Source organism: Actinophytocola algeriensis, from assembly GCF_014203735.1.
GTDB classification, from domain to species: Bacteria; Actinomycetota; Actinomycetes; order Mycobacteriales; family Pseudonocardiaceae; genus Actinophytocola; species Actinophytocola algeriensis.
This window is the reverse complement of record NZ_JACHJQ010000006.1, coordinates 829,401-932,478: the sequence shown is the minus strand read 5'-3', so window position 1 is coordinate 932,478 and position 103,078 is coordinate 829,401. Positions and strand designations below refer to the sequence as shown.

The window sequence follows — 103,078 nt, the reverse complement described above, 5'->3', positions numbered from 1 at the left end:
TGTGACGCCCGGGACCGCGAGTCGACGAAGGAAACGCTCATCACGCTGGTCGAGCACGCCATGACCCAGCGCATGAGCGCACGCGCGGGCTGACAACACACCCACCCGGCGATCTGGCTTCGGCCCAGCGACAGGCCATCGACGCACCGCCCGGATCGGCGCCGCAGTACCGGTTCGAGGTCTGTGACGAGAACAAGTGCCGTTAGTGACCCTGGGAAGGGTATGTCAAGAGCCGGGATACACTCTGCGTGAGAGGTCTGTCACGTCTCTGCTGGGGAGTCATGCCGTCGCGAGGGTTTCGCAGGCGTGCGCTGCTGCGCGCCGCGGTCGTCGGCCCGTTGGCCGCGGCCGCCACCGGGTGCGCGGACCTCAACCGTCCGCTGGGGCTCGGTGGGTTCGTCCGGGTGGCCGTGAGCTGGAGCGCGACCGAGCTCGCGGCGTTCCAGCGGGTGCTCGGGCCACGCCTGGACGACTGCCAGCTCGTGCCGCTCGGCGACGACATCGACGCCGCGTTCGGCGCCAACGTCGCCGGCCGGCCGGACATCGTCGCGTTGCCGCAGCCGAAACTGGTCAGCGGCAAGCTGACATCGCTGGCGCCGCTGCCGCCGGAGGTGTGGGACCGGGGATACGACGGGTTCTGGAGCGGGCAGTTGCCGTCGCGGGACGGCAGGCACTACGCGCTGCCGTTCAAGGTCGCCCACTCGTCGGTCGTCTGGTACCGCAAGCGGTTCTTCGCCGAGCACGGACTGACCCCACCCACGACCTGGGTCGAGTGGCTGGAGCTGAACGAGCGGATCGTCGAGCGGACCGGGACGGCCGCGCTCGCGCTCGGCGGCGCCGACGGCTGGTTCCTCGCGCGGTTCTTCGAGAACGTGCTGCTCCGCCAGTTCGACGGCGTCTACGCCGCGCTCGTGGCGGGGGAACGCGGCGCGTGGGGCAGCGCGGACGTGCGGACCGCGTTCGCGCAGGTGGCGCGGATGTGGGGCGGCCGGGAGGTGCTCGCGGGGGGCGCGGAGCGGGCGCTGGTCGCGCAGTACCCGGAAGCCGTCCTCGAGGTGTTCCGGTACCACCGGGCGGCGATGGTTCCCGCGCCGGACTTCGCGGAGTCCGTGATCCGCGCGTTCGACGTGCTCGACGACGACGTCGGCACGTTCACCTTCCCGGCAGCTCCCGGCCTCGGGAGGCGGTTGGTGGTCTCCGGTGACCTGCTGGTGCTGACCGCGCCGGCGAGCGAGGAGGCGGAGAACGTCCTCCGTCACCTGGCCGACCCCGCCGCGCCCGTGCCGTGGATCAGGGACACCGGCGGGTTCATCGCGGCCAACCCCGGCACCGACCTCGGCAACTACAGCCCGACCCTGCGGGTGCTGGCGCGCCAGCTCACCACGCATGACCTGCACTTCGGCCTGACCGACAAGGTGCCGCTCGGTGGCGTGCTGCAGACGGTGTTGCAGGACCTGCTGCGTGCGCTCGCCGCGGGCACCGAGCCGGCCGCCGCGGCCTCGGCAGCGTCGTCGGCCATGGCAGGGGCCGCGGAGTGAGCCCGGAGATACGGGTCGACGACGGCCTGCGGCTGGAGGTCTCCGGGCGCGGGGTAGCGGGCGGTCTCCGGTCACCCGGCATGCGTGGCGGCTGGAACTACCTGCTCGGCCTGCCCGCGGTCGTGCTGCTGGTCCTGCTGATGACGCCGATGGCATGGACGCTGGTGCTGGCGCTGTCCGCGCCGTGGGGCGCAGGCAACTTCGTCGACATCCTCACCGACCCCGACGCGCTGCGGTCGATCTGGCACAGCGTGCTGTGGGTGGTGATCGGGGCCGTGCTGCTCGTCGCCGGGTATGCGATCGCGGTCCTCAGCCGAGTGGTCAGCACGCTGTGGCGGGTACTGCTCTACCTCATGATCCTGCCGTTCGGGGTGTCCGCGATGGTCTCCGGCGCGGTGTTCCGGATGATCTTCGACCCGAACGGGGAACGCGGCACGGCGAGCGCGCTCGTCGGCGGGGTCACCTGGCTCGGCCCCGACCTGATCTGGTGGGTGCTCGGGTCCGCGTTCGCCTGGTCCTGGCTGGGGTTCGTAGTCGTGCTGTTCCGCGCCGGCCTCGACGCCAACATCGGCTTCGGCCGCCGGTTCGGGAACTTGCGCCTGCCGCGCGTCGGGCCGGTGAGCGCGATCGTCGTGCTGACCGTGCTGGTGGCCGCCATCAGGGTGTTCGACCTGGTGCTGATCGCGGCGCCCGCCTCGATCTCCGGCGACGTCGACGTCATCGGGCTGCTCTGGTGGCGGATGACGACGGGATCGACCGAGACCGGCGCACCGGCGGCACTCGCGGTGCTGCTGTTCGCGGTCGTGGGCGTGCTGAGCCTGTTCGGCACGCGGTGGGGTGGGCGGGGCACCCAGCCCGTGGCGGTGCCGATGCCGGAGCCCGTTTCGGCGCGGACGCGGCGGTGGAGCGCCGGCATCGGCGTGCTGGTGTGTCTGATGTGGACACTGCCGTTGGTGGTGCTCGTCGGCACCGCGCTGCACACGCCCGCCGCGGCGGGCACCGGTGGCTGGTGGCGGCTCGACGGGTTCGGGTTCGCCTCGCTCGCCTCCGTCGCCGACACCTGGCTGTGGCCCGCGCTCACGAGGAGCCTGTCCATCGCGGTGCCCGCCACCGTGCTCGTGGTGGCGTGCGCGGTCCCCGCCGCCTACCTGCTGACCTGGCGGCTGCCGCACCGAACCGCCGGTGCGCTGACGGTGCTGCTCGGCGTGCTCGCGGTGGCGCCGGTGCAGATGTACGCGGGTCCGCTCAGCCACCTGCTCGCCGGGACCCCGGCACTGATCTCGCTCGTGCACGCGGCGGCCGGGCTGCCGTTCGCGACGCTGGTGCTGCGCGCGGCGTTCGCGGCGGCGCCGAGGACGGTCACCGACACGCGGCCCGCGCTGGACGCGGTGTGGCGGCGCGGCCGCTACCGGCCGGCGCTGGTCGCGGTGAGCGTGCTGGAGTTCGTGCTGGTGTGGAACGACTTCATCGTCGGCTTCCTGATCGGCGGGCCCGCCGACAGCCCGCTCGCGCTGCTGCTGTGGGGTGAGGCGCGTCAGTTCGCCACCTCGGCGGGCACGGTCGCGGCAGGCGCGGTCGTGTCCGCGCTCATCCCCGTGGTGCTCCTGCTCGGCACGTGGCGGACCGTGGTGGCCGGCCTGACCGGCCGGACGGTCGGGTAGACGCGATGGGCAGAGACGAGCCGAGGTTTGTCAACCGCGTCAAACTCGGGCTCTTCGGCGCGGTCTGCTGGTTCGTGGCCACCCTGAGCGCCGGGATACTCGGCAACCGGGCGGACGAGTCGTGGTTCGGCAAGACGATCGGGCCGTGGCTGCTGCCGGTCTCCACCGTCGTCGTCGTGGCGGCGGGCATCGGCTGGCTGGTGCTGGCGGTGCTCCAGCGGTCGCCGCTGCGGCCGGGGGAACGCGAGGAGCGCATGCCGCTGCCGAGCACGCCGCCGGTCTGGCGCAGGCCGACGGACCTGTTCTGCGGCAGGGGCGACGAGGTCGAGAAGGCCAGTGACCTGGTGGTGCGGACGGGCGCGGTGGTGCTGGCGGGTGTCCGGGACATCGGCACCTCCGCGGTCGCGGAACAGGTGACGCAGGGGCTGATCGACCGGCGCGGCAGTGCCCAGGACCGGACCCACCGCTTCGACCTGCGGAGCCGGTCGACCAGCGAACCGTACGACGCGGCCGCGACCGCGGGGCGGATCGTGGTCGCGTTCGGCGTCGACGAGCCGTCCGACGGCACCGGTGAGGTGCTCGCCAGGGCCGCGGCGGGACTGCTCGCCAAGCTTCCCGAGAAGGGCACGACCCTGTTCCTGGACAACGTGTCCACACCGGAACAGGTGGCGTGGCTGCTCCAGGAGTGGCCCGCCGACGGCCCGCACCGCCTGGTGGTCGCCGGCGAGACGGCGGTCGGCGACGCCGACCCGGATCGCACCGTCCACGTCCACGAGCTCGCGACCAGGCACCTGCGCGAGATCTGGGACACGGAGCTCGCCGTACCGGAACCCGCTGCACGGCAACGGATCAAGGACCTGTTCCACCGGTTGCGCGGCACGGTGACCGACGATCCCGTCAACGAGCTGTTGCTCGCGTGTGTTGGGCGGCCCGGCGCGGTGAAGGTGCTCGCGCGGCAGATCAGGCGGCTCAGTGGTGCGGAGACGGCCGAGAAGCTGGTGGAAGGCGTCATCGAGGAGCTGCGCGCGGGAGGCCGGGTGACCGGCCCGCTGGAGCACGTGTGGACGGTGACACTCGCCAACCTGCAGGAGGGCCTGACGGAGGAGGCGGCGTGGTTGCTGCACGCCTTGGCCGAGCTGCCGGTCACGGGCCTGACCCGAGGCGCGGTCGCCGCGATCCTCGACGCGGGTACCGCGAAGCCGGTCACCGGCGAGGTGATCGCCCCGCTGGAGGAACTGCGCCTGCGCAAACTGGTGCGAGACCCGGGTGGGCGGTACCGGCTCCCCCAAGAGATCCGGGGGCCGATCGTGCGCACCAGCTCACCCGAGCGACGGCGCGCCGTGACCGTGGTCGCGGTGCCCGCGCTGGTGCGTTACTTCGCGGGCTTCGTCGTGGAGTGGGCGACCAGGCTGGAGGTCGACGCCGAGGCCGCGCGGGCCTGGTTCCGCGACTCGGAGCCGTCGCTGCTGCCACTGTTCACAGAGGACCACTTCCACGACCACGAGCTGCTGCGCAGCACCTTCGCCGACCTGTGCGCCATCGCGGACGGGCTGGACGTCTGGTACACGCGTGAACAGCAGTCACGCGGCCTGCTGGAGGTCAACGACGGTCTGCACCGCCTCGCTCGGCGCGTGGAGCGGGACGATGTCGCCGCGCTCGCCGCGTGCCGGATCGCCGCCGCGCACCGGCTGGCGATGCGGTTCGGCGAGGCGGGCCCGTGGCTGGACATCGCCGCGTCCACCGCGAAGACCACCGAGGACCGCATCCGTGCCGAGCTGAACGCCCGAGAACAGGTCGAACGCGCCCTGCTCACCACCGCGAACAAGACGGTGGAGCCCGAGGCCGTCGCCGCGGCGACGGCCGAGCTGACGAAGCTCCGTGCCGCGGGTTCCGCCCTGCCCGGGCACGCGGCACGGCTGGTCACCCTCGGCGGGCTCGTCATCCTCGACGACCACGTCGACGACGCGCTGGACTGCCTGCGGGAGGCGGAGAAGGTCGCCAGGGACGCCCGTGACGCGGGCAGCGAGGCACACAGCGTCGAGCTGCAGGGCATCGCCCACGCCAAGCGCGGCCACCTCGCCGACGCGGTCCGCTGCTGGCAGCGCGCCCGCACGATGTTCGCACGCGTCGGCGAGGACATCGGCGAGTCACGCTGCCTCCAGCACCTCGGCTCGACCGCGGTGGAGGACGCCCGCATGGCGGGCCTGCAGCGGGACGGACGCCCCGTCGCACTGTCGAGCCGGGACGCGGCCGCGGTCGCGCTCCACCTGCTGGAACGGGCCAAGGAACTGCGCACCGGCCAGCCCGACACCACGCTGGTGGACCACTACCTGGCCAAGGCCCGGCGCCTTCTGACGGACTGACAAGGGAACCACACGACGAACCGGTCGGCGTTCCCGCGGCCGGTCTGACGAAGACCTGCGAACTGCTTGCGTGATTGGTTTTGTTGAGCTCGGCTGAGATTCGTTGGAGGCCCTCGCGACGCTGTCCCGTTCTTCGCGCTCGGTCAGGACCTGGAAGAGGCCAAATCAAGCCGGGGAGGCTGGCTTGTCGGTGCTCGAACCTAGTATGCGGAGCATGACGCGTTATGTCGACGAGGATCTGCACGGTGTGGAGTTCCGCGAGTGTGATCTGACCGGGGCACGCCTGATCGGCGTCGTCATGCAGGATGCCGTGATCGACGGGCTCGTCACCAACCTCGTGGTGAACGGTGTCGAGGTCGCCGAGTACGTCGAGGCAGAGCTCGACCGGCGTCATCCGGTGCGGGTGCTGATCCGCTCCGAGGACCCTGCGGATCTGCGCGAGGCATCGCGTCAGCTCCATGCCGGCTGGGCCGCCACGATCGAGCGAATCCGCCGTACGCCCGGCATCGAGCGCCGCAGCGTGAACGACGAGTGGTCGGCGGTGCAGACGATGCGCCACCTGGTCTTCGTCCACGACTCGTGGTTCCGCCGCTGCTGCCTGGGCTCGACGGACCTGTTCACGCCGATGGGCATCGGGCCGACCGTCGAGCCCTACCGTGAAGCGCACGGGCTTGACCTCTCGCTCGATCCGGCCCTCGACGAGATCGTGAGCGTGCGTGAGGCACAGGCCGCCGAGCTCGAGGCCTGGCTCGACGAGGTCACCGCTGAGCAGCTCGCAGCGCGAGCGCCGGTGCCCGACGACGATGTCTGGCCGCCGTACGCCCGGGGCCGCTTGGTGCGGCAGTGCCTCGGCACGGTGCTCAACGAGACCTTCGAGCACCACGGCTTCTGCGTCCGCGACCTCGACCTGATCGAGGCACAGGACGCTGAGTAGGACTAGTGGCCCTTACGCTCGATGAACGTGTCGTGGTCGACATACGGTGCGTGTCGATCTGACTCTGCCTTCAGATCCGCCGCGGCTGCGGACGGCACACGCCGTCGGGCGGACCCAACCCTCGTCGGGGACCAACCGCAGCGAGATCGAGTTGATGCGGTAGCGCTGGTCGGTGGGGGTGTCGTAGCCCTCGCCCGTCGAAGACGTGGCCCAGGTGGCTGTGGCAGGCGGCGCAGGTCACTTCGACCCGCAACGAGCCGAGGCTGCGGTCCTCGCGCAGAACGGCTGCGTCGCCGGCGAGCGGGCTGAAGAACGACGGCCATCGGCGGCTGACGACGATAGCCGAGTCGCGTACAACCTCCGGCTTCGTTACCAGGGTAGGTCGGTGCGGAGGCGGTCCAACCAGCGGTCGATGGTGTCTTCGTAGCGGCCGGGGTCGTAGGTGGCTTGTGCTTCGTCGATCTCGGGGATGATCGCGTCGCGGACTTCGTCGGCGTATTCGGGGAGTACGTAGGTGGTTTGTAGTAGCCGTCGCGCGTGCCGGCGCTGCGCGCGACCGACGCCGGAGCAGGACGAACTCGAAAAAGTACAATAGAAAGTTGAACTGTAGATATGACTTACTGGACTATCGAAGAGCTTGCTTGGGACATCCTCCTGGTTGGCGCAGGAAAAGAGGATCTGGAAAAGACACTGAACATGTCTCTGCTCACGCCGGATTCCTACAGCGTTACGCTCGAGCAGGTGATCGCCGTTGTTCAGGCTTCCTCTTCTGATGTCTCACTGGACGATTTGGATCTCGACGCGGCACGTTTCTCGTTCTTCCTCAGTGCCGTGCAGGGGGACTGAGTGGCCAACTCCGCTGCGGCCGGGAGGGCGACGCAGCGGAGGCGACAGATACGTCCGGGCGGAGTTAACCCTCGTCGGGGACCAGGCGCATCGAGATCGAGTTGATGCAGTACCGGAGGTCGGTGGGTGTCCCGTAGCCCTCGCCTTCGAAGACGTGGCCAAGGTGGGAGTGGCAGTTGGCGCACAGGACCTCGACGCGGCGCATGCCGAGTGCCGTGTCCTCGCGTTCGATGATCGCATCGCCGGCCAGCGGGCTGAAGAACGACGGCCATCGGCGGCTGACGACGGAAGCCGAGTCGCGTACAACCTCCGGTTTCGTTACCAGGGTAGGCCGGTGCGGAGGCGGTCCAGCCAGCGGTCGATGGTGTTGTCGTAGCGGCCGGGGTTGTAGGTGGCCTGCGCTTCGTCGATCTCGGGATGATCGCGTCGCGGACTTCGTCGGCGTATTCGGGGAGTACGTAGGTGTGTTTGTAGTAGCCGTCGCGCGTGCCGGCGCTGCGCGCGACCGACGCCGGAGCATGGCGAACTCGAAAAGTACAACAGAAAGTCGAACGGGTCTGCTGCACGAGTAGGTGACATCTGAGTTGGCTTGCCGCGATGGTGAGCTGGGAGGATGTCGCTGTGCCCAAGCCCTACCCTCAGGAGTTCCGCGACGATGTCGTGCGGGTTGCTCGTGATCGTGAGCCCGGTGTGACCGTCGAGCAGATCGCGAAGGACTTCGGGGTCCACCCGATGACGTTGTTCAAGTGGCTGCGCCAGGTCGACACCGACGAGGGCAGCAAACCAGGTGTGAGCAGGAACGACTCGACTGAGCTGCGCGAGGCCCGCAAGCGGATCAAGCTGCTGGAGCAGGAGAACGAGGTCCTGCGCCGGGCGACGGCGTATCTGTCGCAGGCGAACCTGCCGGGAAAAGGCTCTAGCCGCTCGTGAACGAGCTGGCCGCGGACGGGATTCCCGTCGCGGTGGCGTGCCGGGTACTCGGGATCGCTCGACAGCCGTACTACCGGTGGCGTGCCCGGCCGATCACGGGCCAGGAACCCGCGAACCGCCGCGCGGGGGATCGCCCGGCTCGCCGACGCTGGGCTGCGAGAGATCAACTTCAGCACCGGGGACCAGCACGCCAAGTTCGTCCCGGTCGAGAACGTCATCCGAGGCGCACGAGCGGCGGTCGACGCCGGACTGCCCGTGTCCGTCATGATCGAGGTAGTCGCGGACGCCTCGGTCTGCCGCCGGGCCATCACCGAGAACCCGGTGTTCGCGGAACTGTTCGACGCCAAGAGCGCGGAATGATCAACTTCTGCGAGAGTCCCTGGATGCCACTGGAAGCCGACTCGATCGCCCAGTACCCGCCTGGTTTCGCCGCGAACAAGGACAACATCGGCGAGCGAGTCGGGTGCGACAGCATCGTCAACACCACGACGGTACTTGCCGACGGCAGGATCATGGCGTGCTGCGGCCTCGGTACCCAGTCCATCCCGGAGCTGGAGGTCGGGCACATCAGGCAGGACACTCTGGCCGAGACGGACCGGCTCGATGGACCCGTCGATCGAGTGGGAGAACATGTACGCCCACCGCTGCCAAGCCTGCAAGCGCCTCTACTCCGACGAGGCGGTGCGCGCGGTGATCGCGGCCCACCACCAGAAGAAGATCGCAGACGTTCTCTTCAAGGAGTGGCTGCTGTTCTACTTCCGGCCGGGCTACGGTCCGGACGCCGGACCCGCATCGGGGACCGAGCCGGCCGGCGCCGGTCACGCGTAGACCGTGTCACGGCTGCTGCCCGGCGACGAGGATGACCGCGGCCGAGTCAGGGGCGGTGCTGGGCGTTCTTCTCCTTCAGCCGCACGGCTTCCTTGCGCACCCCGGCCTGGGTAGCGCGCTCGCGGTGCGGCCACCCGGGGGTGGACGCCTTCAATTCGTCGACGGCGAGCGCGGTGCACAGGTCGGCCAGATAGCCGACCGAGCCGTAGTCGTGCACGGCCTGTTCGATCGCGGCCAGCTCGGACAGTGCCTCGGCGGCGTGTCCGTTCAGCGTCAAGGCCCGCGCCAAGTGCGGGACGGTGCGGGCATGGCCGATGACGTCGCCGATACCGGTGAACATGCTCGCCGCCAGCCGCAGGTGGAGGGCCGCGAGCCGGGCGTCGGCGATCTTGGGGTGCAGGGCGGTTTCGCCGAGGCGGCTGTGCCGCAGGGCGATGCTGCGGGCGTCGTTCATCTCCTCGGCGATGCCCAGGGCCCGTTGCAGGTCCGGCAGGGCGGCGTGTGGGTCGTGGCCTTGAGGTGAGCTCCAGCAGGTTCGCCAGGCGAAGCACGTGGCCCTGCACGATCAGCGCGCGATCGCCGCACCGGTGCCGCAGTTCGATGATCTCGTCGGCGATGCCGAGCCGTTCCGGCGGCGTGGCGAAGTCCCACACCGCCAGGTGCCGGTCGACCAGGACGGCGGCGAGCGCGGCGATGTCGGTGCTACACCACGCGAACGTCATCGCCTCCTCGCTCAGCTGTGCGCGCCGGGCCAGCTCGGGTGTGAACAGGAGCGCGCGGGCCAGTCTGGCCAGCAGAGCTGATCAAGCCCGACGAGAACCCGGCTCGGCGGACCGCGAAGCCCCGGCGGCAGGGCTCGAACCGGCACCTGCGGATCCATGGTCCACATCCGCGTGCGCGGCCCGGCCAGCACCGCCTTGCGACCTGGACTGCCGTCCCGCCGCCGCCCGAGCACCGCCAACGCGGCGCAGCCCGGCACATGCAGGCCGGCCGGGTGCCGCCACGACCGAGGACGCGAAAGGCCTGTTCCACCACCGGCACCGCACCGACCGCTTCGAAGGCCCAGCCGACGCCACCGGTCAGCCCGGCCACTCGACACGATCAGCGCCTGGACATCCCTGTCTCTGGCGAGAGTCCAACGGTCGGATGGCACGACGCGACAACATGCCACAACCACCACCGAAGATGATCAAGGGTAGAGATCTACCGGGGACCGACCTGATGGCCTCGCGGATTCAACTGTCGTGTGTTCTCCGTCCTGTGCCACCCGGAGTGGTCATCGGGCGTAGCGTGCCCAGGCGCCCCGGCCTTGGTGGCTGTGGACCTCTTCCGGGTCTCGGTGTGGCCGGCAACTCCTCCGTGACATGTCCATGCGTGCCTCACTGACGATTGGGGGACCAGACGCCAGTGGCTGCTGTGGCGTGGACATAGTGGGTGAAATCCCGCGGCTCTCGGCCGAGAGCACGCTGGACACCGTCGGCCAAACAGGCCCTGCGGCCGTCGAAGACCTCAGCCATCAGATCGGCCAACGGCCTGGCGAAGTGGGCTGGTGTCCCCCGTTCCTTCAGCCCCTGCGTGAACAGCTCCAGACTGACCGGCCGGTAGCGCAGCGTGCGTCCAGTGGCCTCGCCTATTTCCGCCACTGCTTCGGCGAACGTGAGCAGGCGCGGACCGGTGACCTCATAGGTCTCCGCGACGTGACCGTCTTCCGTGAGCGCCGCGGTCGCCACGTCCGCGATGTCCTCGGCGTCGGTGAAGGGTTCGGTCACCTCGCCCACCGGCAGCGCCACCACGCCCGCGCGGACAGCGTCGGCGAGGACGTCTTCGCTGAAGTTCTGGGAAATGAAACCGGTGCGCACGACGGTCCACTCGGCACCGGACTCGCGCACAGCCCCTTCGCAGCGCTCGGCTTCGCTAGCGCCACGATCGGCCAACAGCACCAGCCGCGTGACGCCGCAGCGCACGGCGAGTTCGGCGAAGGCGCCTACCGTCTTCGCAGCGCCCGGGAACGCGGCGTCCGGGTGGTAGGCCACGTACGCCGCCCCCACGCCCTGCAGGGCTGGCTCCCAGGTGGCCTGGTCGCGCCAGTCGAAAGGCGGATTGCCGCTGCGGGAGCCGACCCGCGGCGGCAACCCTCGCGCGGTGAGGCGCTCGACTACCCGCCGGCCCGTCTTACCCGTCCCAGCCAGAACCAGGGTCTTCCTGCCATCCGTCGTCCTCATGGCCCCATTTCACACCGTCACCAGCTAGACGCGGAATGGCTGAGAGGCTTGAGGACGTGCTCGAGCGTCTAACCTATCTGCATGGATGCACTATCCGGTCTCCTCGCTGGCCCGCGAGCCAGGGGCGCCTTCATGTTGCGCTCGATCCTGAGCCCGCCGTGGTCAGTGCGCGTCCAGGACGAAGCTCCACTGAGCATTGTGGCGCTCACCCTGGGCACGGCGTGGGTGATTCCCGAAGCAGGAGACGCGCTGCGCCTGCGCCCCGGGGAAGTCGCGATCATGCGTGGCCCGGCCCCGTTCACCTTTGCCGACTCGCCCTCGACGCCGGTCCAGGTGGTTATCCATCCCGGCCCCCGCCGCACAACAAAGACCGGCGAATACCTGCGAGATGTCATTGACCTGGGCCCGCGCACCTGGGGGAACGACACTGCGACCGACGCCACGGTGATGCTGATCGGCAAGTACCAGATGACCGGCGAGATCAGCCGCAGACTCCTTCGCGCCCTCCCACCCGTGCTGGTTCTCCCTCGCCGGACTCAGAGGGCCACAGGGCTCATCGAGTTGCTCACCGAAGAAGTCTCCCGCGAGGAGCCGGGCCAGCAGGCCGTCCTGGACCGGCTACTGGACCTGCTGCTAGTGACCACCCTCCGGTCATGGTTCGCCCACTCGCACGCTCAAGCCCCGACCGGGTACCGCGCCTTGTCCGATCCCGTGATCGGCCCGGCGCTACGCCACCTGCACAACGACCCCGCCCATCCTTGGACCGTGGCCACCTTGGCTTCTCGCGTGGGGATCTCTCGGGCAACGCTGGCCCACCGCTTTGCTGACCTGGTCGGCCAGCCGCCCATGGCCTACCTCACAGACTGGCGCCTGGACCTGGCAGCCGACCTGCTTCATGAACCAGAGGTCACCATCGAATCTGCGGCCCGACAGGTCGGCTACTCCAGCGCATCCGCGCTCAGCACCGCATTCAAACGAGAACGCGGAAGCAGTCCCCGAGAACTCCGGGCACGATTGCACTCAACCAACTGAGCAGAGCGCCGTTGGCGGTGAGCGTCCGAGTGCGGATCTCTCTGAGTGTCCCGCCCCGGGTTTGATGGAGACTTCGAACACCCGGAGGATTCACTGTCATGGCGGCACCACGGAAGTACCCCGACGAGTTGCGTGAACGGGCGACGCGTTTGGCGGTCGAGGCCAGGCGTGACCCGGCGTCGGCTGGTGGGGCGATCAAGCGGATCGCCGACCAGCTCGGTGTGCATCCGGAGGCGTTGCGGACGTGGGTGAAGCAGGCCGAGACCGACGAGGGCGTGCGGCCGGGTACGACCTCGGCGGAGGCGGCCAGGATCGCCGAGTTGGAACGCGAGAACCGTGAGCTGCGTCGGGCGAACCAGATCCTGAAGTCAGCGGCGTCTTTCTTCGCAGCGGAGCTGTGCGCCACGAGGCGCTGGGTGATCGAGAGGTGGTGAGAGACCGTCTCCCTTGGGTCGTCGCAGCGGCCTGAGTGAAGCTGGGGGCAGCCTGATCCGGGGAACGCCGGTGAGGGTGGCAAGCGGCCCCGACGAAGGCGAGTCGTGCTGGGACTGCCAGACGGTGCGGGCTTGTCGAGCGAGGTCAGAAGGTGCAGCGCGAGCGAACCAGTGGTGGAAGCTCCGTAACCGCGAAGCCGGCTCCAACCTGGTGGATATGGGCCGGTGTGCAGTACTCGAAGTCCTGTAGCTCCAAGGACTTCGTCTCCGTGGTCGTCTCTCTTGGTGGCGACGGAGGTCGCGTTGAAGGTCTGCGGCGTAGGCGCGGCGATGCTGCCGGAGTAAAGCTGGGTGCCTCCCTGACCGATCGATCACCTGGTGAACGTGGGAACCGTCTCGTGTTCCGACCACCTGGTCCGGGCATCCGGTCCGGCCCGGGCGGAAAGGCTCGTGTCCGGCCGAGGAACACCGGGACGGGGCAGAGGCCCCGTAGTAGTCGCGGGCGGTGACGTGCCCGCCGTGGAGGTCGCGAGAGGCGACCGCAGGGCGAAGGGGGCCAGCGAGACCGCAGCAGACGTACTGGAATGTCAGGAGGGCATGTCGCCGGTGAATACCGACGAACTTGAGCACGTGTTGCACGAGGCTCAGCGACGGGTACTGAATATCCAGACCAAGCTGCACCGTTGGGCCCGCGATGATCCTCATCGCCGGTTCGATGATGTGTTCAACCTCGTGGCCGATCCCGCCTTCCTGTGGGTGGCGTGGGATCGGGTGAGCGGGAACAGGGGTGCCGGAACGGCCGGGGTGGACGGGCGCACCGCACGTTCCGTCGCGGCGTTCCAGGGTGTCGAGGAGTTCCTCGGCGAGCTGCGGAACTCGGTGAAGGACCGTAGTTTCCGCCCGTTGCCGGTGCGTGAGCGGATGATCCCGAAGGCGAACGGCACGTTGCGTCGCCTGGGTATCCCCACGATCGCCGATCGGGTGGTCCAGGCATCGTTGAAGCTGGTGTTGGAGCCGATCTTCGAGGCGGGCTTTCTGCCGTGTTCCTACGGTTTCCGCCCGAAGCGCCGGGCTCATGACGCGGTGGCCGAGGTGCGCTATCTGGCGCCCCGTCCTCGTTGCTACGAGTGGGTCGTCGAAGGCGACATCAAAGCCTGTTTCGACGAGATCGACCACACCGCCCTCATGGGCAGGGTGCGTCGTCGTGTCGGAGACAAACGCGTTCTGGCCTTGGTGAAGGCGTTCCTGAAGGCGGGCATCCTCACTGAGGAACGTCTGCTGGAGGACACCACCGCCGGGACCCCGCAGGGTGGGATCCTGTCGCCGCTGTTGGCGAATGTCGCGTTGTCGGTGCTCGACGAGCATATCGCCGAGCGGCCGGGCGGGCCGAACACCGGCAAGCTGGAGCGAGCCAAACGGCTGCGCCACGGCCTGCCGAACGTCAAGCTCGTCCGGTATGCCGACGACTGGTGCCTGATGGTTCGCGGCACCAAGGCCGAAGCCGAAGCGCTGCGGGAGGACATCGCCGCCGTGCTGGCGACGATGGGGTTGCGTCTGTCACCGGACAAGACCCTGATCACCCACATCGACGAGGGGCTGGACTTCCTCGGATGGCGCATCCAGCGTCACCGCAAACGCGGAACCAGCAAGCACTACGTCTATGTCTATCCGTCGAAGAAGGCCGTGCTGGCCGCGAAACGGAAGATCAAGACGCTGTGCCGGGACATCGAGATCGGACAGCCGCTGGATGACCTGCTGCGTCGCGTGAACGCGACCGTGCGGGGGTGGGCGGGCTACTTCCGGGCCGGGGTGTCCTCGGCGGTGTTCTCCTACCTCGGCCACTACTTGTGGCAGACGGTGTGGAGATGGATCCGCCGCAAACACCCGAAATCGACCTGGAAGCAGCTGCGCCAGCGCTACTGCGGCGGTGGGTGGTGGCCTGCCGGAGACGAACGGGAGCTGATCGACCTGGAGAAGATCAGCACAACCCGATACCGCTACCGCGGATCGGTCATCCCCTCACCCTGGCCGGACACCACCGAGCACACTCACGCGGCCTGAACGGGTTTCGTGGAGAGCCCGGTGCATTGAAAGGTGCACGCCGGGTTCGGGAAGCGGCCCGGGGAAACGGAACCACCGCAAGGAGATCACCGCGCCCCGGGCCGACTTTCATGGACCGTCCATCGCGATGAAGGTCGAATTCGTTGACTCACAACGGAAGGAGCACGGTGTCCAGCCGGTCCTGCGGGCGCTTGAGGGCACGCCTGCCCAGATCGCACCGTCGACTACGACGACACCGGCCTACTGTCCACGGTCGACTACGGCAACGGACGCCAGCGCGACTTCACCTACGACGACCTCGGCCGCGTCACGCTGGACAACCTGACGGCGGGCGCCACGGCCCGGTCGGTCCCGACCCCACTGGCGTCGATCGAGTACGGATACGACCTGAACGACCGCCTGACCACGAAGGAAACCAGCGGTCTGGCGGACGAGGGCGTCAACACATACGGCTACGACCGCGCGGACCGACTGACGAGCTGGACCCACCAGCCTGCCGGCGGCACCCCGACCACGACGGCGTACGGCTGGGACGCGGCGAGCAACCGAGTGGCAGCAGGCGCCAAGGTCGCCACGTACGACGAGCGCAACCGCCTCGAATCCGACGGCACGGACACCTACATGTACACACCGCGCGGAACCCTGTCGTCGAAGTCCGGCTCCCCGGTCGCCTTCGACGGCTTCGACAGGCTCAAGCAACAAGGCGCCGCGACATACACGTACGACGCCCTGGACCGGGTGGCCACCCGCAACGGCGCACAGTTCACCTACAGCGGAGCGACGAACGAACTCGCCACGGACGGCACGGCCACGTTCGGCCGAGGACCGTGGGGCGAACTGCTGTCGGTGCGGTCGGGGACCGACCAGAGCCTGACCCTCGCCGACCAACACGGCGATGTCATCGCCGCCCTCCCCACCACCGACCGCACGGTGTCCGACAGCACGGCCTACGACCCGTGGGGCAAGGTCACCGACGGCACCGAGCGCAGGATCGGCTACCAGGGCGACTACACCGACCCGGACACCGACCAGGTCAACATGACGGCCCGCTGGTACGACCCGTCGTCGGGTGGCTTCTCGAGCCGGGACAGCGCGGCGCTGCCGACAACGCCGTCCCCCATGGGAAACCGCTACTCCTACGGCGCGTCGTCCCCGATGAACTACAGCGACCCGACCGGTCGCAACCCACGGGAGTGCCAGGACCTCCCGGGCAACCCGTATCCCGCGCTCTGCCTCTTCCCGGACTCGGGCGGCCAGATTGGCAGCGGCCTGGGCGGTCTGCCGAGTGGCTCCAGCTGTGGTGGCTCACCGTTGCCACCCGACGTCCTGGCCGTCGACTGCTGTACGGGCGTGCAAGCCTTCGCCCCGTGCGACTGGAGCGGCGCAGACCTGGACTTCAACGGCGGTGGCGCCAGCGGTTCGCTGACAGGTTCGATCAACGGCCCCCGAGGCGGTGGTGGTAGCGCCGGGACCCCCCGTCCCGACCCGGCCATCGCGGCACGGCAGGCCAACCGCGCCGCGGCACTGAACAACCCGCTACCGATCCCGGGCGCGATGCTGGCCCCGCTGTACGGCGGCTCGATCACCGCGCCGGTGTCCCCAGCTCCGGACGTCCCATCCAGAACCGCGAGCGACTACCAGGACCCGATTGACGACACGAACGAGAGCTACCGGAAACTGGAGAACTCGATCACCGTCGAGAACGAGACACTCCTGGGATCGGTACGGGACACGCTCGCGGCACCGGCCGAGGTACAGCCGATCAACTACCCGACCGACCCCGGCGATATCGACGACATGCTCGGAGACGCGTACAAGAACGCCGGGAAATGCCAGCCGTTCGAGGGCACGGCACTGGGTGACCACTGCACGGGAATGGCGGCCTCACCGAACTTCGACAACCAGATGGGCGCCGAGATGGGCCTGCTGGGACTCGAGGTCATCGCACCGGTCGGTGACTCGCTGGCGCTCCTGCTGGACATGCTGAACCCCGCCGCCGACGCCGCTGCTTGCGCCGACGGCGACCAGGCCGCCTGTTGGTGGGCGGCTGCAGGCATCTTCCCCTTCGGTAGATTCGGTCGACTGCTGCGAAACATTGACGATGTGCCGACGGGCGGCGGAGGAGGAGCGCGCGGGGGTGGGGGACACAACCCTCAATCTGGTCCGATGCGTATGCAGACCGAGTCCGGTGAATGGATCGATGTCCCGCAGATCTCGACGAGGCTGTCTATGCAGAAGCAGAACAGGCATCTCAGGGGCCACCCGAGCCACACCCGCGGTGGGTACATGTCATCCCTCGAAGATGCTCGAACCATCCTCGACAACTTTCACAACGGCAGAACGACGATTCTTGGGAAGACACGTGAGGGGTACATCGTCATTCGAGACAACAGTGTGACTGGCCACAATCATAATCCGGGTGCTGGTTACCCGAATCAGGAGACAAACGTGTTCTTTATCAAAGGCTCCGATTCTCCGAGTATCGTTCCCTACAACCCGAACTTTGGACGATGAACTATCCGACGTCCTCAGCCATGACTTCACGTGATTGGCACAACTATCTCGTTGCTCAACTGGTCAGTGCATCACTGGGATATCTTCCCCGGCATGTCGTGGCTGTAGGGGTCGAGCCTGGTGATCAGGAGATAGTTGTCCACTTTCAGCTGACCGAGATCGACGATAAGGACGAGGATGACATGGCTGAGATTGTCGGCGAGTTGTCGATCCTGCTCGGTGACATAGTGCGTATACGCACTGCGACTGATGTGCGCGCTCGAGCTCACACGGATCCAACCGGCCTGATCCGGTGGACCTATAGGGCTCGCGTCGAGGACGAGTCGGATCAGCCGGGATTGCGTTGACGATTGGTTGGAGGTCGTGGTCGCGCAGTGGAGGCTGTGAGGTAGGAACCCGGACGATGTGATGCCCAGCTGAGTTGGTGGGCGTCGAAGATGGGGTGCCTCAGCTCTCCTCGGGCATCAGACGCAGCGAGATCGAGTTGATGCAGTAGCGCTGGTCGGTGGGGGTGTCGTAGCCCTCGCCCTCAAACACGTGGCCCAGGTGGCTATGGCACGTGGCGCAGATCACTTCGACCCTCAGCATGCCGAGGGTGCGGTCCTCTCGTAGGATCACCGCGTCCGATGTTCGTGCGGCATAGAACGACGGCCACCCGCAGTGCGAGTCGAACTTGGTGTCGCTGCGGAAGAGTTCCGTGCCGCACGCGCGGCACTCGTACACGCCGGTGGTCTTGGTGTCGGTGTACTCGCCGGTCCACGGGCGTTCGGTGCCTGCCTGGCGCAGCACCGCGTACTCCTCCGGCGTCAGTTGCTGGCGCCACTCCTGCTCGGACTTCACCACAGGCGGCTGCTGCTCGGTTTCCATGTCATCCAAAATACGCGTCAGTGGAACAGCGTGTTGACCACGAACACCAGCGCGTCCCACGCGGTGATGGTCACCCCGAGGAGGATGAGCAGCACGAGGATGGTGGCCATCAGCTTGTAGTGACCGCCGAGCCGGTTCGCCGAGTCGGCGAAGTCACCGACGTCCGACAGGTAGCCCTCGACGGTGTAGCTGGAGTGCATGCGCTGCTGACGATCCAGGTGCGCGGCGAACGCCTGCGCCTCCGGGTCGTCGGGATCCAAGCCGATCAGCTCGTCGTCGAACTGCGACCGCTTCTTCTCCGGTTCCTCCGGATATGCGGTGGCCGCCATGACCCCACCGTAACCTCTCTAACTTTCCTTGTCGCCGAGGACGCGCTCCAGCCCCGTCTCACCCGGCTTGACGTGCACGAACGACGTGAAACCCCACTCCTCCAGACGAGTGAGCTGGGCGCCGAACTTGCCGGACCGGCGCACCGGCGACACTGCTCGGTCACCCTGCCGCAGCTCCCGCGCGATCGTCAGGACCTCGGGGACCGGCGTGTCCGTCTCGTACAGGACCGCCACCGCCTCGCGGCGCGGCGCGCTCGCCAGCAGGTCCACGATCCGCTCGAAGCCGATCGAGAAACCGCAGGCAGGCACGTCCGTGCCGAGGAACCGGCCGACGAGCCGGTCGTAGCGACCGCCGCCCGCCACCGAGCCGCCCGACGCGGGGTGCGTGACCTCGAAGATCTGACCCGTGTAGTACCCCATGCCGCGGACCAGGGTGGGGTCGAACTCCCAGGTCAGGCCGGGTAGCGCGGCCAGGCCGTCGACCGTGGTGGTCAGGTCGGTCAGCACGTCGTCGCCGAGGCCGGGCAGTGTGGTGGACAGCTGGTCGGTGAGCTTCGCCGCGTCCAGGCCCTGCAGACCGGTGATGGTCGCCTGGAGCCGGCCCGCGGTGGCCTCGTCGATGCCGACGCGGTCGGTCAGCTCGGCGCGGACCTTGTCCCAGCCGATCTTGTCCAGTTTGTCGAGCGTGATGAACAGGCGGTCCCAGCCGTCGGCGGGTACCCCGCACTGCTCGGCCAGCGCGGACAGGAACCGCCGGTCGGACACCCGTACGGTCGTACCGGAAAGGCCCGCGGCGGTCAGGGCCGCCGACGTAGCCTCGATCAGCTCCACCTCGGCCAGCACGCTCGGCTCGCCGAGCACATCGATGTCGCACTGGTAGAACTGCCGGTAGCGGCCCTTCGCGGGCCGCTCCGCCCGCCACACCGGACCGAACTGGAACGAGCGGAACGGCTGCGGGAGCGTCGCCCGGTTGGCACCGTAGAAGCGGGACAGCGGCACGGTCAGGTCGAAGCGCAGGCCGAGGTCGACGAGGTCGGACAGCGGCGTCCCGTCGGCGACCGTCGGCTCGAGGCCGCGGCGCAGCACCTGGTAGATCAGCTTCTGGTTCTCGCCGCCCTGACCGCCCTGCAGGCGCTCGATGTTCTCCAGCGCCGGGGTCTCGATGCGCTGGTAGCCGTAGCGGCGGTAGACCTCCGTGATCCGCGCCAGGACATGGTCACGCACGGCGACGGTCGAGGGCAGCAGATCACGGGTTCCCCTCGCGGGGGTCAGGTCCATCTTCACCGCTATTACGCTACTTGACCAGGCGAAGAGCTTTTCCGGTGACCGTGTGCCGATGGCCGTAGGCTGGCGCGGTGGCCGAGGCGATGGAGTTCGAGGTGGACGGGCACGCCGTGCGCGTGTCGAGTCCGGACAAGCCCTACTTTGCCGAGCTGGGGATCACGAAGTCCGACGTCGTCCGGTACTTCCTGTCGGTGGGCGACGGCATCCTCGGCGCGTTGCGCGACCGGCCCACCACGCTGGAGCGCTGGCCGGGCGGAGTGTTCGAGGGCGCGAAGCTGTCCACGCGCGCCGACAACCGGGGCGACGCGTTCTACCAGAAGCGGGTGCCGAAGGGCGCGCCGCCGTTCGTGGAGACGGCCAGGATCACGTTCCCGAGCGGCAGGCCCGCAGACGAGGTCTGCCCGACGACGCTCGCGGTGGTCGTGTGGGCGGTCAACCTCGGCACGCTGACGTTCCACCCGTGGCCGGTGCGGCGGCCCGAGGTCGACCACCCGGACCAGCTGCGGATCGACCTGGACCCGCAGCCGGGCACGGACTTCCGCGACGCGGTGCGGGTCGCGGGTGAGCTGCGTTCCCTTCTCGAGTCGCTGGGCATGGCGGGCTTCCCGAAGACCTCCGGCGGCCGCGGCCTGCACGTCTACGTGCCGATCGAGCCGCGCTGGACGTTCGTCGAGGCCAGGCGCGCGGTGATCGCACTGGGCCGCGAGCTGGCCCGCCGCATGCCCGACGACGTGACGATGAGCTGGTGGAAGGAGGAGCGCGGCGAACGGATCTTCATCGACTTCAACCAGATGGCGCGGGACCGGACCATCGCGGGCGCGTACTCCATCCGGCCGACGCCGAGGGCGCAGGTCTCGGCGCCGGTGACGTGGGAGGAGCTGCCGGACGTCATGCCCGCGGACTTCACCGTGCTCACCATGCCGGCACGGTTCGCACAGGTGGGTGACCTGCACGCCGGGGTGGCGACCACGGCGTTCTCGCTGGAGCCGCTGCTGGAGCTGGTGGCCCGCGACGAGGCGAACGGTGAGGGCGACATGCCGTACCCGCCGGAGTACCCGAAGATGGCAGGCGAGCCGAAGCGCGTGCAGCCCAGCCGCGCGCGGGACGACTAGAGCCGCACCTGGTCCACCGGTCAGCCGACCTTCTGCCACGGCTGGCAGCCCGCGGTCTCCACCAGTTCGTCGATGCTGACCGTCAGGGTGCCGGGGCCGGTGATGACGCCGTTCTCGATGAGGCCGCCCGCGCCGTCGGTTCTGGTCCAGTAGCAGCCGCCCGCATTGGTGCCGCTCGGGCCGGTTGTCTGGTAGATGCCCGGTTGCACCTCGATGCCCACCACGTGGATGCCGTCCAGCAGTGCCGTTGCGGGGATCTCCGGGGGCGGTGCGACGGTGACCGTCACCCGTACGGTGCTCGTCTGGACCTGTGTCGCGGTGACGGTGACCCTGGTGGACGAGCTGTCCGCCGACTCGTTCGTGCTGGCCGCGGCGCCGACGATCGCCGCGACGACGGTCACGACGACGCCTGCGACGGTCAGCACCAGCCACGGCCACAAGGGCCAGCGGCGGTCCGACGTCGTCATGAGCGCGGCTCCTCACCTGGGTTTCTGCTGCCTGGGCGTCGTCATCTTTGTCGAAACCGTTACGGCACCGCGACATCCAATGCGGTGAACATGTGCTTGTTCTCATGTTTCCGCGCACCCGCACATGTCCTGGTTGCTTTCGGCGGGATCGCAAGGAAGCATCGAAGGGACGGAAGCCCGGAAGGGAGGTCATCGTGACGAAGTCGTACGTCGTGCGCTACGTGGGCGGGCCGCTCGACGGGCGCGTCGACACGCTGCCCGAGCTGCCGGAACAACCCCGTGACACCGTCACACACGTGCATCTGCACGAGGGTCCGAAGATCGTGCACCACTACGATCTCTGCTACGCCGTCGAGTACGGCTGCGAGTACCGCGTGCGCGAGAACGAAGACGCTGACTAGCGTCGTACGGACAGCTCCGCCAGCACCGGGCGGTGGTCGGAGGCGAGTGTCTCCGGCACGGTCGCGGACCGCACCCGCACCCCGTCCGACACGGTGACGAAGTCGATCCGCTTCGTCGGCGCCGCCGCCGGATACGTGGCACCGGCCGGGTTGGCGTCAGTCAGCACTGTCCACAGTGGAGCAAGCTCGGGTGCGTCGTGCTCGGCGTTGAAGTCGCCGAGCAGCACCTGCGGGCCGCGGTCGGCGGACATGATCCGCAGCGTGTCCGCCACCTGCATCTCGCGCACCGCCGGGTCGGCGCGGTAGTCCAGGTGCGTCGAGTACACGTGGACCGGCACGCCGCGGACCAGCACGACCGCCTCCGCGAAGCCGGGTGCCGGCGCGGGTACCGGGTTGGGATCCTGTGTGGACAGTCGAGTGATCTCGTGGTTCTCGGTGTGCGGCATGGGGAAGCGGCTGAGGATCGCCACGCCGTACTGCCGCCGGGGCGCGTCCGGGGTGAGCGGGTCCAGGTCGTAGATCGGGGCGAAGAACACCCGCATCGCCAGCTTGTCCGCCAGCTCGCGGGCCTGGTCGCGGAAGTCGCTGCGCGCGTCCCAGTGCACGTCGACTTCCTGCAGTGCCACGACGTCCGCACTGGTCGCGCGGATCGCGTCCGCCGTGCGGGCCAGGTCGAGCTCGCCGTCCACACCGATGCCGGTGTGGATGTTGAAGCTCAGCACCCGCAGGGAGACCGGCGCCGGGGCGGCCGACGCCGGGGTCGCGAGCAGGAACGACAGCATGACCAGCAGTACCCCGACGCCTCGCATGGGGGACACCCTAACGCGTGATCACGGGGGGCAGACTGTTCCGTTTCGGGGGACGGCGCCTTCGGTGAGGAAACCGATCGCCGCGGTCGTGGCGCACGTGGAGAAGCCCAGTGCGCCGTGCCCAGCGCCTTGCCAGGACAGGAAGACACCGGAGTCGAGCTGTTGTGCGGCGCGCTGGGAGCCGTCGAGCGGGGTGACGGCGTCGCTCGCGGTGCCGATCACCAGGATCGGCGGCGCGCCGCGGCCGGTGGGTGTCGGCAACGGGTGGTCCGGCACGGTCCACGGGCCGCAGAACGCGAGGCGCTGCGCGGCGACCGGGCCGAACAGCGGGAACCGGTCCTGCCAGTCCTCCGCCGCGTTTCTCACTTGGTCGGGTGACAGCCGGGTCTTCATGTCGTTGCAGATCGTGACCAGTGCGCCGTCGAGCGACGCGACCTGGACGTCGCTGCCCACGGCGGTCGGGGTCAGGATGGTGAGCAGGCCGGAGCCGTCGCCGCCGTTGGCCTTCGCCAGCGCGGTGGCCAGCGCGGGCCAGCTCCTGCGGTCGGACAGGCCGATCGCGATCGCGTGCATGGCCGCGCCCGCCGTGACGTCCAGTCCCTCGTTGCCGGGGATGGGGTTGGTGCGCAGCCTGCCCATCAGGTCCGAGATGACGCGCTCGGGCGCGGTGCCCAGCTCGCAGCGGCGCTGCACGCAGTCGGCGACGAACGCGTCCCAGGCGGCCTCGCCGCCCTTCGCCACGCCCTCGAAGGCCAGCTGCGCGTCGGGTGTCGGGTCGGGAACGCCGTCGAGGACGAGCCGCCCCACCCGATCAGGGAACCGGTCGGCGAACATGCTCACTACGCGTGAACCCTCGCCGTGACCGATCGCGTTCAGGCGGGACACGCCGAGACCGGAGCGCAGGGAGTCCAGGTCGGCGGCGGTGCGCCAGGTGTCGATGGCGGGGAGCTGGCGTTCCAGCGTGATGGAGCACTGCTGGCCCGCGGTCTGCGCGGCCTCGAACCAGGCGTCGACGTCCAGCGCGGCGGGGTCGGGTTCGATCATCTCGCGGCGGATCTGCTGGGGCACGCAGTTGACGGCGGCCGAGTTGCCGGTGCCGCGGCGGTCCATGCCGATAAGCTGGAACTTCTGGAAGAACGCCTGCGGGAGGGAGGCGGCGAGCCGGGCGGCGTAGATCGTGCCGGGGGTGCCGTCGACGTCGTTGACGACCGCGATCGGGACCGGACCGTCGCCTGCCTTGAGCAGCTGGATGCGGGCGGTGCCGCGGTCCGGCGCGTACGGGGAGTCTAGGACCCCGTTCACCCGTCCGCAGTTGATTTTCAGCCATCCCGGGATTTGCGGCGTTGACAGAGCGTCACGGATCTCGCCGGAGCAGGTGCGCCACTGGATGTTGCTGTCGGCTTCCTCGAGCGGCGGGACCTCGTTGGGCTGGACCGACTGGGTCGTCGAGCCGCCGGCGCCGTCGTTGGTGACGATCTCCGGACGGACCGAGGGACCGGCCGTGCAGGCGGACAGGGTTGCGGCGGCGACCAGCATGGCCACACCTACTCGCCAGGCCGTCACCTTGTCTTGTCCTCCCCTTTTCGTGGTCGGTTGCAGGGTGGCACGGGGGAGGTGAGAACTGGGTGAACGTGGTCGGGGCCGGCCTCCGGCCCCCGGATTCCAGCCTACGGGGTGGGGGCGACAGTCATCGCTGGTCAGCAGGGCCCCTGTGGACAACTCTGTGCGTTGTGGACAACCGGCTGTCGGCGGGCCGTCGTTGTCGGTGGTGCTCGTTACGCTGGATCTCGGGGGGCGACGGCCGCCGTTGATCATGCCGAGGATGGTCGCGCCGGTTCTGCCGGTGCTCGTGGCCAGGCTGGGGATGGGGCCCGCGGCCGCCGCCGTTGGTTCCGGTCCCGGGCTTCGCCGTCAGGCGAGTACGTCTGCCAGGTCGAACCTGACCGGTTCTTCCAGCTGTTCGTACGTGCAGCTCTTCGGGTCGCGGTCGGGGCGCCAGCGGGAGAACTGGGCGGTGTGCCGGAAACGGACACCCTCCATGTGGTCGTACCGCACCTCCACCACCCGCTCCGGCCGCAGCGGCACGAACGACAGGTCCTTGCCCGCCTGCCAGCGGCTGCCCTCCGCGTTGCGCGGCGTGCGGTTCCCCTCCTCCTGCTTCGCCCACGCCCACGGGTGGTTGTCGAAGTCGGTGACCAGCTCCTGCATCTCCTCGAACAGCTCTTCCCGCCGCGCCAGGGGGAACGCGCCGATCACCCCCACGCTCGCCAGCACACCCTCGTCGTTGTACAGGCCCAGCAGCAACGACCCGACACGGTTCGGGGCGGTCTTGTGGACTCGGTACCCCGCGACCACGCAGTCGGCCGTGCGTTCGTGCTTGATCTTGAACATCACGCGCTTGTCCGGTTCGTACTGGCCGTCCAGCGGTTTCGCGATCAGACCGTCCAAGCCAGCGCCCTCGAACTGTTCGAACCACTCCTTGGCCACCGCCGGGTCGGTGGTCGTCTTCGTCAGGTGGACGGGGGCGGCGGCGGGAGCCAGGGCCTCTTCCAGCGCAGCCCGGCGTTCCGCGAAGGGCCGCTCGGTGTAGTCGACGTCGTCCAGGGCCAGCAGGTCGAAGCCGATGAACTTGGCCGGCGTGGTCTCCGACAGCATCCTGACGCGGCTCGCTGCCGGGTGGATGCGCTGGGCCAGCACCTCGAAGTCCAGGCGGTCGCCCGTCGGGCCGACCACGACGATCTCACCGTCGATGACGCAACGTGTGGGGAAGTTGGCCTTCACCGCTTCCACCAGTTCCGGGAAGTACCTGGTCATCGGACGTTCGTTGCGGCTGCCGATCTCCACGTCGTCACCGTCGCGGAAGATGATGGACCTGAAGCCGTCCCATTTCGGCTCGTAGCTCATCTCGCCCGTCGGGATCTTCTTCACCGGCTTGGCCAGCATCGGTTTGACCGGCGGCATGATCGGGAGCTGCATGGCGTCATTCTGGCCCGGATGCCGCCTTCTTGCGATACCGCAGCATCAGAAAGCCCTCGTCGGACAGCACCGACTCGAGGGTGAGGGACATCGGCTCGCTCGCGGGGAGACCGTCGGCCACGCGGACCGCACCCGCGCCGGTCAACAGGGGTGCCACCGTCAGGCACAGCTGGTCCACCAGGTTCGCCGCTATCAGGTCCGCGAACAGCGTGGGGCCGCCTTCGCAGCACACCCTCAGCAGGCCGCGGTCCGCCAGTGCGTGCAGAGCCAGTGCCGGATCGACCCGGTCCTCGCCTGCCACCACCACGTCGACGCCCGCGTCCGCCATGGCCTTGCGCCAGTCCGTTGGCGCAGCCTCGGACGTCAGGACGATCGGCGGCACCGTCGTGTCCGTGATCAGCTGGGAGGTCGGGTCCACCGAGCCGCGGCCGGTGACCACCGCGATCGGCGGGACGTCCGTCAGGCCCAGGTTCGACCGCCGGGACGCACGCAGCTCCGTGTGCTTGACGCCGCGGTAGCCCTCAGCCAGCGCGGTGCCCGCACCCACCAGCACCACGTCGGCGAGATCCCGGCCCAGCGCGAACACCTTCTTGTCCGCGGGACTGGACAGGCCGCGGGAACGGCCGGAGACCGTTGCCGCGCCGTCCGCGCTCGCTACGAAGTTGACCTGTACGAAAGGGCTGGTCAGCTCGGCGGGGTAGGCGTAGAGCTCCTCGAGCGCGCGGTCGTCGACGGCAGGGCCGGGGCTGAGCAGGTGCATGCCCCAATCCCAGCACGGCTCAGCGGCGCTTGCCGTTCCGGTGCTGGTTCACCAGCGCCCACACGGACACGGCCTGACTGTCCTCTTCGCCCGCGCGTGATCTGCGTGCCGTGAGCGGCTCGGCGCGACTGGCGCCCGCATCGAGTTCCTGTCGGATCTGGTCGTAGATCGGGGTGTCGGACAAGTGCATCCCTCCCGTTCGCAGCCAAACCCTCGCAGGCTACGCAGCGTACCGCTTCGGATCCGTAGCGGTGGTAAGGGGGTTGCTTTCGAAAACCAGTCGCCTGAAAGGGCCCGATACCGGACGATCTGCGCTATGGGCGCGGGATTTCTGGAGGCCAACGGGCTTGGCCATCGGCTCGACGACGGTAGGCAACTGTTCACCGACGCGTCGTTCCGGGTCAGCACCGGACAGGTCGTCGCGCTGGTCGGTGCGAACGGCGCGGGCAAGACGACGCTGCTGCGGCTGCTGTACGGCGACCTGCCGCCCAAGCAGGGCGGGGTGACCGTCCAGGGTGGACTCGGGGTGATGCCGCAGTTCATCGGGTCGGTGCGCGACGAGCGGACCGTGCGGGACCTGCTGCTGGCCGTCGCACCACCCGCGTTGCGGGCCGCCGCCACGGCACTCGACGAGGCCGAGCTGGCCATGATGGACACCGACGACGAGCCGACTCAGTTGCGTTATGCGACTGCCCTGGCCGGGTGGGGCGAAGCGGGCGGGTACGACGCCGAGGTCCTCTGGGACACGGCGACCGTCGCCGCGCTCGGCGTGCCTTACGACCGCGCGCAGTTCCGGTCCGTGTCGACGCTGTCCGGTGGCGAGCAGAAACGGCTGGTCCTGGAGGCGCTGCTGCTCGGCCGGGAACAGGTGCTGCTGCTCGACGAGCCGGACAACTACCTCGACGTACCCGGCAAGCGGTGGCTGGAGGAGCGGCTCGCGGCGTGCGGCAAGGCCGTGCTGCTGGTCAGCCACGACCGGGAGCTGCTCGCGCGCGTCGCCACCCACATCGTCACCCTCGAGGGCGGCACGACCTGGGTGCACGGCGGCGGGTTCGCCACCTGGCACGCGGCCCGCGAGGCCCGCTGGGACCGGATGGCCGAGCTGCGCAGGCGCTGGGACGAGGAGCACCAGAAGCTCAAGGACCTGGTCCGCAACCTCCAGCAGGCCGCCATGATCAGCGACGCCCTCGCGCCCAAGTACAAGGCCGCCCAGACCCGCCTGCGCAAGTTCGAGGAGGCCGGGCCGCCGCCGCTGCCGCCGAAACAGGAACGGGTGCAGCCGCGTCTGCGCGGCGGGCGGACCGGGCTGCGGGCGATCCAGTGCCACGACCTGGAGCTGACCGGGCTGATGAAGGCGTTCGACCTCGAGGTGTTCTTCGGGGACCGGATCGCGGTGCTCGGCTCGAACGGGTCCGGCAAGAGCCACTTCCTGCGGCTCCTCGCCGGTGACACCGTGCGGCACGCTGGCGCGTGGAAGCTCGGCGCGCGGGTCGTGCCCGGGTTGTTCGCGCAGACCCACCAGCACCCGGAGTGGGTGGGGCGGACGCTGCTCGACGTGCTGTGGCGCGGCGAGGGCGACCGCGCCGGGCTCGACGAGGGCGCGGCGTCGTCGAAGCTCTCCCGGTACGGCCTGGCCGGCGCGCGGTCGCAGCGGTTCGAGACGCTGTCCGGCGGGCAGCAGGCCCGGTTCCAGATCCTGCTGCTAGAGCTGTCCGGTGCGACACTGCTGTTGCTGGACGAGCCGACGGACAACCTGGACCTGACGTCGGCGGAGGCGTTGCAGGACGCCCTGGAGGCGTTCGAGGGGACGGTGTTGTCGGTGACCCACGACCGCTGGTTCGCCAAGTCGTTCGACCGGTTCCTGGTGTTCCGTTCGGACGGTCAGGTGGCCGAGACGGATGGGCCGGTGTGGGACGAGACCCGCGTCAAGAGGGTGCGGTGAGCGTCGCTGTCGTGACGGGTGGCGCCCGTGGCATCGGCGCGGGCATCGCCAAACGTTTGCGTGCCGACGGGCACCGGGTGGCGGTGCTCGACGTCGACCTCACCGGCGCCGAGGGGGACGTGCTGCTCGACTGCGACGTGGCGTCCGAGGAGTCGGTGACGATCGCGTTCGACAAGGTCTCCTCGGTGCTCGGCGTGCCGTCGATCGTCGTGAACAACGCGGGTTTCGCGCGCGACCAGCCGCTGCACGAGATGTCGCTGTCCGACTGGGACGCGGTCGTCGACGTGTGCCTGCGCGGCGCATTCCTCACCACCCGGCTGGCGGCACCGGCCATGATGGCCGCGGGCTTCGGGCGCATCGTGAACATCTCGTCGACCTCGGCGCTCGGGGACCCGGAGCGGGTGCAGTACGTGGCCGCGAAGTCCGGCCTGAACGGGTTCACGAAGGCGGCCGCGCTGGAGCTGGGCCCGTTCGGGGTGACCGTGAACGCGGTCGCGCCGGGGTTCACGGTCACGAACATGACGGTCCGGTCGGCGGCGCGGCGGGGCCGGACGCTGGAGGAGCACATCCGGATCACCGCCGAGGAGTCGCCGGTGCGGCGGGCCGGGCACCCGGAGGACATCGCGCACGCGGTGTCCTTCTTCGCGAGCGAGGGCGCGGGCTACGTGACAGGACAGGTCCTGTACGTGGCCGGCGCTCCACTGGGCTGACGTCGTGCTCGGACCGGCGGTGGTGGTGATCACCGGGATCATGGCGGCGGGCAAGTCGACGGTCGCGCAGCTGCTCGCCGAACGGCTGCCGAGGGCGGCGCACGTGCGGGGTGACCTGTTCCGCCGGATGATCGTGTCCGGGCGGGCCGACATGACGCCCGGCGCGGAGGAGGACGCGGTGGCGCAGCTGCGGTTGCGGCACCGGCTGACCGCGACGGTGGCCGACGGGTACGCCGACGCCGGGTTCACGGCGGTCGTGCAGGACGTGCTGCTGGGCGACCACGTCGACGAACTGCTGGACGCGGTGCGCACGCGGCCGAGGTACCTGGTGGTGCTGGCGCCGTCGCCCGCCGTGGTGGCCGAGCGCGAGGCGGGGCGGGCCAAGACCGGTTACGGCGCGTGGACGGTCGAGGACCTCGACCAGGGCCTGCGGGCGATGCCGAGGCGCGGGCTGTGGCTCGACTCGACGGACCTGACTCCGCGGTCCACTGTGGACGCGCTGCTGGCAGGACTGGACGAGGCGGCGGTGTAGGCGGTCCCGCGCCCGGCCGGACGGGCGCGGGACCACGTCCCTACCGCACCCGGTGGTTGGCCAGCGGCACCAGGCTGACCGGGCCCGGTGTGCTCTCCTCCAACGCGATCACCGCCAGGGCGACGGTGTTCTTCCCGTGCGTGCGCAGCACCCCGGCCGGGAGGACGAACTCCTTCTGTGGCCCCAGGTCCGCCGTGAACTGGCCCATCTGCCAGCCGTTCACGTACATCAGCACGCGGTAGGCGCCGGTGCCGTCGAACCGCAGCGCCACCGGCACGTCCTGGTCACGTGGCAAGTCGAGTGCGAACTCCGTGCGGTACCACGTGACGCCGGGCGCGAGCGTGTCCGGCGCGGGTCGCCAGTCACCTGACCTGTGACCCGGCAGGTGCCAGCCCGCCCGTTCGCCCAGCAGGCCACCGGTGTTGAAGGGGCCCCGGACCGGGTCCGGTTCGTTGCCCCGCAACCGCCAGGAGACGGGCGTATCGGCACCGATCAGCGCCGCGCCGACCAGCCCGCGCGGCTGTTTGAAGCGGGTGTCGTCGGCGGTCCAGTCGTCGTTGTGGCCCATGTTGCCGACCAGGACCGACAGCACCGCGGGTGTGCCGGGCGCCAGCGGTGGCAGCGTGAACGTGCCGGGACCGGGGTCCGGGTTGACGGGTGCGTCCGAGTCGGCCTGTGTGCCGCCCTTGGCCCAGCCGAGGTACGTGCCGTTCAGCCACACCTGGTAGACGCCGTTCTTGCCGGTGATCGCGTTCAGCTTCACCGCGGTTTCCGTGCCGCCCGCGGTGAAGTGGCCGCGGTACCAGACGTGCCCCTGGTCGTAGCCGTAGGTGCCCGAGGGGAGTCCCCGGTCGGCCACGGTCCAGCCCGAGTCGTCCGCGACCGGCTCGCGCTGCGTGCGCCAGCCCGTCAACGTGGGCAGCCGCACCGGGTCCGGGCCACGCAGGGTGCCGGCCAGCGACCCGCTCGACGTCGTGCGCGTCGGCACCACGCCGTGCCCCACGACCAGCCGCCGGGCCGGGGCGAACACCTCCACCGACGTCCGCGCCGACGTGTCCGCCCGCAGCGTCACCGTCGAGCCGGACACCGTCGCGTCGCGGACCAGCGACGGGCTCCGCACCAGCACCGATCCGAACTGCCAGAACTCCGCCGCGGTCTCGTTCGTGCCCAGCAGCAACAGCATCGGCGGGCGGCCGCCACCGGTCACCAGCACCCGGGACAGGCCTTCGTGCCGGTAGTCGAGCTTCAGGTCACCGCCCGCGAACGACGACCGGACCGACCCGGCCAGGACCTGCACGGCCGGCCGCGACCCGTACCGCAACACGGTCGACCCATCGGTTCCCGTACGCCCGTACAGCAACGCCACATCGCGGCCACCGGAGCGGGTGTGCGTCATCAGCTCCGACGACGACCACACGAGCCGCTGTCCGCCCAGGTCGTACCCGGCGACCAGCACGAGAGCGTCCCGCGCGCCGACCGTGACCGGCACGGAGTACCGCCCGTCCGGCGTCGACCAGTCCAGTGTGGACGAGCCACCGTCCAGCGAGCGGGCGAGCACGAACTGTGTTCCCGTCGAAGGGTTCGCCCGTGCCAACGTCTCCACTGCCGCATCGGAGGACGGTGGTGCGGTCGCGGTGTCCGTGTGCCGCAACGGTTCCACCGCGCGCACGAAGTAGCCCTGCCGTTTGAACTCGGCGTACTTGTCCGTCAGCTGCCGCGACTCGGTGATCGCCGCGCCGTAGTCGTAGGACGTGTACACGTCGTTCGGCTGGCCCAGCCAGCCCCAGTTCGTGCCGCCGAACGCCATGTAGTAGCCGAACATGGTGGCGCCGCTGGTGATCAGGTTCGACTTGTAGAAGTACCGCATGTACGACGGGCCGGTCAGCTCGCGGCAGCGGTCGTACCCGGCGCGGTTGAGGTCGATCGCCCCCGCCTGGTACTCGGCCGCGTACACGGGTGCGTTGTCCGACAACCGTTCCGTCGTCCCCGGACCCCACGGCCCCCAGACGTCCGGGGTCTGGCACTCGAACGACTGCGGGTAGTCGTCCACCCCGGGGATCTGCACGGCGCCGAGACCGGACGCCCAGGTCGGGGTCCATGACGCGTCGCAGCACTGGTTGTGCGTGATCGGCACGTCGATCCCGGCCGCCCGCGCGGTGTCCTGCAGGTCCTGCATGTACTGGGCGTCGGTGTTGGCCGCGTACTCGTTCTCCACGTTGTACGCGATCACCGAGCCGCCGCGGGTGATCTGGTGCCGCGCGAGGATCGGGTTGATGTGCGACAGCCACTCGCGGTACGCCGCGGTGTAGCCGGGGTCGCTCGAGCGCGCCCGGCCGTCGACCTGCTTGAGCCACGCGGGGAAACCGCCGCCGCTGACCTCGGCGTTGATGTACGGGCCGGGCCGCGCGACCACGTACAGCCCCAGTTCCTCGGTGAGCCGCAGCAGCCGGTCCACGTCCCGCACGCCGGAGAAGTCGTACTCGCCGGGCGCGGGCGAGTGGTACGCCCAGTTGAAGTACAGCGAGACGCCGTTGAACCCGGCGGCGCGGATCTTCTCCAGCACGTCCCGCCACAGCTCCGGGCTCGGCAGGCGGAAGTAGTGGAACTCGCCGCTCCACAGGAACACCCGCTCGCCGTCCACCTTCAGCGAGTACCTGTCGTAGCTCACGGTGTGTGCCGGGGCTGCCGCGGCCACGGGCGTGGCAGCGCCCGTGACCAGCAGCAACACCAGCAGCAGCGCCAGGCGCCTCATCGCAGCGAGAACGTGTCGACGCGCAGGTCACCCGTGATCACCAGGAACACGTCGTGCCTGCCGTCCGCGCCGGTCAGCGCGGTGGAGACAGAGGTGTAGGTGTACTTGTCGGCCGTGCCCGGCGACGTGGCGGTCCCGACACGCTTCCCGGTCGGGCCGCCCAGCCGGATCTCGATCGCGCCCGCGCCCGCGACCCTCGCGGTGAACGTGCGCGCCCGCCGCAGCTCGCTGTCGTGGAAGGAGACCCAGCCCGGTCCGCCGACCGAGTCGCCGCGTTCCTTCGACGTGTCCACCAGGGACACCCCCGTGTAGTCGTCGAAGTCGACCGCCCGCGTGGTGCGGGACAGGTCGCGGGCAGGGATCGTCTCGCCCTTCACCCGCACCGTGCCGCGCTGCCGGATGTCGGCCGAGGACGCGCCGACCAGCACGTCGTAGGTGCCGCCCTCGACGACCCAGCGGCCGCGGGTCACGTCCCAGTGCGCCAGGTCCTGCACCGGCACCGAGAACCGGACCGTCTTCGTCTGCCCCGGCCGCAGGTGCACGCGCTGGAACGCCCGCAACGTCAGGTTCGGTCGCGGGTCGCGTGACTCGCGCTGGTGCGTGTACAGCTGGACGACCTCGTCGCCCGCCCGGTCGGATGTGTTGGTGACCGGCACGCTCACCTTCAGCGGCGACTCGATCGCCAGTCGCCCGTACCGGAACGTGCTGTAGGACAGACCGTGCCCGAACGGGTACAGCGGATCGCCGTCGAAGTACTGGTAGGTGCGGCGGGCCTTGATGATGTCGTACTCGAGGATGTCCGGCAGGTCCGCGTCGGACCGGTACCACGTCTGCGTGAGCCGCCCCGCCGGGTTGACGTCGCCGACCAGCACGTCCGCGATCGCGTGCCCGGTCTCCTGCCCCGCGTGCGTGGTCCACAGGATCGCCGGGATGTTGTCCTGCTCCCACGTGAGCGTGGTCGGGTAGCTGTTCTCCACCACCACGACCGTGTTCGGGTTCGCCGCGTGCACCGCCCTGATCAGCGCGGACTGGCCCTCCGCGAGTGCCATCGTGGTGCGGTCGTGGTCCTCGCGGCCGTTGATGAACGGCATGCTGCCGACCACGACGACCGCCGCGTCCGCGCCCGCCACGGACGCGACGGCGTCGTCGATGCCACTCGACACCGTCTCTTTGATGAACGGAGTCGCGCCCGCCGCGTCCGGGGAGCCCAGCAGGACGCGGCCGTCGGCGGCCACCGTGAGGTAGTTGTTGGGGCCCTCCCAGTCGTTCACGGTCTCGTAGCCGACGTACTTGACGACCACCGCGCCGTCACCGGCGTCCTCGAACGTGAACTGCTGCTGCACGAACCAGTCGCGGGGCTGCGGCGCCCGGTTCACGAACGCGCTGGTCTGGCCGAAGTCGGCCCGTTCGACGTACTTGCCGTTCGCGACGCTGCGCAACGTCACGACGCCCTGGCCCCAGTCGAACACGTCGAACTGCCGTTCCGTCCCGGCCGAGAGACCGGAGGTGACCAGTTCGGCGCCACCGTCACCGGACCCGGCGGTGACGTACCGGCCGTCAGTGGTGCGCAGTGCGATCCGGTCGACCGCCTCGCTGCCGGTGACGGTGACCCGTGCCGCGATCCCGGCACGCGGGGTGACCTCGTACGGCAGCTTCCCGGAGTACCAGTCGGTGTACAGCGTGTCGGCGAGCGGCCCGACCACGGCCACCGTGCCGGCCGGCCGCAACGGGAGCGCGCCGTCGTTCTTCAGCAGCACCACGGCCTTCCCCGCGGTCTCCCGCGCGAGCTGCCGGTGCGCCGGGCTGTTCACCACGTCCATCGTGATGCCGCCGTACGGGCCGCCGCCCGGGTCGAACTCGCCGAGCCGGAACCGGATCGTGAGGATGCGCCGGACCGCGGTGTCCACATCGGACTCGGCCAGCAGTCCCTGAGCCAGTGCGGTGTTGACCGCGTCGACCGTCGGCGTGGCGTTCGTGTTGTCGACGGTGAAGCTGTCCAGCCCGGCCTTCAGCGTGGCCGCGTCCGCCTCCGCGAGCGTGGCGAAGTAGGCCTGCGAGCCGATGAGGTTGTTGGGGTTGCCCGCGTCGGTGACGTTCATCAGCACCTGGTCGGTCCAGGTCCGCACCACGTCGTCGAAGTCCGGGCTCACGGTCATCGGCCGCCCGTTGGCCAGGTTGTACGCGGCCATCACACCGGTCGCCGCGTCGGCTGCGATCGCGGGCTTGAACGCGGCCTCGTCGTACTCGTGCTTCACACGCGGCCGCAGGTTCGACGACGTGCGGTCGCGGCGGATCTCGTTGTTGTTGGCCAGGTAGTGCTTCAGCGTCGGCGCGGTCTTGAGGTGGCGCGGGTCGTCACCGGCCATGCCACCCGCGTACGCCGTGGAGATCACGCCGGTCAGGTACGGGTCCTCCGAGTAGCCCTCCTCGTTGCGGCCCCAGCGCGGGTCGCGCAGCAGGTTCACCACCGGAGCCCACGCGTTCAGACCCCACACGACCGGGTTGTCCGAGTGGTACCCGCGGATCTCGTCGCCGACCACCGACCCGACCCGCCTGATCAACGCGGCGTCCCAGGTGGTGGCGAGCCCGACGGCCTGCGGGAACACGGTCGCCACCGCGGTCCGCACGGCGCCGGGGTCGGGGGTGGAGGTGATGTCGGTCGACCACGCGATGCCGTGCAGTGCTTCGGTGCCGGTCTTGAACAGCGCCATGCCCAGGCGCGGGATCGCCGGCTGGTATTGGTGCAGCAATGAGACCTTCTCCGGCAGCGTGAGCCGGGCGAGCAGGTCCTCGACGCGGACGCGGACGGGGAGGCGGTGGTTGCGGAACGGGTAGCTCGTCGCGCTCGCGTGGACCGGGGCGGCAACCGCGGCGGTCACGGCTCCGGCAACGGCCAGGAAAGTACGTCTTCTCATGACCACTCCATTGGGTTCAGAGTCGGACGGTGAGCGAGGATCCTTCTGCGTCAACGGGTTCGGCACCCGCGACGCGGACGCGCCAGCGGGCGAGCGGCTGGTCGGCGGACACCTCGACGGTGCCGCCGCGCCGGGTGGTGGTGAAGGTGCAGGCCACATCGCCGGACACCGTGGGCACGACCGTGGTCACCGACGCACCGTCGGCCAGGCCGAAGACGTGCAGGGTGACGCCGTCGGCGTAGGAGTAGTCGGGCCGGTCGTCGACCGCGCCGACCGGCAGCACCGCGCCGGGCCGGACCAGCAGCGGCACGCTGTCGGCGCTGTGCGTCTCCCGCACCCAGCGCGGCCCGGTCACCTCCTCGCCGGTGAGGTAGTGGGTCCACGAACCGTCGGGGACGTAGTAGTCGACGACCCCGTCCTCCCGGAACACGGGCGCCACCAACAGGTCCGGGCCGAGCATGTACTGGCGGTCGAGGTGCGTGCAGGCCGGGTCGTCCGGGAACTCCACGACCATCGCCCGCATCATCGGCACCCCGGAGAGGTGCGCGGTCCGTGCCGCCTGGTACAGGTACGGCATGAGCGTCGCCTTGAGCTTCGAGAAGCGCCGCAACACGTCCACGGCTTCCTCGTCGAACGCCCACGGCACGCGGTAGGAGTAGTTCGCGTGCAGGCGGCTGTGCGACGACAGCAGCCCGAACGCGATCCACCGCTTGAACAGCCACGCCTCCGGGGTGCCCTCGAAGCCGCCGATGTCGTGGCTCCAGTACCCGAAGCCGGACATCGTCAGCGACAGCCCACCGCGCAGCGACTCCGCCATCGACTGCGGCGTCGACAGGTTGTCCCCGCCCCAGTGCACCGGGAACTGCTGCGTGCCGACGGTCGCCGACCGCGCGAACACGACCGCGTCCCGCTCGCCGCGCCGCTTGCGCAGCAGGTCGAACACGGTCTTGTTGTAGAGGTAGGTGTAGTAGTTGTGCATGTCGTCGGGGTCGGACCCGTCGAAGTAGGTGACGTCGGTCGGGATCCGCTCCCCGAAGTCGGACTTGAAGCAGTCGACCCCCATGTCCAGCAAGGCGTCGAGCTTCGCGGCGTACCACTCGCGGGCCTCCGGGTTGGAGAAGTCCACGACCGCCTGACCCGGCTGCCACAGGTCCCACTGCCACACGTCCCCGTTGGGGCGCTTGAGGAAGTAGCCGCGAGCCTTGCCCTCCTCGAACAACGCCGACCGCTGCGCGACATAGGGGTTGATCCACACGCACACCTTCAGGCCGCGTGCCTTCAGCCTCGTGAGCATGCCGCGCGGGTCCGGGAAGGTCTTCGGGTCCCACTCGAAGTCGCACCACGACAGCTCCCGCATCCAGAAGCAGTCGAAGTGGAACACCGACAGCGGCAGGTCCCGCTCCGCCATGCCCTCGATGAACGAGGTGACCGTGGCCTCGTCGTAGTCGGTGTTGAACGACGTCGACAGCCACAACCCGAACGACCACGCCGGCGGCAGCGCGGGCCTGCCGGTCAACGCGGTGTACCGCTCGAGGATCTCCTTCGGCGTCGGACCGTGGATCACGAAGTACTGCATGGACTGCGCCTCGATGCTGAACTGCACCTTCGACACGTCCTCGGAACCCACCTCGAACGACACCAGCCCGGGGTGGTTGACGAACACGCCGTAGCCCGCGTTGGTGAGGAAGAACGGCACGTTCTTGTACGCCTGCTCGCTGCTGGTGCCGCCGTCGGCGTTCCAGATGTCGACGACCTGGCCGTTCTTGGCCAGCGGGCCGAACCGCTCACCCATGCCGTAGACCGCGTCGCCGACCCCGAGGTTCAGCCGCTCCCGCACGTGCGTGCCGTCCGGTGTGGACATCAGCGCGAGATCTTTCTCGCCGCTGGACGTGAGGACCCTGCCGTCCGCGACGAACTCCAGCCGCCACGGGTTGCGAGTCACCCGTACTGTCAACGCCCCGGATGTCAGGGTGGCGTTCTCGGCCGACACGGCCGGCGCCGGACCCGACGGGAACAGCTCGAACCGCGGCGACCTCGTGGCGCTGCCCGCGTGGTGGGTGACCCGCACCCCGATCACGTCCGGCATCGGGGAGGTGAGGTCGACGGTCAGCACCGCGCCGCTCTGCAGGTCCCGCCTGCTGCGCACCGGGTAGGTCGGCGCCAGGACCCGGAGGCCGTCAGGGGTTTCCGCCACGTCGAGCACCTCGACGGGGTAGGCGGGCGTGACACCCTCGCGCATCATCCAGTGCCCGTCCGTGAACTTCATGCCGCCGTCCCCTCGCAGGCTCCGTGACGGCCTGTGTGTGATTGCTCTGCTCGACGGTTCACTCCGCAAGCTCCGTTCACAGCTCCGCAAGCTCCGCAAGCTCCGCTCACTTGACCGCTCCCACCGCGATGCCCCGTGTCAGTGTCCGTTGGAAGATCAGGAAGAACACCACCGCCGGGATGATCCCGAGCAGTGCCGACGCGCTCTGCGCGGTGGCGTCCATCAGACGTTGTCCCTGCAGCACACCGAGTGCGACCGGGACCGTCTGGTTGTCGTTGGAGACCAGCATGATCATCGGGAGGAAGAACTCGTTCCACGTCCAGATGAAGAAGAACACCAGCAGTACCGACAGCGTCGGCCAGCTGATCGGCACGACCACGCGCCACAGCACCTGCCACCGGTTCGCGCCGTCGATCCGTGCCGCCTCGACGATCTCGCGCGGGAACGTCGACAGCACCGAGGACAGCAGGTAGGTGCCGAACGCGGCCTGGATCGCGGTGAAGATGATGATCACCGCGAGCCTCGTGTCGTAGAGGTCGACCTCCTTCGTGAGGAAGTACAGCGGGTAGACCAGCGCCTCCTGCGGCATCAGGTTCGCCAGCAGGAAGACCGCGACGATCCACAGGCGACCCTTGACGCGGCCGATGCCGAGCGCGTACGCCGTGAGGACCGACACCAGCACCGCGAGCACCGCGACCGAACCGGCGATCACCGTGCTGTTGACCAGCTTCTGACCGAAGTCGACGCGGACCCAGAAGTCCACGATGCCCTGGAAGTACAGGGCGTCCGGCAGCGCCAGCGGGCCACCGGTCGTGTAGTCACCCGGTGACTTGAACGCGTTGAGCAGCACCAGCAGGAACGGGAACAGCGTCAGCACCGCGAGGATCGCGAGGACGCCGACGACGAGTCTCCTTGTCATGAGCGGGCCGCCGGTGTCTGGACTGAGTGAGCAGCGGAGGGAGCTCGGTCACGAGCGAGTGAGCAGCGCAGGGAGGGAAGACGCCGGGTAGAGGCCCGCGAACGCCGAGCGGAGCGAGGCCGTGTCATGACTCCTCCCGGTTCTGCAGTCGCAGGAACACGAAGGCGAGCCCGCCGATGATCACCGTCAGCACCGTCGCGATCGCGGCGCCGTAGCCGACGTTGGCCTTCTCGAAGAAGTTCTGGAACGAGAAGTACGCGGGCGTGTTGGTCGAGCCGCCCGGCCCGCCGCGCGTGAGCACGAAGATCTTGTCGAACGACTTGAGCGCCGCGATCGTGCAGGTCAGCAGTACGACGAAGATCTCCTGCCGGATCTGCGGCACGGTCACCGACCACAGCCGTTGCCACCAGCTCGCGCCGTCGAGCGCCGCCGCCTCGTACAGCTGCGGGTCGACGCGCTGCAGCCCGGCCATGAAGATCACCAGCGGGTAGCCGATCTGGATCCACACCAGCACGAACATGACCGACAGCAGCGCGGTCTTCTCGTCACCGAGCCAGTTCTGCGTCCAGTCGCCCAGCCCGAGGAAGCGCAGCAGCTCGTTCGCCGAGCCGTACTCGGGGTGCAGGATCCAGCCCCACACCACACCGGCCACGACCGCGGGCAGCACCTGCGGCAGGTAGAACGCGGCCCGCAACGCCGTGGTGGTGCGCGGGTGCCGCTTGGCCACCACGTCGAACAGGGCGGTGGCGAGCAGCAGGCCGATGAACGTCGGGACGACCGCCATGGCGAGGATCAGTGCCGCGTTGTTGCGGAAGGAGATCCAGAACGTCTCGTCGGAGAACAGCTTTCGGTACTGGTCCAACCCGACCCAGTCCGGGTCGCCGACACCCTGCCACCGCGTGAAGCTGATGCCGACGTTCATCACCAGCGGCACCGCGATCACCGCGACGAACAGCAGCACCCCCGGCACGAGGTAGGGCAGGTACCCGCGCCCGTCCCGCCGCCGCCGAGTGCCCTGAAAGACGCTTTCGGGACGTTCAGTGCCCCGGGAGCGTCGTTCAGGACGTTTCGTCTCAGCCACCGACATTGGCCAGGTTTTCCTCGTACGGCCCCGCCAGCTCGTCCAGCACCTCGTCCGGCGACGCCGACCCGTTGATCAGCTTCTGCGTCGCGGACACCAGCACGTCGTAGTAGCCGGGCGCGGGCCAGTCCGGGTAGTAGGCGAGCCCGTCGCGGTCCACCAGCGTCTGGTAGTCCTCGATGAGGTGCTTGCTCTTCTCGTCGGTGATCGCCGCCGGGTCGGCCGCCACCGGGATGCCGCCGGAGTTGCCGAGCAGCTCCTGGTTCGCCTTCTTCATGGTGATGTCGATGAAGTCGTAGGCCAGCTCCTTGTTCTCGGAACCCTCCGGCACGACCCAGATGTTGCCGCTGGAGCCCAGTGCCAGGTCACTGCCGGGGAACAGCGCGGTGTCCCAGTCGAACTTCACCGTCGACTGGACCCGGCCGTACCACCACGAGCCGGACATCATGATCGGGAACTTGCCGGACATGAACGCGACGCCCATGCTCTCCGCGTCGATGCCCGCCGAGTCCTTGCCGAGGTAGCCCTTCCGCACCCAGTCGGCGAACGTCTCGGCGCCGTAGGTCCAGGCCTCGTCGTGGAAGTCGACGTCGCCCTTGTACTGCTGGAGGTTGTCCACCCACTCGGTGTCCGCCTTGGACAGTGCGAGCTGGTAGAGCAGCTGCTGCGCCGGGTACTCCTTGCCGCCCATCGACAACGGCGTCACCCCGGCGGCCACGAACTTGTCCATCGCCGCGACCAGGTCGTCGAACGTCTCCGGGATCTCGACACCGTGCTGCGCGAACAGGTCCTTGTTGTAGTACGCCATCGTGTACTCGGCGTAGTTCGGGACGCCGACCCACTTGTCGCCGCCCATCACGCCGCGCTCGTCGTACTTGCACGTGGTCTGCAGGCTGGGGCTCAGCAGCTTGTCCCAGCCGCGTTCGGTGACCTCGGCGGACATGTCGGTCAGCAGGCCCTGCTTGGACAGCAGGCCCGCGGTGGCGTTGCCCTTGTTGTACTCCATCAGATCCGGCGCCTCGTCGGAGTTCAGCACCATCTGTGCGCTCTTCTGGATCTGCTCGAAGCCCTTCGCCTCGAACTTCACCGTCACGCCGGGGTGCGTGTCCTCGAACTCCTCGATCGCCGCGTCCCACGCCTTGCCCATCGCGCTGTCCGGGCCCTCGTAGTGCCACAGGCGCAGCTCGTTCGCGTTGCCGCCCGCGTCGTCGCCACACGCGACGAGTAACGGCGCGGCCAGCGCGAGTACCGCGAGCAGGGCCTTTCCTGGTGTGAACATCGTTGTTCCTCCGGCGGGGTCGGTGGTCGCGCCAGATCGTCGAATCGCTTCGACGATCGACGTGCCGGGACAGGTGGGGAGTCGGGGGACTACTGGGGTGGGGCGGTACTCGCTCGGACGGTGAGGTGCGGGGAGAGCAGCGTCGCGCCGGGCGCCTTCCGGCCGTTGAGCTTGGCCATCAGCAGCCCGACCGCCTGTCTGCCGACCTCCTCGGCCGGGATGGCCACGGAGGTCAGCGCGGGCATGGTGTACTCGGCGAGCTCGTCGGGGCAGATCGCCACCACCGACAGGTCGTCCGGCACCGACCGGCCCGCCTCGCGGAACGCGGCGAGCAGCGGTGCCACGACGGGTTCGTTGTGGACGACGACCGCGGTGAGATCGGGATGTTCGGCCAGCAGCTCGGTGGCGACCTTCTGGGCGCCCGCCTGCGTGGCCTCGCACGCGTGCACGCTGGCGGCGATGCCGTGCCGCGCCGCCGCCTCGGTGAACCCGGCCGTGGTGCGGGAGGCGAACCCGGTCTCCCGCTCGTACACCTCGGGCGGCGACCCGATCAGCGCGACCCTGCGGTGGCCCAGCTCGGCGAGGTGGTCCACGCACGCCGCGCCCGCCGCGGTGAAGTCGAGGTCGATGCAGGTCAGGCCGTCGGGGTCGGCGGGGAAGCCGATCAGCACGGCCGGCCGGTCCAGGTCCTTCAGTACCGGGACCCGGGGGTCGTGCAGCTCGACGTCCATCACGATGATCGCGTCGACCATCGACGTGCCCGCCACGCGCCGCAGGCCCGCCTCGCCCTCGTTCTGCGTCAGGAGCAGGACGTCGTGGTCGTGCTCGCGGGCGGCGATGACGACCGAGGTCGCGAACTGCATGATCACCGGCACGTGGATGCCGGTGCGCAGCGGCACGACCAGCGCGACGACGTTGCTGCGGTTGGACGCGAGTGCCCTGGCACCGGCGTGCGGCTGGTAGCCGAGCGCCCTGATGCTGGCGAGCACCCGCTGCCTGGTCTCCTGGGTGATCGATCGTTTGCCGGACAGCACGTACGACACCGTGCTGGGGGCGACCCCAGCGTGCTTGGCGACGTCCTCGATCTTGGCCACGATGCCTCACCCGGAAGTGTTGATGATCGCTCCGTAAGCTTCGCTCATCGTCGAATCGCTTCGACGATGAATGCTAGGTAGCCGTTCGGGGACATGGCAATGGTTCGGGCTTGCTGAAAGTTGGTGCAAGGTTTTACATGTCAGGCATGACTCAGGAGTGGTGGCGCGACGCCGTCATCTACCAGGTGTACGTCCGCAGCTTCGCCGACGCGAACGGCGACGGCGTCGGGGACCTGCCCGGCGTGCGCTCCCGGCTGCCGTACCTGGCCGACCTTGGCGTCGACGCGGTGTGGCTGACGCCGTTCTACGCCTCCCCGATGGCCGACGGCGGCTACGACGTCGCCGACTACCGCGAGGTCGACCCGCTGTTCGGCACCCTCGCCGACGCGCAGGCCCTGGTGGCGGACGCCCACGCGCTGGGCCTGCGGGTGATCGTCGACATCGTCCCGAACCACACCAGTGACCAGCACGAGTGGTTCAAGGCCGGGCTCAAGGACCGCTACATCTTCCGCGAGGGGCGCGGCGAGGAGCCGCCGAACGACTGGGCGTCGATCTTCGGTGGTCCGGCGTGGACCCGCACCGAGGACGGCGACTGGTACCTGCACCTGTTCGCGCCCGAGCAGCCGGACCTGAACTGGGACAACCCGGTGGTGCGCGCGGAGTTCCTCGACATCCTGCGGTTCTGGCTGGACCTCGGCGTCGACGGGTTCCGCGTCGACGTGGCGCACGGGATGGTGAAGGCCGAAGGCCTGCCGGACGTCGGCAGGCCCGACCAGAGCGAACTGCTCGGCGCGGAGCCCCTGCCGTACTTCGACCAGGACGGCGTCCACGAGATCTACCGCGAGTGGCGCCGCGTCCTCGACTCCTACGGCGACGCCGGCGGCGACCGGATGGCGGTCGCGGAGGCGTGGGCCCCGAGCCCCGCGCGCACGGCGCTGTACGTCCGGCCCGACGAGCTGCACCAGGCGTTCAACTTCCACTTCCTGAAGACCGACTGGTCGGCCGAGCCGCTGCGGGCCGTGATCGACGCGTCGCTCGCGACCGAGGCACCGCCGACGTGGGTGCTGTCCAACCACGACGTGGTGCGGCACGTGACCCGGTACGGCGGTGGCGAGGTGGGCCGTCGGCGGGCACGGGCGGCGGCGCTGCTGATGCTGGCGCTGCCGGGGTCCGCGTACGTGTACCAGGGTGAGGAGCTGGGGCTGCCGGAGGTGCAGGACCTGCCGGACGAGGTGCTGGCCGACCCGATGTGGGAGCGGTCCGGCCACACCGACCACGGCCGCGACGGCTGCCGGGTGCCGATCCCGTGGACCACGACCGGCCCGTCGCTCGGTTTCGGGCCTGGCAAGCCGTGGCTGCCGCAGCCGGAGTCGTGGGCCAAGCTCGCGGTGGCCGAGCAGCAGACGTCACCGGAGTCGATGCTGGCGCTGTACCGTGCGGCGCTGCGCCTGCGGCACAGGCTGGGGTTCGGCCCGTTCGAGTGGGTCGCGTCCGAGGACGACGTGCTGCACTTCCGCCGGGGCACGTTCCACTGCCTGGCGAACCTGGGCGAGTCGGTGGTGCGGGTGCCGGACCCGGGCCCGGTGCTGCTCGCGTCGTCGTACTACGGCCTCGACGGGGAGGTCGTGCTCCCACCGGACACCGCGTTGTGGTGGGAGGAATGAGGTGGCTCGCCTAGAGTCGTCAGGTGTGACAGCCCGCCTCAGTGACATAGCGACGCAGGCGGGCGTCAGTGAGGCGACCGTCAGCCGCGTGCTGAACGGCAAGGCGGGCGTGTCGGCGGCGACGCGGCAGGCGGTGGTCGCCGCCATGGACGTGCTCGGCTACGAACGCCCGCCCCGGCTACGGGAACGCAGCGCGGGGCTGATCGGCCTGATCACGCCGGAGCTGTCGAACCCGATCTTCCCTGCGCTCGCGCAGGTGATCGAGCAGGTGCTGACGTCCCGCGGGTACACGCCGGTGCTGTGCACGCAGACTCCCGGCGGGTCGACAGAGGACCAGCTGACCGAACTGCTCGTCGAGCGTGGCGTCACGGGCATCATCTTCGTGTCCGGTCTGCACGCGGACTCGACGGCGGACATGGACCGGTACGTGAAGCTCGCGGGCCGCGGCGTGCCGTTCGTGATGATCAACGGGTACACGGAGAAGGTCTCGGCCCCGTTCGTGTCGACCGACGATCGAGCCGCGATGCGCCTGGCGGTGTCACACCTGGCGGAACTCGGCCACGAGCGGATCGGCCTTGCCATCGGGCCACGGCGGTTCGTGCCGGTGCTGCGGAAGATCGAGGGTTTCGTGCAGCACATGCGGACCGTGCTGCCCTACACCGCGGAACAGGCTGAGGAGCTGGTGCAGCACTCGCTGTTCACTGTGGAGGGTGGCCAGGCGGCCGCGTCCGCGTTGCTGGACAAGGACTGCACAGCCATCGTGTGCGGCAGCGACCTGATGGCGTTCGGTGCCATCCGGGCCGCGCGGCAACGAGGGCTGTCGGTGCCTGCCGACGTGTCGGTGGTGGGGTTCGACGACTCGCCGCTGATCGTGTTCGCCGACCCACCGCTGACGACGTTGCGACAACCCGTGGAGGCGATGGGCCAGGCAGCGGTGAACGCGCTGCTCGAGGAGATCGGCGGCACGCCGGCCCCGCACGCGGAGTTCGTCTTCATGCCGGAGCTGGTGGTGCGCGGCTCGACCGCGTCCCGCGTACGGAGCTAGTGCTGTGTCCACTTGCCGGGCGGGTTTTGCCTCCGGTGGCTCCTCGCCGGAGGGGCAAGTCTCCGGGATGGCAGGCAGCCTCGGGGGTGGTGTGGGCCTGCGCCCCCGGCGCCTGCGCGCCCTCGCGACGTCCCGTTGTGCTGTGAAAAGCGCTTTTCACGGCATACCAGCCCATCCCGGTACGTCGATCACCGTCGGCTTGGCCGGACCCGCCGCAGGACTCGGCAAACGTCGGTGGACACAGCACTAGCAACTAGCCGGCAGCGGAACGTCGTTGTGACGACTACGCGGTCCTCACTTCGATCGTCAGGTGTGGGCCGAAATCGGTTGGGAGCGCTGCCACCGGGGCCAACCCGGGGGATGGCGAGAAGTGGACCGTCGTGCCGGTCGTGCCGTCGGACTCGACCGGGGTCAGGTCCGTGACCGGGATGCCGTGTTCGTACCGCTGCGTCCACGAACCGTTGAGCCTGCGGTTCGTGTGCACCAGCCACTCGCTCAGCGCGGCCACCACCGACATGCCCCGCCGGAGGTGGCCGTCCGGCAGCGACACCGACGGGGCGTCGAAGAAGCGCAGGTCCTTCGTCGCCATCACCGGTTTCTTCACCGTACGGCCCTCGGCGTCCACGCGGGTGTCCGTGCCGCGGCCGTTGTCCGCCACCGACACGGAGCCGTCGTCGTGCAGGGTGACCACCGCCAGCCCCTCGGCGCCGCTCGACTCCGCCTCGTCCGCCGCGTAGGCGAGGACTTCCAGCACCAGGTGGGTGACGCCACCTGGAGCGAACGTCGCCGGGTCGAGGCGGATTCGCTCCAGGTGGGCCACAGCCACGTCACTGGACCAGTCGTGGGTGGTGTTCTGCCAGGTCACCGGGTCAGTCTGTCACCTGCGGAAGGTGCCGCCGTCGATGGTCACCGCGCCGGTGCCGCCCGTGCGGTAGGTCCGGTTCGCGCCGGTTTCCCAGATCACCGGCTGTCCGTCCTGCTTGATCACGAACTTGTACTCGATGTTCGTGTTCGCGGGCAGCGTTCCCGAGCCGTGCCAGCGCGGGTACGTCGACGAGTTCGTGGTCAGCGGTACCGCGTTCGCCGGGTTCCACGAGCCCAGCTGCGGCACGTTGCCCACCACGAACACGTTCTGCCCCCACGACGTCTCCGCCTGCACCGTGTACGACGCGCTCACCTGGTCCGGGTTCTGCGTGCCGCCGCCGGTGTGGAACGCGACCGCGGACTTCGCGGGCACGGTCACCGTCGCCTGGCCGCCGGACACCGTCACCTGGTTCGCGCACGCCGTGATCACGTTGCAGTACGAGCCGTTCGCCATGCCCGTCGTGAACGTGCCGGTGTACGCGCCGCCGCTGTTGTTGATCGCGACGAAACCCGCCGAGCCGCGACCGAAGCCGATCACGTTCGACGTCGGGGACTGCCAGTTCGCCACCGCGGCGGCGCCGACCGCGTTGTGGAACGCCACCATGCCGGTCACCGCCTGGTCGCGGTTCAGGCAGTACCAGCCGTTGCCGCAGTCGGTGTCCGTGACGAACCCGCCCGAGTTCGGCGGCGCCGCCTCGGAGTTCGAGAACTGGAAGCCCGCGTACACCGTCGGCGTCGTGTGCTTGTACGCCAGCTGGAACACGTTCGCGAGCACCGCGGTCGCGCCGTCCTTGTACGTCAGGTGCCTGCCGTTGCGCTCGGTGTCGTGGTTGGTCACGAACGACACCGAGTTGGCTGCGGGCAACAGGCCGTTCCCGAACGACGACAGCGACGCGATGTCGCCCTGGAACGCGGACTTCAGCTTGTCGCCGAAGGTGAAGTCGAGGACGTCGCCGCTGCCGAAGTAGTCACCGGGCGACGGCGGCTCGCCGGGGAACACCTCGTGGAACACGTACGGCCGCGCTCCCGACGTCGTGTTGTTCAGCCGTGCCACCACATCCGCCAGCTCGCCCGCCGGGATGTGCTTCGCCGCGTCGACGCGGAAACCGTCGACGCCCAGTGCCAGCTGGGAGTTCAGGTAGCCCGCGAGCTTGCCGCGCACCCCGGCGTCGCTCGTGTCGAGGTCCGGCAGGTCGAGCAGCTCGCAGTGCTGCACTTCCCACAGGTCCGACCAGTTCGCGATGTCCCGGTCGCAGACGTCGACGTTGTACTCGCCGCGGTCGTACATCGGCGGGTCGTACTTGTCGCCGATCACCGTGCCGTCGTAGCCGGTGCCGGTCTGCGCGGCGGTGTGGTTCACCACCGCGTCCGTGTAGACCTTGATGCCCGCCGCGTGGCACGTGCTGATCATCGCCGCGAACTCGGCCTGGGTGCCGAACCGGCTGTTCAGCTTGTAGGAGTAGGGCTGGTACACGTCCCACCACACGCCGCTCGGGTGCTTCAGCGACTCGGCGGGCGGGGCGACCCACACCGCGCCGTACCCGGCGGGGTCGAGGTTGCCGGTGCACTCACTGGCCACGGAAGCCCAGTTCCACGACCACAGGTTGGCGATCACGTCGCCGTTGGGGACTCCGGTGTCCGCCACCGCCTGTTGGGCCGTGGCAGTGGTGAGCCCGGTCGCGGACAGGACCGCAACGGCCGCAAGCACGGCCGTGCGCAACAGCGGTTTCCGGGGAGCGACCCCCAGGCCCGCGGCACGTCGTCGTTCCATTTCGGGTCTCCTCGTCGAGCCGGTCATGGACCCGGCGAGGGGGCGGTTCACCGCTGCCTCGCCCACTCGCCGGGAGACTTTGCGCAAACTGCTGAAAGTTCTTGCAGACTAGACCCGCCCGACCGCCGCTGTAAACCGACGCTCGGCGGTATCCGGGGTGCGCTCATGGGAGTGCCCGCGAGCCCGGCCTTAACAGCCGTGCTCGCGGGCACCCTCGATCGCCTGCCGATCCCGCCCGCGTTCGCGAGCGCAGGCGCCGTTTGGTCAGCGGGTCAGTACCGCCGCGATCGTGTCCACGCCGCGGTCCAGGTCCGCCTTCGAGATCATCAGCGGCGGTGCCACCCGCAGCGTCGTGTCGTGTGTTTCCTTGCACAGCACGCCGCGCGCCATCAGTTCCTCGCTCGCCTCGCGGGCGGTGCGGCCGCCGGGCGCGATCTCGATGCCCGCCCACAGGCCGCGCCCCCGGACGTCCGCGACGCCGTGGCCGATCAGCTCGGTGAGCCGTCCGTGCAGGTGGGCGCCCAGCTCGACGGACCGGGCCAGGAAGTCGCCGTCCCGCAGCAGCCGGATCACGGCCCTGCCGACCGCGCAGGCAAGGGGGTTGCCGCCGAACGTCGAGCCGTGCTCGCCCGGCCGCAGGACGCCCAGCACGTCACGCCTGCCGACGACCGCCGACACCGGCATGATCCCGCCGCCGAGCGCCTTGCCCAGCGTGTACAGGTCCGCGGTCACGCCCTCGTGCTCGCACGCGAACAGCGTCCCGGTCCGGCCCAGCCCTGCCTGGATCTCGTCGGCGATGAGCAGCACGTTGTTGTCGGTGCACAGCTGGCGCACCTCGCGCAGGTAGCCGGCCGGCGGGGTCAGCACCCCGGCCTCGCCCTGCACCGGTTCGATCAGCACCGCGGCCGTGTGCGGGGTGATGGCGGCCTCGAGTGCCTGCGCGTCGCCGTACTTGACCACCACGAAGCCCGGGGTGAACGGGCCGAAGTCGTTGCGCGCGGTGTCGTCGGTGGAGAAGGAGACGATCGTGGTGGTGCGCCCGTGGAAGTTCGACCCGGCGACGATGATCTCCGCCGCGCCGTCCGGCACGCCCTTGACCTGGTAGGCCCACTTGCGGGCGATCTTGAGCGCGGACTCGACGGCCTCGGCGCCGGAGTTCATCGGCAGCACCATCTCGGTGCCGGTCAGCTCCGCGAGCTCACGGCAGAACAGGCCCAGCTGGTCGTGGTGGAAGGCCCGGCTGGTGAGCGTGACCCGGCCGAGCTGCTCGACCGCCGCGGCCACCAGGTCGGGGTGGCGGTGGCCGAAGTTCAGCGCCGAGTAGCCGGCGAGGAAGTCCAGGTATCTCTTGCCGTGTACGTCGGTGACCCACGCGCCCTCGGCCTCGGCGATCACCACAGGCAACGGGTGGTAGTTGTGCGTGCTCCACTGTTCGTCGAGCGCGATGAAATCGGCAGCAGTCATCGACATGTGAACAGGTTAAGTCCGTTCAGTGGTGGTTTCATCCGCAGACCGTTGCGTGAAACGCCACTTCGTTGCGTGCTTGAGCCAAATGTCAGCCGTTCGTTGCGAACGCCGCGCGATAGGCGTGCGGGCTGGTGCCGACCACGCGTCGGAACCGTTCGCGGAACGCGGTCGGGGAGCCGAAACCGGCCTCGCCCGCGATCCGGTCGACCGGGTGGGTGGTGTGTTCCAGCAGGTACTGGGCCCGCCGGACGCGTGCCCGGTGCAGCCACTGGAGCGGTGTCGTGCCGGTCTGTTCGCGGAAGCGGCGGTTGAGGGTGCGGGTGCTCATGCCGGCCCGCGCGGCGATGGCGGCGAGCGTCAGGTCCTCGCCCGCGTTGGTCTCCAGCCAGGTCAGCAGCGGTTCGAGCTCGGCGCCGCGGGGCACCGGCGGCTGGTCGTGGACGATGAACTGCGCCTGTCCGCCCTCCCGTTCGAGCGGCATGACCGACCGGCGCGCGGCATCCGCTGCGACGGCCGAACCGTGGTCGCGGCGGATCATGTGCAGGCACAGGTCGAGCCCGGCGGCCGCGCCCGCGGAGGTCAGGATCTGGCCGTTGTCGACGTAGAGGACGTTCGGGTCGACGTCGATCTCCGGGTACTGCTCCGCAAGGTCCGCGGCGCCGAGCCAGTGCGTGGTGGCACGCAGCCCGTCGAGCAGGCCGGCCGCGGCGAGGACGAACGCACCGACGCAGATCGACGCGATGCGCGTGCCCCGCGCGGCGGCGGCCCGGAGCGCGTCGACGATCTCGGCGGGGACCGGCCCGTCCGGCTCCATGCGTCCCGGCACGACGATCGTGTCGGCACCGGCCAGCGCGTCGAGACCCCAGTCCGGGCTGATGCTGAACACGTCGGTCCGAACCGGTCCCGTGCCGCAGACCAGGACCCGGTAGGCGGGGCTCCCGTCGGGCAGCCAGGCGAAGCTGAACGCCTGCACCGGCGTGGCCAGGTCGAAGGTGATCACGTCGTCCAGCGCGAGCACGGCCACGGTGTGCATGGGTCGCTCCTGATCTCGGTGGCGAGAATCCGTCGGAGGTTGTCATTCTTGCCGATTCCCGACCCGGCGGGCCGTGGTTACCGTCACTTCCCGTGACCAAAGTCCTGCTGTCCCTGCACGTCCTCGCGGCGATCGTCGCCGTCGGCCCGGTGACCGTCGCGGCGAGCATGTTCCCGCCCGCGGTCCGCGCGGGCCGGATGGACAACCTCGTCGTGCTGCACCGGATCTGCCGGGTGTACGCCGCGGTCGGCATCGCGGTCCCGCTGTTCGGCTTCGCCACGGCGAGCGCGCTGGGCGTGCTCGGCGACGCGTGGCTGATCACCTCGATCGCCCTGACCGCCGCGGCGGCCGCGGTCCTCGTGTTCCAGGTGCTGCCGGGTCAGGAGAAGCTGCTCGCCGGCGCGCCTTCGGAGGGCGCGGTCGCGACCCGCGTCCGGACCCGGCTCGCCATGCAGACGGGCACCTTCAACCTGCTGTGGGCGACGGTCACGGTCCTGATGATCGTCCGCCCCGGCTCGACGACGGGGGTGTGAGCGTGTTCTTCCGGGTCGCCGCGGTGGTGGAGTGCGTGTCGCTGGTGGCGCTGCTGGTGAACCTGGCGACGGTGCACCTGCCGGTGATCACGTCACTCGGCGGGCCGACGCACGGGCTCGCGTACCTGGTCGTCGTGGTCGTCGCCCTGCGCGACCCGGCCGCGTCCCGCGCGGCGAAGGCGCGGGCGTTCGTGCCCGGGATCGGCGGCATGTTGGTCCTCAGAGCCGCAGCTCCCGCTCGACCAGGCGCACGCGCATAGCGGCGGCGACCTTCTCCGCGCGATCGCGAGCGGTTCGCGCGGGGTCAGCCCCGCCTCTGCTGTGCGGCGGCAGCCAGGGCGCGGCCCAGCTTGGCGGCGCTTTCCGCGATGTCCTCGACGGCAGGCGCGCGGCTGCGCAGGAACCCGCTCAGGTGGAGCACCGCGTAGCCGTGGGCGGCGGCCGTGAGCTGCTCCAGCAGGTCGAGCGCAGCGAGCGGGTCGCCGGTCAGGTCGAGGGCGATGGGGAGCAGGCGGTCCATGACCGCGCGGCCCGCGGCGGCCAGCGCGGCGTCGCCGCCGCGCAACTGTTCGGCGAACACCAGGTCGAGGCCCGCGTGGTGGCGGATGACGAACCGCACGTAGGCGCGGCCCGCCTCCGCCAGCCGCTCCACCGGGTCCGCGCTGTTCAGCGCCACTTCCAGCTCGGCGTCGAGCAGCTGTGCCGCGCGCACCGCCGTGGCGCGGAGCAGGTCGAGGCGGCTGGGGAAGTGGCGGTACGGCGCTGCCCCGCTCACACCCGTGCGACGGGCGGTCTCGGCGACCGACAGCGCCTCGACGCCCCGCTCGGCGATCAGCGCCAGGGCGGCGTCGACCAGCGCGGCACGCAGGTCGCCGTGGTGGTAACGCCGTTTGTCTCCCATGTAAGAGGTACCTTACACTGGCAGATGTAAGAGATCTCTAACATTGGAGTTCGCATGTCGGACGTCGAAGGCAAGGTCGTCGCGATCACCGGGGCGAGCAGCGGCATCGGCGCCGCCACCGCCGAGGTGCTGGCGTCCCACGGTGCGAAGCTGGTGCTGGGGGCGCGCCGCGAGGAACGCCTGGCCGCCGTCGCCGACCGGCTCGGCGCGGAACGCCTGTCGGTCGACGTGCGGCGGCGAGCCGACGTGGCCGACCTGGTTTCTCTGGCGCGCAAGCGTTTCGGCCGACTCGACGTGCTCGTCAGCAACGCCGGGGTCATGCCGATCTCGCTGCTCGACGAGCTGCGCGTCGACGACTGGGACGCGATGGTCGACGTCAACCTGAAGGGCGTGCTGCACGGTGTCGCCGCCGCCCTGCCCGTGTTCCGCGAGCAGGGCAGCGGCCACTTCGTGCACGTCGCCTCGACGGCCGGGCTCACCATCCGCCCGACCATGGCGGTCTACGCGGCCACGAAGTTCGCCGTGCGCGCCTTCTCCGAAGGGCTGCGCCAGGAGGCGGGCGACCAGGTGCGCGTCACGATCATCTCGCCGGGCATGACCGCGACGAACTCCGACACCATCACGGACCCGGCCGTGCTGGCAGGCATGGCCGAGTACGCGATGCCGCCGGAGGCCGTCGCGCGCGCCATCGCCTACGCCGTCGGGCAACCCGCCGACGTCGACGTCAACGAGATCGTCATCCGGCCCACGGCGCAGGCCTGACCGGCCGCGCCCGTGCCGGGGATCGCCGCACGCCGAGGAATGACGCACGCCGGGATCGCCGCGCGCCGGGATCGCCGCGCGCCCGACGCGACGGCGGCATGGCCCGCGTCGCGTGCGGCGCTGGGCACGCCAGTCGAGCCGTCCGGCTGCGATGGCGGCGGCCCCCCGAGGCCGGGTGGCGGCGGTTGCGCCACCAGGGCCGTCACCACGCGGCGGGGGTTTGCGCCGATGTGGTGGCGGTGCGTCGCCCGCCCGCGGACGAGGCCCGGGCTGCTCTCGCGGCCCCGGCACGGCGGCGGTTGCCCCTATCGCCGGCTCCGCCCAGCCGCGCCGCGCCCGTGCGGCGGTGCCCGGCCGCGTCGCACGTGCGGCGGTGCCCGGATGCGTCGTCGTCGTGGTGTGCCTGCGGGCTATGCCGTCAGTTTCGGAATGATCTCCGATCCGTATGCGGCCAGCGTCTGCTCCTTCTGGTCGTGCATGAGGTACACCGCGAACTGGTCAACACCCAGCTCCTTCAGCTCGGTCAACCGGTCCACGTGCGCCGACGCGGGCCCCACGAGGCAGAAGCGGTCCACGATCCCGTCGGGGACGAAGTCCGTCGACGGGTTGCCCGCCTTGCCGTGGTGCGCGTAGTCGTAGCCCTCGCGGCCCTTGATGTAGTCGGTCAGCTCATGCGGCACCGGGCCCGAATCGCCGTACCGGCCCACGAGGTCCGCGACGTGGTTGCCCACCATGCCGCCGAACCAGCGCAGTTGGTCGCGCTGGTGTGGGATGTCGTCGCCGACGTAGGCGGGTGCCGCCACGCACATCGTGATGCCGCCCGGATCCCGTCCGGCGGCCCGTGCCGCGGCGCGCACCGACTCGATGGTCCAGCGCGTGATCGCCGGGTCGGCCGTCTGCAGGATGAAACCGTCCGCGTGCTCGCCGACCAGCTGGAGCGCCTTCGGCCCGTACGCGGCCATCCAGACTTCCAGCCGACCGTCCCGTACCCACGGAATCCGCACCGGTGCGCCATGAAGTGAAACCTCCCGTCCTTCCGCCAGATCGCGGATGGCGTGGATGGAATCACGCAGCACCGACAACGACGCAGGCTTCTGCCCGATGACCCGTCGCGCTGAGTCACCGCGGCCGATACCGCACACCGTTCGGTTGCCGTACATGTCGTTCAGCGTTGCGAAGAGTGACGCGGTGACCGACCAGTCCCGTGTGGACGGGTTGGTCACCATAGGCCCCACGACCAGCGAGGACGTGGCCGCGAGGATCTGCGAGTAGATGACGAACGGTTCCTGCCACAACACGACCGAGTCGAATGTCCACCCGTACGTGAAACCTTGCTGCTCGGCCGAAACCATCAGGTCCACGACCGCAGAGGCGGGCGGGTCCGTCTGCAGCACCACACCGAAGTCCATGCCGACCCCAATCAGTAACAATGTTCGTTCCGCAAGCTCCACTCAGACCAGATACTGCGACAGCTCGCGCGACAGAAACTTCCCGTGGCCCTCGGACCCGTGGAACTCGCCGCCGTCGACGACGACCGAACCCCGCGACAGCACCGTCGACACGCCACCGGTGATCGACATGCCCTCGTACGCCGAGTAGTCCACCGCCATGTGGTGCGTCTCCACACCGAGCGTCTGCTGACGGGCGGGGTCGTACACGACGATGTCCGCGTCCGCGCCCGCCGCGATCACGCCCTTGCGCGGGTACAGCCCGAACATCCGCGCCGGCGTCGCCGAGGACACCTCGACCCACCGCCGCAGCGACAGCTCACCGGCCACGACACCCTGGTGCAGCAGGTCCATCCGGTGCTCGACGCCGGGAATCCCGTTGGGGATCTTGGAGAAGTCCCCGCGCCCCAGCTCCTTCTGGTCCTTGAAGCAGAACGGGCAGTGGTCGGTCGACACCACCGACAGGTCGTTGGTGCGCAGCCCGCGCCACAGGTCCGCCTGGTGCTCCTTGGGCCGCAGTGGCGGTGACGCCACGTACTTCGACCCCTCGAAGTCCGGCTTCGCCAGGTCCTCGATCGACAGGTACAGGTACTGCGGACACGTCTCCGCGAACACGTTCTGCCCGGTGTCGCGCGCCTCCGCCACCGCCGCGAGTGCCTGCGACGCCGACAGGTGCACGATGTACAGCGGCGCACCGGTTACCCGCGCGAGCTGGATGGCCCGCGACGTCGCCTCGCCTTCCAGCTCCGGCGGCCTGGTCAGCCCGTGCTCGACCGGATCCGTGCGGCCGGACGCGATGGCCTGCGCCACCAGCTCGTCGATCGCGATGCCGTTCTCCGCGTGCATCATGACCATCGACCCGGTCTCGGTCGCCTTCTGCATCGCGCGCAGGATCTCGCCGTCGGTCGCGTAGAAGACGCCCGGGTAGGCCATGAACATCTTGAAGCTGTTCACGCCCGCGTCGATGCAGGACTCCATCTCCTTCAACGACTGGTCGTTGACGTCGGAGACGATCATGTGGAACCCGTAGTCGATCGCGCAGTGCCCGTCGGCCTTCTCGTGCCACTTGTCCAGTGTGGACAGCAGCGACGTGCCCTTGGCCTGCACGGCGAAGTCGATGATCGTCGTCGTGCCACCCCACGCGGCCGCCCGCGTGCCGGTGAAGAACGTGTCCGCGGAGAACGTGCCACCGAACGGCATCTCCATGTGCGTGTGCGCGTCGATGCCGCCGGGCAGCACGTACTTCCCGGCGGCGTCGATGACGGTGTCGGCCTCGGTGAACACGCCCGGCGCGGTGACCGCGGCGATCTTCTCGCCCTCCACCAGCACGTCCGCGGTGAACGTGCCGTCCGCGTTGACGACCGTGCCGTTCCTGATCAGTGTCCGGGACATCTCACGCCCCGGTCAGCGAGTCGTACGTGTCCGGCCTGCGGTCGCGGTAGAACTGCCACAGGTCGCGCACCTCGGTGAGCAGCCCCATGTCGAGGTCACGCACGATGACCTCTTCCTCCGTGTCGGTGGCGGTCTCGCCCACTACCTGACCACGCGGGTCCGCGAAGTACGACTGTCCGTAGAAGTCGTTGTCACCCAACGGTTCCACGCCCACCCGGTTGATGGTCCCGACGAAGTACTCGTTCGCCACCGCCGCGGCGGGCTGCTCGAGGCGCCACAGGTACTCCGACAGCCCGCGCGAGGTCGCCGACGGGTTGAACACGATCCGCGCCCCACCCAGCCCGAGCGCGCGCCAGCCCTCCGGGAAGTGCCGCTCGTAGCAGATGTACACGCCGATCTTGCCGACGGCGGTGTCGAACACGGGGTAGCCGAGGTTGCCGGGCCGGAAGTAGAACTTCTCCCAGAACCCCTTGACCTGCGGGATGTGGTTCTTGCGGTGTTTGCCGAGGTAGGTCCCGTCGGCGTCGATCACGGCCGCGGTGTTGTAGTAGACACCCGGCTGCTCCTGCTCGTACATCGGCACGACCAGCACCACGTTGTGCTGGTCGGCCAGCTCGCACATGAGCTGTGTGGTCGGCCCGTCCGGGATCTGCTCGGTGTAGGAGTAGTAGTCGGCGTCCTGCACCTGGCAGAAGTACGGCCCGTAGAACAGCTCCTGCAGGCACACGACCTGCGCGCCCTGCGAGGCCGCGGTACCGATGTGCGCGACCGCGTTCGCGATCATCGACTCCTTGTCACCGGTCCACTTCTGCTGGACCAGTGCCGCCCTGACGATCTCAGACAACTGCCTCTCCTTCCGTCACCGGCTCGGTCGCCGGTGCACTTTCCCGCGTGGTGCTCCGCGCGGTCAGCAGCAGGTACACGATCGATGCTGCCACCAAACCGACGACCCAGCTGTAGTTGTAGAAACCCTTCAGGAACGGGATCAGCCCGTCCGAAGGGAACGGGTTGCCCGACGCGCTGTGCGCGCCGCCCACCGCCAGCACGGCACCCACCAGGGTCGCCACCAGCGCGGGGATGTTCCACCCGCCAGAGAACCAGTACCGCCCGCGCTCGGAGTAGAGGTCCTCCAGCGCCAGGTGGGTGCGCGCCCGCACCCAGTACCCGGCGGCGAGGACACCGGCGACCGCGCCGAGCACGCCGCCGTAGAACCCGAGCCAGCCGTTGATGTACACGTCGGCGTTGGCGAGCAGCCGCCACGGCTGGATGATGACGCCGATGACGCCGGTGATCAGCCCGCCGAGCGCGAAGCTGATCTTCTTCGGGAACGCGTTCGAGAAGTCGTACGACGGGCTCACGACGTTGGCCGCGAGGTTCGCCGAGATCGTGGCCAGCACGAGGCAGAAGAGCGCCACCACCACGACGACCGGGGACGAGAACCGCGCCGCGAGCGTCGCCGGGTCCCAGATCACCTCGCCGAACAGCACCGCGCCGCCCGACGTGGTCAGGATCGCGACGATCGCGATGAACGTCATCGTGGTCGGCAGACCCAGGATCTGCCCGCGGATCTGCTTGCGCTGCGACCCGCCGAAACGGGTGAAGTCCGGCATGTTCAGCGACAGCGTCGCCCAGAAGGCGATCATGCCCATGAGCGACGGCGCGAACACCTTCCAGAAGTCCGCTCCCCACCCGAGCTGCGAGGGCTGGGACAGGATCGGGCCGAAGCCACCCGCCTTGATCAGCACGTACGCGAGCAGGATCAGGAAGCCGACGGACACCAGCGGGGCCGTCCAGTTCTCGAACCGGCGCACGGCCTCCATGCCGCGCCAGATGATCAGCATCTGGATCACCCAGAACACCGCGAACGACAGCCACAGCGTGATCGGCTGCCCTCCGACCGCCGACGCCTCGAGCCAGCTGTCGCCGACGAGCTTGCCGACGATCACATAAATCGCATGGCCGCCCACCCACGTCTGGATGCCGAACCACCCGCACGCGATGAACGCTCTGAGCAGTGCCGCCAGGTTGGCCCCGCGCACCCCGTAGAACGCCCGCGCGAACACGGGGAACGGGATGCCGTAGCGCGTGCCAGCGTGGCTGTTCAGCAGCATCGGGATCAGCACGATGATGTTGCCGAGCGTGATCGTGAGCAGCGCCTGTACCCAGTCCATGCCGAGCGCGATGAGCCCGGACGCGAGCAGGTAGCTGGGGATGTTGTGCGCCATCCCCATCCAGAGCGCGAAGTAGTTGTACGTGGTCCAGGTGCGCTGCGCCACCGGCACTGGGGCGAGCTCGGGGTTGTAGAAGCGGCTGTCCGCGATGGCCGAGTGGTCGGCCAAGTCGACCTGTCCGTCGGCGCTGGTGGTCGTTGGTGCCATCTTGGGATCGTGGGGCGCGACGATCTCCCGAGGCAGTGTCACTGTGTACACCGTTGGCGCCGTCGGTGCGCACTTTGTCAGTTGCGCGCCGTGACTCTGCCCCAAAAGAACGCCCGGAAGCGCGCGTCACTCGACAGCGGTCACGGTCGTCAACCGCACGCAGCACGCGCTCGTCTTCATGGAGGAGCTGCGCGAGGCCCCCGGCGACTGGGGACGAGCCGGGCAAGGACGGCTGCTACGCCATCGGCGCACCCGAGCACGCCCACGTACTGCTGCACTGGAACAACCCGGCGGCGGCGACAACACCGGCGACGTGTCGGGAGGGCGGCGGGCCGGTCGTGCCGCAGGAGAAGCGGGAGGAGCCGCCACCCGAGACCGACGAGCCGACGCTGCGGCACGGCGACGAGAGCGTCGACGGCTGGGTCGAGTACCTGCAGCAGCTGCGACCGTGTGGGGCCACCCAGCCCCACACGTACGTCGAGCAGGGTCCGGAGGCGCGCTGGATGACCGAGGACGAGCCCGCCGTGTACTTCGAGGCGCAGGACTTCCTGGGGCTCAAGGCGTTCAACGTGGGCAACGTGCCGATCGGCGTCGGCGAGTTCCACGCGACCGCCGACCTCACGCCCGTCGCGGGCGGGGCCACGGACGCGCGTGACGATCACCTGAGCGACGCGGTGTACCGGACGAGCCCTTCCAGGTCGGGCTCGTCCGCCGTCGGCTGCAGGATCACGGCGTTCGCGCCGGCCTCGGCGAGCCGCTCGATCATCACCGGGATGTCGTCGCCCGCGACGCCGAACTCGTCGGTCTTCTCGCGGTCGATCCGCTCCTGCGCGCCGTCGCCGATCGCGGCGCGGATGTAGACGGTGATGGGTGTGTCGCCGACCAGCTCCCGCGCCCGGCGCACGCCGTCCACACCCGCACGGGCCTCGATGATCACGCCGTCGGCCAGCTCACCGCACAGCGCGACGGACTTCGGGCCGATGGCGCCCGCGTAGATCTTCGCCGACGCCGGCCAGGTCAGCTGGACCGCGTCGAGCTTGACGTACCGGCCGTCCACGGTGACCTCCTCGCCGTCGAGCAGCCGCCGCAACGCCGTCAGGTACTCGCGCAGCAGCGTCAGCGGCGACTCGACCCGCGCGCCTGCCTGGCCCATCCACTTCTGCGCACCGTGCCCCCACGCGATCATGGCCCGGCCGGGGAACATGCGCTCGATCGTCGCGACCTCCATCGTGGACAGGGCCACGTTGCGGAGCGGCACCGGCAGCAGGCCGATGCCGATGCGCACGTTCGTCGTCCACGCGAGCGCGGCCGCGGCCGGCGCGATGCCGCTTTCGAAGAAGCAGTCCTCCCAGAGCCACAGCTCCTCGAGGCCCGCCTCGTCCGCGGTCCTGATCACCGACTCGAACCGTTCCGGCGGGAACTGCGGACGCAACACGAACCCGAGAGTGGTCATGGAGATGTCATACCAGGAACGGGCGCGGCCGGGCTTGCCGGTGAGGACCGGGCGGGGCGGATCGGTACCGTGTCGGCGTGCTGGTGGAGCTCGCGGTCGGGGACGCGTACGGGGCGGCGTTCGAGTACGCGCCCGCGCCGGTGGTGGCCGAACACAACGACGTCACCGACTACTGCCGCCACCCGACGCACGCGGGCATCGCGCCCGGCGACTACACCGACGACACGCAGATGACGCTCGCCCTGGCCGAGCTGCTCGTCGAGGGTGCCGAGTGGACACCGCTGACGGTCGCGTCGAAGTTCGTCGAGGTCTTCCAGCGCGACCCGCGCGTCGGGTACGCGTCGAGGTTCCAGGGGTTCCTGCAGGTGACGCGCACCGGACCGGACTTCCTCGCCGGCATCCGGCCGGACAGCGACAAGAGCGGCGCCGCCATGCGGGTGTCGCCCGTGGGCCTGCTGCCGACGGTGGACCTCGTCCGGGAGTACGCGGCCGCGCAGGCGCGGGTCACCCACGACACCCGGGCGGGATCGCGTCGGCCGAGGCGGCGGCGCTCGCCGTGCACTACTGCCACCACGAAATGGGCCCACTGTCCTCAGTGGCCGCGTGGATCTCCGACCGGACCGGAGTGGACTGGACCCGGCCGTGGTCGGGCAAGGTCGGCCCGAGGGGGGAGATGGCCGTGCGGGCCGCGCTGACGGCACTCGCCCCGGCGACGTCCATGCGGGAGCTGCTGCGGGAGTGCGTGGCGTTCACCGGTGACGTGGACACGGTCGCGACCATCGCGCTGGCGGCGGCGGCGCGGTCGCCGGAGGTGGCCGACGACCTGCCCATGGCGCTGATCCGGAACCTGGAGCGCGGACCGTACGGCTTCGCGTACCTGTACGACCTGGACCGGCGGCTGCTGTCGGCCATGTCGCCGCCGGTGCGCGACCGGGCCGAACTGGTTGGCACGTGGTCGGATGGCGCCCTCCACCTGGGCGCCATGGAGGAGCAGTCGGTGACGTTCGCGGCCGACGGCACCGGGCTCCACCTGTGGGAGCAGATCGGCGACGAGATGAGGACCCCGTTCCGGTGGGTGTTGACCGCTCCCGGCGAGGTCCGCGTCGATGACGAGGTACGCGCGGTCCGCGTCGGCCCCGGCACGACCGCCACCGGCGAACGCACCACGATCCTCACCCTCGGCGACGCCAGGTACGAGCGCGTCTAGACGAGCAAGTCCGCGTTGAATCGGTGGTCGTAGGCGATCAGTGATCGGGTGGTGGGTTGTTCGGTGGCGCGGTTGTGCCAGATGGCGGCGGTGAGCGCGAGGATGCGTTGGGCGATGCGGGCGGTGACGCCGTCGATGGTGCGTCCGCCGTGGAGTTCGAGGTCGAGTTGGCCTTCCAGTGTGTCGTTGACGGATTCGATGAGTTGCCGGACGGGTTTGAGCTGGTGCCGGGAGTGGCTGGAGCAGTAGCCATACCTGGCCCATCCGGCAAACTGATCTTGAACACCCTTCGTCCGTCTCCAGACACCACCCAGACTTAGGACTTACTCGTCTAGGTGGGTCGCGGAGGCGGCTAGTGCTGTGTCCACCAGCGTTTGCCGGGTCCCGCGGCGGGTCCGGCCAAGCCACGGTGATCGCCGTGCCGGGTGGGCTGGTGTGCCGTGAAAAGGCGCGTTCGGGACATGGCCGGTGTTGTGAAAGGCGCGTTGAGGGCGTTGAGTGTCCTGAAAGCGCCTTTCGCAGCGTGGCCAACGCCGTGAACGCGCCTTTCACAGCACGGCGGACGTCGTGAGGGTGGGAGGGCGCCGGGGGGCGCAAGCCCCGCACCACATCCGAGGCAGACCACCTCACAGAGTCCCTGCCAAAGAACCGAAGATGCCAAACCGCGAGGCCATCCCGGAGACCTGCCTCTCCGGCGAGGAGGCCCGTCCGGCGAGGACAAAAGCACCCCGTGCAGAACCTCCGGCGAGGACAACCCCCACCAAGACCGACCCCAACCCGGCCAACGAACGAGGACACAGCACTAGAGCTGGTTCAGCAGCCACCTCGGGCCGAGCGTGTGCGCGCCTTCCGCCGCACAGCGCCGTTTCAGCTCCCGGTCGGCGGTCACGACGTGGACGTCGACGCTCGGCGCGGTGAGCAGTGCGACGGTCTCGACGATCGTGTCGTCGCCGTCGTGCTCTGCGCGGACGGTCCGCACGTGCTCGGCGTCACCGACCTCCTTCGCCTTGCCCTCCACGACCATGACCAGTTCGGGGAACGCCACGTCGAACGGGGGCAGCGGCACGCCTTCTAGCTTGTCGATCTGGTCGCGCAGCCGGGTCGCCGCGCCGTACCGGTCCCGCCACCAGCCGTCGTTGCGCGAGCCCATGACGTTCGCGGTGTCGACGATGAGGACGGCCCTGCGCATGGCCTCGCGCACCCGTGGCCAGGACGCGGCGAACGGGGGGAAGAGGTCGTAGTCCTCGACCTCGTCGGCGGGCACCCAGCGGGCGTCCTTGGACTCCCAGTCGCGGGGCCCGACGTCCTGGCGCTCGGCCAGGTCGCCGACGACGGTGTCGTAGTACCAGCCGCCGTGGTCCTCCCGCAGTACCCCGTGCGGCCGCACCGCGGTCACGTCCAGAGTGGACTCCTCGGCGGTCTCGCGGAGCGCGGTGGTGACGGGTGCCTCGTCCCGGTCGCGGGCACCGCCGAACAGCCCCCAGGTCTCGGGGCCGAGCGACATCGCGGACCGCTGCTGGAGCAGCACCGCGCCGTCGTGGTGGACGAGCAGGCCCGCGGCGCCGAACTTGCCCCAGTGCCGGTGTCCCTGTCCACATTGGACGAACTCGTCGCCCTCCCGCAACATGTCGCCCATGGTACGTAGCTCGCCCTCTGGTCAGAATATATAGACTGGTCTATTCTGGTCGTATGGCAGACACCAAGGGTGCCCGGACCAGCGCACGGCTGGTGGAGTCGATGCTCGAGCTGATCCAGACCCGCGGGTACAGCGGCACCGGCCTGAACACCGTCGTCGCCCACGCGAGCGCGCCGAAGGGATCGCTGTACTTCCACTTCCCCGGTGGTAAGGAGGCGCTGGGGGAGAAGGCCGTCGAGCTGGCCGCCGAGCGGTTCCGCACGATCGTCGCGGCCGAGGGTACTCCCGGTCAGGTGATCCGTCGCGTGCTGGACGCGCTGGCGCGGCTGCTCGAGGAGGGCGACTTCCAGCTCGGCTGCCCGGTTTCGGTGGTGACCCTCGAGATGGGCGCGGAGAGCGACCGGCTGCGCGCGGCCTGCGCGGACGCGTTCGAGTCGTGGGTCGCGCCGCTGGCCGTGCACCTCGTCGCGCACGGCCGTGCCGACGGGGAGGCTCGCTCGCTCGCGACGGCCACGGTCAGCATGATCGAGGGCGCGGTGATCATGTCCCGCGCCCAGCGGTCGGTGACACCGCTGCGCTGCGCGGCCGACGCCCTCGTCCCGCTGCTGGACGGCCCGTGACCAGGCACGCGCTGGTGTACGGCGCGAGCGGCTTCGTCGGCGGGCACGTGGTGCGCGCGCTGGGCGCGGCTGGTGTGCGGGTGACGGCGGCGCGGCGGGACGAGACACCACGCGGCGACGTCACCGAGGTCCACCACTGCGCGGGTGCGTACCGGTTCGGCATGACGGCGGCGGAGGCCAGGCGCGGCAACGTGGACACCACCCGTGCCGTGGTGGAGCTCGCGGCGGGACTGCCCCGGCTGGAGCGGCTCGTGTACGTGTCCGGCTACCGCGTGAGCGGCCGGTCCGAGGCCGGCTACCGCGCGCTGGGTGCGTACGAGGCGTCGAAGGTCGAGGCGGACCAGGTGTTCCGCGCGCGGGCCGGCGAGCTGGGCGTCCCGTGGACGATCGTGAACCCGGCGAGCGTGCTCAGCACGGACGCCGACCAGCAGCTCGGCCTGGCGGCGAACGTGCGGCAGCTGTGGGAGGGCTCGCTGAAGGCCTTGCCGAGCAACGCTTTCGTGCCCGTGGTGGCGGCGACATACCTGGCCGAGTTCATGACCCTGGTGCCGGCCGACCCGGCGACAGCAGGCGCCGCGTACTGGCTGCTCGACGACGACACCCCGCTGCTCCCGGACCTGCTCACGCTGGTCGGGACCCACCTTGGCGTGCGGGTGCCCCGGCTGCGCGTCCCCCTGCCGCTCGTGCGGCGGCTGCCGGCGTGGCTCACAAAAGCCGACCAGGAGACGCGGTCGTTCCTGTCGGCCGACCGCTACCCGACCGCGTCGGCGCGCGAGCTCGCCGCCCGCCACGACCTGAAGATGCCGGACGTCCGCACCCTGCTGTGCGCGTGGGCGGACAACCTGGTCGCCGGCTGGTCGCGCTAGCCGTTGATCTCGTGCACCAGCAGCGCGACGTGCAGCGACAGCACCGAGTCCGGGTCGTCGAGGGAGACGCCGAGCACCTGCTCCACGCGCGCGAGCTGCTGGTAGTAGGCGGTGCGGGACATGTGCGCGGCGGACGCGGCCGCCGACTTGTTGCCGCCGTGGGCACAGAAGTGCCGCAACGCGTCCAGTAGCCGGCTGCCGTGGGTGGCGTCGCGGCTCAGCAGCGGGCCGAGCTCACGCGCGGCGAACGCGGTGACCCGGTCGTCGTCGGCGAGCAGGTGCAGCAGGCCGCGCAGGCGCACGTCGTCCAGCCGGTGGTACTGCCGGTCGTCGGGGGTCCGCAGCGACGCCTTCGCGACGTGGGCCGCCTCGATCAGCGTGCGGCGGGCGTCGGAGATCTCCTCGACCGTGGTGCCGACCGCCACGATCACCGGCAACGCCTTCGGCGCGCTGGCCGCCGCCTGGTGGATCTCCTTGGACAGCCTGCGCAGCACGGCGTCCGCGTCGGCCTGCGGGGTCAGCGACAACAGCGCACGGACGCTGATGTCGTCCACCACGCCGACCAGCGCCGCCACCCTGGCCCGCCGTGCCGCGAGCGCCGTCGCTTCTGCCAGGTCGCGCAGCACCTCCTGCGTCGCCATCGAGGGGCGGACGGCGGTCGCGGTCGATGGCCGGACCGAGATGCCCAGCAGCTGGCGGCGCTGCAGCGGCACGCCCAGCGCGCTCGCCCGCGCCGCGATGTCCGCCGCGGTCGTCGTCGAACCCAGCAGCTCCGTCAGCAACGTCCGGTGCGCGTGCCGTTCGAGGCTCTCGCGGTCGCGGGCCACCAGCCGGTGCACGGCCAGCGCCGACGCGGCCCGCTCGGCGATCACCACCTGCCGGTGCTGCGGCTCCACCGGGCAGACCAGGACGAGCCTGCCCCAGTCGTTGCCCCGCGCGCCGACCACGGTCACCAGCCAGCCAGCCTCCGCGTGGTAGCTGGTGCGGGCGTCGACCGTCACCGCTCTCGACCGGGCCGCCCAGTCCGCGACCAGCTCACGCGGGTCGGTGCCCGCCGCGTCGTAGGCCAGCACGTCGTGGCCGAGCGTCTCCAGCACCACCGGCAGCCCCGACGCCCGCGCCACCTCCCGCAGCACCTCGGCGGGCTCGGCGCCTGCCACGGTCAGCGCGGTGAACGTCTCGTGCACGCGTTCCGCCGCCCGCAGCTCCGCGACCTGCGCGGTGACGATCAGCCCCACGACCGCCTCGGTCACCGCGACGAAGCGCGTCTCCCTGGACAGCGTGATCAGCGGCAGCTCGTGCGCGTCGGCCGCCTCGACCAGCGCGGCGGGCAGCTCGCGGTGCCAGTGGCGGACCAGCTCCACCACCACCCCGACCACGCCCGCCGCCGCCAGCTCGCCGACGTACTTCGACAGCGCGGCCGGGTCGTCGGGGAGCGCGATGCCGGTGGTGAGCACCAGTTCGCCGCCGCCGAGCAGCGGTGCGATGTCCGCGATCTCCGCGATGTGCACCCAGCGGACCTTGCGGTCCAGCCCGTTCGCGCCCGCGACCACCGTCGCCATGCCCTGCCGGATCACCGGCAGGGTCAGCACGTCCGCGACGGTCGGGTACACGCACGCACACTGTACGGGCGGGTAGCGGTCTGCGATACACACTGTCCATGGCGTGCCGGGGGTTCGCATCGGCACACTCGAAGGCATGGACCGTCTGATCGATCGCCACCGCGCCGTTCTCCCGAACTGGCTCGCGCTGTACTACTCCGACCCGCTGGAGATCGTGCACGCCCACGGGCGGCGGGTGACCGACTCGAACGGCAAGACCTACCTCGACTTCTTCGCGGGCATCCTCACCAACGCGCTCGGCTACGACGTGGCCGAGGTGAGCGACGCCGTCCGCAAGCAGCTCGACACCGGCATCCTGCACACGTCGACGCTGTACCTCATCCGCAGCCAGGTCGAACTGGCCGAGGAGATCGCGCGCCTGTCCGGCATCCCGGACGCCAAGGTGTTCTTCACCAATTCGGGTACCGAGGCCAACGAGACCGCGCTGATGCTCGCCACGCAGTACCGGCGCAGCAACCAGGTGCTGGCGATGCGGAACTCCTACCACGGCCGTGCTTTCGCCACCGTGGGCATCACCGGCAACCGCGGATGGTCGGCTTCTTCACTTTCACCGGTTCGGGTGTCCTATGTGCACGGCGGGTATCCGTACCGCAGCCCGTTCCGCGGCCTGTCGGAGGCCGACTACGTCAAGGCGTGCGTCGAGGACCTGCGTGACGTGCTCCAGACGGCGACCTCCGGCGACGTCGCGTGCCTGATCGCCGAGCCGATCCAGGGCGTCGGCGGGTTCGCCACGCCGCCGGACGGGTTGTTCGGCGCGTTCGCCGAAGTCCTTGCGGAGCACGGGATCCTCTTCATCTCCGACGAGGTCCAGACCGGCTGGGGACGGACCGGGTCGCACTTCTGGGGCATCGAGGCGCACGGCGTGACGCCCGACATGATGACCTTCGCGAAGGGACTCGGGAACGGGCTCGCCATCGGCGGCGTCGTCGCGCGCGGCGAGATCATGGACTGCCTCGGCGCCAACTCCATTTCCACGTTCGGGGGTAACCCGGTCGCGACCGTTGGTGCACGCGCTGTGCTCGATTACGTGCGGGACCATGACCTCCAGGCCAACGCCGCCGCGCTCGGCGACCGGCTGTTGTCGGGGTTGCGGGATATATCTGTCGCGAACCCGGTCGTCGGGGACGTGCGAGGCAAGGGGCTGATGGTGGGCGTGGAGTTCGTGGAGCCGGGCGGCATGACGCCGGCGCCGGCCGTGGCCACGCGCGTGCTCGAGGAGACGCGGGCGCTCGGGCTGCTGGTGGGCAAGGGCGGCCTGCACAACAACGTCATCCGGCTGGCGCCGCCGATGACGTTGACGGGTGAGGAACTGGACGAGGCGCTGGGAATCCTCGGCGACGCGATCGCCGCGGGGAGCGGAGCGACGGAGCGGGCGCCGTCTGGACTGACGAGCACGGGGATTCCTGCGCGAGGAACGAGCCCAGGAATCTCCGCGCGCAGGAGGGAAGACGGCGTCTCAGCGGAGGAGCGAAGCGAACAATTGGACACTGCTGCCGGAAAGGACCACTGATGGTCGCTCGGATCAGCCACTGGATCGACGGCAACCCGTGGGCGGGCGAGCCCGCGCGCAGGGGTGACGTGTGGAACCCCGCGACCGGCGAGGTCAGCGGGCACGTCGACTTCGCGTCGCGGGCGGAGGTCGACGAGGCGGTCGCGGCGGCGGCACGGGCCTTGCCGAAGTGGCGGAACACGTCGCTGGCCGCGCGGTCGAAGGTGCTGTTCGCGTTCCGGGAGCTGCTGAACCAGCACAAGGACGAGCTGGCGGCCCTCGTCACCGCCGAGCACGGCAAGGTGCTCGACGACGCGGCGGGTGAGGTCGGCCGCGCGCTGGAGAACGTGGAGTTCGCGTGCGGTGTGCCCGCGCTGCTGAAGGGCGGGTTCAGCGAGAACGCGTCCACGCGGGTCGACGTGTACTCGATGCGCCAGCCCCTCGGTGTGGTCGCCGTGATCTCGCCGTTCAACTTCCCGGCGATGGTGCCGCTGTGGTTCGTGCCGAACGCGATCGCGTGCGGCAACACGGTGGTGCTCAAACCGTCCGAGAAGGACCCGTCGGCGGCGAACTTCATCGCGGGCCTGTGGAAGCGGGCCGGGCTGCCCGACGGTGTGCTGAACGTGCTGCACGGCGACAAGGTGGCGGTCGACGGGCTGCTGACGCACCCGGACGTGCGGGGCATCTCGTTCGTGGGGTCCACGCCGATCGCGCGGTACGTGTACGAGACGGGCACGAGCAACGGCAAGCGCGTGCAGGCACTCGGCGGCGCGAAGAACCACATGGTCGTGCTGCCCGACGCGGACCTGGACCTGGCCGCAGACGCGGCGGTGTCCGCCGGCTTCGGGTCGGCGGGCGAGCGGTGCATGGCCGTGTCCGTCGTGGTCGCGGTCGGCCCGGTGGGTGACGAGCTGGTCGAGCGCATCACGTCCCGCATGGCGGCACTGCGGGTGGGTGATGGCTCGAGGCCGGGCTCGGAGATGGGCCCGCTGGTGACGGCCGCCCACCGCGACAAGGTCACGTCCTACCTGGACGCGGGCCTGTCGGAGGGCGCGAAGCTGGTGGTCGACGGCCGCGGCCACGAGATCGACGGCGGCACGGCGGGCTTCTGGCTGGGCCCGACCCTGTTCGACCACGTCCGCCAGGACATGTCGCTGTACCGGGACGAGATCTTCGGCCCGGTGCTGTCGGTGGTCCGCGCGGACAGCTACGAGGAGGCCGTCCAGCTGATCAACGCCAACCCGTACGGCAACGGCACCGCGATCTTCACCAACGACGGCGGCGCGGCCCGCCGCTTCCAGAACGAGATCGAGGTCGGCATGGTGGGCGTCAACGTCCCCATCCCGGTCCCGGTCGGCTACTACTCGTTCGGCGGCTGGAAGGACTCCCTGTTCGGCGACACCCATGCCTACGGCCCGGACGGCCTGCACTTCTTCACGAGGACGAAGGTCGTCACGTCCCGTTGGCTCGACCCCTCCCACGGAGGTGTGAACCTGGGCTTCCCCCGCAACGACTGACACGGGCGTCGCGCGCCGCTGTCCGTGCTGAGACGCAGGTCATGCCGATGTCACAGGCTTCTTGCGGCGAACTTGATCGAAGCGGAACCGCGGCGCCCGCGCTGCCGTCATAATGCCCGGGTGTACTGCCTGGTCACCGGCGGTAAACTCGTGGCAATCAAGGGGCGAGCATGAGCGAGGGGCGTGGTGGGCGTGCCTGACGGTGCGAACACGGACAACACCGAGAACGCGGAACAGGAACCGGGTACTCCGCAGGAGCAGGTGGAGCAGGAGATCGCGTCCACCGAGGTCATGAACTGGTGGCGCTCGCTGTTCGGTCTCGGCGGCGACCAGCCGCACGAGTCGGGCGGCGGTGGTACCGGCGGCCAGTTCATGTTCGCGAACCTGGAGGAACTCGATGCCGTCATCGCCAGGTGGGAAGACGAGCGCGAGGGAATCCTGGCCGATCGCGCTGCCATCCGCGACACGTTCCACGCGAACGCCGCGCCTGCCGGCGACATGATGAGCAAGGTCCAGTTCACCGCGTCACAGGTGTCGCTCGCGAACATGTACCAGCACAGCGACGCCATGCTCAAGTACGCGGAGAACTACATCGCGAAGCTGCGTGCCAGCCGTGAGCAGATGGCGATCATGGACGAGGGCGCCCGCGACAACCTGCGCAGCGTCCGCGAAGCCTGACGAGGGGAGGGGATCCAGGCATGACGTGGAGCAACATCCCGTTCTTCGGGATGAACGGTTCGGAGATCTACCACAACTTCCGCGGCGGCACGGGTGACAACGGCGCCGGGTTGTACGAGTCCGCGTTCAAGGTGGAGCTGCTCATCAAGCGCTACCACGAGCGAACCGACTCGATCACCAAGCTGACCACGCAGATGGAAGGCGCGTGGGAGGGCGACGCGGGTGGCGCCGCCCGGCGCGGCGCGGGTCCGCTCGCGGTCGAGCACGGTCTCGCCAAGGACAGCATGATGACCGCGCAGAACACGCTGCACAGCCAGTTCGACGCGTTCCAGTCCGCGCAGACCATGGTCACCGAGGTGCCGCCGACGCCGGACAAACCAGGTGCGTGGGACAACATCACGTCCCTCGGCGGCGCGGGCCGCGACTACGAGCGCCAGATGACGGCGGTCAACGAGGCCAACGACCACAACGTCCAGATCATGGAGAGGTACGAGTCGGCGTCGGAGTCCAACGCCTCGCGGATGCCCACGACCTACGGCCGGATCACCGACGACTACGCGCAGGTCGGCGTCGAGCAGCCACCACCGCCGCCGCCACCGGTCCCGTACGAGCCGCCGCCCCGCACGGGCACCGACCCCGGCACCGGCAACTCGAACGGCACCGGCAGTCACAGCCTGCCGGGCACGAACGACCAGTCGGGCTTCACCGGCAACAACAACTCGAACAACAACAACACGACCAACCCGAGCAACAACAACACGACGAACCCGAACGACTTCCGGCCGCCGCCGTCGACGGTGGAACCACCCCGGTTCCCGCCGGGGCAGAACCCCGGTCAGAACCCGAACAACCCCCACATGCCGGGCATGATGCCGCCGCCTTCGTTCGGCCCGAACGGTGGCGGTGGTGACGGTCGCGGCGGTGGCCGCAGCTTCGGACCCGGTGGCGGCCGGGGCTTCGGCCCGGGCGGCAGCGGCATGGGCGGCCCTGGTTCAGGTCCGGGCGGCGCTGGCTCGGGTGGTCCCGGCTCGGGTGCGCGCGGTCTGGGGTCGGGCTTCGGCCCGGGTGGCGCGGCAGCCGCTGCGGAAGGCGGAGCTGGACGCGGCGGCGGCATGGGCGGTCCCGGCGGCGGTGCGGGTGGCGGCCGCGGCATGGGCGGCGGCGGCATGGGCGGCGGCGGCCGCCGGGGCGAGGGTGAGGACGACGCCGAGCACGAGAGGCCGTCGTTCCTGGTCGAGCCCGACCCGCACGAGACGTTCGGCACCAGCGAGGTCACCGCCCCGCCGGTGATCGGCGAGTAGGGACACCGGTGCTCGAGAAGCCGCTGAAGCTGCACATGGAGGCACTGGCCCGGCTGGTGCGCATGGAGAACCTGGGCGAGCTGCACATCACGCTGAAACCGCAGGCGGTGTGGCGTCGCAAGGTCGACCAGCACCGCCTGGAGACCGACGCGAGGAACGAGTTCCAGCGCCTCGGCCTCCTGGACCGCCGCGGCCGCGTGGAGGTCGAGGTGGCGGCGTCCCTCGCGGTCCTGTGCCGCGCGGGCGCCGAGTTCTACGGCTGGATCAACGAGGGCGACAACACCAAGGGCGTGCTGGCGGGCGCCATCGGCAGGGAAGCGATCCTGGCGGTCCGCGACGGGGTGACCATCACGGTGAGCCAGATCCGCCCGGAGACACTGCCGAACGCACTGGTGGCCCAAACCCCGGAGGTCGCCCCGTCGCGGGGCGAGGCGGTCAGCGTCCTGCGCTCGGACATGCTGGCCACGGTGGGCGGCCGCCAGCGCACCGCGGCGGGGGTCGGCATGCGCCCGGCCCCGCCGGAGGTGCGGATAGTGCAGCAGGTCATCGCCCAGCCGACCACCGGCAGCGGCGAACTGTACGTAGCCGTCCGCGACCGCATGGGCCGCCGCAACCCGGTGCGAACCCCCCTCCGCTACGCCGACACCGCGACCGGCCGCTGGCTGAACTACATGACCCCGGCTCCGGAAGGCGACGAGCGGGTCCTGATCGCTCCGGCCACCCGCAACGACCTGGTAGGCCGCCTACAGGAAATGCACCGAAACCTCACGACGACGCGCTAGGGGCCGGGTCAGAACCAGGGCTGCGATCTGGTAGCCGTGGGCGACCCGGCCGGTACTCAAACCCCTGGCTCGCCGACGGCCCCAGCGTTGTCGATCTTGCCGGGGGCACCTCCGCCGGCAACCCAAGGCATACCGTGGCATGCCATGGAGACCATCGCGCTGGTGCTCGTGCTCGTCGGGTTGAGCGTCCTCGGTGGGGCGGTCGTCGCGTTGGTGCGGTTGCGGCGTGAGGTCGTCGCGACCGAGGACCGCGCCCACCAGGTCGCCGAGCGGATGAACGCCCTCCCTCCCCAGTTGACCGGCGGGTTCGGCACCGGCGACCGGCACGTGATCGTCGTCGAGCTGCTGAACCTCTTCGAGCTCGCCCACCGCGAAAGCGTCCTGACCAGGCCCTTCACCATGCTGACGCCGCGGCTGCTCCGCGATGTCGTGCACCGGCGGCTGATCGGCAAGGTGCGGGAGTCGCTGTCGGCGGCCGGCGTGCAGGCCGATGTGCAGGTGCGTCGTGCTCGCTGAGCTGGTCGTCGTCGGCGGCACCCTGCTGCTGCTCGGCTCCCTCGTCCTCCTCCGGGAGGTTCAGGACCTGCGCAGACGGGTCCGCCGCGCCGACTGGCTGCTCACCCGCGCGGACGTCGCCATCAGCGAAGCGGGGCGGGCGAGCATCGCGGTCGGTGGCCTACAGCTGATCGATCACCTGCTGGGCACGGTTACCGGGAATGGCGAACCCGATCCCGACGCTGCCCGCTGACCCGTTCGGACTCGACACCGGCGAGTACATCGCGGAGTTGATGCCGATGACCTCACCAGCGCTGTTGAACAGCGGCCCGCCGGAGTTGCCCTGGTTGATCGCGGCGTCGGTCTGGATGGCCTGGTAGGAGGTCGTGCCACCGTTCCCCTGTTGCTGCTGGGTGAACGGGAACGGGCTCTGCTGCTGCTCGTCCTCCGACACGGTCACCTTGCGGTCCAGCGCCGACACGATGCCGGTCGTCACGGTGCCCTGCAGGCCGCCAGGCGAACCGATGGCGATCACCTCGTCGCCGACCTTCACGTTGTCCGAGTTGCCGAACTTCGCGGCGGTCAGGCCATTGACGCCCTCGGCCTGGATCAGCGCCAGGTCGCTCGACGGGTCGGTGCCCAGCACGCGCGCGTCGACCGTGCGGCCGTCGGACAGGGTGACCGTCACGGTTCGCGCGTCCGCGACCACGTGGTTGTTCGTCAGGATCTTGCCGTCGGACGACAGGATCACGCCCGAACCGATGCCTTCGCCGTTCTGCAGCGTCACGTTGACCTGCACGACGCTCGGCAGCACCTTCTGGACGACCGCCGACACGTCGGTGCCCTCGGTTCCGGACGACGTCGTGCTGGACATGGTGGTCGCGGGCAGCGCACTGGCCTGGGCGGCGCCGTCGTCGCCGATCAGCGCGCCGAGGGTGCCGCCCAGCCCACCGGCGACCAGCGTCGCGGCGACGACCGCGGCGACGGTGCCCCGGCGGACACGGCGCGGCGGCCGCTGCACGGGCGGTGGCGGGTAGGCGGGTCCTGGGTAGCTCCACTGGGGAGTCATGTTCTCGCTCATGCCACCAAAGGTGCGCTCGTGCCATGAGAGAAGGCTGTGAGAGCGCACAGGCTTGACTGAGAGTTGTGGTAAGTCGTAGCTTACCGTTCGTGTCGACTTACCAAATGGACGCGCTCGGTGCCCTGGGCGACCCGACCAGGCGCGCCATCTTCGAACTCCTCGCCGCGCGGCCCCGTGCCGTCGGCGAGCTGGCGAACGAGCTCCCGGTGAGCAGGCCCGCGGTGTCACAGCACCTCAAGGTGCTCAAGCAGGTGTCGCTCGTGACCGACAGCGCGGCGGGCACCCGCAGGCTCTACCGCGTCGACCCGCGCGGGGTGCACGCCCTGCGCGACTACCTGGACCAGCTGTGGGACAACGCGCTGACCGCGTACGCGGCGGCTGTCGAGAGGGAAGAGGAATGACCACCGGCATGCAGAACCTGTCAGTCACCAAGTCCGTCACCGTCCGTGCGCCGCGCACCCGTGCTTTCGCCGTGTTCACGGAGAAGTTCTTCACGTGGTGGCCTGCCAGTCACCACATCGGCGCGGCCGAACTGGCGGACGCGGTCATCGAGCCCGAGGCCGGCGGTCGCTGGTACGAGCGCGGCGTGGACGGGTCCGAGTGCGACTGGGGCCGTGTCCTGGCCTTCGACCCACCCGACCGGCTGGTCCTCTCGTGGCACCTCCAGGGCGACTGGACCTACGATCCCGACCCGGCCAAGGCCAGTGAGGTCGAGGTGCGGTTCGTCGAGGACGAGCCCGGCACCACGCGGGTCGAACTGTCGCACCGGCACATCGAGCGCCACGACGTGCCGGAGGACGTCGCCCGCGGCGTCGGCTCCCCGAACGGCTGGGCGGGCATCCTCGCGAGCTACGCGGAGGCGGTCGCCTGACAGTGCTGAAGGTGTCGGTGCCCTCCCTTAAGGTGCGGGGGTGACCAACTCTTTCCTCAGACTGCAGGCCAGGACCCAGCGGTTCACCCTCGGCACCCCCCGCGGCTTCCAGGTCTCCCCGGACGGCTCGCGCGTGCTCTTCCTGCGCTCGGCGTCCGGGGAGGACCGGCAGCACATCCTGTGGAAGCTGGACGTCACGTCGGGCGAGGAGACGCGGCTCGCCGACCCGGACGTGCTGCTCGGCGGGCACGAGGAGCTGTCGCCGGAGGAGCGGGCGCGGCGCGAGCGCAGCCGTGAGCAGGCGGGTGGCGTGGTCGGCAACGCGACCGACGCGGACGTGCGGATCGCGGCGTTCGCCTTGTCCGGCAAGGTGTTCGTCGCCGACGCGGTGAGCGGCGAGGTCCGCGAGCTGGCGACGGAGGGCCCCGCGATCGACCCCCGGCCGGACCCGACGGGCACGCACGTCGCATACGTTGCGGGCAACGCGCTGCGGGTGGTCGCGGTCGACGGGAGCGGTGACCGGACGCTGGCCGAGCCGGACGGACCGGACCAGGCGTGCGGTGTCGCCGAGTTCATCGCGGCCGAGGAGATGGGGCGGGCACGCGGCTTCTGGTGGTCGCCGGACGGCACGCGGCTGCTGGTCGCGTTCACCGACAAGAGCGCGGTCCGCCGGTGGCACATCGCCGACCCGGCCAACCCCGACGCCGAGCCCAACGTCGTCTCCTACCCGGCGGCGGGCACGGACAACGTCACCGTGCGGCTCGCGGTCATCGGCCTCGACGGGTCGCGGGTGAACGTCGACCGCGGCGAGTACGAGTACTTCGTCACCGCGCACTGGAGTCGAGGTGGGCCGCTGCTGATCGCACAGCAGCCCCGTGACCAGCGGCGGATGGAGGTGCGCGCGGTCGACGCGGACACCGGCGCGACGACCGTGCTCGCCGAGGACTCCGACGACCGCTGGGTGGAGATCGTGCCCGGCGTGCCGGCGTGGACGGCCGACGAGCGCCTGGTCCGGGTCGCGGTGTCCGACGGCTGGAACCGGCTCGTGGTCGACGGCAAGGAGGTCACGCCGCCGGGGCTGCAGGTGCGGTCGGTGCTCGACGTCGGTACCGACGTGCTGTTCACCGCGTCCGCCGACGACCCGACGCAGGTGCACGTGTACCGGTGGGCGGGCTGGGACGCTGACGGCGTCACCCGGGTGTCCACTTCGGATGGTGTGCACGGCGCGGCGCGGGGCGGGGACGTCACGGTGCTGGTGGCGTGGTCGCTCGAGCACGCGGGGCCCAGGGTGTCGGTGCTGCGGGGCGGTGACGTGGTGGGCGAGGTCGCGTCGCTGGCCGTCGAGCCGCCGCTGACGCCCAACGTGCGGCTGATGACGGTCGGCGAGCGGGACCTGCGGGTCGCGCTGCTGTACCCGGCCGGGCACCAGCCGGGCACGAAGGTGCCGGTGCTGCTCGACCCGTACGGCGGGCCGCACGCGCAGCGCGTGCTGTCCACCCGGAACTCCTACCTGGGCGCGCAGTGGCTGGCCGACCAGGGTTTCGCGGTGCTCATCGCCGACGGGCGCGGCACGCCGGGCCGAGGTGCGGAGTGGGAGCGGGAGATCGCGTTCGACTTCGCGGGCGCGACGCTGCAGGACCAGGTCGACGCGCTGCAGGCGGTCGCGGCGTCGGAGCCGGACCTCGACCTGTCCACAGTGGCAATCCGCGGCTGGTCGTACGGCGGCTACCTTTCCGCGCTCGCGGTGCTGCGGCGGCCGGACGTGTTCCACGCGGCGATCGCGGGTGCACCGGTGACCGAGTGGCGGCTGTACGACACCCACTACACCGAGCGGTATCTGGGGCATCCCGACGAGAAACCCGAGGTCTACGACCGGAACTCGCTGATCGACGACGCACCGGGGCTCGACCGGCCGCTGTTGATCATCCACGGCCTTGCCGACGACAACGTGGTGGTGGCGCACTCGGTGCGGCTGTCGGCGGCGCTGGTCGCGGCCGGCCGCCCGCACGCGCTGCTGCCCCTGCCGGGGGTCACGCACATGACACCGCAGGACGACGAGGTCGCGGAGAACTTCATGCTGATGCAGATCAGCTGGCTGCGCACGGCGCTGGGGGTGGCGTGATGGACAGGTGGGGACTGACGCTGCCGCTGACGGGTGTGCCGCTGCCCGCACACCGTGACCTGGTGCGATCGCTGCCGGACCTGGGGTACACGGACGTGTGGTCCGCGGAGACCGCGGGAACGGACGCGTTCACACCGCTCGCGCTGGTGGCGGAGTGGTCGCCGGGCCTGCGGCTGGGCACGGCGATCGCGCCGATCTACACGCGTGGCGCGGGCCTGCTGGCGATGAGCGCGGCGACGGTCGCGGAGCTGGCACCGGGCCGGTTCGTGCTCGGCATCGGCACGTCCACACCGACGATCGTGACGAAGTGGAACGCGCTGCCGTTCGAGGCGCCGTACGCCCGGTCGCGGGACACGCTGCGTTTCCTGCGCGCGGCGCTGCGCGGCGACAAGGTGACGGAGAAGTACGAGACGTTCGAGGTGTCGAAGTTCCGCCTGGAGCGGCCGCCGACCCCGCCCCCGCAGGTGGTGCTGGCGGCGCTGCGCCCGGGAATGCTGCGACTGGCGTCCCGCGAGGCAGACGGTGCGATCACCAACTGGCTGGCCCCGTCGGACGTCCCGAAGGTGCGCTCGGAACTGGGCACCGACCCGGAGCTGGTGGCAAGGATCTTCGTGTGCCCGACAACGGACGCCGACGCCGCGCGCGGCCTGGGCCGCATGCTGATCTCGAGCTACCTGACGGTCCCGGTCTACGCGGCCTTCCACGAGTGGCTGGGCCGCGGCGACGCACTGCGCGCCATGCACGAGGCGTGGGCCGCGGGCGACCGCCAGGCCGCGAACACGGCGATCCCGGACGAGGTCGTGGACGAACTGATCGTGCACGGCCCACCGGAGAAGTGCCGGGAACGGGTAGCGGAGTACGTCGAGCAGGGCCTGACCACCCCGGTGATCTCCATCCTGCCCACCGGCGACGACCCATCGGACATGGTGCGAGCACTGGGCCGCGCCTGACAACCAACCGACCACCCGAAGGGCGGCCCTCAAAGGGGACACGTCGACGTGCCCGAGCGAGAGTCCCACTCGCTCGGGCCGTGGCCCCCTGGTTCCAGCGCAGTGACAGGCAGCGACCAACCGAAGCGCCTGCCACTGTGAGCCCGACCGAGGGTCCCATTCGCTCGGCCAGAGATCCCCGGTTTCGAGCGTAGCGAGGGATAGCGGCTTGTCGATGCGCCCCGATCGCACCGTCAGGCGTGAGTCCCGTTCGCGCGGCCGGGAAACCGCCGATCCGGGGTAGCGGCGGCTGCGGCTCGCCGAAGTGTCTGCCACCACGAGCCACGGCGAACCCCTTACTCACGGTCCGAGCCCTCGGATCTCCAGGGCAGTCGCGGCAGCGGTTTGTCAAGCGTTCGTCGTCGTGTGGCCGAGCGAGAGTCCCATTGGCTCGGCCAGGGGACCCCCGAATTTCAGCCTAGTGGTGGGGGCTGACAGTGGGAGTCCGCTGCGAGCGGGGCTGTGGACAACCGACTCGGTTGTGGACAACCCGCCGTGAGCAGGGGCCCGGCGTCGGTGCCAACCCGTACGCTGGAAACCGGGGGCCGGAGGCCGCCCCCGGCCGGTCCGTGGCCTTGTCTCGGCGGCAGCGGTTGGCTCACAAGGGAGGCGGCCGGATGGCTCAGTCGGGTGCCCGGCATGTGTCCGCATGACCGGGTTCCGGGGCCGCCGCGACCCGTGACACCGTCCCCCACCTGGAGGTCCAGTATTCTCCTCCAGAAGTTAGGTTCGCCTAAGAAGGAGTCCCATGCTGGCCAGTCCCGAGTCGGTGCGTGACCTCGTCACGGTGGCACTCGACGCCATGGCGGGTGCCGCTCCGGCCCGGCCCGTGCCGCCCGGCGGGCCTGCCGCGGTGGCCGCGACCCTGGACGTCGACCTCCTGCCGGACACCGGGATCGGCGAGAAGGCCGCGCTCGACCAGCTCAGCCGGCTCCTCGTCCAGGGGTCGGTCGACACGACCCACCCCTGGTGCGCCGCGCACCTGCACGGGCCACCGCTCGCCGTGTCCGCCGCCGCGGATCTCGTCGCCAGTGTGCTCAACCCCTCCATGGACTCCTGGGACCAGGCGCCCATCGCCAGCGAGATCGAGGGTGCGCTGACCGCCGCGCTCGCCCGGCTCATCGGTCACACCTCCGCCGTGATCACCAGTGGTGGCACCGAATCCAACCTCCTCGGGCTCCTCCTCGCCCGCGAGGCGCACGGGCCCGTCCAGGCCGTCTGCGGTCGCAACGCACACCACAGCATCGCCCGCGCCGCCTGGGTGCTCGGCCTGCCTGCGCCGCTCGTCGTGGACTGCGAGCACGGCCGTATGCGGGTCGGCCACCTCCGCGAGGTGCTCGCCGGGCTTGACCGGCCCGCCGCCGTGTTCGCCACCGCGGGAACCACAGACACCGGCGCCATCGACCCCGTCGCCGACATCCGTGCCGCCGCACCGGACTCGTGGCTGCACGTCGACGCCGCCTACGGTGGCGCCGCGCTCTTCAGCGACCGGCTCGCGCCACTGCTCGACGGGCTCGTCACCGCCGACTCGGCCGCCATCGACCTGCACAAGTTCGGGTGGCAGCCCATCGCGGCCGGGGTGCTCGCCACCCGGCGGCCGCTGACCGCGCTGGACGTCCAGGCCGACTACCTCAACGCCGAGGACGACACCGACGCCGGGCTGCCCGACCTGCTGGGCCGGTCGCTGCGCACCTCCCGGCGGCCCGACGCGTTCAAGATCGCCGTGTCCCTGCGTGCCCTGGGGCGGCGGGGGATGGGCGCGCTCGTCGAGCACTGCTGCACGGTCGCCGGGGAGGTCGCCGACCTCGTCGAACGGCACCCGGGACTGGAACTCTGGGACCGGCCCACGTTGTCCACTGTGGTCTTCCGGCCCGTCGGGGCCGCGGCGGACGACGTCGCGGCCGTGCGGCGGCGGCTGCTCGAGGACGGCACCGCCGTGCTCGGCCGCGCCACCATCGACGGGGAGGTGTGGCTCAAGCTGACCTTGTTGCGCCCCACCGCTACCGTCGACGAGTACGCCGGTCTCCTCGACCTGGTCGCGCCGTGATCCCAGACGGCCCCTACGACCTCGTCGGCGTCGGCATCGGCCCCGCCAACCTGTCGCTCGCCGCGCTCTCCGACCCGCTCGACGGCCTGCACACCGCGTTCTTCGAACGGGAGAGCGCGTTCCGCTGGCACCCCGGCCTGATGATCGACGGCGCCTTCCTGCAGGTGCCGTTCCTCGCCGACCTCGTGTCCCTCGTGGACCCGACGAGCCAGCTGTCGTTCCTGTCGTACCTGCGCGCCCGCGAACGGTTGTACCCGTTCTACTTCGCGGAGAAGTTCCACATCCCGCGAGCCGAGTACGCCGACTACTGCGCGTGGGTGAGCCGCCGGTTGCCCAACCTGCGGTTCGACCAGTCGGTCCTCGCCATCCGCTGGTCCACAGCGGATGACATGTTCGAGCTGGACATCGCGCCGACCGGGCGGGTGCTGGCCCGCAACGTCGTGCTCGGTGTCGGTACGGAGCCGAAGACACCCGCGCCGCTGCGGCCGTTCGCCGTGCACTCCGCAGACTACCTGCCCGCCCGCGAACGGCTCGTCGCCACCGAGGACGTCACGGTGGTCGGGTCCGGGCAGTCCGGCGCCGAGGTGTTCCTCGACCTGCTGCGCGCACGCCCGGCCGGGCGTGGCACGCTGCGCTGGCTCACCCGGACCCCCGCGTTCGCGCCCATGGAGTACTCCAAGCTGGGGCTCGAGCAGTTCACCCCGGACTACACGCGCTTCTTCCACGGCCTCGACGAGCCGACCCGCGACCGGCTCGTGCCCGCGCAGTGGCAGCTGTACAAGGCGATCAGCGCCGACACCATCGGCGAGATCTTCGACGAGCTGTACCAGCGGACCGTCGGCGGCGGCTGGCCGGACGTCGTGCTGGCGCCCGGTGTCGAGGTCACCGCCGCCACCGAGAACGGCGGCGGCGTCGAGCTGTCGCTGCGGCACGTCCACCAGGGCGGGCACGCGACCGTCACGACCGACGCGATCGTGTGCGCGACCGGTTACCAGGAACGGGATCTCGGCGACCTGCTCGGTCCACTCTGGACAGGCCTGGACCGCGACGCGGCCGGCAGGCTGGTGGTCGACGCCGACTACCGCGTCGGCACGGCGACCCGGGGCTCGCTCTACGTGCAGAACGCCGAGCGGCACACCCACGGCGTCGGCGCCCCGGACCTCGGGCTCATCGCGTGGCGGGCCGCGACGATCCTGAACTCGGTGTGCGGCAAGAAGGTCTACCCGCTGCCGGAGCGGACCGCGTTCACCACCTTCGGATTGTGAGGACTCCCGTGCAGACGACCTGGCTGCTGGCCGGTGCCCTGATCACCGGCAAGATGCTCGGCGAGCTGAGCTACGAGGGCCTGTTTGTGCCCACTGTGGACGGTGCCGAGCACGTGCTCGCGCTGCCCGGCGCGACCTACCGGTTCCGTGCGCGGCGGGGTGCGTTCGAGACGTGGCACGTCGAGCCGGGCAGCGCCACCCGCGACGGCGAACCAGCCTGCGATCCCCGGCAGCTCGTGGTCGACGCGCGCGAACAGCTGGGGCTGACCGGTCTCCGGCTCGCGGACGTGCTGAGCGAGATGACCGCCACCGTCGCCAACGAGGCCGCCCGGCTCGCGCACGCGCCGACCGCGGCCGAGCTGGTCGCCATGGACTACGACCACGCCGACGGTCACCTCACCGGCCACCCCCGGCTGGTGCTCAACAAGGGCCGCGTCGGCTTCTCGGCGCGGGACCGCGAGGAGTACGCGCCCGAGGCGGGTAAGGCGTTCGCGCTGCGGTGGTTCGCCGTGCACCGCGACTTCGCGTCGTTCCGGTGTGTGGCAGAGCTTTCCGAGGAGCAGCTGCTGAGCGAGGAGCTTGGCGAACAGCTGTCAGGTTTCCGGGCCGGACTGTCCGATCCGGACGACTATGTGCTGGTCCCGGTGCACCCGTGGCAGGCCGACGAGATCATCGGCACGCTCTACGCGGCGGAGGTGGCGGCGGGCACGGTCGTGCCGGTGGGGGTCAGCGACGACTCGTACCTGCCGCACCAGACCGTCCGCACGCTCGCCAACGTCACCCACCCCACGCGCCGCGACGTGAAGACCGCCGTGTCCGTGCGGAACACGCTCGTCTACCGTGGCCTGGCCCAGGCGGCGACGCTCGCCGCGCCTGCCGTCACGACGTGGCTGCGGTCGATCAGCGCCGCGGACCCGTTGCTGGACAAGGAGTACCGGTTCGAGCTGCTCGGCGAGATCGCGAGCGTGTCGGTGAAACACCCGCTGCTCGGCCACATCGACGAGCTGCCGTACCGGTTCCACGAGACGCTCGGCGCGTTGTGGCGGGAACCGCTGCGCACGCGGGTGGGGGCGGGCGAGCGGGCGTTGTCGTTCGCCGCGCTGCCCTACCGCGGCCCGGACGGCGAGGCCGTGATCACCAGGCTGATCCGTGAGTCCGGTGTGAACGCCGAGGAGTGGCTCGGCACGTGGCTCGACCTGTTCCTCACACCGTTGCTGCACTGGCTGCTGCGGTACGGCGTCGGGTTCTGCCCGCACGGCCAGAACCTGATCCTGATCACCGACGAGCGCGGGCTGCCGGTGCGGGTCGCGATCAAGGACTTCGCGCAGGGCGTCGACCTGATGGACGAGGAGCTGCCGGAGTACGCGTCGCTCGCGCCGGAGGCGAACGCCGACATGCTGCGGTGGGCGCCGCACCTGCTAGCGCAGTCGCTGTTCAGCTCCGTCTTCGCAGGTCAGTTGCGGTTCCTGGCCGAGGTCCTGCTCGACGACCTCGACTACCCGCGGGCCGCGCTGTGGACCAAGGTCCGCGAGATCGTGCGCCGCTACCGCGACGAGCACCCGGAGAGCACGGCCCGCTTCGACGCCTGCCTCCTGTTCGCGCCGGACGTCGAGCGCGTCACCCTGAACCGCGAACACTTCGCGGGACAGGGCTTCGACAAGATCGACCGGGACGACGAGTTCGACGTCCGCTTCGGCCGTGCCAGGAACCCGCTCGCCGCCCCGGATCCGGACGGCGCGTGGTGATCGTCAACCCGCGCCCGCGCGGGCCCCGCACGCTCGCGGCCCGCGCGTCGGTCGCGGAGACCGTCGCCGCGGAGCTGAGAGCGCGGATCGACGACGGCGCGGTGCGGCACGTGACGCTGCTGGTGCCCGACCCGCACGCCCGGTTCGCCGCGGTCGAGCTGGGTGCCCGGTTCTTCGCCGACACGGTACTGGCCGAGGGCTACGGCCTCTGCACCTATGCGTTCGCGTGGAACCCGGAGCGGGTCGCCGTGGTGGCACCGGTGTTCGAGCCGTACACGTCGACCTACGGTGACCTGCGGATACGGCCGGACCTGTGCTCGGTCCTGCCGGACGGTGCCGACGGCGTGCTGGTCGTGTGCGACGCGGAGGACATCGAGTTCGCGCCCCGCACGGTGCTGCGCCGGCAGGTGTCGCTGGCGGAGTCCATGGGTTTCGTGCCGTCGGCGGGCATCGAGCACGAAGTAACGTTCACGACGCCCGAGGGTGAGCCGCTCGTGTCCGACGGCCTGGACTACGCCGCGGGCGGACTGAACCCGTTGCGCCCCTTGCTGACAGCTGTCAGATCCGCTGTCGACCCACTGGGAGTGGAGTCCCTCCGGGGTGAGTGCCATCCTGGCCAGTACGAGGTCGTCCTGGGGCACCGCGATGCGCTGGCCGCCTGCGACGACGCGATGCTGCAGCAACTCCTGGTGCGCCGGGTGGCGGCCGAGCACGGTGTACGGGCGGGTTACCTGGCGGCGGAACGGCCGGGCGCGGGCAGCTCGTGCCACGTCCACATCTCACTGTCCTCATCGGACGGATTCCCTCTGACGCACTTCGTCGCCGGGGTGCTGCGTGCGGCGCCGGACCTGACCCCGTTCTGGGCGCCGACGTGGAACTCGTACGTCCGGCTGCGTACGTCCGCCTTCTCGCCGCGCGTGGTGCGGTGGGGCGTGGACGACCGGACGGCGTCGGTCCGCGTGGCCGGGACGGGGGCGTCGACGCGCGCGGAGGTCCGGTTCGCGGGCGCCGACGCGCAGCCGCACCTGGTCGTGGCCGCGATCCTGGCGGCCGGGCTGTGGGGGATCGGCGAAGAGCTGGCGCCGCCGGAGCCGGGTGAGCTGCCGGTGACACCGTGGGCGGCGCGGGCGGCGCTGGCGTCGTCGGACCTGGCGAGGAAGCTGCTCGGGGAACAGGTGGTCGATGCCCAGCTGGCCCACCTCGACGAGGAGATCACCGCGTCCTGCGACACGGTCACCGACTTGCAACGTCGCCGGGGCGACCTGCGCGCCTGAGCCGCGCCACGTTGGCCAGCAGTTCCACCGACCCCGGCGTCGGTAGGGAGAACTGGACCGTGCAGGTGACGTGTCGAGCCGGTTGGGAGAGCCGATCCCAGGTCGCGCGCCCGAGGTCCACCGACCCGCTGACCGGCTCACTCGAAAAACAAGCATGCTTGCTTGATTGCGTCGCCCGTGCCATCGTGGACGCGTGGTGGAGCTGAACGCCCTCGTGGCCGACCTGCGTGCCGAGGGCGACGAGATCGACGCGCTGGTGCGGGACCTGCCCGCGGACGGGTGGGCACGCGCGACGCCGGCCAAGGGGTGGACGGTCGCGCACCAGATCGCGCACCTGGCCTGGACCGACGAGCGGGCGATGCTGGCAGCGACCGACCCGGAGGGCTTCAAGGCGGAGTTCGCCGGGTACGCGGCGCGGGCGACGGAGGGCCTGGACGCGGTCGTCGACGCGGAAGCGGTGAAGGCGGCGGCGCGACCGGACCTGCTGGACTGGTGGCGCGCGGGGCGGGACAAGCTCGCGGCCACGCTGCTGGACCTGCCCGCGGGGACGAAGCTGCCGTGGTACGGCCCGCCGATGTCCGCGGCGTCGATGGCCACGGCGCGGCTGATGGAGACGTGGGCCCACGGCCAGGACGTGGCGGATGCCCTCGGCACGCGGCGGACCCAGACCGGGCGGCTGCGGCATGTGGCGCACATCGGGGTGCGGACCAGGGATTTCGCGTATCTGGTGCGGGGCAGGCAGGCGCCGGCCGAGCAGTTCCGGGTGGAACTGATGGGGCCGGGCGAGGAGCTGTGGACGTGGGGACCATCGGACGCGGCGCAGCGGGTGACCGGGCCTGCGCTGGAGTTCTGCCTGCTGGTCACGCAGCGTGTGCACCGCGCGGACACGGCTTTGGTGGCCGTCGGTGAGGACGCGGACGCGTGGTTGGACATCGCGCAGGCGTTCGCGGGGCCGCCCGGCACTGGCCGCGAGCCCGGGAGCCGGGGATGACGGCGGGCTTGGCCGCCGGCCCCCGAATCCACGCTACCGGCAGCCACCGACAGTTCTTCTCATACGGGGGCCGGTTGTCCACAGCTGCGGAGTTGTCCACAGGCTCGGCTCGCGAGCGGGCCACATCGTCGGTGCCTTGCCGTAGCGTTGAACCGGGGGCCGGAGGCCAACCCTCATGATTCGTATCGGGAACGCTTCCGGGTTTTACGGGGATCGGTTCTCCGCTGTGCGGGAGATGCTCACCGGCGGGCCGCTCGACTACCTCACCGGTGACTATCTCGCCGAGCTGACCATGCTCATTCTTGGGCGGGACCGGATGAAGGACGCTTCGCGCGGGTATGCGCGGACCTTCCTCCGGCAGCTCGAGGACTCACTCGACCTCGCGCTCGAGAAGGGCGTCCGGATTGTCACCAATGCCGGTGGGCTCAATCCCGCGGGTTTGGCCGCCGCTGTCCGGGAGTTGAATCCGCGGGCCAAGGTCGCCCACGTCGAAGGGGACGACCTCCGCCACCGCGGGTTCGACGGCGCGCTCACCGCCAACGCCTACCTCGGTTGCTGGGGCATCGTCGAGTGTCTCAACGCGGGCGCCGACATCGTCGTCACCGGGCGGGTCACCGACGCCTCGCTCGTCGTCGCGCCTGCTGCTCACCATTTCGGGTGGGGGCGGGAGGACTTCGACCAGCTCGCCGGGGCCACCGTCGCCGGGCATGTCATCGAGTGCGGGACCCAGGCCACCGGCGGGAACTTCGCCTTCTTCACCGAGATCCCGGACCTCGCGCATCCCGGTTTTCCCATCGCCGAGATCGGCAGCGACGGGTCGGCCGTCATCACCAAGCACGCCTCGACCGGGGGCGCCGTCACCGTCGACACCGTCAAGGCCCAGCTCCTCTACGAGATCGGCGGCCCCCGTTATCTCGGGCCGGACGTCACCAGCCGGTTCGACACCATCAGGCTCACCCAGGACGGGCCGGATCGGGTCGCCATCGCCGGGGTGGCCGGGGAGGCGCCGCCCGACACGCTCAAGGTTTGTGTCAACACCCTCGACGGGTTCCGGAACAGCATGACGTTCGTCCTCTGCGGACTTGACGTCGACGCCAAGGCGGCATTGGCCCGGCAGCAGCTGGCTGACGCCGTCGGTGCTGACGGTCTGGAGTGGACGCTCGCGCGCACCGACCACCCCGACGCCGACACCGAGGAAGCCGCCTCCGCTCTCCTCCACGTCACCATCCGCACCCCGGGCCCCAAGCGCGCCAAGGCGTTCTCGCGAGCGGCTGTGGAGCTGGCGCTCGCTTCCTACCCCGGCTTCACCCTCACCTCCCCGCCAGGGGACGGCTCGCCGGTCGGGGTCTACCGGCCCGAGTACGTGTCGCAGGACTCCGTCGAGCACGTCGCCGTGCTGCCCGACGGGACCCGCACCACCATCGCGCCGCCGAACGTGCGTGCCGTTGACTCCGCGCCCGCGGTGGAGGACGACAGTCCGGTTCCCGGCGGCCCCACCAGGCGGGTACCCCTCGGCACGATTGTCGGTGCTCGGTCCGGGGACAAGGGAGGCGACGCCAACCTCGGTGTCTGGGTGCGTGACCCGGCCGCCTATCCGTGGCTGGCCGCCGAGTTGACCGTCGACCGGGTCCGGGAGTTGTTGCCCGAGGCCAGGGACCTCGACATCGAACGGCACCCGCTGCCCAACCTGACAGCTGTCAACTTCGTGCTGCACGGGCTGCTCGGCAAGGGGGTGGCCGCCTCCTCCCGGTTCGATCCGCAGGCCAAGTCGCTCGGCGAGTGGTTGCGGTCCCGGTACGCCGACATCCCCGAGGAGCTGCTGTGAACCCCTTCGACACGCCGGAGCGGCGGGCGCTCCGGGAGACGACACGGCGCTTTGTCGAGAAAGAGGTACGGCCACATCTCGACCAGTGGGAGCGTGACGGCGAGCTACCCCGTGACCTCCACCGCAAGGCCGGGGAGCTGGGGCTGCTCGGCCTTGCGTTCCCCGAGAAGGTCGGTGGCGGGGGTGGTGACGTCATCGACGCCACCGTCGTCACCGAGGAGGTCCACTACGCGGGCGGGTCCGGCGGGCTCGTCGCCTCCCTGTTCACCTCCGGCATCGCCCTGCCGCACATCGTCACCGCGGGCGACCCCGGCCACGTCGACCGCTGGGTCCGGCCGACGCTCGCCGGGAACCTGATCGGCTCACTCGCCGTCACCGAACCTGACGGTGGTTCGGACGTCGCGAACGTGCGCACCACGGCCAGGCGAGATGGCGACCACTACATCGTCAACGGTGCCAAGACGTTCATCACCTCCGGTGTCCGGGCCGACTTCGTCACCACCGTCGTGCGCACCGGCGACTCCGGTGCGCGTGGGCTGTCGTTGCTCGTGGTGGAACGCGGCACTCCCGGCTTCACCGTCACCCGCAAGCTCGACAAGATGGGCTGGCACTGCTCCGACACCGCCGAGCTGTCCTACGTGGACGTCCGCGTGCCCGCGAAGAACCTGGTCGGGGAAGAAGGTCAGGGGTTCGCGCAGGTGGCCACCCACTTCGTCACCGAACGGCTCGCGCTCGCCGTCCAGGGGTACGCCACCGCGCAGCGTGCGCTCGACCTCACCGTCGAGTGGTGCCGCCTCCGGGAGACGTTCGCGCGGCCACTCATCTCCCGTCAGGTTGTGCAGCACAAGCTGACCGAGATGACGCGGCGCGTCGACGTCGCCCGCACCTACACCCGGAACGTGGCCCTGCGGCACGCCGAGGGTGAGCAGGTGATCGCCGAGGCGTGCTTCGCGAAGAACACCGCCGTCGAGACCGGAGAGTGGGTCGTCAACGAGGCCGTGCAGCTGCACGGCGGACTCGGCTACATGCGTGAGTCCGAAGTGGAGCGCCACTACCGCGACGTCCGCATCCTCGGCATCGGTGGCGGCACGAACGAGATCCTGACCGGACTGGCCGCGAAAGTGCTGGGGTACCACTCGTGACGACGATCAACTCCGCTGTGGACACGACGTCCACCGAGCACAAGGCCAACCGCGAGGCCATGCTCGACAAGCTCGCCGAGATCGAGGCCGAGCACGCCAAGGCCGTCGCGGGCGGTGGCGACAAGTACGTCGAGCGGCACCGCAAGCGCGGCAAGCTGCTCGTCCGCGAGCGCATCGAGCTGCTGCTCGACCCCGACTCGCCGTTCCTGGAGCTGTCGCCGCTCGCCGCGTGGGGCACCGACTACAAGGTCGGCGCCAGCGTCGTCACCGGCATCGGAGTCGTCGAGGGCGTCGAGTGCCTGATCAGCGGGAGCGACCCCACGGTCAAAGGTGGCGCGAGCAACCCGTGGACCACCAAGAAGTCGTTCCGCGCCGCGGACATCGCCGCGCAGAACCGGCTGCCCACGATCAACCTCGTCGAGTCCGGCGGCGCGGATCTCCCCACGCAGAAGGAGATCTTCATCCCGGGCGGGCGGATCTTCCGCGACATCACCCGGGCGAGCGCCGCTGGGTGCCCGACCGTCGCGCTCGTCTTCGGCAACTCGACCGCCGGTGGTGCGTACCTGCCGGGCATGTCCGACTACGTCGTGATGGTCGCCGAACGCGCGAAGGTGTTCCTCGGCGGGCCGCCGCTGGTCAAGATGGCGACCGGCGAGGAGTCCGACGACGAGTCGCTCGGTGGCGCCGAGATGCACGCCCGCACGTCCGGGCTCGCCGACTACCTCGCCGTCGACGAGGAGGACGCGATCCGCATCGGGCGCCGGATCGTCGCGCGGCTCAACTGGCGCAAGCACGGCCCGGCGCCCGCGAGTGTCTACAGTGAACCGCTGTACGACGCGGAGGACCTGCTCGGCATCGTGCCGACCGACCTGAAGGTGCCGTTCGACCCGCGGGACGTGATCGCCCGCGTGGTCGACGGTTCGGACTTCGACGAGTTCAAGCCGTTGTACGGCAGCAGCCTCGTCACCGGCTGGGCGCGGGTGCACGGCTACCCGGTCGGCATCCTCGCCAACGCACGCGGCGTGCTGTTCAGCGAGGAGTCGCAGAAGGCCGCGCAGTTCATCCAGCTCGCCAACCAGATCGACACGCCGCTGATCTTCCTGCACAACACCACCGGCTACATGGTCGGCAAGGAGTACGAGCAGGGCGGCATCATCAAGCACGGCGCCATGATGATCAACGCGGTGTCGAACTCGAAGGTGCCGCACCTCTCGATCCTCATGGGCGCGTCCTACGGCGCGGGGCACTACGGCATGTGCGGTCGCGCCTACGACCCGCGGTTCCTGTTCGCGTGGCCCAGTGCGAAGTCCGCGGTCATGGGGCCGCAGCAGCTCGCGGGCGTGCTGTCCATCGTCGCCAGGCAGGCGGCCGCGAGCCGCGGCCAGGAGTACAACGAGGAGCACGACGCCGCGATGCGGACCATGGTGGAGAACCAGATCGAGGCGGAGTCGCTGCCGATGTTCCTGTCCGGCATGCTCTACGACGACGGCATCATCGACCCGCGCGACACCCGCACGGTGCTCGGCATGAGCCTGTCGGCGATCCACAACGGGCCGGTCAGCGGTGCTGGCGGCTTCGGCGTCTTCCGGATGTGAGCGGGATGATCACGACACTGCTCGTCGCGAACCGGGGCGAGATCGCCCGCCGGGTCTTCCGTACCTGCCGCACGTTGGGTATCTCGACCGTCGCGGTGTTCTCCGACGCCGACGCGGACGCCCCGCACGTCCGGGAGGCCGACGCCGCGGTCCGGCTGCCCGGCGTCTCGCCGGCCGACACGTACCTGCGTGCCGGCCTGATCATCGACGCCGCACGCGAGTCAGGTGCGGACGCGGTGCACCCCGGCTACGGCTTCCTGTCCGAGAACGCCGCGTTCGCCCGTGCGGTGATCGACGCCGGGCTCTCCTGGGTCGGGCCCACACCGGAGGCCATCGAGCAGATGGGCTCCAAGATCGAGTCCAAGCGGCTCATGGCCGACGCGGGCGTGCCCATCCTGTCCGAACTGGACCCGGCCGCGATCACCGAGGCCGACCTGCCGGTGCTGGTCAAGGCGTCCTCGGGTGGCGGCGGGCGTGGCATGCGCGTCGTGCGGTCGCTGGCCGAACTCGACGACCAGGTCGAGGGCGCGCGGTCCGAGGCGGCGTCGGCGTTCGGCGACGACACGGTGTTCGTCGAGCCGTACCTGACAACCGGCAGGCACATCGAGGTCCAGGTGATGTGCGACCGCCACGGCACGGTGTGGGCGGTGGGCGAGCGCGAGTGCTCGATCCAGCGCCGCCACCAGAAGATCGTGGAGGAGTCGCCGTCGCCGCTGGTCGAGCGGGTCGCCGGGATGCGCGACGAGCTGTTCGCCGCCGCCCGCAGCGCCGCCAAGGCGATCGGGTACGTCGGCGCGGGCACCGTCGAGTTCCTCGCCGACGAGGCAGGCCGGTTCTACTTCCTGGAGATGAACACGCGCCTGCAGGTCGAGCACCCCGTAACCGAATGCGTGTCAGGTCTCGACCTCGTCGGTCTGCAGATCGGGGTGGCGGAGGGCAGGCCGCTCCCGGCCGGGCCGCCGCCGTCGCAGGGCCACGCGATCGAGGTCCGGCTCTACGCCGAGGACCCGGCAGCCGACTGGCGCCCGCACAGCGGCACGCTGCACCGGTTCGAGGTGCCCGGGGTGATCGCCACGTTCGCCGTCCCCATGGGCACGGGCATCCGGCTCGACTCCGGTGTGGACGGTGGCACGGTGGTCAGCCCGCACTACGATCCGATGCTCGCCAAGGTGATCTCCGTGGCGCCGAGCCGGGACGTCGCCGCGCGTGCGCTCGCGGCCGCGCTGACCAAGGCGAAGGTGCACGGCATCACCACGAACCGGGACCTGCTCGTGAACATCCTGTGCCACCCGGCCTTCCTGGCGGGTGACACGGACACGGCGTTCTTCGAACGCCACGGCCTCGAGGAACTCGCCACCCCGCTCGCCACCGAACCGACCGTCAGGTTGTCCGCACTCGCCGCCGCACTGGCCGACGCCGCCGCGAACCGGGCGGACGCGAAGGTCCTCGGCCGCATCCCCAGCGGGTGGCGCAACGTGGTCTCCGGGCCGCAGCGCAAACGCTTCACCGTCGGCGAGACCGAACACGACGTCACCTACCGGCTCGGCCGCGACGGGTTGACCGGCCATGACGGCGTCCGGCTCGTCGAGGCCACGCCGACCATGGTCGTGCTCGACGTGGAAGGGCTGCGCCGCCGGTTCGACGTGGCATCCTACCCACGACTGTCCGTTGTGGACTCGCCGTTCGGGTCGGTCGCGCTGGTGCCGGTGGAGCGCTTTCCCGACCCGGCCACGCAGGTCGCGGCCGGGTCGCTGCTGGCGCCGATGCCCGGCACGGTCGTGCGGGTCGCGGTCGAGCAGGGCGACAGGGTCACCGAGGGCCAGCCGCTGCTGTGGCTGGAGGCCATGAAGATGCAGCACCGGATCAACGCTCCCGCGGACGGTGTGGTCACCGAACTCGGTGTCACGACGGGAGATCAAGTCGAGGTCGGCCGGGTCCTGGCCGTCGTCAGCGCCGAGCACGTGACGAGGGAAGACGTCGTCCCAGCGGAGGAGCGGAGCGAACGATGAATACGAGCATGACCGGGTTTTCCGAGACCGAGGAGCGCCAGGCGCTGCGGGCGGCAGTGTCCGACCTCGGCAGGCGCTACGGCGGCGAGTGGTTCCTGAAGAAGGCGCGTGCCGGCGAGAAGTCCACCGAGCTGTGGGACGAGGCAGGCAAGCTCGGCTACCTCGGCGTGAACGTGCCGGAGGAGTTCGGCGGCGGTGGCGGCAACATCGGCGACCTGGCCGCGGTGGCCGAGGAGCTGGCGGCGCAGGGCTGCGGCCTGCTGCTGATGGTGGTGTCCCCGGCGATCTGCGCGACGATCATCACCCGCTTCGGCACGGACGCGCAGAAGCAGGAGTGGCTGCCGCGGTTCGCCGACGGCTCGCTGCGCATGGCGTTCGCGATCACCGAGCCGGACGCCGGCTCCAACTCGCACAAGATCACCACCACCGCCCGCCGCGACGGCGACGACTGGGTGCTGAACGGTCGCAAGGTCTTCATCTCCGGTGTCGACGAGGCCGCCGCCGTGATGGTCGTCGGCCGCGCCGAAGACCAGCACAGCCGCGAAGGCAAGCTCAAGCCCGCGCTGTTCATCGTCCCGACCGACGCACCCGGCGTCGAGTACCACCCGATCGAGATGGACATCATCTCGCCGGACAAGCAGTTCACGCTGTTCCTCGACGACGTCCGCCTCCCGGCGGACGCGCTGGTCGGCTCCCAGGACGCGGCGCTGCTGCAGCTGTTCGCCGGCCTGAACCCGGAGCGCATCATGGCCGCGTCGTTCGCGATCGGCATGGGCCGCTACGCCCTGGACAAGGGCGTCGACTACGCGAAGTCGCGGCAGGTGTGGAGCACTCCGATCGGCGCCCACCAGGGCGTGGCGCACCCCCTCGCGGAGGCGAAGATCGGCCTGGAGCTGGCGAAGGTGATGACCCAGAAGGCGGCGGCCCTGTACGACGCAGGCGACGACATGGGTGCAGGCGAGGCCGCGAACATGGCGAAGTACGCGGCGGCGGAGGCGTCGATCAAGGCGGTCGACACCGCGGTCCAGGTGCACGGCGGCAACGGCCTGACCGCCGAGTACGGCCTCGGCGCGCTGGTCGCGGCCGCGCGCGTGAACCGGATCGCGCCGGTGAGCCGCGAGATGATCCTCAACTTCGTCGCCCAGAACACCCTGGGCCTCCCGAAGTCCTACTAGGGCGTGCCCAGCCCCGCCTCCCCGGATTCACAAGTGTTGGTCCCGATCCGGCGACACCCGCGGACCACAGGCGGTCAGTGGCTGAGTGCCGTCACGTTCCCCTGAGGCAACTGCTGATCAGGCCAGGACTATGCACAAAGATCCAAAAGGACACGCTCTGATGACTGAGGTTTTGCGGGAGCCGCGCCAGGACCGCAGCCGGGCCACCCGGCAGCGGCTCCTGGAGGCGGCCATCGAGTGCCTGGCCGAGGTCGGCTGGTCGGGCAGCACGGTGTCGGTCGTCGCGGAACGGGCGGGCGTCTCGCGGGGCGCCGCCCAGCACCACTTCCCGACCAGGGAGGACCTGTTCACCTCGGCGGTCGAGCACGTGACCTCGGAACGCCTCGCCGTGCTCCGGTCCAGGGCGGTGGACCTCCCCGCCGGCCCGGACCGCACCAGGGCCGTGGTCGGGATGGTCGAGCTGATGTACACCGGACCGCTGTTCCGCGCGGCGATCCACCTGTGGGTGGCGGCGTCGTCGGACGAGCGGCTGAAGGAGCGCGTGGTCGGGCTGGAGGCGCAGGTCGGGCGGGAGACCCACCGGACGGCACTGGAGCTGCTCGGCGTCGACGAGTCGCGGACCGGGGTGCGGGAGGCGGTGCAGGCGACGCTCGACATGGCCCGCGGCCTTGGCCTGGCGAACCTGCTCACCGACGACCGCAAGCGCCGTCAGCGGGTGCTGGACCAGTGGGCGGCGATGCTGGCGGACGCGCTGCACCAGGAGCCGTGACCGGCTCGTTTGGCAAATGGTCTATCACAAGCCATAATCAATGGCTGGCTTTGCGCTGTGAATTCGGCGAATGCCGGAAAGTGCGTTGATTATAGCTTATGAGGGGCTCATTTGTCAAAGAGCGATTACGACGTGGAATTGCAGGCGGAACGGGAACACATCGCGTCGTTGTACGCGCGCCTGGACGCCGAGCGGTCGACCGCGGCCGGCAAGCTCGACGGCGTGCTGATCGACAGCACCGCGGAGACCACTGAGGCCCTCTGGGAGCGGGACGTGGCCGCGACCACGCTGACCAGCCAGATCGGGCGGCTGAAGGTGGCCGACAACGGGCTGTGCTTCGGCAGGCTCGACCACACCGCGGGTGAGACCACCTACATCGGCCGGATCGGGTTGTTCGACGAGGAGAACGACTACGAACCGCTCCTCACCGACTGGCGCGCACCGGTCGCGCGGCCCTTTTACGTGGCGACCGCCGCGAATCCGGAAGGGGTGACCCGCAGGCGCCATTTCCGGGTCCGCGGCCGCCGGGTCCTGTCATTTCACGACGACGTTCTCGAACACGGTGTCGCCGACAGTGACGAGGTGCTGGTCGCCGCGCTCAACGCCCCCCGGTCGGAGACGATGGGTGACATCGTCGCGACGATCCAGGCCGAGCAGGACGAGATCATCCGCCTCGGCCGCACCGGCGTGGTCGTCATCGACGGCGGACCCGGCACCGGCAAGACCGTCGTCGCGCTGCACCGGGTCGCCTACCTGCTGTACACGCACCGCGAACGGATGTCCCGGCGCGGTGTGCTGATCATCGGCCCCAACACCGGCTTCCTCCGCTACATCGGCGGCGTGCTGCCCTCACTCGGCGAGACCGACGTGGTGTTCTCGACCCCCGGCGAGCTGCTGCCGGACGTGAAGACGCGTGCCGCGGACCCGGACCGCGAGGTCAAGGGCAGTCTCACGATGGTCGACCTGGTGCACGCCGCCGTCGCGAACCGGCAGGAGGTGCCGGAGACGCCGATCGAGGTCGAGCTGGACGACGTGACCGTCGAGATCGACGTTGCGGTCGCCGGGCGGGCGCGGGAGCGGGCCCGCGGGTCCGGGCGCCTGCACAACCGGGCGCAGGACATCTTCCGCGACGCGCTGGTCCTGGAGCTGGCCGAGCAGGCCGTCGACCGGATCGGGGAGGGCTGGCTGGACGCGCGGGACACCCCGGACCTGGCCGCTGACCTGGCGGCGGACGTGCGCCGCGAGCTGATCTCGAGCACCGCGCTCGCCGCCGCCGTCGAGCTGCTGTGGCCGCGGCTCTCGCCGAGGAAGCTGTTCTCCGACCTGTACACCTCGCCGGAGCGGCTGGCCGCGATCCGCGCGCCCAGGTCGTTCCTGCGCGACCGCGGCGACGCGTGGACCGTGTCGGACGTGCCCCTGCTCGACGAGGCCGCTGAGCTGCTCGGGGCGTACGAGTCGGACGAGGAGGCGGAGCAGACGCGGCGCGAGCAGGAGGCGTACGCGCGGGGCGTGCTCGACATCCTCGACACCGACGAGGACCCCGACGAGGAGATGCTGCGTGCCGTCGACCTGATCGACCCGACGCAGCTGGCCGAACGGCAGGAGGAGCGCGACCACCGGTCGCTCGCCGAGCGGGCGGCCGCGGACCGCGAGTGGACCTACGGGCACGTGGTGGTCGACGAGGCGCAGGAGCTGTCCGAGATGGACTGGCGGGTGCTGATGCGGCGGTGCCCGAGCCGGTCCATGACCATCGTCGGCGACCTCGCGCAGCGCGAGTCGCCAGCGGGTGCGCGGACCTGGGCGAACATGCTCGACGAGTACGTGCCGAACCGGTGGACCTACCGGCAGCTGACCATCAACTACCGCATGCCGGCGGAGATCATGGACGTCGCCGCGTCGCTGCTGTCCACGATGGACACCTCGGCGCAGCCGCCGAAGTCCGTGCGGTCGACCGGGGTGCCGCCGTGGTCGCGCTGGGCGCCCGCGGGCAAGCTGGCGGCCGCGGTGACGGAGATGGTCGCGCGCATGGAGGAGGAGATCGGCGAGGGCACGATCGCGGTGATCGCGCCGGACGGGTCGACGCTCAACGTGGACGCGCTGGTCCTGCCGCCGAGGGCGACCAAGGGCCTCGAGTTCGACGGGGTGATCGTGGTCGAGCCGGCGACGATCATGGCCGGGTCCGCCGGTGCCGCCGAGCTGTACGTGGCGCTGACCAGGGCGACGCAGCGGCTCGGTGTCGTGCACTCGGCCCCGTTGCCGGACTGCCTGATGTTGCTCGATGATGTGACCCCGTGAGGATTCGCGCACGCACGATCGCCCCCGCCGCCGACACCCGTGACCGGCTGCCGTGGGCGACGGTCACCGACGACGGTCTCATCGAGGCGGAGGTGCGGGACCGCGAGTTCACGCAGCGCTGCCTGGAGCTCGCGAACGCGGTCGACGCGCTGGAGGGCCGCGCCGTCCTGGAGTTCGACGAGAGCAGCACCACCGTGGACATCGCCGCGCCGACCGACGAGGTGTTCGAGTCGCTCACCGACCGGGCGCTGTTCGAGCGCTGGTTCGGCCTGCCGCTCGCGATCGAGCTGTTCCCCGGCGGCCGCTGGGAGATCGAGGGCGGCGGTCCGGTCGGCACGGTCGTCGAGCTGGTCGCGGACCACCGCCTCGTGTTGTCCGAGGACACCGGTGTCAGCACCTGGGAACTGTCCGAAGTCGACTCCGGGACGCGGCTGTCGGTCACCATGCGGCTGGGGGACGGCCCGCCGCCGCCCAGGAGCTGGTGTGGCTGGCTGAGCGGCATCAACCAGCTGCGCAGACTGCACGAGGTGCCCGACCGCTGCCCGATCTGGGTAGCCTGACCGGGTGGAGCTGACACTCGACCTGGCCGAGCAGGTGCCGGCCGCTCACTGGCTGCCGTCACGTTCGCGCAGGGCATGGTCGTGAGTGGAGGGTGACGTATGCGTGTGCTGTGGTTGTACGCCCATCCCGAGCCGCGGTCGTTGAACGGTTCCTTGCGGGACCACGGGATCGCGGTGCTGCGTGGGCACGGGCATGAGGTGCGGGAGTCGGACCTCTATGCCATGGACTGGGACCCGGTGGTGCGGGCCGAGGACTTCGCGCACGATCCGGCCTCGCGGCTGGACGTGCTCGAGGAGTCCGAGCGAGCGCTGAACGACGGGTCGCTGCGCGCGGACATCCGTGCCGAGCAGGAGAAACTGCTGTGGGCGGACACGGTGGTCGTGCAGTTCCCGTTGTGGTGGTTCGGCATGCCGGCGATCCTCAAGGGCTGGTTCGACCGGTTGTTCGTGCAGGGGTTCGCGCAGGGCGTGCTCGACCCGGTCACCGGGCGCGCCCGGCGGTACGGGGATGGTGGGCTGGTCGGCAGGCGGGCGCTGGTGATCACGACCGTCGGCGCCAACGCGGCCACCACGGGGCCGAGGGGGATCCATGGCGAGCTGGACGAGGTGCTGTTCTCCCTCACGCACGGCACGCTGTGGTACTCGGGGATGACGCCGGTGGCGCCGTTTGTGGTCAACGGCGCGGTGTCCGTGTCCGACGACGAGTACGCGGACGCCGCCAAACGGCTGGCGGAACGACTGATCACACTGCCCGACGCCGAACCGATCCCGTTCCGCCACCAGAACGGCGGCGACTACGACAACCACCTGGTACTCCGCGACGACCACGCCCCCGGCGAGGCGGGCGTGGGCATCCACTACACGCGCGACGACGTCCACTGCGGCCGCACCGGCAGCGACACCGAGGCGCCGCGCTAGGAACCGGACCGCACGTCATGCGTCCGGAGGGTATGCGGGTATCGCGGAGGGCGTTGTTGCTCGGGGGAGCAGGGGTGGCCGGCGCCGCCGCGCTCACCGGGGCCGGGATGGTCACCGACGTGTTGCCCGGTGGGCCTGGGTTGCGCCGGGTGCTGGGGCTGACCGGGCCCGATGGGGAGATTCCCGAGGTGCCGCCCGAAAAGGTGGTCACCGACCGGGTGCGGTCCGCTGCTCGTGGGGTGGACATGGATCTCGTGGTCGTGGGGGCCGCGCCGGGGCGGCCGGTGTGTCTCGCGCTGCACGGGCGGGGTGGTGACGCGCGGTCGTTCCTCGACATGGGGGTGCCGCGGTTTCTCACCGCCCTTCGCCGGGATGGGGCACCGCCCTTCGGGATTGTCGCGGTGGACGGGGGGAGCACCTACTGGATCGACGACACCCTGCGGATGTTGCGGGACGAGTTGCCTGTGTGGCTCGCCGAGCGGGCCCTGCCCGCGCCCACCGCCGCGGTCGGGATCTCCATGGGGGCCTTCGGGTCGTTGCGGTACGCGCGTGAGGCCGATCTGCGGGCCGTGGCGGTCATCGGGCCCGCGCTCTTCCAGGACTGGGCTGACGCGAAGGCCCGGGACGTTTTCCGCGACGAAGGGCACTGGCTCGCCAACGAACCCTTGCGGCACACCGGTGACCTCGGGAACACAGCCCTCGGAGTCTGGTGTGGTACCGAAGACCCGTTCGTCGGCGCCGCGCGGGAGTTCGTCCGGAAGGCCCGGCCGGACGTGGCCGCCATCGGGCCAGGGGCCCATGACGGCGGCTACTTCCTCCGGGTGCTGCCCGACGCGTTGCGGTTCGTGGGTACGAGGCTCAGCGGCGTTTGATGGAGATCGGCAGGCCGTCCTTCGGCAGCGGCAACGCGGTCGGGTCCCAGCGGACGTCGTAGTCGGCGGGGACCGTCCACTCGAAACGGCGGACCAGCTCGTGGGCGATCGTCTTCACTTCCTGGGTGCCGAAGTGCATGCCGATGCACTTGTGCACGCCGCCGCCGAAGGGCATGTACGCGAAGCGGTGGGACTTGTCCTCGCGGCGGTCTTCCGAGAAGCGCAGCGGATCGAAGCGGTTCGGCTCGGTCCAGTACTCCGGCAGCATGTGGTTGATCCACGCCAGCGTCGTCACGAACGTGCCCGCGGGCAGGTGGTGGCCGAGCAGGTCGGTGTCCTTGACGGTCTTGCGGACCATCCACGGGACCGGCGCCACCAGGCGCATCGACTCCTTCAGCACCAGGTCCAGCGCCGGCAGCCGGTCCAAAGTAGACACGGTGAGGGGCTCGTCGCCCAGCGCGAGGGACTCCTCGCGCACGAGGGACTGCCACTCGGGGTTCTTGCCGAGGTAGTACACCAGCGACGACGTGGCGATGGTCGACGTGTCGTGGGCCGCCATCATCAGGAAGATCATGTGGTTGACGACGTCGTCGTCGGAGAACGTCTCGCCCTCGTCGGTGCGGGCGTGGCACAGCGCGGCGAACAGGTCGTCGGAGTCCGAGGCGCGTTTCGCGGGCAGGCCGCGGCGGAAGTAGTCCTCCAGCACCTTGCGCCCGGTGAGGCCTGCCTGCCACCGGCCGCCCGGCACCGGCAGCCGGATGAGCGCCGTGCCAGCGCGGACCGTGTCCACGAACGCCTTGGTCAGGCGGGAGGAGTCACCGCCGAGCGACGACGCCATGAAGATCTTCGTCGCCACGTCCAGCGTGAGCTGTTTGAGCGCCGGGTACACCTGGAACCCGTCGCGCGGCGACCACGCCGACACGCTGTCGGCCACCACGTCGCCCACCTGCGTCATGTACGCCGACAGGCGGTCCGCGGTGAACGCCAGCTGCATGAGCCGCCGGTGGTAGATGTGCTCGTCGAAGTCCAGGAGCATCAGGCCGCGGTTGAAGAACGGGCCGATGAAGTACTCCCAGCCCTGCTGCGAGTACGCCTTGTCCCTGTTCGCCAGCACGACCTGCGTCGCGTCCGGGCCGGACGCGGACACCACGTTCACCCCGAAGGCGCGGACCCACGACACCGGGCCGTACTGCTCGTAGCGCTTCATCGCGTAGTCGAGGCCCAGCCGCAGCATCTCCAGGCTGTGCCCCAGCACCGGCAGGCCGGGGTCACCGGGCACCGGCTTGAGTCCGGCGGGTGGTGCGGCCAGGTCCTTCGTGGGCCAGGCGCGGTCCATCAGCCAGCGGTCGAACGCGTTCTTGTCCACCTCGTAAGGTGCACGCAGCGCAGTGGACATCACTACCTCCCAGCGTCGAGAACGGTCACCGCCAGCTCGGTCAGTTCGGCCGCGATCCTCGGCCGCCGCAGCAGCCTCGGGGTGCGGGCCAGGTCGTTCACGATCGTGAGTGCCACGTGCACGATCACCCGCGTGTCGGGTTCCGGCAGGTCGGGGGCGACCGTGCGCAGCAGCGCGTACCAGTGCCCGACGTAGTGCCGCTGCAGCCGCACCAGGTCCTTGCGGTCCCGTTCCGGCAGGTTGCGCAGCTCGTTCGCGAAGGTCGCCATGATGTTGTCCGACCGCAGCACCGTATCCACGTAGGACGTGGCCAGGTAGGTCAGCGCCTCCTGCGGCGGCAGCGTCATCGCGTGCGTGGCCGTGCGGGCCAGCTGGTCGGACATGCGGTAGCCGCCCGCGACGAGGATGGCCGCCTTGCCGGGGAAGTACCGGTAGATGCTCGGCCCGGCCATGCCCGCGCGGGCGCCGATGTCCTCCATGCTCACCGCCGCGTACCCGCGTTCGCGGAACAGGGAGATCGCGGCGGTCAACAGCTCCTCGCGGCGTGAACCGGGCGTGCCGGGGGCCCGTTCCGGCAGTGGTTCCGGCAGCGGCACCGGGTCACCGTCGGGGACCCGGCACGAGGTGACCGCGGTCGCGAGCGTGACAAGCAGGTCCTCGAAGCGGCGCCGCGGCGGGCTCGTGTGGTGGTCGGACAGGCTCCCGTACACCGACAGGGTCGCCCAGCACAGCAGCTCGGCGTCGCTCATCGCCAGCTCGGGGCGGGCGTCGCGCAGCGCGATGCCCCACTGCGCCATCAGCTCGGCACCCCGGTGGCGGATCTTGGTGCGGTCGGCCTCGGCGAGGTGGCGGCCCTCCCAGCGCCACAGCGCGGTGATCTCGCGCCGGTCGACGGCCAGCTCGGCGACCGCCCGCAGCAGGGCCGACAGCTGGCCGGCGGGGGTGCCCGGGGTGGCGAGCGCCCCCTCGGTCACCAGGCCGAACGTGTCCATGCCGGACAGGAGGACGTGGGCCAGGATGTCCTGTTTGCCCCGGAAATGACGGTAGACGGCAGGCCCGGTGACGCCCGCGGCCTTGGCGATGTCGTTGACGCTGACCTGGTGGTACCCGTGCTTGCGGAACAGCTCGGCAGCCGCGTCGGCGAGTTGGGCCTTGCGGTTGCGCGGTCGCCTGACCGGCGGCCGAGAAATCTCCGCCACGGTTCCTCCACGGTGCGGCGTACCCGCCAACGCTAACCGAAGCGCGGGTTGTTGGCAAACCGCCAACGCGATCCGAAGTGAACTCAGATTAGCGCGATGACGTGGACCTCGGGTCCTGGCGCGGCCTGAGTGTGGCCCACACCCCAAATCAGGTGGCGATCGTTGACAACCACAGATCCGGTGCCAACATGTTAATCAGTATTAGCCCTCGAGAGGACCCCTAGCGTGGCTACCGAAGCATTCGTCTACGACGCGATCCGCACCCCGCGCGGCCGGGGCAAGAAGAACGGGTCGCTGCACGGAACCAAGCCGATCTCCCTCGTCGTCGGCCTGATCGACGAGCTCCGCAAGCGCAACCCCACGCTCGACGTCGACCGGGTCTCCGACCTGCTGCTCGGCGTGGTCACCCCCATCGGTGACCAGGGCAGTGACATCGCGAAGACCGCCGCCATCGCGGCCGGGCTCCCCGACACCGTCGGGGGCGTGCAGCTCAACCGCTTCTGCGCGTCGGGCCTCGAGGCCGTCAACATCGCCGCCCAGAAGGTCGCCTCCGGCTGGGACGAGGTCGTCATCGGCGGCGGCGTCGAGTCGATGTCGCGGGTCGCGATGGGCTCCGACGGCGGCGCGTGGGCCATGGACCCGGCCACCGCCTACGACACCTACTTCGTGCCGCAGGGCATCGGCGCCGACCTGATCGCGACGATCGAGGGCTTCTCGCGCGAGGACGTCGACGCCTACGCCGTGCGCAGCCAGCAGCTCGCGGCCAAGGCGACGAGCAACGGCTACTTCGCGAACTCGATCGTCCCGGTGGTCGACCAGAACGGCATCACCGTCCTCGACCACGACGAGCACATGCGCCCCGACACCACGGTCGACGGCCTCGGCAACCTGAAGCCGTCGTTCGCCACGATCGGTGACATGGGCGGCTTCGACGCGGTGGCGCTGCAGAAGTACCACTACGTCGAGAAGATCAACCACGTGCACCACGCCGGCAACTCCTCGGGCATCGTCGACGGCGCCGCGCTGGTGCTCGTCGGCTCCGAGCAGGCGGGCAAGGACATGGGCCTGACCCCGCGCGCCCGCATCGTCGCCACCGCCACCTCCGGCGCCGACTCGACGATCATGCTGACCGGCCCGGTCCCCGCGACCGAGAAGCTGCTCGCCAGGACCGGCCTGTCCGTCGACGACATCGACCTGTTCGAGCTGAACGAGGCGTTCGCGTCGGTGGTGCTGAACTACCAGAAGAAGCTGCACATCCCGGACGAGAAGCTCAACGTCAACGGCGGTGCCATCGCCATGGGCCACCCGCTGGGCGCGACCGGCGCGATGATCCTCGGCACCATGGTCGACGAGCTGGAGCGCCGCCAGGCGCGCCGGGCCGTGATCACCCTCTGCATCGGCGGCGGCATGGGCGTCGCGACCCTCATCGAGCGCGTGTAAGGACGAAGACCTCAATGACTGAGACCATTCGCTGGGAGAAGGACGCCGACGGGATCGTCGTCCTCACCATGGACGACCCGAACCAGTCGGCCAACACGATGAACCGCGACTACGCGGCGTCGATGCACGCCACGGTCGAGCGCCTGCACGCCGAGAAGGACGACATCACCGGCGTGGTGATCACCTCGGCCAAGAAGACGTTCTTCGCGGGCGGCGACCTCAAGGACATGATCGAGGCCAAGGCCGACCAGGCCAAGGAGGGCTTCGAGTTCATCCAGGGCATCAAGGCGGACCTGCGCCGCCTGGAGACGCTCGGCAAGCCGGTCGTGGCGGCCGTCAACGGCGCCGCGCTCGGCGGTGGCCTGGAGATCGCGCTCGCGACCCACCACCGGATCGCCGCGGACGTCAGGGGTTCGAAGATCGGCCTGCCCGAGGTCACGCTCGGCCTCCTGCCCGGTGGCGGCGGCGTCACCAGGACCGTGCGGCTGCTGGGCATCCAGAACGCGCTGCTGCAGGTGCTGTTGCAGGGCACGCAGTACAACCCGGCCAAGGCGAAGGAAGTCGGCCTGGTGAACGAGGTCGTCGGCTCCGTCGACGAGCTGCTGCCCAAGGCCAAGGAGTGGATCAAGGCCAACCCCGAGGCCGCGCAGCCGTGGGACGTCAAGGGCTACAAGATCCCCGGCGGCTCCCCGTCGCACCCGGCGTTCGCGGCGAACCTGCCCGCGTTCCCGGCCAACCTGCGCAAGCAGCTCAAGGGCACGAACATGCCCGCGCCGAAGGCGATCCTGTCCGCCGCGATCGAGGGTGCGCAGGTCGACATCGACACCGCGCTGACGATCGAGTCCCGGTACCTGCTGTCGCTGCTGTCCGGCCAGGTCGCGAAGAACATGATCAAGGCGTTCTTCTTCGACCTGCAGCACATCAACTCCGGCGGCTCCCGGCCGGACGGGTACGAGAAGTTCACCGCCCGCAAGGTGGGCGTGCTCGGCGCGGGCATGATGGGCGCGGGCATCGCGTACGTCTGCGCGCGTGGCGGCATGGAGGTCGTACTCAAGGACGTCTCGCAGGAAGCCGCCGACAAGGGCAAGGACTACTCGGTCAAGCTGTTCGAGAAGGCCGTCTCGCGGGGGAAGTCCACGCGGGAGAAGGCCGACGAGACGCTGGCCCGCATCACGCCCACGGCCAACCCCGAGGACCTCGCGGGCTGCGACCTCGTGATCGAGGCGGTCTTCGAGAGCACCGAGCTGAAGCACAAGGTGTTCGCGGAGATCGAGAACATCGTGGCGCCGGACGCCGTGCTGGGCTCCAACACCTCCACGCTGCCGATCACGGGCCTCGCCGAGGGCGTGAAGCGGCAGGAGGACTTCATCGGCCTGCACTTCTTCTCCCCGGTCGACAAGATGCCGCTGCTGGAGATCATCGTCGGCGACAACACCAGTGACGCCACGCTGGCCAAGGCGTTCGACGTGGCGCAGCAGATCAAGAAGACGCCGATCGTCGTCAACGACTCGCGCGGCTTCTTCACCTCGCGCGTGATCGGCACGTTCATCAACGAGGCCGTCGCGATGGTGGCCGAGGGCGTGAACCCGGCGTCGGTGGAGCAGGCCGGTTCGCAGGCCGGCTACCCGGCGCCGCCGCTGCAGCTGCTGGACGAGCTGACCTTGACGCTGCCGTTGAAGATCCGCAAGGAGACCCAGGCCGCGGTTCTCGCCGCGGGTGGCGAGTGGACGTCCCACGCCTCCGAGCCGATCATGGACCGGATGGTCGAGGAGTTCGACCGCAAGGGCAAGTCGTCGGGCGCGGGCTTCTACGAGTACGCGGACGGCAAGCGGGTCGGCCTGTGGAGGGGTCTCTACGAGAACTTCACCAAGGAGGGGCACGAGATCCCGTTCGAGGACATGAAGGAGCGCATGCTCTTCGCGGAGGCCCTCGAGACGGTCAAGTGCTTCGACGAGGGCGTGCTGCGGTCGGTGCCGGACGCGAACATCGGCTCGATCATGGGCATCGGCTTCCCGCCGTGGACCGGTGGTGTCATCCAGTACATCAACGGGTACTCCGGTGGCGTCGCCGGGTTCGTCGCGCGGGCACGTGAGCTGGCCGAGCGCTACGGCGACCACTTCACCCCGCCCGCCTCGCTGGTCGAGAAGGCCGAGAAGGGCGAGAAGTTCGAGTAGGTCGTGGTATCTCCGATGCCGCCGCGCCCTCGTGGGGTGCGGCGGCATCGGTGTCTGTGACCTGGCTCAACCTGGTTGTGCCCGTTGGGGCGTATCTCCTCGAGTGGTCTAACGACCCCGGTGGTGTGCGACGACCCACCTGTCGTTCGTGCAAACCCACAGCAGGGGAGATTCAAGGGATGAGAAAGTTCGTTCGCGTCCTCGTCACCGCGGCGGCGGTCGGCACGCTCGCCGTGGCGGTGCAGTCGACGGCCGCGGCCGCGCCGGTCCGGCCCGCCGCGTCCGACGAGGTTCTTGCTGCCATGCAACGGGATCTGGGTCTCACGGCCGCGCAGGCGGCCACGCTGCGGGGGCAGCAGGACCGGGCCGTCGACCTCGACGTGCGCCTGCGTTCGTCGCTGGGTGCCGACTTCGGTGGGTCCTGGTTCGACGCGGCCGCCGGTCGCCTGACCGTCGCCGTCACCGACCAGGCGCGGGTCGCCGAGGTGACGAAGGCGGGCGCCGCCGCGAAGGTCGTGCGGCACAGTGCCGCCGAGCTGGAC

Annotated in this window: 90 protein-coding genes and 5 pseudogenes (1 of these 95 running past the window's edge); 58 read left to right on the top strand and 37 right to left on the bottom strand. The window is 70.1% G+C overall.

Annotated features, from left to right (window positions below):
• The 5 genes and pseudogenes from FHR82_RS46640 to FHR82_RS31165 form a co-directional block, all read left to right on the top strand.
• Positions 1 to 93: pseudogene (locus FHR82_RS46640) on the top strand (ATP-binding protein); the annotation flags it as partial.
• A gap of 188 nt (positions 94 to 281) precedes the next feature.
• Positions 282 to 1,538 (top strand): ABC transporter substrate-binding protein, encoded by a 1,257-nt coding sequence (locus FHR82_RS31180; RefSeq protein WP_184814110.1) that lies wholly within the window; start codon positions 282 to 284, stop codon positions 1,536 to 1,538.
• On the top strand, positions 1,535 to 3,199 hold the full coding sequence (locus FHR82_RS31175) for a hypothetical protein (RefSeq protein WP_221464440.1): 1,665 nt from the start codon (positions 1,535 to 1,537) through the stop codon (positions 3,197 to 3,199). The genes FHR82_RS31180 and FHR82_RS31175 overlap by 4 nt, the downstream gene beginning before the upstream one ends.
• 5 nt (positions 3,200 to 3,204) lie before the next feature.
• Entirely contained in the window at positions 3,205 to 5,562 is a 2,358-nt protein-coding gene (locus FHR82_RS31170; RefSeq protein ID WP_184814109.1) for a hypothetical protein, read from the top strand.
• Between the two features lie 190 nt (positions 5,563 to 5,752).
• Positions 5,753 to 6,496, top strand: coding sequence for a DinB family protein (locus FHR82_RS31165; protein ID WP_311771354.1), 744 nt, complete (start codon positions 5,753 to 5,755; stop codon positions 6,494 to 6,496).
• A gap of 120 nt (positions 6,497 to 6,616) precedes the next feature.
• Here FHR82_RS31165 and FHR82_RS31160 read toward each other — a convergent pair.
• Positions 6,617 to 6,818 (bottom strand): annotated as a pseudogene (locus FHR82_RS31160) (peptide-methionine (R)-S-oxide reductase); the annotation flags it as partial.
• Positions 6,819 to 7,108: 290 nt separating this feature from the next.
• Between FHR82_RS31160 and FHR82_RS31155 the strand changes: the two are divergent.
• Positions 7,109 to 7,342, top strand: a complete 234-nt coding sequence (locus FHR82_RS31155) for a hypothetical protein (protein ID WP_184814108.1) — start codon at positions 7,109 to 7,111, stop codon at positions 7,340 to 7,342.
• 64 nt (positions 7,343 to 7,406) lie between these two features.
• Here FHR82_RS31155 and FHR82_RS31150 read toward each other — a convergent pair.
• Positions 7,407 to 7,613, bottom strand: a pseudogene (locus FHR82_RS31150) (peptide-methionine (R)-S-oxide reductase); the annotation flags it as partial.
• Between the two features lie 350 nt (positions 7,614 to 7,963).
• Here FHR82_RS31150 and FHR82_RS45315 point away from each other — a divergent pair.
• The 3 genes from FHR82_RS45315 (at position 7,964) to FHR82_RS31135 (ending at position 9,100) form a co-directional block, all read left to right on the top strand.
• Positions 7,964 to 8,272 carry a transposase gene (locus tag FHR82_RS45315; RefSeq protein WP_221464439.1) on the top strand — a complete coding sequence of 103 codons (309 nt, stop codon included), beginning with the start codon at positions 7,964 to 7,966 and terminating at the stop codon, positions 8,270 to 8,272.
• A gap of 81 nt (positions 8,273 to 8,353) precedes the next feature.
• Entirely contained in the window at positions 8,354 to 8,632 is a 279-nt protein-coding gene (locus FHR82_RS31140; RefSeq protein WP_184814107.1) for a GTP 3',8-cyclase MoaA family protein, read from the top strand.
• 243 nt (positions 8,633 to 8,875) lie between these two features.
• Positions 8,876 to 9,100 (top strand): hypothetical protein, encoded by a 225-nt coding sequence (locus FHR82_RS31135; protein WP_184814106.1) that lies wholly within the window; start codon positions 8,876 to 8,878, stop codon positions 9,098 to 9,100.
• A 46-nt stretch (positions 9,101 to 9,146) separates the two neighbouring features.
• Here the strand turns inward: FHR82_RS31135 and FHR82_RS31130 are convergent, their stop codons facing one another.
• A complete protein-coding gene (locus FHR82_RS31130) occupies positions 9,147 to 9,554 on the bottom strand; it encodes a hypothetical protein (RefSeq protein WP_184814105.1) in 408 nt (135 codons plus the stop codon).
• A 97-nt stretch (positions 9,555 to 9,651) separates the two neighbouring features.
• Here FHR82_RS31130 and FHR82_RS31125 point away from each other — a divergent pair, with 97 nt between their 5' ends.
• Positions 9,652 to 9,903, top strand: coding sequence for a hypothetical protein (locus FHR82_RS31125; protein WP_184814104.1), 252 nt, complete (start codon positions 9,652 to 9,654; stop codon positions 9,901 to 9,903).
• Between the two features lie 576 nt (positions 9,904 to 10,479).
• Here FHR82_RS31125 and FHR82_RS31120 read toward each other — a convergent pair.
• Entirely contained in the window at positions 10,480 to 11,322 is an 843-nt protein-coding gene (locus FHR82_RS31120) for an NmrA family NAD(P)-binding protein (protein WP_184814103.1), read from the bottom strand.
• 81 nt (positions 11,323 to 11,403) lie between these two features.
• Between FHR82_RS31120 and FHR82_RS31115 the strand changes: the two genes are divergently transcribed.
• The 5 genes and pseudogenes from FHR82_RS31115 (at position 11,404) to FHR82_RS31095 (ending at position 17,710) form a co-directional block, all read left to right on the top strand.
• Complete coding sequence (locus FHR82_RS31115; RefSeq protein WP_184814102.1) at positions 11,404 to 12,354, top strand: AraC family transcriptional regulator; 951 nt, start codon at positions 11,404 to 11,406, stop codon at positions 12,352 to 12,354.
• Between the two features lie 98 nt (positions 12,355 to 12,452).
• Positions 12,453 to 12,740: pseudogene (locus tag FHR82_RS31110) on the top strand (transposase); the annotation flags it as partial.
• A 558-nt stretch (positions 12,741 to 13,298) separates the two neighbouring features.
• Positions 13,299 to 14,849 (top strand): group II intron reverse transcriptase/maturase, encoded by a 1,551-nt coding sequence (gene ltrA, locus FHR82_RS31105; RefSeq protein WP_221464438.1) that lies wholly within the window; start codon positions 13,299 to 13,301, stop codon positions 14,847 to 14,849.
• Between the two features lie 243 nt (positions 14,850 to 15,092).
• A complete protein-coding gene (locus FHR82_RS31100; protein WP_512698865.1) occupies positions 15,093 to 17,363 on the top strand; it encodes an RHS repeat domain-containing protein in 2,271 nt (756 codons plus the stop codon).
• Entirely contained in the window at positions 17,360 to 17,710 is a 351-nt protein-coding gene (locus FHR82_RS31095) for a hypothetical protein (RefSeq protein ID WP_184814099.1), read from the top strand. The genes FHR82_RS31100 and FHR82_RS31095 overlap by 4 nt, the downstream gene beginning before the upstream one ends.
• 100 nt (positions 17,711 to 17,810) lie before the next feature.
• Here the strand turns inward: FHR82_RS31095 and msrB are convergent, their stop codons facing one another.
• From msrB to hisS, 3 genes are read right to left on the bottom strand one after another with little or no spacing between them, the layout of a single operon-like run.
• Positions 17,811 to 18,230 (bottom strand): peptide-methionine (R)-S-oxide reductase MsrB, encoded by a 420-nt coding sequence (msrB, locus tag FHR82_RS31090; RefSeq protein ID WP_184814098.1) that lies wholly within the window; start codon positions 18,228 to 18,230, stop codon positions 17,811 to 17,813.
• 17 nt (positions 18,231 to 18,247) lie between these two features.
• A complete protein-coding gene (locus FHR82_RS31085) occupies positions 18,248 to 18,559 on the bottom strand; it encodes a hypothetical protein (RefSeq protein ID WP_184814097.1) in 312 nt (103 codons plus the stop codon).
• Positions 18,560 to 18,577: 18 nt separating this feature from the next.
• A complete protein-coding gene (gene hisS / locus FHR82_RS31080; RefSeq protein ID WP_221464525.1) occupies positions 18,578 to 19,837 on the bottom strand; it encodes a histidine--tRNA ligase in 1,260 nt (419 codons plus the stop codon).
• 89 nt (positions 19,838 to 19,926) lie between these two features.
• Here hisS and ligD point away from each other — a divergent pair, with 89 nt between their 5' ends.
• Positions 19,927 to 20,955, top strand: coding sequence for a non-homologous end-joining DNA ligase (ligD, locus tag FHR82_RS31075; RefSeq protein ID WP_184814182.1), 1,029 nt, complete (start codon positions 19,927 to 19,929; stop codon positions 20,953 to 20,955).
• Positions 20,956 to 20,975: 20 nt separating this feature from the next.
• Here ligD and FHR82_RS31070 read toward each other — a convergent pair whose 3' ends face one another.
• Entirely contained in the window at positions 20,976 to 21,422 is a 447-nt protein-coding gene (locus FHR82_RS31070) for an Rv1352/Rv1906c domain-containing protein (protein ID WP_184814095.1), read from the bottom strand.
• 194 nt (positions 21,423 to 21,616) lie between these two features.
• Between FHR82_RS31070 and FHR82_RS31065 the strand changes: the two genes are divergently transcribed.
• A complete protein-coding gene (locus tag FHR82_RS31065; protein ID WP_184814094.1) occupies positions 21,617 to 21,823 on the top strand; it encodes a DUF8847 domain-containing protein in 207 nt (68 codons plus the stop codon).
• On the opposite strand, the gene FHR82_RS31060 is transcribed toward FHR82_RS31065, so the two are convergent.
• The 5 genes from FHR82_RS31060 to FHR82_RS31040 all read right to left on the bottom strand — a co-directional run bounded on the left by FHR82_RS31060 (position 21,820) and on the right by FHR82_RS31040 (position 26,552).
• Positions 21,820 to 22,632, bottom strand: a complete 813-nt coding sequence (locus tag FHR82_RS31060; protein ID WP_184814093.1) for an endonuclease/exonuclease/phosphatase family protein — start codon at positions 22,630 to 22,632, stop codon at positions 21,820 to 21,822. The genes FHR82_RS31065 and FHR82_RS31060 overlap by 4 nt on opposite strands.
• A 21-nt stretch (positions 22,633 to 22,653) precedes the next feature.
• Entirely contained in the window at positions 22,654 to 24,168 is a 1,515-nt protein-coding gene (locus tag FHR82_RS31055; RefSeq protein ID WP_184814092.1) for an alpha/beta hydrolase, read from the bottom strand.
• A gap of 375 nt (positions 24,169 to 24,543) precedes the next feature.
• Complete coding sequence (locus FHR82_RS31050; RefSeq protein ID WP_184814091.1) at positions 24,544 to 25,608, bottom strand: ATP-dependent DNA ligase; 1,065 nt, start codon at positions 25,606 to 25,608, stop codon at positions 24,544 to 24,546.
• Positions 25,609 to 25,612: 4 nt separating this feature from the next.
• Positions 25,613 to 26,368, bottom strand: a complete 756-nt coding sequence (locus tag FHR82_RS31045) for a pyrimidine reductase family protein (RefSeq protein ID WP_184814090.1) — start codon at positions 26,366 to 26,368, stop codon at positions 25,613 to 25,615.
• A 19-nt stretch (positions 26,369 to 26,387) separates the two neighbouring features.
• A complete protein-coding gene (locus FHR82_RS31040; protein WP_184814089.1) occupies positions 26,388 to 26,552 on the bottom strand; it encodes a hypothetical protein in 165 nt (54 codons plus the stop codon).
• A 132-nt stretch (positions 26,553 to 26,684) separates the two neighbouring features.
• On the opposite strand from FHR82_RS31040, the gene FHR82_RS31035 reads away from it, so the two are divergent.
• Genes FHR82_RS31035 through FHR82_RS31025 form a run of 3 tightly spaced genes read left to right on the top strand, consistent with a single transcriptional unit; the run spans position 26,685 to position 29,552 of the window.
• On the top strand, positions 26,685 to 28,310 hold the full coding sequence (locus FHR82_RS31035) for an ABC-F family ATP-binding cassette domain-containing protein (RefSeq protein WP_184814088.1): 1,626 nt from the start codon (positions 26,685 to 26,687) through the stop codon (positions 28,308 to 28,310).
• Complete coding sequence (locus FHR82_RS31030; RefSeq protein ID WP_184814087.1) at positions 28,307 to 29,020, top strand: SDR family oxidoreductase; 714 nt, start codon at positions 28,307 to 28,309, stop codon at positions 29,018 to 29,020. The genes FHR82_RS31035 and FHR82_RS31030 overlap by 4 nt, the downstream gene beginning before the upstream one ends.
• Positions 29,021 to 29,024: 4 nt before the next feature.
• The gene (locus tag FHR82_RS31025; protein WP_311771351.1) at positions 29,025 to 29,552 is read left to right on the top strand and encodes an AAA family ATPase; all 528 of its coding nucleotides are present in this window, start codon (positions 29,025 to 29,027) and stop codon (positions 29,550 to 29,552) included.
• Between the two features lie 40 nt (positions 29,553 to 29,592).
• Here FHR82_RS31025 and FHR82_RS31020 read toward each other — a convergent pair whose 3' ends face one another.
• The 7 genes from FHR82_RS31020 to FHR82_RS30990 form a co-directional block, all read right to left on the bottom strand.
• Entirely contained in the window at positions 29,593 to 32,304 is a 2,712-nt protein-coding gene (locus FHR82_RS31020) for a beta-galactosidase (protein ID WP_184814086.1), read from the bottom strand.
• Positions 32,301 to 35,219, bottom strand: coding sequence for a glycoside hydrolase family 3 protein (locus FHR82_RS31015; RefSeq protein WP_184814085.1), 2,919 nt, complete (start codon positions 35,217 to 35,219; stop codon positions 32,301 to 32,303). The genes FHR82_RS31020 and FHR82_RS31015 overlap by 4 nt, the downstream gene beginning before the upstream one ends.
• A gap of 16 nt (positions 35,220 to 35,235) precedes the next feature.
• Positions 35,236 to 37,485, bottom strand: a complete 2,250-nt coding sequence (yicI, locus tag FHR82_RS31010) for an alpha-xylosidase (RefSeq protein ID WP_184814084.1) — start codon at positions 37,483 to 37,485, stop codon at positions 35,236 to 35,238.
• 106 nt (positions 37,486 to 37,591) lie between these two features.
• Entirely contained in the window at positions 37,592 to 38,404 is an 813-nt protein-coding gene (locus tag FHR82_RS31005) for a carbohydrate ABC transporter permease (RefSeq protein ID WP_184814083.1), read from the bottom strand.
• Positions 38,405 to 38,528: 124 nt separating this feature from the next.
• Positions 38,529 to 39,365, bottom strand: coding sequence for a carbohydrate ABC transporter permease (locus FHR82_RS31000; RefSeq protein ID WP_311771350.1), 837 nt, complete (start codon positions 39,363 to 39,365; stop codon positions 38,529 to 38,531).
• Positions 39,366 to 39,477: 112 nt separating this feature from the next.
• Complete coding sequence (locus FHR82_RS30995) at positions 39,478 to 40,764, bottom strand: ABC transporter substrate-binding protein (RefSeq protein ID WP_184814081.1); 1,287 nt, start codon at positions 40,762 to 40,764, stop codon at positions 39,478 to 39,480.
• A gap of 89 nt (positions 40,765 to 40,853) precedes the next feature.
• Positions 40,854 to 41,858 carry a LacI family DNA-binding transcriptional regulator gene (locus tag FHR82_RS30990; RefSeq protein ID WP_184814080.1) on the bottom strand — a complete coding sequence of 335 codons (1,005 nt, stop codon included), beginning with the start codon at positions 41,856 to 41,858 and terminating at the stop codon, positions 40,854 to 40,856.
• 146 nt (positions 41,859 to 42,004) lie between these two features.
• Here FHR82_RS30990 and FHR82_RS30985 point away from each other — a divergent pair, with 146 nt between their 5' ends.
• Positions 42,005 to 43,522, top strand: coding sequence for a glycoside hydrolase family 13 protein (locus FHR82_RS30985; RefSeq protein ID WP_184814180.1), 1,518 nt, complete (start codon positions 42,005 to 42,007; stop codon positions 43,520 to 43,522).
• A gap of 25 nt (positions 43,523 to 43,547) precedes the next feature.
• Positions 43,548 to 44,567: a LacI family DNA-binding transcriptional regulator gene (locus FHR82_RS30980; protein ID WP_184814079.1), complete on the top strand. Its 1,020-nt coding sequence runs from the start codon at positions 43,548 to 43,550 to the stop codon at positions 44,565 to 44,567.
• Positions 44,568 to 44,850: 283 nt separating this feature from the next.
• Here the strand turns inward: FHR82_RS30980 and FHR82_RS30975 are convergent, their stop codons facing one another.
• The 4 genes from FHR82_RS30975 to FHR82_RS30960 form a co-directional block, all read right to left on the bottom strand.
• Positions 44,851 to 45,432 carry an ATP-binding protein gene (locus FHR82_RS30975; RefSeq protein WP_184814078.1) on the bottom strand — a complete coding sequence of 194 codons (582 nt, stop codon included), beginning with the start codon at positions 45,430 to 45,432 and terminating at the stop codon, positions 44,851 to 44,853.
• A gap of 12 nt (positions 45,433 to 45,444) precedes the next feature.
• Positions 45,445 to 47,202: a carbohydrate-binding module family 20 domain-containing protein gene (locus tag FHR82_RS30970; RefSeq protein ID WP_184814077.1), complete on the bottom strand. Its 1,758-nt coding sequence runs from the start codon at positions 47,200 to 47,202 to the stop codon at positions 45,445 to 45,447.
• A gap of 264 nt (positions 47,203 to 47,466) precedes the next feature.
• Positions 47,467 to 48,666 (bottom strand): ornithine--oxo-acid transaminase, encoded by a 1,200-nt coding sequence (gene rocD / locus FHR82_RS30965; RefSeq protein WP_184814179.1) that lies wholly within the window; start codon positions 48,664 to 48,666, stop codon positions 47,467 to 47,469.
• 91 nt (positions 48,667 to 48,757) lie between these two features.
• Positions 48,758 to 49,702 (bottom strand): GlxA family transcriptional regulator, encoded by a 945-nt coding sequence (locus tag FHR82_RS30960; protein ID WP_184814076.1) that lies wholly within the window; start codon positions 49,700 to 49,702, stop codon positions 48,758 to 48,760.
• A 92-nt stretch (positions 49,703 to 49,794) separates the two neighbouring features.
• On the opposite strand from FHR82_RS30960, the gene FHR82_RS30955 reads away from it, so the two are divergent.
• On the top strand, positions 49,795 to 50,235 hold the full coding sequence (locus tag FHR82_RS30955) for a hypothetical protein (protein WP_184814075.1): 441 nt from the start codon (positions 49,795 to 49,797) through the stop codon (positions 50,233 to 50,235).
• Positions 50,232 to 50,495, top strand: a complete 264-nt coding sequence (locus FHR82_RS30950) for a DUF3817 domain-containing protein (protein WP_184814074.1) — start codon at positions 50,232 to 50,234, stop codon at positions 50,493 to 50,495. Before FHR82_RS30955 ends, FHR82_RS30950 begins: the two co-directional genes overlap by 4 nt.
• Positions 50,496 to 50,539: 44 nt before the next feature.
• On the opposite strand, the gene FHR82_RS30945 is transcribed toward FHR82_RS30950, so the two are convergent.
• Positions 50,540 to 51,136 carry a TetR/AcrR family transcriptional regulator gene (locus FHR82_RS30945; RefSeq protein WP_184814073.1) on the bottom strand — a complete coding sequence of 199 codons (597 nt, stop codon included), beginning with the start codon at positions 51,134 to 51,136 and terminating at the stop codon, positions 50,540 to 50,542.
• A gap of 54 nt (positions 51,137 to 51,190) precedes the next feature.
• Between FHR82_RS30945 and FHR82_RS30940 the strand changes: the two genes are divergently transcribed.
• Entirely contained in the window at positions 51,191 to 51,898 is a 708-nt protein-coding gene (locus FHR82_RS30940) for an SDR family oxidoreductase (RefSeq protein ID WP_184814072.1), read from the top strand.
• Between the two features lie 410 nt (positions 51,899 to 52,308).
• Here the strand turns inward: FHR82_RS30940 and FHR82_RS30935 are convergent, their stop codons facing one another.
• From FHR82_RS30935 to FHR82_RS30910, 6 genes are all read right to left on the bottom strand, one after another.
• A complete protein-coding gene (locus FHR82_RS30935; RefSeq protein WP_184814071.1) occupies positions 52,309 to 53,307 on the bottom strand; it encodes a TIGR03842 family LLM class F420-dependent oxidoreductase in 999 nt (332 codons plus the stop codon).
• A 42-nt stretch (positions 53,308 to 53,349) separates the two neighbouring features.
• Positions 53,350 to 54,738 carry a dihydropyrimidinase gene (gene hydA / locus FHR82_RS30930; protein WP_184814070.1) on the bottom strand — a complete coding sequence of 463 codons (1,389 nt, stop codon included), beginning with the start codon at positions 54,736 to 54,738 and terminating at the stop codon, positions 53,350 to 53,352.
• 1 nt (position 54,739) lies between these two features.
• A complete protein-coding gene (locus FHR82_RS30925; RefSeq protein WP_184814069.1) occupies positions 54,740 to 55,582 on the bottom strand; it encodes a nitrilase-related carbon-nitrogen hydrolase in 843 nt (280 codons plus the stop codon).
• Positions 55,575 to 57,116, bottom strand: coding sequence for an NCS1 family nucleobase:cation symporter-1 (locus tag FHR82_RS30920; protein ID WP_184814068.1), 1,542 nt, complete (start codon positions 57,114 to 57,116; stop codon positions 55,575 to 55,577). The genes FHR82_RS30925 and FHR82_RS30920 overlap by 8 nt, the downstream gene beginning before the upstream one ends.
• A gap of 235 nt (positions 57,117 to 57,351) precedes the next feature.
• Positions 57,352 to 57,675, bottom strand: coding sequence for a hypothetical protein (locus tag FHR82_RS30915; protein WP_184814067.1), 324 nt, complete (start codon positions 57,673 to 57,675; stop codon positions 57,352 to 57,354).
• Positions 57,676 to 57,774: 99 nt separating this feature from the next.
• Positions 57,775 to 58,569: an LLM class flavin-dependent oxidoreductase gene (locus tag FHR82_RS30910; RefSeq protein ID WP_184814066.1), complete on the bottom strand. Its 795-nt coding sequence runs from the start codon at positions 58,567 to 58,569 to the stop codon at positions 57,775 to 57,777.
• A gap of 77 nt (positions 58,570 to 58,646) precedes the next feature.
• Here FHR82_RS30910 and FHR82_RS46635 point away from each other — a divergent pair, with 77 nt between their 5' ends.
• Together FHR82_RS46635 and FHR82_RS46630 are read left to right on the top strand one after the other, a co-directional pair.
• The gene (locus FHR82_RS46635) at positions 58,647 to 59,264 is read left to right on the top strand and encodes an ADP-ribosylglycohydrolase family protein (RefSeq protein WP_311771349.1); all 618 of its coding nucleotides are present in this window, start codon (positions 58,647 to 58,649) and stop codon (positions 59,262 to 59,264) included.
• On the top strand, positions 59,249 to 59,776 hold the full coding sequence (locus FHR82_RS46630) for a hypothetical protein (protein WP_225943928.1): 528 nt from the start codon (positions 59,249 to 59,251) through the stop codon (positions 59,774 to 59,776). The genes FHR82_RS46635 and FHR82_RS46630 overlap by 16 nt, the downstream gene beginning before the upstream one ends.
• On the opposite strand, the pseudogene FHR82_RS48285 reads toward FHR82_RS46630, so the two are convergent.
• Together FHR82_RS48285 and FHR82_RS30900 are read right to left on the bottom strand one after the other, a co-directional pair.
• Positions 59,773 to 60,003: pseudogene (locus FHR82_RS48285) on the bottom strand (hypothetical protein); the annotation flags it as partial. The gene FHR82_RS46630 and the pseudogene FHR82_RS48285 overlap by 4 nt on opposite strands.
• Before the next feature lie 575 nt (positions 60,004 to 60,578).
• Entirely contained in the window at positions 60,579 to 61,403 is an 825-nt protein-coding gene (locus FHR82_RS30900; protein WP_221464437.1) for an NUDIX domain-containing protein, read from the bottom strand.
• A 62-nt stretch (positions 61,404 to 61,465) separates the two neighbouring features.
• On the opposite strand from FHR82_RS30900, the gene FHR82_RS30895 reads away from it, so the two are divergent.
• Positions 61,466 to 62,032 (top strand): TetR/AcrR family transcriptional regulator, encoded by a 567-nt coding sequence (locus FHR82_RS30895; protein ID WP_221464436.1) that lies wholly within the window; start codon positions 61,466 to 61,468, stop codon positions 62,030 to 62,032.
• Positions 62,029 to 62,898: an SDR family oxidoreductase gene (locus FHR82_RS30890; RefSeq protein ID WP_184814064.1), complete on the top strand. Its 870-nt coding sequence runs from the start codon at positions 62,029 to 62,031 to the stop codon at positions 62,896 to 62,898. The genes FHR82_RS30895 and FHR82_RS30890 overlap by 4 nt, the downstream gene beginning before the upstream one ends.
• Here FHR82_RS30890 and FHR82_RS30885 read toward each other — a convergent pair.
• Positions 62,895 to 64,511 (bottom strand): PucR family transcriptional regulator, encoded by a 1,617-nt coding sequence (locus FHR82_RS30885; protein WP_184814063.1) that lies wholly within the window; start codon positions 64,509 to 64,511, stop codon positions 62,895 to 62,897. The two genes, FHR82_RS30890 and FHR82_RS30885, sit on opposite strands and share 4 nt — an antisense overlap.
• An 85-nt stretch (positions 64,512 to 64,596) precedes the next feature.
• Between FHR82_RS30885 and FHR82_RS30880 the strand changes: the two genes are divergently transcribed.
• The 7 genes from FHR82_RS30880 to FHR82_RS30850 all read left to right on the top strand — a co-directional run bounded on the left by FHR82_RS30880 (position 64,597) and on the right by FHR82_RS30850 (position 71,035).
• The gene (locus FHR82_RS30880) at positions 64,597 to 66,030 is read left to right on the top strand and encodes an aspartate aminotransferase family protein (RefSeq protein ID WP_184814062.1); all 1,434 of its coding nucleotides are present in this window, start codon (positions 64,597 to 64,599) and stop codon (positions 66,028 to 66,030) included.
• Positions 66,030 to 67,526, top strand: a complete 1,497-nt coding sequence (locus FHR82_RS30875; protein WP_184814061.1) for a CoA-acylating methylmalonate-semialdehyde dehydrogenase — start codon at positions 66,030 to 66,032, stop codon at positions 67,524 to 67,526. The genes FHR82_RS30880 and FHR82_RS30875 overlap by 1 nt, the downstream gene beginning before the upstream one ends.
• Before the next feature lie 192 nt (positions 67,527 to 67,718).
• The gene (locus FHR82_RS30870; protein ID WP_184814060.1) at positions 67,719 to 68,204 is read left to right on the top strand and encodes a hypothetical protein; all 486 of its coding nucleotides are present in this window, start codon (positions 67,719 to 67,721) and stop codon (positions 68,202 to 68,204) included.
• Positions 68,205 to 68,224: 20 nt separating this feature from the next.
• Positions 68,225 to 69,505: a hypothetical protein gene (locus FHR82_RS30865; RefSeq protein WP_184814059.1), complete on the top strand. Its 1,281-nt coding sequence runs from the start codon at positions 68,225 to 68,227 to the stop codon at positions 69,503 to 69,505.
• Positions 69,506 to 69,513: 8 nt separating this feature from the next.
• Entirely contained in the window at positions 69,514 to 70,287 is a 774-nt protein-coding gene (locus tag FHR82_RS30860; RefSeq protein WP_184814058.1) for an ESX secretion-associated protein EspG, read from the top strand.
• 144 nt (positions 70,288 to 70,431) lie between these two features.
• On the top strand, positions 70,432 to 70,803 hold the full coding sequence (locus FHR82_RS30855; protein WP_184814057.1) for a hypothetical protein: 372 nt from the start codon (positions 70,432 to 70,434) through the stop codon (positions 70,801 to 70,803).
• Positions 70,793 to 71,035 (top strand): hypothetical protein, encoded by a 243-nt coding sequence (locus FHR82_RS30850; RefSeq protein ID WP_184814056.1) that lies wholly within the window; start codon positions 70,793 to 70,795, stop codon positions 71,033 to 71,035. The genes FHR82_RS30855 and FHR82_RS30850 overlap by 11 nt, the downstream gene beginning before the upstream one ends.
• Here the strand turns inward: FHR82_RS30850 and FHR82_RS30845 are convergent.
• Positions 70,964 to 71,863 carry a S1C family serine protease gene (locus FHR82_RS30845; RefSeq protein ID WP_184814055.1) on the bottom strand — a complete coding sequence of 300 codons (900 nt, stop codon included), beginning with the start codon at positions 71,861 to 71,863 and terminating at the stop codon, positions 70,964 to 70,966. The genes FHR82_RS30850 and FHR82_RS30845 overlap by 72 nt on opposite strands.
• Before the next feature lie 89 nt (positions 71,864 to 71,952).
• Between FHR82_RS30845 and FHR82_RS30840 the strand changes: the two genes are divergently transcribed.
• The 19 genes from FHR82_RS30840 (at position 71,953) to FHR82_RS30750 (ending at position 96,327) form a co-directional block, all read left to right on the top strand.
• Complete coding sequence (locus FHR82_RS30840) at positions 71,953 to 72,264, top strand: ArsR/SmtB family transcription factor (RefSeq protein ID WP_184814054.1); 312 nt, start codon at positions 71,953 to 71,955, stop codon at positions 72,262 to 72,264.
• Positions 72,261 to 72,734, top strand: a complete 474-nt coding sequence (locus FHR82_RS30835) for an SRPBCC family protein (RefSeq protein ID WP_225943927.1) — start codon at positions 72,261 to 72,263, stop codon at positions 72,732 to 72,734. The genes FHR82_RS30840 and FHR82_RS30835 overlap by 4 nt, the downstream gene beginning before the upstream one ends.
• 40 nt (positions 72,735 to 72,774) lie before the next feature.
• On the top strand, positions 72,775 to 74,856 hold the full coding sequence (locus FHR82_RS30830) for a S9 family peptidase (protein WP_184814053.1): 2,082 nt from the start codon (positions 72,775 to 72,777) through the stop codon (positions 74,854 to 74,856).
• On the top strand, positions 74,856 to 75,806 hold the full coding sequence (locus tag FHR82_RS30825) for an LLM class F420-dependent oxidoreductase (protein WP_184814052.1): 951 nt from the start codon (positions 74,856 to 74,858) through the stop codon (positions 75,804 to 75,806). The genes FHR82_RS30830 and FHR82_RS30825 overlap by 1 nt, the downstream gene beginning before the upstream one ends.
• A 787-nt stretch (positions 75,807 to 76,593) precedes the next feature.
• On the top strand, positions 76,594 to 77,892 hold the full coding sequence (locus FHR82_RS30820) for a pyridoxal phosphate-dependent decarboxylase family protein (protein ID WP_184814051.1): 1,299 nt from the start codon (positions 76,594 to 76,596) through the stop codon (positions 77,890 to 77,892).
• A complete protein-coding gene (locus FHR82_RS30815) occupies positions 77,889 to 79,157 on the top strand; it encodes a lysine N(6)-hydroxylase/L-ornithine N(5)-oxygenase family protein (protein WP_184814050.1) in 1,269 nt (422 codons plus the stop codon). Before FHR82_RS30820 ends, FHR82_RS30815 begins: the two co-directional genes overlap by 4 nt.
• 53 nt (positions 79,158 to 79,210) lie before the next feature.
• Positions 79,211 to 80,902 carry an IucA/IucC family protein gene (locus FHR82_RS30810; protein ID WP_184814175.1) on the top strand — a complete coding sequence of 564 codons (1,692 nt, stop codon included), beginning with the start codon at positions 79,211 to 79,213 and terminating at the stop codon, positions 80,900 to 80,902.
• The gene (locus FHR82_RS30805) at positions 80,896 to 82,176 is read left to right on the top strand and encodes a type I glutamate--ammonia ligase (protein ID WP_311771348.1); all 1,281 of its coding nucleotides are present in this window, start codon (positions 80,896 to 80,898) and stop codon (positions 82,174 to 82,176) included. The genes FHR82_RS30810 and FHR82_RS30805 overlap by 7 nt, the downstream gene beginning before the upstream one ends.
• Before the next feature lie 193 nt (positions 82,177 to 82,369).
• Entirely contained in the window at positions 82,370 to 83,167 is a 798-nt protein-coding gene (locus FHR82_RS30800; RefSeq protein WP_184814049.1) for a TIGR03084 family metal-binding protein, read from the top strand.
• Between the two features lie 175 nt (positions 83,168 to 83,342).
• On the top strand, positions 83,343 to 84,992 hold the full coding sequence (locus FHR82_RS30795; RefSeq protein WP_184814048.1) for an acyclic terpene utilization AtuA family protein: 1,650 nt from the start codon (positions 83,343 to 83,345) through the stop codon (positions 84,990 to 84,992).
• Positions 84,989 to 86,134 carry an acyl-CoA dehydrogenase family protein gene (locus tag FHR82_RS30790; protein WP_184814047.1) on the top strand — a complete coding sequence of 382 codons (1,146 nt, stop codon included), beginning with the start codon at positions 84,989 to 84,991 and terminating at the stop codon, positions 86,132 to 86,134. The genes FHR82_RS30795 and FHR82_RS30790 overlap by 4 nt, the downstream gene beginning before the upstream one ends.
• Positions 86,131 to 87,729: an acyl-CoA carboxylase subunit beta gene (locus tag FHR82_RS30785; RefSeq protein ID WP_184814046.1), complete on the top strand. Its 1,599-nt coding sequence runs from the start codon at positions 86,131 to 86,133 to the stop codon at positions 87,727 to 87,729. Before FHR82_RS30790 ends, FHR82_RS30785 begins: the two co-directional genes overlap by 4 nt.
• 5 nt (positions 87,730 to 87,734) lie before the next feature.
• Complete coding sequence (locus tag FHR82_RS30780) at positions 87,735 to 89,738, top strand: acetyl/propionyl/methylcrotonyl-CoA carboxylase subunit alpha (RefSeq protein WP_184814045.1); 2,004 nt, start codon at positions 87,735 to 87,737, stop codon at positions 89,736 to 89,738.
• Positions 89,739 to 89,746: 8 nt separating this feature from the next.
• Positions 89,747 to 90,913: an acyl-CoA dehydrogenase family protein gene (locus FHR82_RS30775; RefSeq protein WP_184814044.1), complete on the top strand. Its 1,167-nt coding sequence runs from the start codon at positions 89,747 to 89,749 to the stop codon at positions 90,911 to 90,913.
• 160 nt (positions 90,914 to 91,073) lie between these two features.
• Positions 91,074 to 91,682, top strand: a complete 609-nt coding sequence (locus FHR82_RS30770) for a TetR/AcrR family transcriptional regulator (RefSeq protein WP_184814043.1) — start codon at positions 91,074 to 91,076, stop codon at positions 91,680 to 91,682.
• Between the two features lie 132 nt (positions 91,683 to 91,814).
• Positions 91,815 to 93,977 carry a helicase gene (locus FHR82_RS30765; protein ID WP_311771347.1) on the top strand — a complete coding sequence of 721 codons (2,163 nt, stop codon included), beginning with the start codon at positions 91,815 to 91,817 and terminating at the stop codon, positions 93,975 to 93,977.
• Positions 93,974 to 94,537 carry an SRPBCC family protein gene (locus tag FHR82_RS30760; RefSeq protein ID WP_184814041.1) on the top strand — a complete coding sequence of 188 codons (564 nt, stop codon included), beginning with the start codon at positions 93,974 to 93,976 and terminating at the stop codon, positions 94,535 to 94,537. The genes FHR82_RS30765 and FHR82_RS30760 overlap by 4 nt, the downstream gene beginning before the upstream one ends.
• Before the next feature lie 99 nt (positions 94,538 to 94,636).
• Positions 94,637 to 95,455 (top strand): NAD(P)H-dependent oxidoreductase, encoded by an 819-nt coding sequence (locus tag FHR82_RS30755; protein ID WP_184814040.1) that lies wholly within the window; start codon positions 94,637 to 94,639, stop codon positions 95,453 to 95,455.
• Between the two features lie 74 nt (positions 95,456 to 95,529).
• The gene (locus tag FHR82_RS30750) at positions 95,530 to 96,327 is read left to right on the top strand and encodes an alpha/beta hydrolase (RefSeq protein WP_311771346.1); all 798 of its coding nucleotides are present in this window, start codon (positions 95,530 to 95,532) and stop codon (positions 96,325 to 96,327) included.
• Here FHR82_RS30750 and FHR82_RS30745 read toward each other — a convergent pair.
• Positions 96,314 to 97,723, bottom strand: a complete 1,410-nt coding sequence (locus FHR82_RS30745) for a cytochrome P450 (protein WP_184814038.1) — start codon at positions 97,721 to 97,723, stop codon at positions 96,314 to 96,316. The two genes, FHR82_RS30750 and FHR82_RS30745, sit on opposite strands and share 14 nt — an antisense overlap.
• 2 nt (positions 97,724 to 97,725) lie before the next feature.
• Complete coding sequence (locus FHR82_RS30740; protein WP_311771345.1) at positions 97,726 to 98,922, bottom strand: TetR/AcrR family transcriptional regulator; 1,197 nt, start codon at positions 98,920 to 98,922, stop codon at positions 97,726 to 97,728.
• Between the two features lie 225 nt (positions 98,923 to 99,147).
• Here FHR82_RS30740 and FHR82_RS30735 point away from each other — a divergent pair, with 225 nt between their 5' ends.
• The 3 genes from FHR82_RS30735 to FHR82_RS30725 all read left to right on the top strand — a co-directional run.
• Positions 99,148 to 100,362, top strand: coding sequence for an acetyl-CoA C-acetyltransferase (locus FHR82_RS30735; protein WP_184814037.1), 1,215 nt, complete (start codon positions 99,148 to 99,150; stop codon positions 100,360 to 100,362).
• Between the two features lie 14 nt (positions 100,363 to 100,376).
• Positions 100,377 to 102,536, top strand: coding sequence for a 3-hydroxyacyl-CoA dehydrogenase NAD-binding domain-containing protein (locus FHR82_RS30730; protein WP_184814036.1), 2,160 nt, complete (start codon positions 100,377 to 100,379; stop codon positions 102,534 to 102,536).
• A gap of 179 nt (positions 102,537 to 102,715) precedes the next feature.
• On the top strand, positions 102,716 to 103,078 hold the beginning of the coding sequence (locus FHR82_RS30725; protein ID WP_184814035.1) for a S1 family peptidase. Its footprint extends 864 nt past the window's final position; 363 of the gene's 1,227 nt are visible here — the first part of the coding sequence; the start codon lies at positions 102,716 to 102,718; its stop codon lies off the right edge, out of view.

Bases quoted from the DNA above. Each gene is read 5' to 3' on its own strand.
- FHR82_RS31095 (WP_184814099.1), top strand. From the start codon at position 17,360: ATGAACTATCCGACGTCCTCAGCCATGACTTCACGTGATTGGCACAAC.
- FHR82_RS31055 (WP_184814092.1), bottom strand. From the start codon at position 24,168: ATGCTGGTCGCCGCCGCAACCCTGTCCGCCTGCACGGCCGGTCCCTCG.
- FHR82_RS30910 (WP_184814066.1), bottom strand. From the start codon at position 58,569: ATGACCACTCTCGGGTTCGTGTTGCGTCCGCAGTTCCCGCCGGAACGG.
- FHR82_RS30745 (WP_184814038.1), bottom strand. From the start codon at position 97,723: ATGTCCACTGCGCTGCGTGCACCTTACGAGGTGGACAAGAACGCGTTC.
- FHR82_RS31005 (WP_184814083.1), bottom strand. From the start codon at position 38,404: ATGACAAGGAGACTCGTCGTCGGCGTCCTCGCGATCCTCGCGGTGCTG.
- FHR82_RS30880 (WP_184814062.1), top strand. From the start codon at position 64,597: ATGGACCGTCTGATCGATCGCCACCGCGCCGTTCTCCCGAACTGGCTC.
- hydA (WP_184814070.1), bottom strand. From the start codon at position 54,738: ATGTCCCGGACACTGATCAGGAACGGCACGGTCGTCAACGCGGACGGC.
- FHR82_RS30875 (WP_184814061.1), top strand. From the start codon at position 66,030: ATGGTCGCTCGGATCAGCCACTGGATCGACGGCAACCCGTGGGCGGGC.
- FHR82_RS31085 (WP_184814097.1), bottom strand. From the start codon at position 18,559: ATGGCGGCCACCGCATATCCGGAGGAACCGGAGAAGAAGCGGTCGCAG.
- FHR82_RS30755 (WP_184814040.1), top strand. From the start codon at position 94,637: ATGCGTGTGCTGTGGTTGTACGCCCATCCCGAGCCGCGGTCGTTGAAC.
- FHR82_RS30775 (WP_184814044.1), top strand. From the start codon at position 89,747: ATGACCGGGTTTTCCGAGACCGAGGAGCGCCAGGCGCTGCGGGCGGCA.
- FHR82_RS30970 (WP_184814077.1), bottom strand. From the start codon at position 47,202: ATGGAACGACGACGTGCCGCGGGCCTGGGGGTCGCTCCCCGGAAACCG.
- rocD (WP_184814179.1), bottom strand. From the start codon at position 48,666: ATGACTGCTGCCGATTTCATCGCGCTCGACGAACAGTGGAGCACGCAC.
- FHR82_RS31115 (WP_184814102.1), top strand. From the start codon at position 11,404: ATGGATGCACTATCCGGTCTCCTCGCTGGCCCGCGAGCCAGGGGCGCC.
- FHR82_RS31130 (WP_184814105.1), bottom strand. From the start codon at position 9,554: ATGAACGACGCCCGCAGCATCGCCCTGCGGCACAGCCGCCTCGGCGAA.
- FHR82_RS30940 (WP_184814072.1), top strand. From the start codon at position 51,191: ATGTCGGACGTCGAAGGCAAGGTCGTCGCGATCACCGGGGCGAGCAGC.
- FHR82_RS31135 (WP_184814106.1), top strand. From the start codon at position 8,876: ATGGACCCGTCGATCGAGTGGGAGAACATGTACGCCCACCGCTGCCAA.
- ligD (WP_184814182.1), top strand. From the start codon at position 19,927: ATGGAGTTCGAGGTGGACGGGCACGCCGTGCGCGTGTCGAGTCCGGAC.
- FHR82_RS31060 (WP_184814093.1), bottom strand. From the start codon at position 22,632: ATGCGAGGCGTCGGGGTACTGCTGGTCATGCTGTCGTTCCTGCTCGCG.
- FHR82_RS31180 (WP_184814110.1), top strand. From the start codon at position 282: ATGCCGTCGCGAGGGTTTCGCAGGCGTGCGCTGCTGCGCGCCGCGGTC.
- FHR82_RS30995 (WP_184814081.1), bottom strand. From the start codon at position 40,764: ATGTTCACACCAGGAAAGGCCCTGCTCGCGGTACTCGCGCTGGCCGCG.
- FHR82_RS30845 (WP_184814055.1), bottom strand. From the start codon at position 71,863: ATGAGCGAGAACATGACTCCCCAGTGGAGCTACCCAGGACCCGCCTAC.
- FHR82_RS31070 (WP_184814095.1), bottom strand. From the start codon at position 21,422: ATGACGACGTCGGACCGCCGCTGGCCCTTGTGGCCGTGGCTGGTGCTG.
- FHR82_RS30835 (WP_225943927.1), top strand. From the start codon at position 72,261: ATGACCACCGGCATGCAGAACCTGTCAGTCACCAAGTCCGTCACCGTC.
- FHR82_RS30820 (WP_184814051.1), top strand. From the start codon at position 76,594: ATGCTGGCCAGTCCCGAGTCGGTGCGTGACCTCGTCACGGTGGCACTC.
- FHR82_RS30985 (WP_184814180.1), top strand. From the start codon at position 42,005: ATGACTCAGGAGTGGTGGCGCGACGCCGTCATCTACCAGGTGTACGTC.
- FHR82_RS31155 (WP_184814108.1), top strand. From the start codon at position 7,109: ATGACTTACTGGACTATCGAAGAGCTTGCTTGGGACATCCTCCTGGTT.
- FHR82_RS31050 (WP_184814091.1), bottom strand. From the start codon at position 25,608: ATGCAGCTCCCGATCATGCCGCCGGTCAAACCGATGCTGGCCAAGCCG.
- FHR82_RS30810 (WP_184814175.1), top strand. From the start codon at position 79,211: ATGCTCGGCGAGCTGAGCTACGAGGGCCTGTTTGTGCCCACTGTGGAC.
- FHR82_RS30730 (WP_184814036.1), top strand. From the start codon at position 100,377: ATGACTGAGACCATTCGCTGGGAGAAGGACGCCGACGGGATCGTCGTC.
- FHR82_RS31120 (WP_184814103.1), bottom strand. From the start codon at position 11,322: ATGAGGACGACGGATGGCAGGAAGACCCTGGTTCTGGCTGGGACGGGT.
- FHR82_RS30770 (WP_184814043.1), top strand. From the start codon at position 91,074: ATGACTGAGGTTTTGCGGGAGCCGCGCCAGGACCGCAGCCGGGCCACC.
- msrB (WP_184814098.1), bottom strand. From the start codon at position 18,230: ATGGAAACCGAGCAGCAGCCGCCTGTGGTGAAGTCCGAGCAGGAGTGG.
- FHR82_RS30825 (WP_184814052.1), top strand. From the start codon at position 74,856: ATGGACAGGTGGGGACTGACGCTGCCGCTGACGGGTGTGCCGCTGCCC.
- FHR82_RS31170 (WP_184814109.1), top strand. From the start codon at position 3,205: ATGGGCAGAGACGAGCCGAGGTTTGTCAACCGCGTCAAACTCGGGCTC.
- FHR82_RS31035 (WP_184814088.1), top strand. From the start codon at position 26,685: ATGGGCGCGGGATTTCTGGAGGCCAACGGGCTTGGCCATCGGCTCGAC.
- FHR82_RS30960 (WP_184814076.1), bottom strand. From the start codon at position 49,702: ATGCACACCGTGGCCGTGCTCGCGCTGGACGACGTGATCACCTTCGAC.
- FHR82_RS30855 (WP_184814057.1), top strand. From the start codon at position 70,432: ATGGAGACCATCGCGCTGGTGCTCGTGCTCGTCGGGTTGAGCGTCCTC.
- FHR82_RS30900 (WP_221464437.1), bottom strand. From the start codon at position 61,403: ATGTTGCGGGAGGGCGACGAGTTCGTCCAATGTGGACAGGGACACCGG.
- yicI (WP_184814084.1), bottom strand. From the start codon at position 37,485: ATGAAGTTCACGGACGGGCACTGGATGATGCGCGAGGGTGTCACGCCC.
- hisS (WP_221464525.1), bottom strand. From the start codon at position 19,837: ATGGACCTGACCCCCGCGAGGGGAACCCGTGATCTGCTGCCCTCGACC.
- FHR82_RS30795 (WP_184814048.1), top strand. From the start codon at position 83,343: ATGATTCGTATCGGGAACGCTTCCGGGTTTTACGGGGATCGGTTCTCC.
- FHR82_RS30895 (WP_221464436.1), top strand. From the start codon at position 61,466: ATGGCAGACACCAAGGGTGCCCGGACCAGCGCACGGCTGGTGGAGTCG.
- FHR82_RS30865 (WP_184814059.1), top strand. From the start codon at position 68,225: ATGACGTGGAGCAACATCCCGTTCTTCGGGATGAACGGTTCGGAGATC.
- FHR82_RS31045 (WP_184814090.1), bottom strand. From the start codon at position 26,368: ATGCACCTGCTCAGCCCCGGCCCTGCCGTCGACGACCGCGCGCTCGAG.
- FHR82_RS30780 (WP_184814045.1), top strand. From the start codon at position 87,735: ATGATCACGACACTGCTCGTCGCGAACCGGGGCGAGATCGCCCGCCGG.
- FHR82_RS30920 (WP_184814068.1), bottom strand. From the start codon at position 57,116: ATGGCACCAACGACCACCAGCGCCGACGGACAGGTCGACTTGGCCGAC.
- FHR82_RS30935 (WP_184814071.1), bottom strand. From the start codon at position 53,307: ATGGACTTCGGTGTGGTGCTGCAGACGGACCCGCCCGCCTCTGCGGTC.
- FHR82_RS30945 (WP_184814073.1), bottom strand. From the start codon at position 51,136: ATGGGAGACAAACGGCGTTACCACCACGGCGACCTGCGTGCCGCGCTG.
- FHR82_RS31015 (WP_184814085.1), bottom strand. From the start codon at position 35,219: ATGAGAAGACGTACTTTCCTGGCCGTTGCCGGAGCCGTGACCGCCGCG.
- FHR82_RS31020 (WP_184814086.1), bottom strand. From the start codon at position 32,304: ATGAGGCGCCTGGCGCTGCTGCTGGTGTTGCTGCTGGTCACGGGCGCT.